We start from the raw sequence: 115343 nt of genomic DNA on the forward strand, positions 1-115343 counted from the left end.
TGCGGCATGAGACCTTACCCGCGCGGCTGTTTATGTCTTAACTACAACTTTTATCTAACTTAGGAGGAATTGTTATGTGTGGAGGAGCTAATCATACGCATCATCCGGAGTGGGAACGTAAGGCATTTGATCGGAGTCGTCCGATGCGAATTGGAATTGGTGGACCGGTAGGCTCAGGTAAAACAGCCCTGGTGGAGAAGCTGTCCAAGGCACTGCGTACACGTTATAGCCTTGCTGTCATCACGAATGACATTTATACCAAGGAAGATGCCGAAATCTTGTTGCGTCAGAATGCACTGGCACCAGAGCGCATTATCGGCGTAGAGACAGGCGGATGCCCGCACACCGCTATTCGTGAGGATGCCTCCATGAATTTCGAAGCGGTTGACGAGTTAATTGAACGTTTCCCGGATCTGCAACTGATCTTCATCGAGAGCGGTGGCGACAATCTCTCTGCTGCATTCAGTCCGGAACTGGCTGATGTGTTCATCTACATTATCGACGTTGCTCAAGGAGAAAAACTTCCTCGCAAAGGCGGTCCCGGCATCACACGTTCAGATCTGCTGTTAATCAACAAAACCGACCTCGCCCCTTACGTTGGTGCAAGCCTGGAAGTTATGAAAAATGATACCGAGCGGGTACGCGAAGGCCGCCCTTATGTCATGTCTAATCTAATGAGCGGTGAAGGTGTATCCGAGATTGTCCACTGGCTTGAACATCAATATATGGATGACGATGCTTCCGCTGCACATCTGCATTCACACAGCCATGAACATGGCACTCACTCGCATTAATTTATCTTCTGTCCCCACGGGAACAGAGATAAATAGGAATGAAAGTGCAGGTGCGCCCGTCACACGCCGCAGCGAGCTTCGGGCCACCTTTGCCTTCCAAGGCGACCGGACTGTCATGACTGATCGTTATTACAGCGCACCGCTCCGGTTTAGCCGATCCTTTCGACCTCCCGGAGGCGGAACCGAATTATGTGTGTACACGTCAGACGTCTCTCCCGGAGTCCTTAACGGGGATCATTATCATTCCGAGTGGGAATTAGGTGAAGGCACCCATGTCATGCTGAGCAGCACATCTGCTACCAGACTTCATCCTACACCTTCCATTCCCTCATCCGTTAATCATCACTTTCGGTTGGGAAAAGGGGCCACGCTGGAATACTTTCCTGAATGCGTCATTCCCTTCAAAGGAAGTTCTTCTTCGCTCGCTGTAACCTTTGAGCTGGAAGAAAGGGCAATCTTGGCCTATGCAGATATCTGGTCTGCCGGACGGATTCATCGGGGAGAAGCTTTCCAATTCGAGCGTTACCGTAGCTTGACGGAGATATGGCAAGGTGAACAACTGGCTGTCTGGGATCGATTCGGACTCGAACCGGATACCGATGATCCCAAACACTCCGCGTCTCTCCTTCACTATACCCATACCGCTGCGTTGTGGATGATCGCACCGGGGCTTGGTACTGCGGAGTTGGAACAAGTCAGATCCACTCTGCCACCAGATGGACGAATGCTCGCAGGCGCAAGTTTGCTGGCATCAGGTGGAATCGGTGTTCGACTCCTTGGCATGGCAGCCTGGGAACTTCAGGAGCAGTGTCTTCAGATCTGGAACACACTCCGCCCACATCTGCTGGGCAAAGAAACTCTTGTCTTTCGTAAATAAGGGCATGAAGCATGCATGGTTAACACCAAAAAACCTCTGAACTGTCTCCGAGTGTGTTCGGATTAGTCCAGAGGTTTTTGTACATTAAGTCTATGGATGCTGCTCATATCACTTACGCTTCGTTTTCCTCAGAATCGTTCTCTGATTTGTTCTCAGGTTTGTAGCGATAGTCGCCTGCATCCTTACTTTCTTTCGATTTGCGGTAACGGGTGAACTCAATATATTCGCTGATAAAAGACTGTTCCACAGTCGATAATTCACTTTCTTGGCAATTCAATTGCCGCAAAACGTCAAAAAAATAATCCTCCCGTTTTTCCCGAACCATCGCTTCCTTCGATGGACGTCCAATCATGAGCCAGTCGAGGCTCACATCAAAAAACGAAGCAATCTCAATTAATTTATTCGTACTCGGAATAGACTTGCCACGTTTCCAATCACCCAGATTGCCTGTGCTAATCTTCAGCTGTTGGCAGAAAGCCTTCTTGGTCATTCCTCGTTCGGCAATCAGGTGTTCAATTCGCTCATAGATCGACTGCATACAAGAACCGCCTTCCAACCGTAATAATCAACTCATCTGCTTGAATTATACCACATTATTCCTGAATGCTCAGCCTTTATATGCCTGGAACAGGATGAGGTATATCGTATAACACAAAGATAGACTCCCATGAATGATCATAGAAGTCTATCTTATGTTGTTGCTGTGATGCGGTCGAGAGGACTCGAACCTCCACGGGTATACACCCACTACCCCCTCAAGATAGCGTGTCTGCCATTCCACCACGACCGCATATTCAATTGTAAAAATGGTGAGCCATGAAGGGCTCGAACCTTCGACACCCTGATTAAAAGTCAGGTGCTCTACCAACTGAGCTAATGGCTCTTGCTGTAAACTTCACCGGATGTGCCACGCTTCATTCTTGTCTATAAGAGCAATGACTTTGAGGATTACTCATCGAAAATTAGATCTCATGAGGTGGTGAAGATATGACCCGTAGGGGATTCGAACCCCTGTTACCTCCGTGAAAGGGAGGTGTCTTAACCCCTTGACCAACGGGCCCTAATAACAAGTTGTCTTTCTTGGCGACAAGAATGAGTATACCACAGGACAATTTGAACTTGCAATACTTTTTTTAAAATTTATTTTTCAAGCCTTTTTGCCCATTGCATACTGTTCTTCAGAGCCCCGTTATTAGCCATCTCCCCATTCATGCCAGTGTCATCTCCGTGCAGGAACAATGTAAATCATCCATTAAAACACTTATAAAAACTTACGTTCACTTATAACATTGCAAATCACATTAAAAATACTTATAATTAAAGTATCAGTATAAGTACGGTCATCCATACACTCGGAGGTGACATGTTTGTTTCAAGAAGAACGAATGCAGCTCATTGTTGAACATCTACGCAAACACAATCGCATCTCAGCCGATGATATTGTCGCCTTGTTTGATGTATCACGGGATACTGCACGCAGGGATCTGATTAAGCTTGAGGAACAGGATGCCATTATCCGAACCCGTGGCGGCGCGATTCTCCCCCCTCCTCCGCAAGAATTCAGATCCTACAAAGACCGTTTACTCGATGTATCTGAGGAAAAGAGGGCTATCGGCAAACTCGCTGCGGCCATTGTAAGGGAAGGCGAGATCATTATTCTGGACTCTTCCACGACTGTGCAGGCCTGTGCCGAGAACTTAAACGGCAAATCCTGTACCGTCATTACTAATTCGATTCATTCCGCTGATCTTCTCTCCAATCACACTGCTGTCCAGATTCGTTTGCTCGGAGGCAAAGTAGATAAGGAACAACGTTATGTCTACGGTACCTCTGTTATCGAGACCCTCTCCCACTATTATGTAGATAAAGCCTTTATCGGAATTGGCGGTATCACCATGGATGGCTTCAGTGCTTCCGAAGAGGAAGGGAAAATTAAACACCAAATGATGAAAGCTGCCAAGAAAGTTGTTGTTCTTGCAGATCAATCCAAGTTTGATAGACGTTATGGTTATCGTTTTGCCGACTGGTCATTGGTGGATGTATTGATTACGGATCAATGGCCAACCAAAGAATGGCTTGTTTTTCTAGCCGAACAACAGGTTGAGATTCTCATTCCTGAACCAACAGATGATAAGGAGTTGTAAATATATGAAATTATTTGCCACAGATTTAGATGGAACTTTGTTGAACATAGATAGCCAGATTAGCCCGGAGAATGCCGCAGCCATCCAAAAGGCCCAGCAATCCGGTATGAAAGTTACCATTGCAACAGGACGTGTTTATTCCGATGTTGTGACCATCAGCCGCGAAGGCGGAATCCAAACCCCGATTATCGGCTCCAATGGAGCGACAATTCATGATGCAGACGGTGAACGTTTATTCCATCTTCCGCTCGAGCGTGACACAGCAGCTTCCGTCATGCAGTGGCTGGAAGATCATGATGTCTATTATGAGGCTTCAACGCAACAAGGCATCTATGCCCCGCGTAGCAGTCATGAGACCTTGCTCGCCGAGATGGAACGTGTTCTTGGTTCAAACCCTGGTGAGGACATTGCACGCATGATTCGCTCCATCAAGAAACACTATGACAAAAAAGACTACCACCGCGTAAACAGCCATCTCGAAATTCCGGCAGAAGCCTACATCTATAATATTATGGCCTTCTCCATGAATCCGGACAAAGTAAAGACAGGACGAGAATACTTCGCTTCCCGATCCGATGTCGCCATGGTTGTATCCTTTGAGCATAACTTCGAAATGCAGCACCCGGACGTATCCAAAGGTAATGCCCTCACCAAACTGGCGGCTCACCTGAACATCTCCATGGAGGATACAGTAGCGATCGGCGATAACTTCAACGATGTCTCCATGTTAAAAATGGCAGGACTCGGCATCGCCATGGGTAATGGCGAACCCGAAATCCAGGCATTAGCCAAAGCCATAACGCTGACCAATGTGGAGCACGGTGTTGCCCATGCCATCGAGTGCCTGCTTGAAGGTAAACCAGTGTCCCGTCCGGAAACGATTGTCGGAGAGGGTCAGTAATTGAACCCATACTGAATTAAGTACTGAACCTGCATGATCACCTGTTGATCCATGCAGGCTCTCTTCATTTCAACTCCGCAGATCGAACGTGAGGCACATCCTGTAATAAAATAATTAGTTGCTCTCCCCGGTATGAACCGGGCAGTTGCAATGTGAACTCAAGCACAGTCTCTTCCACGGAGTCTTTGCTTGTTTGCTGTTCAGTCTTAAATCCGATGACTGAGATCTTCTCCTGTCCCAGCAGTGCCAAAACAGTCTTCAGGGCCTCTCCCTCATTTTGCAGATGGATGGTTAAAGTCTCTGTTCGGGCAGATACCAGCCAGCGTGTGGGTCTATGTAGTAACATCTGTGCCACGACAATAAGCAGTGTCACGCCCGCACCCGTCCAGTACAGACCTGAACCCACAGCAAGTCCCATGCCTGCCGTAGCCCATATGCCAGCCGCTGTGGTCAATCCCCTGACCGTGTGCCGCTGTGTGAAGATCATCCCTGCTCCAATGAACCCCACACCACTAACGACTTGTGCAGCGATCCTTGAAGGGTCCAGGGACAGATTGTCCCAGCCAGACTGATCCTGGAATCCGTATTTCGATACAATCATCATCAGGGCAGCACCAACGGCGACCACAAAATGAGTACGGATTCCCGCTTCTTTCATTCGATTCTTGCGCTCATATCCGATTAGCACACCACATATTCCAGCTATGAGTACACGCATCAAATATTCCACTTCCATGCACATCACCTCTCTCATTATGTATATGCTTACATGAGTCTATCTTTACTATTACCCAATCTTTCCCTGACTAATAAAAAGCCTCAACTCAGGTCAATTCTCTGCCCGGAAATTTTCCCCTTGTCTCTTGCCCAATCCGAAATAATGTCTGAAATTATATATCAGCGGATGCCATTCCTCTGGATTAATTTTGTTCGGTCCAGATATTAGTCTTGTGTGCGCGTGCACCTTCAACGCTTTCACTTCAACAATCGCCATGAACGGTGTGTGTTCAGGAATACGTATGTGTTGTACAGCCGCTTCAATCTGGAGCGGACATTCAACTATTTTATCTGGTGCCACCTGAACCGAGCATTCAGATGTTAGTCCAGCTACAGTGAATTTATCAGGACAATATTCATAGCCCATCTTCCTTTTCTCCTCAGGAACCGGTGTGACTCCCGTATAACGACCCAATGCCTCAACCTGTTTCCACATGGTCGCATCCGGCAGATTAATTACACACTCCGGGTGTCGACTCAGATTTTCATAGGCTTTGCCCTGTGTACCTAGACCGAGGACCAGACAATCCCCCAGTGCCCAAGACGAGGATAATGGTGACAGGTTGGTTGATCCATCCTCATTTAATGTGCTTAGCAGCACTACAGGCGTACCATAATATAAAATACTGGGATTAATCGTCTCATGTTGAATCACTGCTGGACTCGCGGACAACTGCTCTGCAGCAAAGTCCTGTTTCGTTATCTTTTTCATCCTGTACCTCTCCTGTTCCCATTCCAATGCTTTATAAGCTCAATCTGACCCATATGGGACGATACAACTCGATTGTAATACATTAATAGTTCAGGTATGATCGAAGTATGAATGTATATCCGAATATTACTGTTATTGCGTCGTTAATCGCTGATCCAAGCCGCGCTATTTTTCTGTCATCCTTACTGGATGGCCGTGCGTTGCCCGCAGGAGAGCTTGCTCATATGGCAAGTGTCACTCCCCAGACGGCAAGCAGCCATCTAGCTAAACTCGTAGAGGGAGGATTACTCGAAGTTGAACAACAAGGACGCCATCGATACTACCGTCTTGCAAACAAAGAAATTGCTAATCTGATTGAAAGCATGGCCAGTATTGCCCCGCCTGTACAGATCCGCTCTCTCAAACAATCCGATCAGCTTCAACAACTGAGTCATGCACGGACCTGTTATGGTCATCTGGCCGGGAAATTGGGAATCTCGCTCTGTGAAGCCTTAGTACAGAAGGGGTATCTTTCAGACCCCGAAGAGGCACACAGCAAGGATTATCAAGTTACAGAGGAAGGAATACAGTGGTTCACCACGTTTGGTATTGAACTTCAGATGAAGCCGGGATCACGCCGTGCCATAGCTCGCAAATGTCTGGATTGGAGCGAACGCCGTCATCATCTCTCAGGTATGCTTGGGGAACAACTCAGACATCAGTTAGCGGAATTGGACTGGATTCGTCAAAAAACAGGAAGTCGCTCTGTCGAAGTAACGGAAGCAGGCAAGAAAGGTTTATACGAGGTGTTGAGCATTTCACTTTAAGCAGAAGCGTATACCAGGGATAATCAAAGATCAGTAAACGCAAAAAAAACCCCTTCACACTGACCGTTAACCGGTCTAATGTGAAGAGGATTTTTTGTGCAATCAGAACGAAGATAGAGGGGTACTCTCACTTCGTTCGAGACTGCGAAGTATTGCTAACGAAGCTTATGCTCCGACGAACCTTTAGGGTTCTCATCCCTTTGCAGAGAAGTTTAATTCAGAACGGAGAGAGAGGGATTCGAACCCTCGCACCGCTTACGCAGTCTAACCCCTTAGCAGAGGGTCCCCTTATAGCCACTTGGGTATCTCTCCAAGAAATGGCTCCCCGAACAGGGCTCGAACCTGTGACAACTCGATTAACAGTCGAGTGCTCTACCAACTGAGCTATCAGGGAAAATTAACTTGAATAAGATTAATCTATCATGATTAATAATCCAAGTCAACAGACCTGTCAATATTTCCTAATTGTATTGCTTTCTTCCTCTCAGAAGGAAGAGGTCATCGCCAGTTGGGTAGTATTTTGGATCATGTCCCTGTCTGCTCGTGGAAGGCAAACACTTACTTTGAATACGTCTCCGTCCACTTGTATTCCCATAGAACCTTCATGCAATTCAACAATGCTTCTGGCGATGGACAAGCCTAGACCTGAACCCTCCGTTGAACGGGAACGGTCCCCACGCTTAAAACGTTCAAAAATCTCATCCGATGAGAACTCCATCTCGTATGCGGATACATTTTTGATCGTAAATTCCAATTGATTTCCTTGTTCGATCAGTTCAATATAGACTCTGGATTGGGGCAGACCATATTTCAAAACGTTTCCCAACATATTCTCCATAACACGCCACATCCGACTGCCGTCCACCATTGCGTATACAGGCTCAGTCTCCTCTCGAATTCTTATCTGTAACTCTGCCTGCTCGAACGAATCACTATATTCTGCTACAGCCTGTCGAAGTAACTCCCCCATGTCTATCTGTTTTAAATGAAGTTCCACATCTCCGCTCGCCATTTTCGCTGCTTCAAATAAGTCCTCCACCAACAAACACAGACGCTGCGTTTTCCGCTCCAGAACTTGAATGTATCCAGCCTTCTCCTCCTCTGTGCACTCATCGCGCTTAAGCAGATCGATATAACTAACCAAAGAGGTTACAGGTGTTTTCAGATCATGAGAAACGTTAGCGATCAACTCGGATTTCATACGCTGGCTCGTAACCTGTTCTTTCATTGCATTCTGGAGCCCTTGTCTCATTCCGCTCATCTGTGTCGCCAATGGTTGCATTATGCCTGTTACATGCTCTGGGAACTGCACATTGAACCGGCCTTCTCCCATTTCCTTAGCCGCTTGCGTAAGTTGCTGCGCCACATGAATCAGTTGAAACATACTATATACCAAGAAAACACTAATCAGAACTGTCAAAAACACAAATGGAGTGACCATTGAAGACTTAATGGACGCGAGAGATATAACCGCTAATTGCATAAGACATTGCACCATACATAATAAGATTAAACGCTGAATTCTTTTTTTGTCAGTCAGCTCGCCTTGCTCCAAAATCTTTTTCACCAAACTGTACCATTTCCATACCCATATCTCGTTTCGTATTGGCCTATGGCTGGACATATTCCCGATATACCGGACAGCCCCCCTTACATGCACACCAACAAACCACACTCCGAGACCAGCGATGAACATGCCTATAAAATAAACAAAAATATCATTTATCCATCGACGAGTGAAAAAGTAAGGAGTTATCCCATAATCTGAAGTCACCCCGTTTAGTGCTTTTAACAGTAGAAAGGACCCTATACATAAGGTAATAAAATGTGCATCCAAAGAAAGTTTTTCACTCCACCAGATTGTCACCTTCCGATATTTGCTATTCTCAGGCAAAGGAATACGATTTGCAGTCACAAGTAACGCCGTACCAATGACTAAGAGCAGGATCAAAGGTATAACACCAGATACATTCCAATCTTTATAAATAAATCGCATCTCATACCTCAATGAAGCAAGCTTCATAAACACCAGTGTAAAACAAATCATCGCTGCTATCCGAACTCCGTAAGCCAGCATATTATTCTTCCAGTTTGTAACCAATACCCCACACCACCTTTATATATTTGGGTTCTCTGGGATTAAATTCAATCTTCTCACGGATTCTGCGGATGTGAACAGCGACTGTATTTTCCGGTTGAAAGGCAGGCTCTTTCCATACACGTTCATAGATTTCATCAATAGCAAAGATCCGGCCCTTATTCTCCATAAAGAGCCTAAGTATGTGAAATTCGGTTGGCGTCAGCCTAACATCTTCTCCTTCCAAGGTCATTGTTTTCTTCTGTTTGTTATATACCAGGCCACGAACCTGAATCTCCTGTTCTGCATCTTCGGAACTTTGATGTATCTGCGCACCCAGGCCGGTGAAGCGTCGTAACTGGGACTTTACCCTTGCCATAAGTTCCAATGGGTTGAATGGCTTGGCTATGTAATCATCCGCACCGATGTTCAAACCTACGATTTTATCATAATCCTCTGTTCTGGCAGACAACATTATAATTGGCACATTACAGGTTTCACGAATTTTCAGTGTCGTCTGCAGTCCATCCAATTCAGGCATCATAATATCCATAATAATGAGCTGAACAGAATGAGCCTGGAGCTTTTGCAATGCCTCTTCCCCATTCGACGCCTTGTAGACCCCGATTCCTTCACTACGCAAAAAAATTTCGATCGCATTGCTGATATCGGGATCATCATCAACAACCAATACACTGTGGGCCTTCAAAGGGTCACTCCTCCTTTTCATTTAAACTGGATTATGTGGACTGATGAACAGTTTACATCAGATAAATGACAGGAAATCCAACAAAAGATTTACAAATTTCTTAAGATCCATCCGCTCTATACTCCAAAACAAAATTACTTTATGTCGTGAAGGCTCAGCTTTCCCGCGCAACGACCACAGCGATAACGCTTCGGATCTATTTTCCGCTTGCGCAAATATTCCGTACCACAGCTCTTGCACACCAGCTTATAACGATAGGGTAGTGGCTTTCTGCCTTTGCCGTCAGGCAGGGATTGGCAGAACCGTGAGCCTCCCACCTTATGCAATAAAGCTTTGAATTCCGGATCACGATGCTGATAGCCGCGCCCACGAATATGCAAATGATAGTGGCACAGCTCATGCTTGATGATTTTCTCAACCTCATCTCGCCCATAGGCTTCGAGTTGATGCGGATTGATCTCAATCCGGTGACTTTTGAGCATATAACGCCCACCCGTCGTGGTCAGTCGACTGTTAAACAACGCTTCATGGGTGAACGGCACTCCGAAATGATCCAGTGATACCTGTTCAATCCATTGTTGCAATTCCTCATTTTCCATCAGTATCCTCTCCTTGCACCCCCTCGGAGCATTTGTTTTTCCGGCATAATACTTGAATTTTAACCGTTTCGTAGGCTACACTGTCAAGTAGAATGTATGAGGGGAGATTATTACTCGTTATGCCTACAATGCGCTATGTCATCCTGCAGCAGGAACAACAATTGCAGTTCGTGGAAATGCCGGCAGATTACGCCTATCAACTCAGTGCGCTCAACCTGCGCCTACACAAGGAAATTGATAAACTCACTGCAGCAGATGTCCCTGTCCTGCCTTGGGCGATCGCCGAATGTGACAGCCTCGATCTCCTAAACGAAAATCTTACTATCATCGGCGGCCTTGATTATATCAATGCGCTTGAAGAATCTTTTGCAGTACTACGTGAAAGCCATTATCCCTTGATTTCTCTGCTTACCGAAATCCGGGCTCTTCAGGCCCAATTGGAACAATGGTATGAAGAAGAGATGGAAGCTCTCTAATTCACCGCAGGTATAATTTTATAATGATGAGAACAAAAAGCACATTTCCCTGAATTGGGATTTGTGCTTTTTTTTGAGTGAACAAGATTGATTTGCCGGAGGCCTCCACTTATCCCGCACAGTCCAGGCTATTGCCACATATGCTAACGTACAGATGAATTATGCAAGAGGAGGAGATACCCTTGCCTCAATGGCTTTGCAATCAACTGATGCGTGCATTTCACAAAAAGGATAGCCGGCAAATCAAGTTGCTGAACGAATGCTGGTTCTTTTATCGTAACAAACCAGCAAATGGCACACCACGCAGCGCGGAGAACGAACTTTAAGAGGTAGTTCATAAAAGTCTGCTTTGGATTACGAAAGATGGCCTTTTGAACACTCACTTTAAGAAAATGCACATATTGCCCACCGTACTTACTAGAGGAATTAGAACGGATAACGGGACTATTACTGTCGACAACAAACAGCCTTCCTTGTTAGGGAAGGCTGTTCTCCAATCCTACTATTTAAGAAGACTGTTGCGCAGAAGCAGGCTTCTTCATCGTAAGGCCGACACGGCCTTTTTTGGTATCCACATTCATAACCCAGACCGTTACATTATCACCTACAGATACAACATCCATCGGGTGTTTAACATATCCGTTGCTGAGCTGTGAGATATGGACAAGCCCATCACTCTTGATCCCAATATCAACAAAGGCACCAAAATCAATAACGTTCCGAACCGTACCTTGCAGCTCCATGCCTTCCACCAGATCCTCAATTTTCAATACATCTGTACGGAAGATTGGCAACGGCATTTCTTCACGCGGGTCACGCCCCGGACGCTGCAAGCTGTCCAGAATGTCACGCAATGTAGGCACACCTACGTCCAGTTTCACAGCCAATTGTTCTGGCTGTTGCTCTGACAGTAATACCGACAGTTCCTTGCTGCCCAGCTTGTCCAGTGCAACCTGAAGCTCCTTGAACAGCTGATCCACTACCTTGTAAGACTCAGGGTGAATAGGTGTGCGGTCCAGCGGGTTCTCTCCCTCACCAATACGCATAAATCCTACGCACTGCTCATAGGTTTTGGCACCCAGACGTGGCACCTTCTGAAGCTGACGGCGGTTCGTAAACCGGCCATTTTCTTCGCGGTACTTCACGATGTTTTTGGCAATCGTAGCGTTAACTCCGGCAACATATGACAGCAATGAAGGTGATGCCGTATTCACATCCACACCCACATGGTTAACTGCGGATTCCACGACAGCCTTCAGGCTTTCTTCGAGAATCTTCTGGGAGACGTCATGCTGATATTGACCCACGCCAATGGCTTTTGGATCAATCTTAACCAACTCCGCCAGCGGGTCTTGTACACGACGTGCAATGGAAGCTGCACTGCGCTCCGCAACATCCAGATCCGGGAACTCTTCCTGGGCCAGTTTGGATGCAGAATATACACTCGCGCCTGCTTCGTTAACAATCAGATACACAAGACTTTCATCACCGTTCTCCTGAATGATCTCGGCAACAAACTGCTCCGTTTCACGTGATCCGGTACCATTACCAATGACGATCAGTCCGATATCATATTGCTTGATCATCCGGTGGAATACTTCCGCAGCTTCACGTTTCTTGTTGTGTGGTGGCGTCGGATAGGTTACAGCCACTTCAAGCAACTTGCCTGTATCGTCCACTACAGCCAACTTACAACCTGTACGATAGGCGGGATCGACCCCCAACACACGTTTGCCATGAATCGGCGGTTGAAGTAACAGGTTACGCAGATTGGCTGAGAATACCGATATGGCCTGATTTTCACCTTTTTCCGTGAGTTCTCCACGAACTTCACGTTCGATGGAAGGCGCAATCAGCCGCTTATAGGCATCTTCAATCACATCACGCAGGATATCCTGCACGGCAGAAGCACCACGAATGATCTGTCCTTCCATGTGGCGATGGGCCGGTTCTGCCTGTACGTCCAGGCCGACTTTCAGAATACTCTCACGTTCACCGCGATTAATCGCGAGAATACGGTGTGGAGGCATCTTTTTGGCTAATTCGCGGTAATCATAATAATTCTCGTACACGGACTCCTCTTGAGCATCCTTCGCTTCCGAAGTCAGCATCCCGTGATCCAAGGTGTACCGACGAATCCAGGCACGAATGGCAGCATCGTCTGCGATGTTCTCTGCGAGAATATCTTTGGCTCCCTGAAGCGCCGACTCCGCATCTTCTACACCCAGTTCAGCATTGATGTATTTCGCAGCTTCCTGGAGTGCATCTCCTTGTTTCGGTTGACCCCAGATCCATACCGCAAGGGGCTCAAGACCTTTTTCCTTGGCCACACTGGCACGCGTTTTCCGCTTCTGACGGTAAGGTCGATACAAGTCTTCCACTTCCTGCAGCTTCACAGCTTGCGTAATGGATTGCTTCAGTTCTCCGGTCAGTTTGCCCTGTTCCTCTATAATACGGATGACTTCCAATTTGCGATCCTCAAGATTGCGCAGATAAACAATGCGTTCTTCAATCGATCGCAGCTGGTTCTCATCCAGCTCTCCAGTCATTTCTTTACGGTAGCGGGCGATAAATGGAATCGTATTGCCTTCGTCCAGAAGCTCCGACGTTGTGCGGACCTGCTTCAAGGACAGTGACAGTTCCTTGGCTACCTGTTTGATGATTCGTTCATGGCGTTCTGCCTTTATTGTTTCTTCATTGGGTTCCAGAACCGTTTCCTGTTCAGACAAAATAAATCCCTCTTTCCTTCCTGAATCGTTCGTTACAATCATTTCAGGGCAGCTTTGCTGCTGTAATTACAGTATAGTTGAACCATTTGTTTCTTCCACTCTACCCTATATTATCACAGAATCACGTCCAGATTTCCATCAATCCGCAAGCATACAAGTTCTGACAGAATCATGTTATCCTCCAGCCTTCCCCATTACGGCAAAAAAAGACCGAAAAACGTCATCACGACGCTCCCCGATCCTTCCTTTTTTTAAAGCTTTAAATAAAATAGCAATCTAATAAGTGAAACTGCTCATTTACACAATAACGGAGAGGACAGAAAAAACCTGAAAAAGCGAAGCTACAAGCTTTCTGCAGAAAGCTACTTCGAAAGCATACACTCACCTAAAAGCTTTCTGAAAGAAAGCTACATCGGAAGCATACGCTATCTCCGGATTTTCCCTTTGAGAAAAGGGAATCAAAAAATTCGGGGATAACAGCGATTGGAAGGTTGTTCTGTCATCGTAGTATCCGTGTAAATAAAATGCAGTTCACTTATCTAGACGCGCTCGAACCGGAACATCTCGCTCAGATAGTCTCCTGATGTGCTGCCTACCGAAATACCGCCATACATCAAGGCATCGCCGGTAAAGGTCTCCGATCCGCCTTTCAGACGATAATCCGCATTAGGATCTAATCCTTTCAGCTTCAAGCGTTGAAGTGGCGCATTAGGCTCAGAGAGCACGCGGAAGTAGAATACAACTGCTTCGCTTCCGTCTGGTGCAATAAACATCCACGCTGTCTCATTGCCTTCAAATGGACTGAGCAAACGGCGGAATGTTCCGTATTGAACCGTTCCACGAATCTCTTTGTACAGCTCAACCTGGGCTTTCACGATGTCGTTCTCTTCCTCCGTGAATTTCGTCAGGTCCAGCTCGTACCCGAAGTTGCCCGACATCGCAACATGTCCCCGAATCTCAAGCGAAGTGATCCGGTTGACCTGATGATTCGGTACCGCTGAGATATGCGACCCCATCGAACTTACCGGGTATACAAGACTCGTACCGTATTGAATCCGCAGACGAGATATCGCATCCGTGTTATCACTTGTCCACGTCTGTGGCATGTAATACAGCATACCTGGATCGAAGCGGCCACCACCACCTGAACAGCTCTCGAACAGAATGTTCGGGAACGCCGAAGTGATTCGTTCCATCACGTCATACAACCCCAGCATGTAACGATGCGCTGTCTCACGCTGTCTATCTGCCGGAAGCAATGCAGAACCCACTTCCGTCATATTGCGGTTCATGTCCCATTTCACATAAGTGATTGGTGCAGAACCAAGTACGTCTGTTAACATGCGTACAATCTCATCACGTACATCCTGACGAGAGAAGTCGAGTACCAGTTGTTGACGCCCTTCTGTCCGGCGACGATCAGGCACATGCAGACACCAGTCCGGATGCGCACGATACAGCTCACTGTCTGGCGAGATCATCTCAGGCTCAAACCACAATCCAAACTGCATATCCAGACCTGTTACGCGGTTAGCCAGATCATCCAGTCCCTGTGGCAATTTGTTCTTATCTACAATCCAGTCGCCCAGCGAGGAGTTGTCACTGTCCCGGTGTCCAAACCAGCCATCATCCAAGACAAACAGCTCAATACCCAGCTTTTGTCCAGCACGAGCGATCTGTTCAATCTTATCTGCATTGAATCCAAAGTAGGTTGCTTCCCAATTATTGACCAGAACCGGACGTTCCGCATTACGGAACTTACCACGCGCAAGACGCTCCCGATACAATTCGTGGTAGGACTGAGACATACCATCCAGACCTGCATCCGAATATACCATAACCGTCTCAGGTGTCTGGAACGCTTCCTGTGGATCCAGCTTCCAGCTGAACTCGAACGGGTTGATCCCGAGCGATACACGGGTGGTGTGGAACTGATCCACTTCAGCCTGTGCGGTGAAGCTGCCACTATAGACGAGACTGAATCCGTAAACTTCACCTTGGTCTTCATCCGTGCCTGGTGTCATCAGCGCAATAAATGGATTCTGCTGGTGACTGCTTGAACCGCGACGGCTCTCAATCCCTTGCAGGCCTGACGCAAGCGGTCTGCGAACGATATCACGTTCCCGTGTCCATGCACCTGACAATTGCAACAATTCATAATCCGCGTGCGGGAAATCAACAGATGAACTGAGCGCACGCGCCACATTCACTGAGGTAGCGCTCTCATTAACGATACGCATGGAGCGTGTAATTGCATTAAATGCCGTAAAGGCTGTATAGGAAAGCTCGATCTTGATGCCTGCAACGCGGTCTTCCAACTCAATAACCAGCGTCTCTGCTTCTTCATCGGATTCAACATACGTTGCTGGCAAACCAGTAAGCGCTGTCTTTCCTTTGACCAATCGATGGCCTGTATACGTAAACTCCGAAACCGTCGAGCCATTCTCAAGTTCCAGTTGGATAGCCGGATTACGGAAATCACTTGTGCCATACACGGGTAGTTCCACTGCCAATGTATCAAATGAGATCGTACGATCCTCTGGCACCGGGTTAGGACTAAAGGACGCTCGTTCTGTACGAACATGCAGCCAGCTCAGATCGGTGTCGCGTAATTTTTTGCCATAGTACAAATGCACCAAATATCCTGAAGGCAGTACCTGAAATACGTAACTGGCCTCACGGGTCTGTAAATGAAATTGAAGTTTCTCTTGATTGATGTAAATGCTCATATGTCTCCTCCACCTCTATATATAGGTCTATCGGGTAAACGGTTTCTCAGGTTTCATTATAGCGAAAAGATCGCCAATGTTCTACGCTTTCATCAAGCTTTAATCAAAAGAGCGCATAACAGCCCGAAGGATGTCATACGCTCTTTTGGTTACAGTCTGAATTCAGTGTGTTCCCTTACAGGAACATCCATTGCCAACGGACGGCAGGCAGCGTACAAGACGCTGGTTGCTGCCTTAAAAATCGATTAAACCAAGGCTGATCTGTAAGGCTTCATTGACCAATTTCATGGTCTCCTCGTCCAGATGGGTAATCTTGTCAGTCAGCCTCTGTTTATCAATCGTCCGTATTTGTTCGAGCAAAATAACCGAGTCCCGGTCAAAGCCGTGTGCCGCCGCATCGATTTCAACATGCGTTGGCAGCTTTGCCTTCTGGATTTGGGCGGTGATAGCCGCCACAATACAAGTTGGACTGAACCGGTTGCCGATATCATTCTGGATCACCAGAACCGGCCTGACTCCACCTTGCTCGGAACCGACAACGGGAGAAAGATCCGCAAAAAAAACGTCACCACGTTTTACGATCAATGTCTACACCCCGCTAACTAAGCGGTCCAGAGTGCTGTCCGCATCTTCCTCCGCATGAAAGGCTTCGGATGCCATGGTCAGATTAATTTTTGCCATCTCCATGTACCCTCGCTGCATCGTTTCACGGATGTAACGTTTCTTACGCTCCGTTAAATACAGCTTCATAGCCTGCCTAATCAATTCGCTGCGGTTGGAATTCTCCAGCGCTACGATGCCATCCACTTCCTGCAAAAGATAATCAGGTAAACTGATCATGATCCGCTTGGTGTTCTGCAAGTTGGCCACCTTTCTTCCACCCCCACAAACCTTTCGCCATTGTGAACCAGTATTACGTTTTTCCAGAACTTTTATACAAAGGAATATATATGCCCCGAGTATATCAAGTATGCTGTACTCCATTATAAACACGGGGAACAATATTCGTACAGACCAAACATCTCAATTCAGGAATTAAATCCTTACCGTCATACATAATTCGAGATGCTCCGACAGTTTTCCTTCTGTTCTGAAAAAAAGTTTATTGGGAATGACGTCCAGTTTACCTGTCAGGATGTCAAAAGTGGATTGATTCTGGCGACTACTGCTCCCCCGCGGGTATATACCCGTGGAATGCGGTGCGCCATCATGCAGATCACTTCATAAGCAATCGTACCGAGCTGGGATGCCACCTCGTCTGCGGTTATTACGCCACCAGACTGATGACCGATGAGGACAACCTCTTCGCCGACTTGAATTTCTTCCGCCTCTTCCGCGAAAGATTGTAACGACACCATACACTGATCCATGCAGATTGTACCGACGACAGGGACGCGGCGGCCGCGTACAAGCACTTGAGCTTTACCTGTCAGCATTCTGGAGAATCCGTCTGCATATCCGATCGGTAGGGTCGCTATTCGTTCATACCCTTGCGTAAAATAACGGGTTCCGTAACTGATCCCCCAATGGGGTGGCAGTGTTTTAACCAGAACCGCTTTTGTCTTCAGCGTCAATACCGGGGACAGCTTCACCACCTGATGATTCACCTCAGCCGAAGGATACAGTCCGTATAGGCTTATTCCCACACGTACCATGTCATAGGACAATTCCGGTGTATCAATGGCAGCGGCGCTGTTCGCCGTATGTATAATCGGGATGGAACATCCCTGATCCCTGAGCGCATGAACTACGCTTTGGAACCGTCTATACTGCTCCAGTGTATAGGTTTTGTCTTCTTCATCTGCTCTGGCAAAATGGGTAAACATGCCTTCCAGCATCACCTGATTGAGCGAAGCTACTTCCTGAATGAAAGCCAATGCCTCATCGCCAGGCAACAGACCTAATCGACCCATGCCGCTGTCGATTTTAATATGAACCTTCAGTTGGTTAGCGAATGTGCTCGCATCCAGATGTCGGATGGCGTCGAGCACTTCCCTGCTGAACAGTGTGACGGTCACATCATGTTGCCATGCAACAGCGATTCCTTCAGGCGGCGTATAACCCAATACCAGGATTGGAATCGTAATCCCATGTTGTCGCAGTTCCAGAGCTTCGTCAAGAAAAGCCACACTTAAGTAATCCACACCCACTCGTTCCAGTTCTCTGGCCGTCTCCACCGCTCCGTGTCCATAGGCATTGGCCTTCACACAGGCGAGGAATTTCATGCCCTGAGGCAATGCCTCGCGGAAAGCTTCTACGTTAGTACACAAATGATCCAAATTGATGTCCGCTTGGGTCGGCCGATATTGTCCTTGCACGTTAAGTCACCTTCTCTAATCATCTTAATCCGGCTCACGTCAGACTCCATCGTAATGCTCCAGCATGTGACTGTCAAATGAACCGAAGTTTCGCATTCAAAAACAGATGTAAGGTGCGCCGTTTGAAGAACAAATGCGAACACAGAAGAAGACCGATAAGCGAGATTAGCAGGGCAAAATTCCACTTTCCACCCAAGCAAAATCTGCTTATATCGATTATTTACCCGGTTCCCTCTGCGTAGAAGCGCATTTTGCATTATTGGGTGTATCGAGTAAGAAAAACGGCGCCAGATGAATACTGTCTTACATCAAAGCAAAGCACCGGAGAACGGGTCTCCGATGCTTCTTAGCATTCCTTATGTTTATGCTACTATTCGTTCATTTGTTCAAAAATCATTTGCCTGACTCTTCTTGCATCGATGTTGCAATGCGTACCATTTCGTTATCAGGCAGGTCGGCACTGGTGATCCGATATTCTATGCCATCTGTCGTCCATGTCAGTGTCTGCAGTGCATCTCCGCTGACCATCCCTAGTGTGAATCCCAGATCCAGTACACGGGATGGGGCAAGCGACACAGCACGATCCTGTGGTCTGGCTTCGAATATCGTGTAATTGTATGTTCCTTCATAACGAAGCATGACGGAATAGTCTCCTGCTTCCTCCAAAATCTGATCATCCTTAAGCTGCACACCTTCTGGCGCATAGGTCGGCTGAATTACGCCGAAGCTGTCTGCACCTTCCGGTTCTGCGAGTGTTGGCTCTTCGCCCTCCTGACCTGTTGCAGCACCTTCTGTACCTTGCTGCTCTGTATCCCCACCTACACCTGTCTGTCCATCAGTGACAGCTCCGTCAGGTTCCGGCGCAGTCTGAGGATTGGCAGGTTCTTTACCGCTCTCATTACCGGTTTGCTCCGCAGGAGTCACACCGGAATCCGTTCCTGTTTGGCCGCCTTCTTTTGTAGCAGCAGTCATGTTACGTTGCATGTCAAAGGCATCTTTCTCAAATTCAGTCCCGAATTTGAAGGAATCAAATTTCACATCGACCACAACATTGGCATTGGAGTCGGATACCTCCACCTGTTTAGGTGCATAATCACTTTTGTTCAGCCAGATTTTCTGTCTGACAAGTGCATGTGTATTATAATTGGCAGCTACATCAAATACATAGCTCTCCTTCTCGTCCGCAAACTGGCGGGTTGTATCCCCCGTAATGCTCCGAATCAATGTTTCATAGAGATATACCTGTCCCTGATTATCTGGCCAATTGCTCTGGAAACGGAAGCTTTTGTTCTGGCTCGGCGTCAAAACAAACACACCTTCATCGTTACGCAGTACAATCTGTGTTACATCCTTTTTGGCATTCGTTAACGCAATACGATAATAGGAAGGCTTCTGATGCCATACCTCGACCTTGTACTGCTGCGGCGTATCTCCGGTATGCAGCGTCATCACGCCTGCCCCCTGGTAACTTTCCATCTCTCCTACGACTTCGTTCAGATCTTTGACCACAGCTGCCGCATCCTTCTTCCCGCAGGCGGCAAGTAAGGCCGATAAGACCAATACCATGGCAAGCATCCATGATATTCGGCGCATGACATCATCCCCTTTAGCACATGTTTTCACTTCAGGATTGTGCTTGCAGCAGAACCCCTACTTGATTAGTACATGTTATGAGGGACTTGTTCGATATATGCGGACTAGTTTGACAAGCAATCGGTGAAGTCCGTTAATACGGCATTGCTACGCTTGCATAGTCCTACCACAACGGAATATACACTGGGTAACTCGCATCCTCTTCCTCGGCACCAGGGCTTCTCTTCACCCACAATCTGCGCAGATCAGGCAGACCATACCCCGCAAGACGATAATCTCGCAACGAATCATGATGGGCGTGTTCTTCCTTGAAGCTGTATGTGGGCAGAAGCAACGCCTCCTGAATCAGTCGATCTTCTAGCCGAATCAATCTATTCAAACGCTCCGCGGATTCCTTAATCATGACAACGCGTCCACATTCCTCCGAATGTTACTTCGGAAGGCAGAGGAACAGAATCAACATCTGCCGTGTGCAGATGCATCTTGATTTCACTTTTCAGGCAACTTTTCGGACAACAAAATAATCATCCTAGGGAGCCCAGCAGGCTCTCTTTTTCATGTCCATGATCAACGTTTATAAGTAAATGATCTTTAACATTTTGTATATTATAGTTTACATTTAGTCAAATATCATGTACATTAGGTTCATGGAGGTGAGCAAGTGGAAGAATTACACAATCACGTTCGGGAGTTACGAGCCAGAGACCGGCTATCCCAAGCGGAACTCGCCAAACTCATTGGTGCATCCCGTCAAACCATTGCCCTGATTGAGCGTGGGGATTACTCTCCGTCGGTCGTTCTGGCACTAAAAATAGCACATGTATTTCGTGAACCTGTCGAAAAAATCTTTGAACTGAAAGGTGGAGATTAAAATGAAAAATTCATCATCCTCGTCCATTAAAAAGCGTTTGCGTCTTCCCTTGTATGCAGCCGGTGGCGCTGTAGTTGGTTTTCTCGGAGCTAGCGGAGTCAGTAAACTCCCTTCTGACTTGAACTGGACGCTGTCCGTGTATTATGACTATGATCTTTTATTCGCAATCCTGGCGGCTCTTGTGGTAGTTACGACGGTATGGAACATCTTCAGTCTCTCCCGCACGCCATCTGTCCCTCCCATGGAAGATGAAGCTTATGGAGACTCCGATTCACTCATCTCTCCCGCAGAGCGCTCCCTCGGAAAAGCGATGATACTCAGCGGATTCAGCGTTATTCTTACGTTTACCTGGGCAGCACTTGCTTTGTCATTGTATGCATCCAACCGAACCATGCCGAATTCTCCAGAACTGTTTAACCTCTTGAATCTCGTTGCTTCGTGCATCTCTATTATCATCGTTGTGGTCGTACAAACTCTGACTGTGAAGCGATACAACCGTTATTTCCCTGATCGTGCGCTGGATTTGAACTCGCGCAATATGAAAAAAAATCACTTCGAGAAACTAGATGAAGGTGAGAAATGGATCGTGTATCGCGCAGCCTATCGTTCTTTTCAGATGATGAATGTACTTCTTGGTGTCGGAATGGTCTCTATGGTTCTATATTCGATGCTCTTTACCTTTGCTCCATTCCCGATTGTAGTGCTCTCTGTGATCTGGATTGCCAACATTGGAATCTATTATCGTGAAACCTATCGTGCGAGTAATCAGTAATACATGGGTAGGTAACTATTTTGTAAATATTTTCATAAAGGAGTGTTTGCATGCATTTATCCAAACGAAAGACCCGTTTCAGGTTCACCTCCCTAACAGGAGCTTTTATGGCTGCCGTTCTGTCTCTCAGTCTGTGGGTACCCGCAGTTCAGGCGGAGACCGCGACTCCAGTAGCTGCTGAACAAGGAAAGACGAAAGCGCTGACAACTGAATCGGCTACAGCTTTTCTGGATTCATTCTTCAATTCACCTGAGGCAAAACCCCATTATGTGGGAGCCTCCGTTGTTGTTGTGAAGGATGGCAAAGTTCTGGCGGAAAAAGGCTATGGCTTCTCCGATGTGGAGAGTGAAACAGCGATCGATCCGAAAAATACGGCCTTCCGTGTAGCCTCTGTCTCCAAAACGTTCACGTCAGCTGCTGTAATGCAGCTGGTAGAGCAAGGCAAGGTTGATCTGCAAGCTGACTTTCAGACCTATGTGAAAGGGCTCGAATTTGATAATCCTTTTGACAAACCTGTAACTGTGGAGAACCTGCTCACACACACGACCGGATTCGAGATCCGTGATCCGCAGCAGGAAGACATCCATACTGATTTCGACAAGTACATAGCGATGGAGGATTACGCACAGCAACATATGCCTCCTGTCGTTCGAGAGCCTGGTAGCGCCTACATGTATGATAATTTCTCGTTTTTGCTGCTTGGCATGATTGTCGAGAATGTAAGCGGTGAACCCTTTGAATCCTACATGCAACAACATATCTTCAAACCGCTAGGAATGGATAACAGCAGTTTCATGCTGGACAAAAAGTTCCAAAAGCAGCTGGCTACAGGCTATGATGCGGCACACAATCCGCTTGATCTGTACACCATCTCTCCAACACCAATGCCTCAAGGTGGCATGTTGTCTACCGCTGAGGACATCGGGAAGTTCATGATTGCGTTCCTGAATGATGGCGTGAAAGACAACAAGCGGATTTTCAAGGAATCCACGGTGAAAAGCATGAAACAGTACCGTTCTTCCATTCATCCACTGTTACCAAACACCACATATGGATTCGAAGCTGCATTTCAGCTTCCCGGAGCAGGAAGTAGCCCAAGTATTATTACAAAAGGAGGCGACCTGACCGGATTCAGCTCTTATCTCTTCCTTATTCCCGAGCAAAATACAGGCGTTTTCCTGACGTATAATCAAAATGGAGCACTTCGTAATCTGTTCTACCCTGCATTCATTCAGAACTTCTTCCCGCAGTATGCAGAGCCTGTACAGTTCAAGGAATACACACCGCAATCCGCAGCTGAGCTACAACGTTTCACCGGATTGTACGCGGATCTGCGAATTAGCACGATCGTCAGTTCCTTGAAAAATGCTGGTACAGAGCCTGGACAACTGAGCATTTCGGACGTTTTTCTGGGTCAACGCAACCTGATTCAAGTGGAAGATAATCTCTTCAAAGATGAATTGACTGGTCAATTCACAGCATTCAAGAAAAATGCTGATGGAACCATCTATATGAAAGAACCTTACCTCAACCCTATGGGTTATGAGAAAAAAGGACAAAAGCCTATGGGCTTCCGGGATGTTCGTGAGAACAGTCCTTATGCTGAAGCAATCTATGCCATACAATCTCTTGGATATTATGAGAATGATGCTAACAAGTCTTTCCAACCGAAATCAGCTGTGACACGAGCTGAATTTATTGAGAACACGCTTAAACTGAGTGGATTGAAGCCTAGCAAAACAACGCCTCCTGCAGGCACCGACTGGGCAGACCATGCAGCAGCCGGATATATTCAACTTGGATATGAAATGGGTATGATCACTGGCAAGGATGAACAGCAGTTTAAGCCGGATCAAGTAATTATCCGACAGGAAGCCATGGTCATGATGTGGAGAATTCTGCAACTGCAATATCCTAGTGAACTGTTCACGGATGTCAAACTTGCGGGACACACGGACCCATGGGCTGTACCAGCCGTTCAGATGATGGCGAAGCTTGGTATCCATGGACCTGAGGTAAAAGTGCTGGAAGATGGATCCATTGATTTACTTTCCCGCAAACCTCTGATTCGTCAGGAAGAGGCTGCGATTATGTATGCGTTGCTTACCCAACCAACAGATCAAATCGTCGCTGAATTGATGGCTGCTAGGCAGCCGCAAGCAGAACCTGCTGAAGAAGCCGAAGCTGCAGAGGAGACATCTGAAACTGCACCGGTTCCAGTACCAGCGCCGGTCCCTTCTGCGACTTCAGCACAATAAAAATAAAACATCTTCATACCGTTTAGATTTATCATGCTTATGAGGCAAGAAAAAACAGGCTTGTTCAGAAGGGTACGATCCTTCTTGAACAAGCCTGTTTCGTTACTTTTCATAACTTATTATAGCGATCTGTTACTGAGTGATATCCGTCTCTATTCGATCAACGAAGATACATGGTGGTTCCCGTTGCGCTGATCAAACTTGGCTGAAGCGGTCTGAGCATGCTCCGCAAAGTAATCGGCCAGCTTGAGCAGGTCGCCTGGATCACCTTCATACGGGAAGGACGCCGGCAGACGCAATCGGTATTCTGGAGATTCTTCCGCCCAGCGGCGAAGCAACGATGCTGCTCTGGCGTAAAACAACATTTTGGCGTAAGGATCTTCATGATCCGCAGCAAACACCAGTGTTTCCTCCAGCACATCAATGCCTTTTGCCGGATTTGTACGTGTGAGATAATCCATCTGCTCCGCAAAACTCTGCACAAAATCGTTCTGTCCTTTAATCAGGCGATATCCCTTGGTCTGATGTTTATCTGCTTCCGCAGTCCGTCCCAACCGATATAGCGGCATCAAAATTTCAGACAAAGTCAGATGCGGAATCTCTGCACAGCTCATACGCCCTTTCAGGATAGGCTGTGCCGCCTCCAACACCTTCTCATCGTCTCCTTTTAACAAGAAATATCGCATAATCTCATCCTGCTCACAGGCTTCGCAGTCACTCATAAAGTCACGATCCATCGTTCTGAATCGATCATAACTGCGTCCCGCTTCCTCCAGCTCCCCAAAATCCATAAAGATCCGGAACCGATAATACCAGTAGGAGCGTTCGCTGTAACCGTAGGACTTGAAACGCCGTCCGAAATCCTCCAACAGCTCCAGGATCTTCTCGCGTGATATTTCCGGGAAGTCGGGCATCTTGCCCAATATCCATTTGTACGACCACATTAACGTTTCTTCATCATATTCTTCGGGTTGTTGATCGAACTTGCCCAGCTGCCAGGAAAAAGCAATCAGCGCTTTCATCGGATAACCGCAGAATGTTGCTGTCTCCACAATCTCCGATCTTGCTTCGTATGCCTCTTCCTCCATGCCGTTCACATCGGCAACTCTTGCCGCTTCCTCCAGCATACCAAGCTTCGCCGGACCATTGGGCAAACCATAGGCCTCGTCCATCAGTTCTTCAAAATCCATCTCTGTCTTCATCAGGCATCCCCTTACGATCTGTATTTGCACGCAAACCCCAATCAATAAAACGAACAATGCCCTGATTTAACACTTCAAGCTCCTGCTTGCTCATGGCATAATGCCCCATCATCAGTGCATTGACGTATAACATCTCGATGGCAATCGGTGTCATCTGATCATCCGGTGATGTCAGTACCCGCTGAATGATCGGATTACTCACGTTCAAATACAAGGTTGAGTACCCTGCTGAACTCATGCTAGAAGACAATGAACCCAGAACAGACGAGAACAATTCCGTGCTCTCCTCGCTTGCTTTTTCAAGCGCACGAAGTGTTGAGGATTCCTGAGACAGCGTGAACAACACCGGCAGATCCGATGGCTTAAAACCTTTCACCTCAGCCCGACAACGGAAGCGCTGTAAGGCAGAATCGGCCAGTCGCAATGCATCATAATACTGATTACGCTCAGCGGGTGGCACATCGGTAAAACTCATCGAGACCTGATCCGGCTGTAGCCGCTCCGTCTGTACATTATGCACAGCCATCGGCAATGTCGCCATCAACTCACCGTCATAGATATAACCACCATTAATCACCAGCATCGATTGTGCGGATGCCACATGATGAATCTGACGGTACTCATCAACAGAGGAAGTGAAGTACAACGTCTCTCCTTCATCTATTAGCTCACCAAGTTCACGGTGACCCCTCGTACTCTCAAAAGGCAGCCAGCGATGAATCATCGCGTAGAATGCTTGATCCTGCACAGCCAGTGCCTTCATGGATAAGGCATGCAAGCGAATCAGCTTCTGTAGCCGTTCCGTCTGGCTCTCAGCCATGTCGGCCAGTCCCTTGCGAAGTGCGTCTCCAAGTTCGGAGCGAACTTCCTCCAGCTTTTCATTTTCATAAAAATGTTCCCGTGATGCCGTCGGTTGAAGCTCATCTGTCCAGATCAGACATTTCACAAAGAACGCCCACTCTGGCAAAATGTTCTCAGCCTTCTCCGAAATCAGCATTCGCTTCAAGTAAACCCGGTGAGAACGCTTGGCATTCAGATTAACCGCGTGTGGCAGTACAAAAGCAATACCCCCGGTACGGCCTGAAGCCGTTGTCAACGGAATGAAGTCCTGGAACTGCTCGCCAAGCAGACGTTCACCAAAAGCCAATACCTCCGCTCTGCGTGAACGTGCGAGTGCAGGGTCCATCAGCCAGATCGGTGTCTCGCTATTCACCACATGTTGCGCGCCGTCATGATACAACGTGACCGGATACGGCAATAACGCTCCATAATAGAACAGAGCTTCTTTCACATAATCCGGTTCAAAGTAGTGCGCCGCGTCCGGTGTGCAACGCAGATATACTTTGGTCCCCGGGGACAGCTGTGTGTCCAACTGTCGAATCGTATAGGTGCCATCCGGCTTGCCCCGCCACTCCATCGAAGGGCCGCCCTTCGCGGATTGCGTCAGCATGACAATTTCGTGACTCACCATGAAACAGGATAACAACCCGATCCCGAAACGCCCGATAAACGAAGTCTCTCCTTCCAGCAGCGCTTGCTGCCCCCTCTTCGAAGATTGTCCAATCATCGCCAGGAACTCATGGATGTCAGCTTCAGTCAAGCCGATGCCGTTGTCCTCCACCATCATGGTCAATTGTTCACCTGTTCCCGTCAGTTCAACACGCACTTCACCCTGATACCCTGGCTCCGCCTCCGTTCGTGCGGTAATCGCATCCGTCGCATTCTGCATCAGTTCACGCAAGAACACCTTAGGACTGCTATATAGATGATTGGATAAAATCTGGATCATCCCGCTCAGGTTCACTTGAAAACGATATTCATTGGATGCTGTCATGACTCACTCACCTTCCTCTACGTCCAAACACAATATGTACCCATACGATGTATTCATATGGATGTGTTAGACGAATTCATTATGTAATCGTTAGAAACAGACGTTTTCCGTGACAGGCACGCCAAAACATCACGTCAAGCCGGCCCTGGATAACCAAGACCGGCGTTATATGAATATTAAAGGCATTCATGAGACGTAAGGCCTTATCTTCCATTACCACGTTATGAATAGCAATGAAACGGATGTTCTACCCTAAAATAAGGATACATGTTACAAGCCATAGTGAAAACAAACCTGAGACCCGATTTCAGACAGACTTCAGGGTAAATGTGCATCCTACATTCGGGACTATTGAAGGAGGCATAGATCTTTTTTGTCGTCCATTTGAACGATATCAGCCTACCACACGTATAATCTCCAAACTCAGATCGGACGGTGAATATACATGATCGAAGTACGCAACATATCCAAGCAATTCAAGGTGCATCAAGCACTGCATGATGTCAGTTTCACAGTTAAACAAGGCAGTGTCACCGGGTTGATTGGGCCCAACGGTTCGGGCAAAACCACACTGATCCGTATCATGAATGGGGTCTTAGGTGCTTCCGGTGGACAGGTAACCATTAACGGATTGGACGCCGCTCGTGAGGCGGAGAAAGTACTGGCCATGTGTGGCACCCTTACCGAGCAAAGTGGATTATATGAAAATATGAGCGGGCGTGACAATCTGACTTTCTTCGCAGATGTTTTTGGCCTGAAGCATGCCAAGAAACGAATCGACAAGCTTGTAACTCTGTTCGAGTTGCAGGATTATCAACATCGAAAAGTCGGCACCTATAGCACAGGCATGAAGAAACGCTTGGGCCTTGCACGAGTACTCTTGCACCGTCCTTCCATCCTGTTTCTGGATGAGCCCACCAATGGCCTGGATCCGGATGGAATTCAGATGGTGCTGCGCATTATCCGTCAGTTAAATAAGGAAGAAAAGATGACAATCCTGGTCTCATCCCACGTGCTGTCCCAGCTGTCAGCCGTCTGTGATCATTATATTTTCATGGAAAAGGGGCGCATCGTTGAGGAAGGCACGGAACAGGAGATTGTTAGCCGGTACCTGTCCACTCCGAAGCTCGAAGTAGAAGCCGACATGCCCGAAGGATGGCACACGGCAACCGACTTTACGCCTGAAATAATCTCCGCACATCAAGCAGTATTTCAGCTTACATCGCGTGAAGATATTTCATTACTGCTAAGGCAATTAACGGAGCATGGTCAAGTCTATCAGGCCCGCATCACGGGCAGTGATCTGGAAAGTATCTATTTTGCCATAAGGGAGGCACACCACCATGAATAACCGCCAAGCCATACGTGCACTGGTACGTAAAGATATCCGGTCCGTCACAGCCAGCATTCAGCTCTGGTTGCCCATGTTGATCGTTCCACTGATTATTGGAATCATTATGCCCTCTGCACTCCTGTGGGCGGCTTCCAGAATGGAACTTCGTTCTCTGGGCAACATCAGCTTTCTACTCGAATCATTGGATGCGTTAACCCATAGTGGACAGATTCCTCAGCTTGCTTCCATGCCTACAGATAATCATCGTATTGTCTATTACTTGGCCATGTATATGTTCGCTCCCTTGTTTCTCATCATTCCTGTGATGGCCTCCAGTATTCTGACGGCCAATAGTTTCGCTGGTGAGAAGGAACGCAAGACGCTGGAAGGATTGTTGTTCACACCGATCAGTATGAACACTCTTTTTAAAGGCAAAGTGCTAGCTGCCCTGATCCCTTCCATTCTATTATCCTGGGTTACTTTCCTGATCTATGGAATCATTGCCAATATTCTGATGTACCCCATGTTTGGAACGTTGATGTTTCCCAATCTGAACTGGATCATACTTGTCGTGTGGGTTGTTCCCGCTTGCAGTCTTATGGTCATTTTATTGAACGTCCTGATCTCGGCCAAGGTCCGTGGGTTCCAGGAAGCCTATCAGCTCGGCGGATTAATTGTCCTTCCCCTCATCGCCTTAGTCGCTGGTCAAGCCAGTGGCATGCTGCTCATTGGTCCTTGGATGTTACTCATGATTGGAGCAGTGCTCCTGCTCATAAGTGTGGTTCTTCTTCGTCTGGTCACGGCGTGGAATAGTCGTCAGCAACTGGCGGAAAGTCAGATCTGAATGATGTGGAATGTAACGAGGAAAGTCAACAGATCACACTGTCGCTCCGCTATACAGATTGAGAAATAAATATACGCGGGTTATGATGTGGAGATATATGCTATGGCATGATTCTAGAGAGGAATGGAACAACGGTATGGAATCCAAACTACTTCAAAAATTAAAATATGCTTCACAATTAACGGCACAGGAGAAGCATATTGTGAAATATATCCTGAGCAACCCCGAAGTTGTATTTGATTCTACAGCCCATGAACTGGCTCAGCAGACCTATACAAGCTCATCTACCATTGTTCGCCTATGCAAAAAGCTGGGTACCAAGGGGTACCCAGACTTTCAGCTCAAGCTTGCTCTTGAATACCAACAGATACCTTCCGCGTTGCAGACGCAGGATCATGCAATTGCAGAACAAGGCAACGTGCTGGCTGCCATCGACTCTGTTCCTTACCTGTACCAGCAGGCGCTGGATGATACGCGCCGGATGTTAAATGCTCCTGTTTTGCTACGAATCGCTAGCTGGGTCAAAGAGTCCGTACGCATTGATGTCTATGGCAGTGATATGAATTATTATCTGGCTCAACAGGCTTGTGCCAAGTGGAATGAACTCGGCATATCTGCGATTGCTCACAATAGTCCGAACATGCATTATTTGAACACGATGAATCCCAATAGCCTGACGCTGTCTTTTGTTATCTCACACACAGGTGAGAACCAATCCATGATTGAAGCCGCCAAAGTGCTTAGCAACAAACAGATGAAAGTCATCGCGGTCACGGGCAACAACCATTCAACCCTGTCCAGACATTGTGATGAAACGCTGCTGGCTTATGGATACAATGAACAGTTAAGACTGTCCAAAATGTCTTCAATGGTCTCGGTACTTTATATTTTCGACATGTTGTACATGAGCAGCATTAGCGATACGTATTAACGATTAACGCTGATCCGCTGCAAATACAATCCCGGCATCCTTGCGTGCACTCATGAGTACATTCATCACAGACTGGCTGTGTTCGAGTAGTTCGTAACACCGTTTGTGATCCCCATTTGCATGGATGTCCCTGAACGCTTCCCACTCATAGTACAGCCAATTGGATTTGGTCTGGGCATTATACTCCTCAGCAGGCTCATTCCCGATCTGAAGCTTGATCTCCCGGCAACCGTTTGCTCCTCCCACAACCTGAAGATAACCTTTCTCGCCCTGAATGAGCACAAAGTTCATGCTGTTTGTGTCTTTGGCACCTACACATTCCGCAATAAACTCCGGATATTGGAGAACCACAACACCTGACGTATCAATACCGTTTGCATGCTGGTTCGCGGTATACGATACGGTATTCGGACTGCCAAACAGATTCATGACCAGATGCAGATTATAAATATTGATATCCATCAGCGCTCCACCAGAGAATTGTGGATTAAATACATTTGGTGTTTGCCCTGCAAGCAGATCATTGTATTTGCGCGAGTATTGACTGTAGTTACACTGGATGAGTTTGATCGGACCAAGCTTTGGTAGTTGTTCCTGTATGACTTTAATATTGGGCAGATGAATGTTGGAGATGGCTTCAAACAACAACAGATTCTTTTCTTTTGCAAGTGCAATCAGCGTTTCTGCTTCCTGAAGCGTGGACGTGAACGGTTTTTCGCAGACGACATGTTTGCCATGTTGAAGTGCCTGATAGGCCTGTTCATAGTGCATGCTGTTTGGTGAAGCAATATATACGAGATCTACATTTGTATCTGAAAATAGGGATTCCAGGTCCGTACAGATGGTACCGACCCCATACTTACCCGCAAGCTCCTGTGCTGTCTCTCTCTTCCGGGAGTACATCGCTGTACACGTAATATCTTCCAGTTCATTGATCGCAGATAAAATGGCATCCACAATGGACCCTGTACCAATCGTTGCTATATTCATCATATCGTTTCGCTCCTGTCGTTGGTTGTTTGTCAGTTGGCTCTCTTCGCTGCTTCGATTCCGTCATGTAAAATATCCAATACATATAAAACCTCTTCATCCTTGACCGGTTTATCACCGTTATGTCGAATGGCTTGAAGCAGTTGATCATATAAAATGCCATAGTCCGTCGCTTCCGAAGGAACTTTCTCCGTATGTGATGTTCCCTCATCGTCCACATAACTAATCGTACCCCAGTTATCCTCCGGTTCAGCTTCAATGGATACCCTCGTTCGCCCATCTCCATTTTTCTTTTGATGCCCACTGCTATATTTAACAAAGCTCCCTCGATCCCCGTGTACAATGAATTTTGGATGTTCGATCTTTACAAGCAGACTGCACTTAATCGTAGCCTTCATTCGTCCATATCGAAAATCAATATCGATGTAATCATCGGATTCACCCGGCGCGATCAAACTCCGAACATCATAATTAATTCGGTCAGCTACGCCATAGATGGAGATTAACTGATCGATGGTATGCACGGCCAAGCCATGCAACAATCCAAATCCACTTCTCGCGTACTGTGGGTGAAAATAATCGTGGGACTGGATTTCAACAATATTCCCCAGTTTGCCGCTCTCAATCACTTTTTTCAATGTCAGAAAGTCACCATCAAATCTGCGATTTTGATTCGCCATAGCGATGAGATTTTTACGATTGGCTAGTTCAAAAATATCTTTGGCTGCCGCAGAAGTGGAGGCAAAAGGTTTCTCCACCAGCACATGTTTTCCGTGTTCCAAGGCCAGCTTGGCGTACTCAACATGGCTATCCACATGGGTGGCAACAACAATTAATTCAATCTCATCATCCTGCAATATGTCTTCGACATTGGTCGAAAAAGTAATCTCGGGATAAAGTAATTCACGCTCTGTATCGCCAACCCGGTCTTCCTCGCGACGGTATATTGTCTTCACCTTGATATTTTCTTTCTTGTCCAGATAAGGCAAATGATAATTCACCACTGCATTCCCAAATCCGATGATCGCCATATTCAATACCATGATCGCTCACTCCTCTGCTCTGGTTGAGAGTTATGTTATCACGATCAAGTCAGGCGGAGAATGCTTTGGGACGGGATTGGCAGCATCATGCGCAATTCGATTTCAGGTTGGATTGTGTATGAAATTCAATTTCATTCTCTTCTTTTTTCATGTTTGAGATCTAACATATCTTCCATAGTTTACCGATATAACATAAGGAATTAACGACATACATATAGAAGAACGAAGGGGACGATGAACGAATGAAAACAGGGTATACATACTTACAACGCACCATCTGTACATTGCTGTTATTTACACTCATTGCAGCAGTGACATTGGGAGGTGGAACCGCAGCCCAGGCAGCTTCACTTAGCCAATCCACAGTGTATTATGAGTCCGACGGAGTTTTGTACAAAGTATCCGCGGATGGCAGCAATACAACAGAAGTATTAATTGATTTCCAAGGTGTAGATTTGCTCGCGGCAGGCTCTTATCTCTACTACACGCAGACTGCTTCTTCCACAACCTTGCTTCGGGTTCCAAATGACGGATCCAGCGATGCGGCAGAGACATTTGCTACAGATGTACTCAGCTATTATACGGATAACGGATTCATCTATTATCTGGACGCCACAGGTACCATTTATCGCGCGAATGGCAATAGTGACGCTTCAGCTGTCACCAAGATTGCTGACAAGGCTGATACCGACTTCCCATTCCTCCTGGTAACCAAAGGGCGTGCCTACTATAATGCGTTGGTTAATGGAAACACGTGGATCGTGTCCAAAACGTCCAACGGTTCTGGAGCTGTGCAGCGGATTGCCGCAGGCGCAGTGGAAGGTCGTTATTTTACGAATCAAGCCAAAAACGAACTGCAACTGATGGTAAATACAGACCCGTACGAGGAGTTTTACTCCACCAATGCTGTTGTCATGTATAAGGTGAATTACAACACTGGCAAAGCAACTGCGGTTAATCCCAAAGCCAAACTGGATGTGAATGCTGTATATTCCGGTGGTTGGGGAAACAATCTTTACGTGTATAACAAAGGAATCGTTCTCGACAGCAATAAGGATTACAATTATGCCAAAGGCAAAGCGTTTGCTTTAACAACTTCAGCTAAAACACTTCAGCTTCATAACAAAAGCGTTCGTGAAGTAAGTGCCTTAGGTACAGACAAGGTTGTCCTTATTGATGCAGACAAAAAAGCTTATGCCAAAACGGTCTCGGGCAACAAAGTGACCAAGTCTGCCAACCTGAACCTGACAAATGTAACGTATGTGGCGAATCAATTGACCAACGGCACACCTACGGCTGCTTACATCTCGGGCAACAACGGTCTATATTCGGTTAATACTGCTCTCAAGGTAACCAAACTTACCAGTGACGAATGGGATGCATTCCATATCAGAGATGATGTTGCGGGCCTGTTTTACATTAATGCCAAAGACCAATATCGCTTGTATCACGTGCAAACGGGTGGAACAGGAAAAAAAGTAATGAGTGACGTTTTCCTCGACAATATTCTATTGGTGACACCGTACTAACATATATTGTTGATTCAGGCGTATAGCCCATTCAACGGACTTCTCCATAACAAAAAGGATTACCTGGTAGCCATAACGGCTCTTGGTAGTCCTATTTTGGTTGCCGAAAACTATTTTTCAAAAACATCTTCCATATGAGAATGATAATTGTTATCATTAAGAAAATAAGACAAAAGGATGGTCCGTATGACTGAACAGTTTCCCTTCATTGCTGAAACCTCATCTCTACCGCTCCTCTCCTCCATGTGCCGTGTGCGTCGTGGGGAGAATTTCCGTGTGCAAGGCAAGACGGTGTCACGGCCCATGCTCTGTCTTATTTTGCAAGGAGACGGTGTTCTGGTCCTGAATGATACAGTCTATACGGCACAAGAGGGCAACTTGTTTGTCCTGAAGCCAGGAACAACCATTGAGGCCGCTGCACGCTCGAATGTGACCGAATGTATATTGCTAAGCATGGATACGGTTTGTTTGCAGCAAGTGCGCGGTGAATGGAAAATGACCTCATCACCCGCCTTCCCGCTGGATTGGCAGACAGGCAGGTTGCTGGTTCGTCATGAGCAGCAGGCTGTATCACGTATAGAACAACTGTATGAAACCTATCGCGGTCTGCAACCGGATCACTTTATTAGCATACATAGCCAGCTGCATGAGCTTCTGCAGTTTCTCTCGGAGAACCGGCTGGAAGCCAATCATGAGAAAGTGGACCCTGCCTTGGAGCGCAGTATTATGTATATGCGACGTTACATGAGTGAAGGAATCAGCATGGATCAGCTTGCCAAGATTGCTGGACTCACCCCCAGCTCTTATTCACGCAGTTTCAAGAAGGCCAAAGGCATGTCACCGACCGATTACCTGAATCGTTTACGTATAAACAAAGCCAAAAAACAGCTGACAGAGGAATCCTGTATCCTCAAAGACGTCGCGGTATCTGTCGGGTATGGCAATGAGTATTATTTTAGCCGCAAATTCAAACAAACCTTGGGGATTGCTCCCAGCATATATATGAAAAGAGATCAACTTCGCATAGCTACGGCATCTATTATGGGATTTCATGAGAACTTGGCCTCGCTTGGACTGCGTCCGGTAGCTGTGCTGGAAGGTGAAGGTGTGTTTGACCGAGAAACGGATGAATATGAACAAGAACGCCGATTAACCAGACAATTCGATCAACTTCGGCAGGCGAAGCCAGACTTGATCATTGGTGATTTTTACCATAAGCCCTATTACGATCGCCTGAAAAATATTGCACCCACCATCATCTTGGAGTCCACTGATGACTGGAAAGAGAACCATATTCGCATAGCCGAACTAGTCGGACGTGAGAAACAAGCGTTGCTTAATTTCAAAGAACTTGAGTTTCGCAAGCTTGAAGCAAGCCTGAACCTGCAACCCTATTTCGGACAAAAACGGTTGGCTCTGATGGAGGTTACGAATCAGTTCATTCGCTTACAAGGGACTGGCGAGCATCCATTAAATCACTTGTTGTATGCTGAATTGGGACTTCAGCCTGCTCAGCTTGTATCTCCCGAAAGTTCCAGAAATGAGTATGTTGCGGATAGTATCCCCGTGCTGGATACGGATTACCTGTTGATCCATCGTGCTTCGCTTCAGCCTGCCAGTGAAAAGGTATTCCGACGCATGAAACAAACGGCATCATGGAATCGATCCCCTGCTGTATTGTATGGTAACGTTCACGATATATCGAACTGGCAACGGTTATGCTGGACCCCGGGTGGCCGGTTGCAGATTCTGAACGAACTGGAACAGATTACTCAGCAGTCTGTAGTCTTTCCTCAGGCAGGTCTGATCGGACATTAGATGTGAACATAGGTCGATACGATGGGCAAGATTATCTTTTACATCGTGTTCCTTCATTAATAATTCAGTAAGATATCGCACAGGCCAAAGGGCCCTCTCCTATAACGGAAAGGGCCCTTTGCATGTAATTATGAATGTTCCTTGATCTCTTCCTTCGGAACAAGCTTGTATATCTCTTCATTTTCCATGGTATCAATCAACCGATCCAACCATTTGTAATATGCTTCCGCTTGCAAAACTTTGTGTTTGTCTTCCATCAGAATGTGGATAAGTTCAGCGTCTGCCTGCTCATCCAGACCTTCGACTAACCGATTCAGTTCTTCAATTGATTTGCGTAGAATCTGAAGGTTACTCTCCACGGCTTTTCTCCATTTAATCGCAAAATAATCCGTAAACGTCTGATGCCAGTCGTATTCCACTTCATATAGGTCTTTTCTGGAGCCCTTGCTCCACACTTTATTTACCATTTTCAAATCCAGCAGTGTTCGTACACCTGTACTCATACTCGTTTTGCTCATTTCCATTTCCCGTCCCATATCGTCAAGGGTCATTGGTTTGTCTGCAAAAAATAGCAATCCATATAAGTGTCCCGTAGACAGCGTAACCCCGTAAAGATCCATATTACGTCCAATGGCTTCAATGACGCGCTTACGAATCTTCAGCACGGTTGCCTGCTGTTCCTCTTGTAAATGGTCCAAGCCCATGCTTGCAACCTCCATTCTGAACATTCCACAGTCTTTGGCGAAATAATTGCAACACTTTAAAAGTCCTGCTTACATGGGAAAGCACTCGGCCGGACATCATATATGCCAGAGGGCTTTCATTCACCCAATGTATGAAAATGGGAACTTTACCAGGCTACAATTGCCTATGACTATCTTTTAACCAAAAAATTCAGCTTCAATTCAGCTCATTTTCTATTGTAGGAAAAGCGATATCAAATGTAAAGGAACCTTATTAGGCAGAATAAGGAGACTGATGGAGCATATGCGAGGAAAACTTTGTACAGTTTTTACTGTACAAACATTATGTACTGTTTATTCGGTTGATATACTGGTTAAGTATTGTTAGACTTAAAAACGTTACCCAGAAAGACGGGAAGCGAAGCAACAACTACCGGATTTCGTGGCTGGGCGCATAAGTGTATGGGCTTATGGATGCTGAAAGCCGTTCGAAGTGCACAACACATCAGAAGGGGTGAAAACATGACCATACTTGAAGTGAAAAACGTAAGTAAATTGTTTGGCCCCCAAACCGAGCAAGGTCTGCAATTACTGGAGCAAGGTTGGGGTAAAGAAAAGTTGGCCAAAGAAAAACAGATAACGGTTGGCGTCAACCGGGTCAACATGGACATTAAAGAAGGCGAGATTTTCGTTATTATGGGTCTGTCCGGGAGTGGTAAATCCACACTGGTTCGGATGTTCAATCGTCTGATTGAACCAACATCCGGAGAAATTCTGGTCCATGGTAAGGATCTACGCAAGATGAACAAAGAACAATTGCGCGAAGTGCGCCGGAAAACGATCAGCATGGTCTTCCAGAAGTTTGCGTTGTTCCCGCACCGTACCGTTCTTGATAATGTGGAGTATGGATTGGAAATACAAAAAGTAGATAAGGAAGTACGCCGGGAGAAAGCAAAAACCTCACTTGAGCTGGTTGGCCTGAAGGGCTGGGAAGACAAAATGCCGGATGAACTCAGTGGCGGGATGCAGCAACGTGTCGGCTTGGCGCGTGCACTTGCCAATGACCCGGAAGTATTGCTAATGGATGAAGCCTTCAGTGCACTTGATCCATTAATTCGTCGTGATATGCAAGATGAGTTGATCGAGCTTCAGGATAAAATGAAAAAGACGATTATTTTCATTACCCATGACTTGGACGAAGCGCTGCGCATCGGCGATCGTATTGCCCTCATGAAAGACGGCGCAGTTGTGCAGATCGGTACACCGGAAGAAATCATGATTCAACCGGCCAACTCATATGTGGCCCGCTTCGTCGAAGACGTGGATCTGTCCAAGGTCCTTACAGCATCTCACGTAATGCGTCGCCCTGAAACAATTACGCTTGATCGTGGTCCTCGTGTTGCCCTCGAATTAATGCGCGAACGTGGTATTTCCAACCTGTTTGTCATTGACCGTTCGATCAAACTGCTTGGTGTTATTACAGCTGAAGATGCAACCCGTGCCATGCGCGAAAACAAATTATTGAAAGATATTCTGATCACGGACGGGCCGACGGTGTCGCCTGAGACCCTGATTCATGAATTGTTCGAGATCGTAAGTTCTGCCCATGTGCCGCTCGCTGTTGTTGGTGAGAATGGCCGTCTGCAAGGTGTTATCGTCCGCGGTGCCCTGCTGGGTGCACTTAGCGGTGAAGTTGCAGTAAAGGAGGAACTTGTGAATGATTCCCAAAATACCACTCGCATCGTGGATTGAATCCATCGTTGACTGGATGAGCTCCTCGCTCTCCGGATTGTTTAATGTAATCTCTATTGTTATTCAGGCAGTAGTTGGATTCTTCTCCGGGCTGTTTATGCTGCCCCATCCACTCCTGTTCATTGCTATATTGGGTGTTCTTGCGTTCCTCGTAGGTCGACTCCCTCTGACACTATTCACGGTTATCGGGTTCTTGCTCGTCGATAACTTGGGATACTGGTCCCAATCGATGGACACACTTGGTCTGGTTATCACTTCAGGATTGGTTTCGATCCTGCTTGGTGTACCTGTCGGAATCTGGCTCGCATACAGTAAAACTGCGGCACGTATCATTACACCGCTGCTTGACTTCATGCAGACGATGCCTGCATTTGTCTACTTGCTGCCTGCGGTTACATTCTTTAGTCTAGGTGTCGTTCCAGGTGTTATCGCGTCCGTTATATTTGCGATCCCGCCAACGATTCGTCTGACTCACCTGGGTATCAGACAGGTATCTGGCGAATTGGTTGAAGCAGCTGATGCATTCGGCTCAACTTCCATGCAAAAGTTGTTCAAAGTACAACTTCCACTCGCTTTGCCTACCGTGATGTCCGGTATTAACCAGACCATCATGCTATCACTGTCCATGGTTGTTATTGCATCCATGATCGGTGCACAAGGTATTGGTGCGGAAGTCTATCGTGCTGTAACACAGCTTCAAATTGGTAAAGGTTTCGAAGCCGGTCTGGCCGTTGTTGTACTCGCGATTGTACTGGACCGTTTTACACAAAATGTATTTATGCCAGGTCGCAAAAAGACCTCACGCATTACAGCCAAGCAAAAAGCATGGATCACTGCTGCGGCAACATTCCTTGTGCTTGTAGCTGGTTTCTCACAATACTTCGTTGGTGGCACAACTTCGGCTGGTGGCAACAATTCAGCAGCCAATGCTGTAGGTCAAGAAGTGAACTATCAGATTATTGGTATCGATCCAGGGGCTGGTATTATGAAGTCTGCTGCAAAAGCGATCGAAGACTATAAATTAACTGACTGGACTCTGATTGAAGGCTCTGGTGCAGCCATGACTGCCACACTGGACAAAGCGATCAAAAATGAAGATCCAATCATTATTACAGGTTGGACTCCGCACTGGATGTTCAACAAATATGATCTAAAATATTTGGAAGATCCTGAGAAATCTTTCGGTGATGCTGAAGAAATTCATACCATCGCCCGTAAAGGTCTGAAAGAAGATCACCCTGTTGCGTTTGAATTCCTGTCCCGTTTCCAATGGACCTCGGATGAAATGGGTGAAATGATGACTGCTATCCAGGATGGCACATCCGCAGAAGAAGCAGCTAAAGCTTATGCTGAGAAACATGCCGATCAGATTGCTGAGTGGACCAAAGGTCTGACCCCAGTGAACGGTGATGCATTCAAACTAAGCTATGTGGCTTGGGATTCCGAAATCGCAAGTACAAACTTGCTGAAATATGTGATGGAAAACAAATTGGGTTATAAAGTTAAAGCTCTGCAAGTCGAAGCCGGACCAATGTGGACGGGTGTTGCCTCAGGCGACGTAGATGCCTCTCCAGCAGCTTGGCTACCATTGACACACGCAGACTACTGGGAACGTTACAAAGACCAGGTGGACGATCTGGGTGCCAATATGACAGGTGTACGTACAGGCCTCGTGGTTCCTAAGTACATGACTGAAGTAAATTCGATTGCAGATTTGGAGACAGGTGCCGCTTCTTCCACTCCATCGGCAAGTGCCAATGTGGGCGAAGAGGTTAATCACCAAATCGTTGGTATTGATCCGGGTGCCGGAATTATGAAATCCACAGCAAGTGCCATTGAGAAATACGGTTTGTCTGACTGGAAACTGCTTGAAGGTTCAGGAGCTGCAATGACAGCTACGCTGGATAAAGCTGTTAAGAATAAGGAACCGGTTATCGTTACTGGTTGGACACCGCATTGGATGTTCAACGCATACGACCTGAAATACCTGGAGGACCCGGAAGGGGTCTATGGTGAAGCTGAACAGATTCATACTATTGCCCGTAAAGGGTTAAAGGAAGACAAACCTGTCGCTTATGAATTCCTGGATCGCTTCTCGTGGACAGCTGAAGATATGGGTGAAATTATGGTAGCTATTCAAAATGGAGAAGATGCTCAACAAGCTGCTGCAGCTTATGCAGAGAAGCATAGTGACCAAGTAGCTGAGTGGACTAAAGATCTGACCCCGGTGAATGGTGAACCCATCAAACTAAGTTATGTGGCGTGGGACTCCGAAATTGCAAGTACCAACTTGCTGGAGTATGTTCTGAAGGAAAAACTCGGTTACAATGTGACTTCCCTTCAAGTTGAAATCGGTCCAATGTGGACCGGCATCGCCAACGGTGATGTAGATGCTACACCAGCCGCATGGTTACCACTTACTTCAGCAGATTATTATAACAAGTACAAGGATCAGATCGATGATCTGGGTCCGAATATGGACGGTGCCAAAACGGGCCTAGTTGTACCAGCCTATATGGACATCAACTCTATTGAAGATTTAAAAGATAATTAAACCAGATTGAGATGATTAAACCTGAATTTGGTAAAAAGACCACCGAAAATTTTCGGTGGTCTTTTTGAGTGTAACTGTTACTTGGGAATGGGAATGTCTTCAAATCTAATGAAAGCCTGAATGTACCTGAAGTGCCGTTAAAGTGGATTATCTCCCTTTTAATGAAAAGCTTCGCTCTGGATAGGATCAGGAGTCAGCTACTCACCCACGGTTGGAGCAGAGCAAGTACAAGCGCTAACGAATCGGAGACGTCTTATTCAAGGATATAAAGTGATTCCAGAAATCTAAAGAACCTGAGACACGTTATATCAGAATAAAACAGTCGTTTGCAGTGTTTTTGTTAGGGATTCCAGTAAATAACGTGTCTGATGTTCCTTACTTTGTAAAAAGAAGAGCTGAAGGCGAAATAAGGCATCCTGAGTTCCTTGGAAAATTTCTCCCTTTCCCCAGGGTATAAAGGCTTGGGCTTTAAGACATTTTAAAATGCTAATCTCCACACACCCTAACTAACCTCGAAAATCTCAAGCATAAAGCTAAACGTACTAATCGTTACCTTCTACATTAAAGGCTATGAAACTGAATTATGTACTCAGGCTGCAATTTTTTTCTTTTCATTTCTTTTCTTCTCTTCTCTTCTCTTTTCCTACACTTTACCAACCAGCAACAATAGTACACCAATGGCAATCATGACAACACCGAGAATACCATACACCACTCTTGCGCCCTGCCGTCCAATGGTCTTTACAAAAATCCCTGCTCTAAAACTCTTCATAAACCAGTCCCAATTGTTGATACCACCGAGCAAACTAAAAATTCCTGCCGCTATGGCAAATAGTGCGATTAAAACGGGTTGATCTTGCATTACGTCAACACTCCTTCAATATAATCCTGTCTACTATACCTTCACTTGGTGAAAATTAACAGGCATTAATTGGGCGTATCTCAAAACTCGCTGAAGTGCATCTTTCACCGCCTTTTCACCCCCTGCTGTGTCACTTTCCCTTGACGTGCCCCGGCACGCCTGCAGAAAACTTCCTTGCTTGAAACGAAAATTCGGCAAAATCTACTTCCTTCGGAGTTTTCAGACACGCCCTAGTAAAAAAACAGCTTGCAGATGGGAGTCTGCAAGCTGTTCTAAACCGTCTATATCATGCATTTTATTGCTTTTGCAACTCGCTTGCTGACAATAGCAGGGTCACCACTTCAGCACGTGTTGCTTCGGCGAGGGGGTTAAACATATTTTTTCCTGTTCCCTTCACCAGTCCTGCATCATATGCAGCAGCGATATATGGAGCAGCCCACGCCGGTACTTTATCTGCATCCGCGAAACTTAGTGCCGGATTGGATTGTACCGGAAGACCGAGTGCTCTGACGAGCATAACCGTCATCTCTACCCGCGATACTTTGCCCGATGAACGGAACGTATCATCCGTATACCCACTAATGATGCCTTGATCCACTGCCTGTGCAATAAAGGATTGCGCCCATGCAGGTATCCCAGCAGCATCTTTGAACGTCAATACCTTGTTGTTGGCTGGAAGTTCAAATGCTCTCCCTAACATAACAATGAATTCGGCGCGTGTGGCTGGTGCATTCGGACGGAAATTACCATCCTGATACCCATTCACAATTCCCCGGGAAATGGCCTGCTCAATGGCAGCAGCTGCCCAGTGATTTCCGATGTCCTTCAGGTCTACGACCGGAGTGGTTGGATTAGTACCTCCTCCATTACCAGGAACGGTTGGCGTAGTTGGGTTTGTAGGATTGGTTGGTGTAGTCGGTGTGGTTGGGGTTACAGGCGTAGTAGGTGTTGTAGAACTTCCACCACTGTTACCACTGCCCGGATTACTTCCATTATTGCCGCCACCATTACCAGGATTGCTTCCATTACCGTCCCCCGGAAGTGGCGCTCCCTTCAGATCCGTACTACGTCCTTCCGTCTTTTGATCAACTGTACCTACACGGTCCAGATGTTCATGGAAGATTTCATAATCGACCAGATTTAATTCGTAGAATCGATTATCATCTTTCGCCATTCTCATAGCACGATAGAAGTCTCCACCGTTAGCCATGAATGAATTGGTAGCGACGATATAATACCCATTCGGATCGATATCCGTGTACGTACCATCTGCATTCTTAATCTGAACTTTGACTACACGTTGACCCACTTGGGTTACGGTGTTGGTTATTGCATCAATTTTCTCGCCTGGTTTCGTGGAATCGTAGTAGAACCGCATGCCTGCCACTTGCGGGAAGCGCCCTTCTCCCGTTTCCACACCACTAACGCCATTTTCCAGCGCGGCTGTGATTTCTTTACCTGTCATTTTCAAAGCAGACAGATTATTACCGAATGGCATCACAGACAGGAGATTGCCCAGCGTAATATCCCCTGTCTGGAATGAAGCTCGAATGCCACCGCCGTTCTGGATCGCCACGTATCCTTTGACGTCATTTTCCTGCACAATGGATTTCACTTTCTCCAGCATACCGTCTGTCATCAGGTTTCCTAAATTGGTTTCCTGTTTCCGCACAGTGCCACGTTCTCCATCCAGGAAGACATTCGTTTTACCAATAACTTTTTTCTTGAATTGTTCCAGCTGAGGCGCATATTCTTTCAGCTTGTTTGCGGCTTCCACATCATCAGCATAGACGAATTGGCCGTTTGCATCTTTGGCATCCAGACTCAGCAATTTGCCGTTCCACTTTTTCAATACGCCTGCTTCATCAAACGTAACATCCAATTGACCAAGAGAAACATCATATTCCCCAGTCTGCACAACCAAAGTTGGGTCCGCATGGGTATTCACCAAAACTGGTGCGTTCAGAATGGTGTGTGAATGACCACCAACCACAATGTCGATTCCTTCTACGGCTTCAGCCAATTTGAGATCCTCTGAGTAGCCCAGGTGAGTCAAAGCAATGATTTTATTGATGCCTTCATTTTGCAGCATCTCTACAGTTGCCTGTGCACTTGCTTTGTAATCCACAAACTTCAAGTCATCCCCTGGTGAGGAAAGAGATACCGTGTCCGGTGTCGTCAGTCCGAAAATACCGACTCGCTCACCATTCACCTCCGTAATAATCGCCGGATAGATTTCGGCTTTCTCACCCGGATTCCCGATGTGATTGTTGTACAAACCACTTAAATTCGCATCTTTTGAATAATCAATATTGGCACTCACAAACGGGAACTCTGCTTTTTCAATAAATGCTTTCAGTACGCTTGGACCTTTATCAAACTCATGATTACCAAAGGTCATGGCATCATATCCGATCATGTTCATGAATTCCAGATCAGCCAGACCGTTAAACAGATTGAAGTACAATGTACCCGAGAATACGTCCCCTGCATCCAGCACCAGGGTATTATCATTGCGTGTTTCCTTAATTGCCGTTACTCGGCGCGGGATGTTATCCAGATGCGCATGCGTATCATTCGTGTGCAGTACGCGCAGGTTAAAGTCCCCCTCTTCCACTGGATCTCCAATACTTAATTGTGCGAGCAGTGGATCATGGTCGCTCACTCGTCCATCTGCTGTCTCAAAATCGGCATTTACATGTACCACTTCGATGGCTGCTGTCTCAGTCAGATTTTTACTCACCAGAATGTGATCCAGTGTCTGAGAGTTGCCGTCATAGATGTAGGAGTAACGCTGATTTTCTGGTAGTTGGTTTACCAGGTTGTCCAGTTCATTACCTTCAACAATGTTCAATGTATTTGAGAATTGGAAGTCATTGAAATCACCAAGAACAGCGACATTCACCTCAGGGTCTCTGTTCAGTAACTCTTTCACAAACCCATTCACCAACGCAGCTTGCTTCGCACGTTGAACTTCACTGCTTCGAGTGGCAGGCTGTATGTTTCCAAAAGGTTTCAGGTCTCCACCTTTGGAATTGAAGTGGTTGGCAATCACCACCACACGTTCACCATTGAATTCGAATTCAGCAGCAAGTGGTTTGCGGGAGCTGGCGAACGCCTCATCCCCTGGTGCAATACGACCCGGATTATTGGAAAGACTACCGTCAGCTTTGACTGCGATCGCTGTCGTAGCATTTCCTTTTCCGATACCAGTAGCCAACGATACACGGTTCGGTTGATACAGAAATCCTACACGAATATTGGCACCAGGTGCCCCGCCATCCTTGTTATTTTCCGGAGAAATCTCACTATATCGATATGTTGGTCCGTTGTTCGTTTTGATTGCATCAATTAGCGTCTGAAAGCTCTCATTGGCCGCTGTTGTGCCCGTGTCGGCATCGCCATCGTTATCCTGAACTTCCATGATGCCAATGATGTCTGGCGTGTTCAGATTATCCACGATGATTTTGCCGATTTTACTGGCTCGTGTGGCATCTTTTTTACTGAAGTTCTCCACATTAAACGTAGCAATGGTCAGTTTATCTGCCGCTTGTTCAATGGAAGTAGTCGCTTGTTTCGTTTCTCCCGGGATAACTGCTGGCAAATTCCCTTCAGGACTCACCTTAAAATTGCCGCTAGAGTATGTCATTACTCCGATTACATTCCCATCCAACTTATCGCCTGTTTTAACTGCTTTGGAAGGTTTCTTGCCGATAAATAGACGCTGCGGATTGAGATCACTCTCATTCATATCTTTCTTGTTATCGGTCAGAATAACACCACCATGAGGTGTGCGAAGTGGATTATTCTCACCATTATCCACAACAACGGCCAGACCCGGTTGACTGGAGTAAGGACCTATAATTTCAGGCTTTTCCAGTTCAACACGCATGCCTTCCAGGCTTTCATAGAAGTCTATAGCATCCGTCTCGGGATTAAATTCTGCAAAAGAGTCCGAGTCAATGACTATGGGAATGATACGTCCATTGACACCCAACTTCACAGGTGCAGGTAGATCGACCTTATCTATTACTTTTACAATGGTACTCGCCGTAATTTGCGTGGTGGTTAATTCGTTAACCGCCCCATATTCCGTAACTTTGCCAGATACCTTCACCTGGTTGCCAACGATAACTCCATGACTCGGTTTATATACCTGAATGGCTTCGGAGGTGCGTTCATCCGCATCGACTTTATCCGGAAGCTCTTGCATGTAAAAACTGCTTGTACTGACAGAGGTAACAATACCTTCAATATCCTTAACATCGTATCCGTTAAAAACAGAGGTATGTCCTGCCCCCTGAATATCATGGATACGCACGTTTTCTTTATCAGGAAGTATTTGATACGTAAAGGTGTAAACTGCACTTGATTGTCCATTAAAAATGGCAACAGCTTTGATTACAATGTCTTGATCAATCACTATTGGACTACTGTACACGGTGGAAGAAGAAGTAGGCTCTGTATTATCCGTTGTGTAATGTACAATTGCATCCTTGGCTGGAGAGGTTAATGTGACTTCATTGTTCCGGGGAATCCCGCCAGATGGAACACTTGCCATCACAGACAGGCTATTTTCTACAACATCTGCGGCTGTTCTAGGCAAAATCTCTAATCCGTAATTACTGTTGAATGTCAGAACACCCTGCACATATTCGTAGGTTTTGCCAACAGTTAACGCGGTAGGAGAGTTTTTGGCATAAATCGTCATCTCAGCACCATGACTATCCGTAGCGTAAAACGTCGAACTACTGCCCCGTGTTACCTGAATATCTCTTACTTCGACAAACATTCCCTCATACTTTTCGCCCGGACCTTTGTTACTTTGGTCTGCTGGTCTGACAAAGTCTGTGGACACCATATTTTTGGGTCCGGGGAGTGTTACATTTTGCTCAGTTACCTTCATGTATCCTTCGGTAAAACCTGACTTATCCTTCTCGATCTGGACGAGTCCGCTGTAGTGGGTAATTGGACCATACACTTCAATGCGATCCCCCACATCAACCTGATTCTTCGCTCGGACTACAATGCCAGCTTCTTCGTCTTGAATATAATAATTCGTGAATTCTCCGGAGAGCTCACTGTACGTTACGACACCTGAAACGGCTACATTTGTATTTGGTGCAAGGACTCTCGCATCAGCAATGGTTATGATTCCAGTCCCGTCTGCTTCCTGCGCTTCTGCATTATCCGTCTCAGCTGGTTCTTCACTTTCAGTTCCATCAAGAACACCATCTTCGTTGCTCGGCGACTCTGTCTCCTCTAGATCTGACGATTCTTCCGTTGAAACAGCATCCGGTATAGAGGTCTCCTGTTCACTTGTTTGCGGCTGTTCCGTTACTACACTTTCCTCATCAGCATATGCGGTGCTACTTAATCCACCTATTGGTGCCGCACCTGTAACGACAAGAACGAAAACCAGAAACCCTTGTGCCCAACGTTTCACTTGCTTGTTGTTCATTCGTCCTACCCCCATGTTTTCAACTTGGCAATCATTTGTTCAGCCAGCTTGTACATTAGTTCAAATATAAGATAACTGAATAACAGACTTGTGTAAACAATATTTCTTCGTTATGAAAGAAAATAGAACACTTATATCACATTTCTAAACTAATCTCTACAATAATGAATAAATAGTACTAACTTTTAACTAAAAACACGTTATTAAGCCTATTAAAGTTATATAAGTGTTAGATATACGAATATTTAACGTCAATTAAATTAACATTTATAATGAATATATATACGAATTCGACATTTAGTGACAGTCCTCATTTCTTTAAACCCACTAAAACCTGAGTCTTGAGACATGCATTTTCACATAATAAAACGATATGTACGGATCACTTTAGATCACCACATTAACTGAGTATAAAAGAGAACTATTAAGCGCAAAATCAGTATGAGTTAATAGAATGTTAATTATTACCTGATAATAAACAAAGACAATTAACCACAATAAAAAAAACCACAAGAACATCTCCAATTACTCTCAGAGACTTTCTTGTGGGATAATATAAAATATGAAAAATGATACTGATTTCACTTTTTCGAAATGTTACAGACGGTTTTCAATACACTTCTGTGTCGGGTGTCAAAGTAATATTACTTCCATAGGGTTCAATTAATCCTTGTTCCTCCAAGTACTGGTCAACGTATCGATCTGCATTCAGTGAAGTTGACCCGATCCAGTCTGAATATGTTTTTCCAAACATTTTATATAGTATGTCACTAGTATATTCATTACTTAATTCCCCAAAAACAGTATACAACTGTTTTACCGTATTTGTGTGTTTTTTCCCCTCTAAATCGGTCCATGTTACTTTTTTATTCAGATCTACCTTCCTAATATCCTTAGTATATATTTGTACAGTTGACCCATTGACTTTGAAGTACACACGGATGCTTTTTTCGTAAGGATGACCCTTGAGAATGCTCCACCCTTTCATATCTCCAGTAGCTGGCACAGCATAAAGTTTCCCTTTTGTTGGAGTTGTTCCTGTTACACTGTTTTGTTTTTGAGGTTGTTCAATATTAATAGTCATTTTACCTTTACCAATGGATATTTGCATCTGCTTAGCTTTAGAGTTATAAGTCAGTACTCCATCCAAAGCATCTGAGAGAACAGAAGCAGGAAACAAAGTTACGCCATTTTGAACAAGTAGTGGTGACTTGAGAGTTAGCGGCTCTCCATTTAACGTTGCTTTTGTTCCCGTTTTCGGAAGAGTTAGTTTGTTAGAACCAACTTTAATATCGAAGGCGTCCTGTTGAGCAATGTAACTAACACTCCCTCCCAGTGCCTTGAATACCTCTTTCATCGGAACAAGAGTCACACCATTTTTTATGTATCCTCCATCAATTGCTTCATCCAAGCTACCTGAAATAGTAACTGATCTTTCAACATTTTCGACTTTAACAGTAATTGTTGAAGAACCTACACCTGTTACCTTTACCATCCCAGTGCTCAGCACTTGAAGTATATGAGGTTCACTGATCGTATAATCTGTTTTTGTAAGACCTGTATTTCTTCTGTAGTATGGATCGTTATCACTATGTATTGAATTTTCGTCATCATATACAACAACTATATTAAGATTAATCTTACCACCGACCGAAACTGAAGTATTAGGGATGAGTTCAATATCTTTAACTTTAAGTTCCTCCGCATAAACACTTGAAACAAACAACAACATAAATGCCATCATTAGAACCGTTACTCTTTTCATTCACTTGTACTCCTTCTTATTTTTAATATTGTCCATTGTTTTTCATGAATCCATGTATTGGGATACCCCTTTCAGCTTCCTATTCTATTTTCGGATGCATTAACAAAAAATGTTAGTCTTTTTTTAGTAAAACAAAAAAATTGAATGCAGCTCAATCACTGCATTCAACCTGGATATAAATTAGATTATTTCTTCACCGTACTATTATATTGCGCAATCTTGTCTGTAATTTGTTTAGCTGCTGCATCCAATGCTTCCTGTGGTGTACCTTGTCCATTCAAGACCGTTTCAATCGCTCCTTCGACAAGTTGTCTGGCTTCCGGGAATACTCCCATTAATGCCCCGGATGTTGCTGTCGAATCCGCGGAAGCGTGCAATTGATCGACTGCTGTCTGGAATTGCGGGTACTTCGCCATATTATCCTTTAATACTTGCTCATTGTAGGCTGCTGTCGTAATAGGGAAGTATCCTGTCGCAACACTCCAGTTCGCTTGTACCTCTGGTGTAGCCAAGTACTTGATGAATTCCCACGCCGCTTGCTGTTGCGCTTCCGATTTGTTATTCATGATATACAAGCTCGCTCCACCCACTACAACGCCGCCTTCTTTGGCATCCGCTGGACGAGGCAGGAAGCCTGTTCCCAGTTCAAACTTGCCACCTGAACCTTCTACGATTTTGCGCAGGCCAGCCGTGGAATCAAGGGTCATACCGATTTGCTGAGCGGTAAATGCTGCTGTTGTATCGTCTGTGCTACGTCCCAGATTGGAGAGGGTTTTCTCGTCAATCATCTTTTTCCACCACGTTAATGTCTTCACTCCAGCTTCGGAGTTCAGCAGAGACTCTGTAGCTGCCTCAGTTCTTCCGTTTCCATTGTTTACATAATCTGCATTCTGGTTTGCAAAAAATTGCTCCATAAACCAGCCGTAGATCGCCATGGATGCACCTGGCTTACCGTCTTTTGCCAATGCTTTCGCCGCTTGCTCAAATTCTTCATACGTCTTCGGCGGGTTCTCCGGGTCCAGACCTGCTGCTTTGAACATATCCTTGTTGTAATACAGAATCGGGTTCGATGTGTTAAACGGCATCGCGTTCAATTTGCCATCGATGGTGTAGTATCGGATGATGTTTGGCTCCAGTTGGGACAGGTCGAACTGATCCTTGTCGATGAACTGTTGTACTGGTGTAATCATGCCCGAATCGATCATGAACTTGCTACCAATCTCGTAGACCTGGATAATGTCTGGACCGCTGTCTGAGCCCATGGATGCTTTGAGTTTGTTCAAACTTTCATCGTACTTCCCTTGATAGATGGGCTTCACCTGAATATCGGGATGGCTAGCGTTAAAATCAGAAGCGAGTTGATTAATGGCTTTCTCCCCAGCGCCAGACATGGAATGCCACCACGTCAATTGTGTTGTTTCGGCTGCAGCTGCTTCTGCTTGAGCTCCACTTGCCGGGCTGCTTGTTTCCACTTTTGTTCCGCAAGCGGAAATGACCAACATGAGTGCAGCCAGCATTAATGCAAATGTTCCTCTTTTTTTCAAACGAAATCGCTCTCCTTTTATATGGCTCGCTTCAACATAAGTGCTTTGGGTGCTGCAAGGTGGCCGTTCCGGATATGAATCGTTCTTTTGATCGCTGTTACCCCCGGATTTTTTTCATTCTCCCTTTCAAAGGGGAAAATCCGGGGATAAAGGCGAACGCTTCGCTTCTTCAGAATCGATTCTTCTCCTTCACTACTTTTGCAGCTCTTCAAGTGACTAATTGAAAATACGAGCCTCATTTTATTCGCTCCTGGTATCCAAACCTTAGACCTTGTACGAAGATACAAGGTTTAATTTAAAACCTTTAATCAAAACCTCTAAATTAAAATCTTTAGATCAAAACCTTCAGAGCTTACACTTCAATTAAATAGTATTAAAACTTACTCTCCTTACCCCTTCAGCGCGCCTGCGGCCATTCCGCGGACAAGCTGTTTCAACCCGAAAATCAATAACAGTAAGGATGGTAGAATAACCATGGCTGTTCCGGCAAATACCAGATTCCACGCTGTGGATTCCTGGAACTCCAGCATCGAGATTCCGATCTGCGCGGTTCTCATTTCTGGTGTGTTTGTCACCAGCAGCGGCCAGAGATACGAATTGTACATGCTTAAGAATGAATAGATTGCCAGTGTTCCAAGTGCCGGACGGGACAAAGGCAAGACGTGCGATATGAAATAGCGAATATGACCACAACCGTCGATCCTCGCCGCCTCGAACAATTCCTTGGGTAGCTGCATGAAGAACTGTCTTAGCAGGAATGTACCAAACGCCGTTGCCAGAAACGGCACCGTCAGCCCTTGATAACTATCCAGCCAGCCCCAGCTACGAACCGTGAGGTAGTTGGGGATCATCGTTACTTCCCATGGAATCATCATCGTTGCGACAAACATGCTGAAGATGACGTTTTTGCCTTTGAACTGCATTTTTGCAAAAGCATAGGCTGCCATACTCGCTGTAATCAATTGACCAAGCGTTGTCAGTCCTGCGACAAGAAAGGTATTGCTGATAAATCGGCCGATCGGAACAATATCGAACACTTCGCTAAAGTTGGACAGATCAATTGAATTTGGAATGATATGCGGCGGATAAGCGCTCGCATCTTCCGGCGTCATCACGGCCATGAAAAAGGTGTACATCACCGGATACAGCACAAGCGCTGCACAGATCGTCAGTAGTACATACAACAGCGTTTTGGTCCATGTCGCACTCATTGGTAATGCACTTTCCTTTCTACCCATTTGAACTGGATCAGGGTCAGCAGCATAATCACCACAAACAGGATCAGTGCCTGCGCACTACCTGTACCAAAGCGAAAATTAACGAAGGCTTCCTGATAGATGGAATAGACAAAAACATTTGTACTGTCCATCGGGCCACCCCGGGTTAGAATGTTGATCTGACCGAACGATTGAAAAGCACCAATGATTGATACGACCGTAACAAAAAATAACGTTGGTGACAGTAGCGGCATCGAGATTTTGCGAAACGTCAGCAAGGGTCCTGCGCCGTCAATCTTGGCGCTCTCATAGATCTCATCCGGGATGCCTGCCAAACCACTGGATAGGATAATGTAGTTGAATCCAAGGTTCATCCAGATTGTCATGATGGAAATTGAGATCAATGCCCAATCTGGGCTGGTAAGCCAGGGAATTGGATCAATGCCTACTTTGCCAAGCAGATAATTCAGCATGCCCAGTGTCGGATGGAACAGAAACTTCCAGATGACCGCTGACGAACCCACGGATAACACCACGGGCAGAGAGAATACAAACTGGAACACACGCATTCCCTTGAATCGGTTGTGGGTCAGTGCAGCCAGAATCAGAGCAGCCAGCATGCCCGTAGGCACTGTAAACAGGACAAATAGTAATGTCACTTTCATCCCTTGCATAAACAGTCCTGATTGGAACACCGCCTTGAAGTTATCCAGTCCTACATAAGCCGCAATCTGCCCCGTCGGATCTGTGGAATGCAGGCTGAGATACACGGACTTAAACATCGGGTAAAACAGAAACACTGCAAACAAAAGCAGCGATGGTGCCAGGAAACCATAGGCCAGCAGATTCTCCCGCATTCGCTGCACACGCAGCGAGGCTGTCCGGCGCTCACTCGCACCGGATACGCGCCGTTTGGCGGCGGGCAAGCTGATCCGGTTATCAAGCTCACTCATCGGATTTTCTTCCCCCTTGTTTCACGCATTCAGTGTGTGTGAAATGTTACACCAACTTCAGCACCACGTTATCTAGTGTAAGAGTCGAATGTCACAGCAAAATTCATTCTGAATCAACGTAACGTTAATCATGGACAAGGGACTTTACGCAAATGTGTATCTATTCGAAAGCGGTATCCAGACCGGATTTCAAAACAAAAAAACCGCAAGAACTCCCCTTTTTGGAGATATCCCTGCGGTTCGATGTGTAAATGGAATATGAACGTTTGCCTATTAATAAACGCGACTCATTTTACAATAATCTGTAAATCTTCCAAACAAGGTGAAGCGATTAACCGTTCGAGTTAACGATTAAGATGATAAGGTACCGTGGTGACAATCACGTCTTTGTAATTGATCAGATAGGCCCGGATCATGAAGCTGGTCTGGTTGTGCAGTACATTTTGCCACCAGTGCTTGGTGATGAATTGCGGAATTAGAATGGTGATATGATCGGTCTCAGCCGTTTTCCACTCTACTGTATCAATAAATTTCTTCAGCGGCCCCATAATGCTACGGTATCTCGATTTGATCACGACCAGACGAACACCTGGATTCCACTCTTCCCACTTCTGCTCCATCTTGCGTATCGCCTCATCATCGAAGCCAATGTACAGCGCGACCACGTGATCCGACATCGTCTGGGCGTAACTGATCGTATTCATGACGACCCGGGTAATGCCCGCAACAGGAATGACTATCGTATTGCCTTTTTTGGCTGGCTTATCAACCTGAATATCAATCCGCAGCTCATCGGCAATGTTGCAATAGTGACGGTGAATACGCATGAACACATAAACAACGAGTGGTAAAAAGATAAAGATGACCCATGTCTGTGTGAACTTGGTGAAAATAAAGATCAGGGTAATCGATAATGTAGTCAGCATACCGACGGTATTGACCAGCAATTTCATCTGCCAGCCAGACGGTTTGACTTTGATCCAGCGAATCATCATGCCAAGCTGTGACAGGGTAAATGGAATGAACACCCCTACCGCATAGAGCGGAATCAGGCTTTCCGTATTGCCTTTGAACCCGACCACCAGCAGCGCAGACATCACACTGAGGAAAATGATCCCGTTTGAGAAACCAAGGCGGTCTCCTCTGACCATAAATGCATGCGGCATGTATTTATCCTTTGCCATCATGAAGGATAACAGCGGAAAAGCCGAATAAGCTGTGTTCGCTGCGAGGAAAAGGATCAGTGCCGTTACACCTTGGATGATAAAATACATCGTGCCCCTGCCAAACGTCGCTTCAGCAATCTGGGAAATGACCGTTGCTTTGGGGTCAGGCTTCACCCCATAACCGAAAGCCAGTAAGGTGATGCCAATGAACATGGCTCCCAATATACAACCCATGAGCAGTAATGTACCCGCGGCATTTTTCTCGGCAGGCTGCTTGAAGTTCGGGATCGCGTTACTTACCGCTTCCACACCCGTCAAGGCCGAACATCCGGAGCTGAATGCTTTTAATAACAGAAACATACTCACATGGGATAGACTTGTTCCGAATTCAGGTGCAGCTGCTTCCATTCCCCCGGCAAGAAATTTGATTCCGCCCGAGATAATCAGAACCGCAATCGAAAAGATAAACAGATAGATGGGGATCGCCAGCACAGACGCTGACTCCGTCACTCCCCGCAAATTCATAATCGTTAGAAATACAATCATAATCAGAGCAATTACAACACTGTAGTCATGAAGCATAGGAAAAGCCGACGTAATCGCATCCGTCCCTGCGGACGAACTTACCGCAACGGTCAAAATATAATCGACCAGCAGAGATCCTCCGGCAATCAGACTGGATGTTGTACCTAGATTATCCTTTGCTACGATATAAGCGCCGCCCCCTGTTGGATAAGCAAATATCGTCTGGCGATATGAAAAAATTAAAATGACGAGTAATCCCAGCACGGCGATGGAAATCGGAACGGAGTACCACAGGGCGGCGAATCCGGCCGCAACGAGCACCAGCAAAATCTGTTCCGTACCATAGGCAACGGAGGATAGGGCATCCGAGGACAGGATGGCGAGCGCCTTCCATTTCCCCAATTTTTCTCCATCCAGTTCAGCCGATTTCATGGGCTTGCCTATTAAGATTCTCTTCATTTTGCCAAGCATGATCATAACTTCCTTCCATCTCTCATCTGTGAAGCATTGTTATTATGCAAAATCGCAGAGCCGTTGACAATACGTCATTTCACCCGAATTTCGCCAGCGCGTGATAATGCATCCTACGATTCAATAATCGATAACAAAGCCATTCTTGTTTAGTATTTTGAACTATTTTGAACCAAAACGACGTTTGTTAGCCGAAAAACAGAAAATGGCCTTTGGTTCAGTGAACCAAAGACCACCTCCTGTATATAACGAATCAATATTCTCAATCAGAATCACTACGCGTCAGATCAAGCTTTCAATTGTTGTTAACCTCGGATTAATTCGTTACACCTTCACGTCCAGAATGCCTGGACGAGGAGTAACACCAAACGCTTGTGCCAGTGTGGTCAGCTGTTCGTCCGTAATTCTCTGCCGGATCTCGTGACCAGCAACCAGCATATACACTTGGGCTGCCTTCTCGATGGTCTCAATGAGACCAAAAGCTTCGTCAATCGTTGTGCCTGTTCCAAAGATACCATGTTGCGGCCAGATGACCGCGTGGTATTCTTTCATTTTCTCAGCCGTTTCGCGGCCAATCTCGTTCGATCCAGGAATCATCCATGGAATAATACCAATCCCATCCGGGAATACAACCACACACTCCGTGCACATCTGCCAGAGGGTCTTCGTAAATTTTGCCTCATCCAATTCGTGGATAAACGTCATGGCCAATACATGAGTGGCATGGTTGTGCATGACAACCCGGTGGTTCGGGTCCAGCTTCAAACGTTCAATATGGCTCATGAAATGTGTAGGCAACTCACTTGTTGGGTTTGCCCCCGACTTCAATCCCCAGAGCACTTCCAGCTCCTGACCATCTTGCGATATACGTAGCAACCCCAGGTTGCTCTCGGGATCAGCGAGTACATTTTTAAAATATTTGCCCGATGCCGTCACGATAAAATACTTGCCTGCCAGCTCCTGCACCGAAAATGCCGGTTTGATCTTGCGAATCACATGATGGATATCGATATATTGGACAACTTCCTCTTCCTCCAGCAGATAGCTGACATTACCACCATTGCGCTCATCCCAGCCATTTTTCCACATATGTTGTGTAATCTCAGCCATCTCACGGACAAATGGAATATGGAAACCTGCAACCTGTGTTGTGTCATTCGTAAGGGTCACGTTCATAATCAATCTCTCCTTATATTGAAAATCATATGGCTTGCCACGTACATAGTAAGTTCTTTATTTCACATTCATTATACCTTTGTTTATCTTTGATAGTCAATAAAAAACAAAGAAATATACTTTTATTTATTTTTGTTTAGTTTTGTTTATTTGAAAATAAAACAAAAAAAATACCCCACCGGCGTCCGGCGGGGTCAGTCACACATCTATTTAACACGAGAAGGGGTTTACAAGACTTATCTTACCTCTGCTACCTTAATAGAAGCTGAAAGCGAAATAAAAAAAGCATGAAAACATATATCCCCTCTGGACAGAAATTTGAGTGCCTTCTTTTCAGTCAGTACATCTATCTATCTGTCCAAACGCTTTCGTCAATTCTAACATATGCTATTCTAGCTTTTCTCAGGAAAAGACATTCATAAAAAAGGAGATGAACCTATGGCAGTCCTTTCTACAGGCCCGATCGAGAACAATCTCTCCGGTGGCAGCAGGCCTACACAACAAGTCACCATCAAAATGGTCAACACCGATTCCATCAATACGTCCAATGTACTCATTCAAGGTTATTTCCTGAATGGAACGAGGACCTTATATGTGCTTCAATCCGTTAATCTGACCCCCGGGCAAGTCTTCTCTCAAACCTACTTTGCCAATCTGGATGGATACGAATATGTATTCACAACGGGTGGAGGCGCAGCTGCATCAACTGAAATTTCAGTGTGGGGAAAAGACAGTAACGGGCAAATCGTCACCGCACATCGCATTGTTTCGAATGAACTAGTTCTATAAAAGGGGGGAAACAAAGATGGCCACAATCTCATCCGGACCCATTGAGAACAATCTGGTATCCGGATCAAGACTCACCCAATCGGTTACTGTCAAAATAGATAACGAAGATCCAATCAACGCCTCAAATGTTCTTATCGAAGGATATGCGCTGAACGGAACGCGGACCTTGTATGTACTGGAATCTATCTCGCTTGCGCCCAATGAAGTCTTCACCAAGAGTTATTTTGCAAACTTGGATGGCTTCGAATTTATTTTCACTACCAGTGGCTTGGCGGAGAGCTTAACCGACGTTTCCATGTGGGGCAAAAATGCCACAGGACAATTGGTCGCTGCACATCGACTGGTGACTTCTGAGTTGCTGGGTGCTGAAGGTGGCACTCCCGACTTCGAGTGGGGACAGACAATTTACTGGGCGGATTCCAGTGCTCCTGGACCGGGTACCGGATCACCCTTTGATCCATTTAATTCTCTGCAGGCTGCTATCGACGCAGCCACGAACAGCCCTCTTGCGGTTACTTTTGGCATGAGAGCCCGGTTGATTATTCTAATTGCCGGCAATTCATCCTTCAATGAAGACATTGTTATTCCTCCCGCAAGACATGTGCAAATTTTGGGACTTGGCCCCTGGCAACTCGGAAATTCGGATCTAGCCAACTTCGCTTCTTCCATTCCCCGCAATGTCACGATCCAGACAAGCCAGGCTGCAGAAGATGTCTATCTGGTTCAAGGACCTGCATTTGATGCTCGTCCTGTTACGGTTATAGGAACGTTTAATGACGGCACGTCCGTCAGTACACACACCAACTACACGGACGGTGCCATTATAAGTGGTAACGTTACTTTTCAGAATGTAGCTGTTGGTGACCCGTTTACAACCATTGAATTCCAATTGCTTAATGCCAGAGTTGTTGGAAATATCGTACAATCCGGTCATATGGGTAATCTGAATACGTACCTGTATCACAGTCGCATCAACACCATGGTTCATAACGGTTTGAATATTCAACGGATGGTAGATAGCACTTCAGACAGCACCATTAATGTAAGAGGATACTCCCACATTACCAATTCCACGATTAATGGCAATGTGACCGTTACACTCGCCTTAAGTGACGTCCCTCCAACAGGCATATTCAGTAGTCAGTTTGCTACGATCACCTGGACAGGACCTTTAACGCTGGATGCCGCCTCCAACTATTATTTTGTTAACAGCGGATCTATACTTGTGGGAACCAAAACCGTATTATTCAGTATCGCCTAACATGTAATCCCTGTCCTTCACTGGTCGGGGGTTTCTTATTTTCGCAGCACATACGATGGATGCATCTTGCCTGTTGGTTCATAACGTTCATCACCTGTATACTCAAATCCCAGCTTGATCAAGATGTGACGTGACACTTCATTATCCGGATGATGCCCGGCAAACAGTGCCTTCACATTCATTGTGTCAAAGGCATAACCAATTACCGCCCGCGCCGCTTCCTGTGCATACCCTTTCCCCCAGTGATCCCGGGTTAGATGAAATCCTAATTCATAGATCTCCTCTTCAGGAGAATACGGACGCAGGCCACAACAGCCCACAAACACCTCGGACTCTTTCTCAAAAAGAGGCCAATATTGCACACCCGCTTCCTTCTGCCTTTGAATCTCCTGTGTTAATCTCGCTTCTACTTCATCCTCGCTCAGAAATCCCTTGCTGCTAATCCATTTGGCAACCTCATGATCGCCCCACAATGCAAACGCCAGCGCACGATCTCCTTCGTTCCAAGTCGCACATTCCAACCGTTCTGTTTCAAATAAGATTGTTCTATTCATCATCCACTAACCTCCTGTATGCCAACACCAATCTGCGTGCCGCCTATACCTTAAATTAATCGAATGACCGTCAGGATAAACAACATTTATAATCTGTATACGTTCATACCTTCTAATTACACTTATAATTGCTTAGCCAATTTCTCAAATTGATTGATGTGAGGCTTGATCTCTTTCTCTACACTTTTTATGAAGGAACTAAATTGCTTAGGATTATACTCATCTCCAACACCAACACTTTTATATACTTTTCCCTTTTGGTATGTAAACAAGAAAAAATAGTTATTCTTTAATCCATTCAAAATATTTCCGATATCTCCCCAAATTTCGAGTCTCAATTTCGAATCTTTGTAAAGAAACGAATATGGCGGATCATATTCTCCATTTCGTACATCATAGCCTGCAATCCACTGATCTTTTGCAAATGTCCCTGTTTGGATTCGCGATTCCAGCATATCTCCAGTCAATGCTATTTCGTTAACCTGAAGTTTACCTTTACCATCCTTTTTATCATTCCTCCAGTTCCCATCATACTTGGACTCTGTAATACTGTCCTCTCCGCGTGTTATAACTTTATATACGCCGTGTCCCGAACGTTTCCCCTGTGCCCAGCTTCCTTTGTAGGTTTTGGTTTTCCCCCAGGTCATGGTTCCATTCCCGTGAGGTTTTCCATTTTTGGTCTCTCCATAATATGTAGCCCCATTGCCATACTCCAGAGTAGCCAACTCACTCGCAGCCTGAGCAACATGTGGTAACAGAATTACAGACAATCCTAAGCTTACCCCCATAATATAGATGAACATCTTTCTAAACATCAAATCTCCCTTTCTCTCGTTGTATAAGAAATTCATTCTTATAACAACCTATTAATCAAATAATAAGACTCTAGTATAATATCACTTTCAATCCAGAAGGTTCCACATAAAAAAGAAAAACCCCTGCCGACAAGATGTCCGACAGAGGCCATTCCATTCCAGTCCACATCAATTACAAATCTGCTGTGGCAAATTGAATTGTTCCGGAAGCTGCACCGCCAAGGTTAGCTAACAAAGCAAACACCAGAACTCCACCTGCAGAAATGGTAAGGCTGCTGTTTACAGGAACAACGTAAGTGACTACTGGTGCATTAACACGTGTAATCACGAGAGATACCGGAAAAGGTCCAGCGTTGTTCACTGTAGCACTGGCATTGGTGCCTCCAGCCAAGTTTTCGTAGTAGGATTTGCCTACTCCGGCAGGAAGATTGTAAAACTGTTGCGGTAAAAGGATGGCCATTGAAATCACCTCCTTTTGCTGTGATACGGTATTCTATGCTTGAAATCTATTAAAGCAACGGTGAATTACCAGCGTCATAATGTCCAATTTTGATAGACTCCATAGATTGATAGACGAATGTACGCAAAAAAGCCCCACCGGACCATCCGGTGGAACCAACTTAGCTTACTTTAATATTACAGATTTAATTACGCATACAGCATGAAAAAGTTCAGTTCATGGCCCTGCTGTTTGAGATAGTTATACAGCTGCGAACGGTGATGGAATACATGCGTTACCGTTTCAATCTGCCATTGAACCTGCAAGTGACCATGTTCCATATAAAAAGCTTTTGTTGAACGATTCAAAAAGTCGTCTTCGCTCAATCCTTTGATATAAGCTTTGTAGGATTCGAAATTGCTCCATAATGTTGCTTCAAGCTTCTCGATATCTTCAATCCCCGACAGGCTATTCTCCACCAGTCCAACTTCAGCTTCACCTTTTTCCTGCATAATGGCAAGATCGGATGCGGTAATCTGGATAAAGTGATGCACAAGCTCCACCAATGAACGCATATTCTCCTGTGGACGATAAGACCAATCCTCCGAACGGATCAAGCGAATTAACGAAGCCCCCGTCCGTACGCCTGTTTCCAACTCATTCAACAAATGATCCCGAATCTGCAATGTTCCATTCATATATGATGTCTCCCTTATCTTTTATTCTCACGACTTCAGTATAACCGAAGGTGCTACAGATCTATTGTACAAATCGGACAACATTCTGCCATGCTCCCTGGCTGCCGTCAACGGAGTCTCTCCATAAAACTTCCGAAATTGCCGAATCAGATGGGCTTGGTCAAAGAAACCATGATTCTGGGCAAGCATTGCCCAATCTGTCGTGTTCCCCTGATGAATATCACTCAGCACACGATGAAAACGAACCACCTCACTGAATCGCTTGGGGCTGATTCCTACCCATTCCGAGAACTTGCGATGCAACTGCCGTTCACTGATCACTTCACGCATCGCCAGCTCTTGGACACTCATACGTCCCCCATCTATAAAGATGCGGTGCAGCACGTTTTTCATCAAATTGTTCTCAGATGTGCTTGCCTGCACGGGCAACGGACTCAAGTACGCATTCATAACCTCCACTCGCTCCGCAAAACTATTCGTTTCGGCCATCCGTCCCTGAAGCTCGTTCAGCTTCTCCGGCCAACATTCCTGAAGTGCAATTCGCTTATCCGTAAACCACTCCAGAGGCATGCCATGGAAGACATGCGCTCCACCCGGGAAGAACCGGACACCAAAGGTATAATCTCCAGCAGGGGAACCATCATCGGATGGCTCAGGTACAGCGAACGGCTGTGTATAATTGCCACAGTAAGCATAGGAGTGCTCTGAACAGACCGGGTCGTATGTAATCAGCATGTCCGTGCAACCATCCGGTAATACCCGGGCAGGTACCGTCGTCGTCATCGATCGCTCTGGACATTCTCTCTTAGCAACATCCGCATGTGTGTTCGGAAGAGATCCTGATTCCCAATAACAGGCCACATAAGCCACCAGGCCGGCAGCAGGTATTTTCTCAACATAATAACTGTCAGGGTACGTTCCATTTATCTGAATAGGCTTAAACAACGGGTGCAAGCTGTGATCCACAATTCCATCCTCCGGTCACTAGAGTTGGTTACACATTATGTATTTATCTATCATACCATCAACCGAAGAAATGAAGAAAAAAAGTGCCCTACCGGAGGACAATCCGATAGGGCCAGTCACACATCTATTTAACACGAGAAGGGGTTTACAAGACTTATCTTACCTTCCCAACCTTAATGGAAACTGAAATTGGGATGAAAAGAACATCAATTTTTCTTATAGTGCATGTCCGACAAGACCGTTTTTGAACAACCTCTTAAAGTGTCTTGATCAGTATGGATGCAATTAACACGGATGCTGTTGTGACCGTTGTGAATCCACCTACCAGCATCGGCGTTAAAATCTCATCAAGGATGGCTTTGCGTTCATTTTCATCACGTCCAACTGAACGGCTTACTTCCTCACAGATAATGTAGTCCCCCGGAAAACCGAATAGTGCAGTCAGTGCCACAGGCAGACCTTTGAGCGGGTCCCATTTGAACAGCTTAGAGCCAACAAATCCACCGATCAGCACCCCAATTACACCGATTGCGATAATGAACAACACTGGAATAATGGAACTAACCACCGCATCGAAAGTGATCGACTCCATACTTGTCATAACGACTACGATCAGACCTATCATGGCAATTCCCGATGTACTTGCTTTATCCAGAATACGAGATGGGAACAGTCCGATCAGATGTCCGAGAACCCCAAGCAACAGAGCCCAGATACTGTAGCTAAGTCCGGTTATATTGCCTAGATAAATGGATAGACTGCCCATAATGAACAAGAGCAACAGCAGGATAGGTGCGGTTTGGAATCGCTGTGGAAGGAATGTTTTGGCATTCGCTTCTTTAATGTTCACATGGCTTTCCCCAGCAACCTTGTTCTCAAAAGCGCCCTGCTTCTGCAGTTTCAGCGCATATCTGCGCAACATATTGGTTGCAATCGGCATCCCCACGAGGGAATGAATACCCAGAATAACAGCCGGAATTGTAATCAGATGACCCAGATTCATCTCCTGCAACTTCGTTGTTGTGATCAGATAAGAGATAATGCCACCAACAACCGGACTTGATCCGGCAACAGCCGTAGGATAACCATAGAATGGTGATACGATTAACAGGATAAGACCTGTCGCCGTGAGTGATGCGAACAATGAGATCAGTATAGCTTTATATTGGGAACGTATTAATTTCAGCGGTATTAATGTCCCCATGTGTACAATCAACGGAGCCACCATGAGAGCCCCGAACGCCGTCAGAGCAGAGCTGGATACCACTCCTTTAGGAAATAACCCCGCCCAGTTCAGCAGCAAATATCCGATCAGAATAACAAGCAAGGAAGGAATTCGCGCTTTGGACCAGATCGAAACCAGTTCCCCTATAGCTAAAATAACTAGTAATACTGTGGCGATATATATCGGTTGACTAAACATGGTGACTTCTCCCCATTCTCTATGTTGTCAGTGCAGTTCAGTTCACGTAGAACCATCTTTCTTATTTCAAGCGTTCACCTGATAAATAGACCTGTTCGATATTCTCTGTGTTTTCGAGCAGCCCAATATCCGTCAACGGATTCACATTCAGTACCAGCAGATCAGCAGCTTTGCCAGGCTCAATCGTACCGATCTCCGCTTCCATCTGCATCGCTCTCGCCGCATCTCTTGTTGCGGCTACGATCGCTTCCATCGGCGTAAATCCAACATCTTCAACAAGCAATCGAAGTTCGAGTGCATTCCCGCCATGCTCAACAGGTGCACACGTGCAGAAGTCTGTCCCTACTGCAATGGTTACGCCTGCCTTACGCGCGATAATCATGTTCTCAATATGCTCCTGATATACACTTTTGGCTTTGCGGATGCCAAATTCGGGAACACCGTATTTATGCCCTTCTTTGATGATCCGATGTACAATGGCCAGCGTTGGAACCAGAACCGCCTTTTGATCCAGCATCATGCCAATGCCTTCTTCATCAATGTAGATCCCGTGTTCAATGGTGCGTACGCCCGCTTCCAACGCATTTTTGATCCCCTGTGCACCTTGCGCATGTGCAGCCACATAAGACTGTACCGCTTCCGCTTCATACACGATCGCCTTCAGCTCATCCATGCGGAATTGCGACCAGCGAGGGTCATCTTTCTCCGAAAGTACCCCGCCTGTGGAACACACTTTAATGAAATCCGCCCCTTCACGGAACTGCGTGCGTGTTGCCTTAATGACTTCCGGAACACCGTCACACACGGTGAAGATATTCAGTTCCGTTGGAATCATATGGATATCTGCATGTCCACCCGTCTGAGAGAGCATATGACGGGAAGTTTTAATCCGCGGCCCCTTCACCACACCTTCCTTGATCAGATCACGAATGTATACAGCAACATGGCTACCGACATCCCTGACGGTTGTAAATCCTGCGTTGATCAGCTTCGGCAGATCCTGAAGTGCTCTCCCCATCTGGAGTTCATTGGCTTCCAGCGCCACCGCAGCCATATTTAGATTTTTGGCCCCGTGTACATGGACATGGGCATCGATTAATCCTGGCATCACCGTTTTGCCTGATACATCAACAAGCTCGGCATGTTCCGGAATTGGAACGGTTGCTTTCGCACCCGCAGCTATGAATTTCCCGTTCTCAACCAGGACCACACTATCGGAAACAGGCTCTCCACCTTGTCCATCAATCAACAATGCACCTACAAAAGCAGTAATTTGACTCATCTGTACTCCACCTCATTTTCAGACTTGGTTGCAAGTTCAACTATTTACAGCTCTACTGTTGTACTACGATGAAATTGTATCGTGTTAAAGTTAATGACATTATATAAGTTGCAAATGTATAATGTCATTGTTGATAACAACAGCATTTTGATATTAATTATGGTGATATACACAATATAAAATATAAATCACACAGCATAGTGAAGATCATGTTATATATGTAAGCATTTTGCCATGTGAACACAAAAGGAGTACGTTTGCTATGATTCATGAAGCGGTTCGCTCATTTATGGTTCAAGTCTTTGGGTCTGTTCCGTACGGAATCTGGATCAAGGATGAATATGATTTCCAGTGGAATAACTGGCTGCGTGAAGGAGAGTTACCTGAATATATAGATCAAGAACAGATTGAGTCATCCTGGAAGATTCTCAGGTATACGTTTGTTTTTTTGTCTAACATCAACATTCGTGTGGTTATCGATACCCAGAAGCAACTTACCCTGCTACAGAGTGAACGTCTGGAGTCTTTGATTCGGGAAGGACTGCTGAAGCAGCAGATTGAGAAGGAACGTGCACACAATGATCGATGGTTGACCGGACTGCGGGAGCTGACCTGTTCCCTAGAGCTGAACGATTTGTTACTCAAAATCATGGAGAATGCGCTCCATGTCATCCCCTCCCTTTCCTACGGACTGTTCATGATGGTTGATCCGGACTCTGGCAAGATGATTCCTAGAGCCAAAGTCGGTTTTCAGGATAGTGTGTATCAATATCAGGGCGAGCTGGATGAGGGCATTACGGGAAAAGTATACGAGGAAGGCATTGGCCGAATGTATAGCACACCGGATGATGCCTTTAAAGATATGGGCAATGTTAGTCAGGAGAATGCAGATATCATTGTAAGTTCACTGCCTGACGGTATTATGGCAAAAGGACTTATCGCCGTTCCCGTGACAATGAATACTCACAAAATCGGTGTAATGCTGGTATACCAATTTGAACAAAACAGACGATTTGCCCCACATGATCTGAATGTGATGCAGGGATTTGCGGATCAGGCAGCCATTGCCATCTCCAACGCCACCATGTATTCAGAACTGCTGGAGACGAACCGATATCTCGTTAGCCGCAATGAAATTCATAATCAATTCACGGCACTTTCCATTGAACATGTGAGCCTCGGACATATCATTGAGACGGTTGGGTCGATGCTGAAACTTCCCACCTATTATGTGGACATGGCGAGAAATGACTGGTACCCGCTCATCCCGGAAAGTGTCTTGCTAAGTGAGCTCGATATCTATACCGCTCTGGACAGTCAGTTTAACCCCATCACCTTATCCGGTGGAACGGATCATAGCGATTATTACCTCTATCCCATTGTGAACGGATCTCTGGTGCTTGGCTGTTTTGCCATCCAATTAGATCATCCGTTAGGTCAGTTGGATCATGTGATTTTGGAACAAGGCGGAGCTATTGTGATGCTGGAGATGGTGAATACCTACTCACTCACCGAAATGTCCTATCGGAAAAACCATGATTTCTTCAGCGATCTCGTACAATATAGAGAACCACAGCAGTTGGAGGCACGACTTTCCAGCTTTCAGTTGCCAGCCCATCAGTCCTTGTTCGTCGCTCAATTGCAGCTCTACGGGGAACATCCCGATATGAAAACAACTGAAAATTGGGTGCGCAAGTTGATTGGATTTATCGAAAAGGAGCTGGGTACCCGCGAACATCTATTGTTCAGTGCACATCACAAAATTACGATTCTGGCTGCTGCATCCGAGCCCAAGGTCAGACACTGGATCATCAGCAGGCTGGAAACGGCTGTGGAGAAATGGACCACCTCCAAGACTCCTGCCCTATCCATCGGTATCGGTGGACTTTATCAAGGGCTTGAGTATGTGTCCAAAAGCAATGACGAGGCTACACGCTCATTGTCCTTATTGCTGAAACAAAACAAAGCGGGCCTGATGCTCTACGAAGAAATCGGGATCAATCGCCTGTTTCTTAATCAGGAAGCTTCCGATATCGAGAACTACATTCACGAAATTCTGTCCCCTCTTCAACAGCAAAAATCAGGAGAGCTTGAACTCACACTCAAAACCTACATTGCCGCGAATCGATCTGTGCAAGCCACAGCCGAACGTCTGCATATTCATACCAATACGTTGTATCTGCGCCTGCGCAAAATAGAGGAGATTCTAGGTGTTGATCTGAACGATTCCGAGGGTTGGATGAAGGTGTATCTGGCATGTCATTTAAGCGAAGTATACTCTGTTGCTCCTACCGCGAGTGGAGCACTAAAATTGTAACTCCATCAATTCAGTCCGTGCAGTTTGCGAAAACGCTCCGGACTCATGCCTGTATGCCTTTTGAACATCGCACAGAAATAACTGGCGTTCTCGTAACCCACCCGATCAGCCACTTCATATATTCGAAGCTCTCTCTCACTGAACATGAGCTGTTTGCTTCGATTGATCCGTTCCTGGTTCACGTAAAATACAGGTCTGGTATGGAGTGCCCTCTGAAACAGCCTGCACAAATATTGGGGAGATACCACAGCCACATCGGCCAGTTCCTTCAGCGAAAGCGAACGATCCAGATGCTCTGCGATATAACGCAGCACAGGCTTCAAGCGCTCCAGTTCATCATTATAATTGGCGGATGCGATGAGCAGTGGCTTCAGATCCAACAGCAGGGCATATAATTGTTTGGAACACTCCACATCGTAATCTGCGTAATCCGTATCACCGTCATTCTCTCCTCTAACCAGAAGTTGCTCCAGCCCATGCAGCAGTGTGGCTGTCCTGAGTCTGCATACGCGTGAACCGGTTATCCCCGCATAAGATAATAACTGGCTGGCTTCTCTCCCCTGAAACGAGACCCAAGCCAGCTCCCAGCGGTCACTGATGGGCATATATCGATGCGGAACATCGGGATACAGGAAGAAAACGTCACCCGGTCCGACGATATACTCGTCTTCTTGTATAATCAATCTCCCCTGACCATGAATAATCTGGTGGATCTGATAATCCGGGAACCCCTCTGGACGCTCGGTTTCATATTGGTGTTCCCAGTAACCAACCGTGGTCATATAGATCGGCAGGCGAGCAGCTTCTTCTGTTTTACCAAAAAAAATCCGGGTATCCATCCAGTACACCACTTTCTTCATCGTTAGTTTCATATTGTGATATATATGGGCAATATTCTTTATTCTCTAAGTCATCATTCAATTCTATAATGACAATATTATAACATTTCAGAAGGAGTTGCTGTTATGCGAAAGAAACTGGTACACACCCCTCCGGCAAATGGATACCCGGAATGGAACAATAATCCGGAGACTTTTCAAATAAACCGTCTACCCGCACATGCTTCTATGGTAGCGTTTCCATCTATAGCAGAAGCATTGTCCAATGATTCCAGCGCATCGCCATGGTACGAATCACTGAATGGTCAATGGAAGTTTGCCTTTGCGGAGACACCGGAGCAACGGATTTCATCCTTTTATGAGAACAACTATGATGCCAGTGACTGGGACGAGATCGCCGTTCCTTCCAACTGGCAGCTGCAAGGTTACGATTATCCCCACTATACAAATATGACGTATCCGTGGGTCGAGCGTGAGCCTGAATTGAAGCCACCATTTGCACCAACAACTTATAATCCGGTGGGTTCGTACATCCGCACGTTTACTGTTCCTGCTGACTGGAAAGACCGTCCTGTCCTGCTGCACTTCGAGGGTGTTGAATCTGCCTTTTATGTATGGGTCAACGGGGAACTCGTCGGTTATAGCGAAGACACGTTCACACCCGCAGAATTCGATATCACTTCGTATCTAACGGAAGGTGAGAACAAGCTCGCTGTGGAGGTATATCGCTGGTGTGATGCGAGCTGGCTGGAGAATCAGGATTTCTGGCGGTTAAGCGGCATCTTCCGTGGTGTATACCTGCATTCACCTTCACCGGTTCAGATCGCCGATTTCTTTGTTCGTACTGAACTGGATGACGCGTATCAGGATGCGGAGCTACTGCTGGATTTGAAATTATTTAATCATAATGCCGCGCAGACCCCTGCCGGATTGTCCGTTCAGGCGCAGCTCTATGATGCACAACAGCAGACTGTACTGAAGCAACCACTTACTGCGGCCGTTACTTTCCAGGGCGAGGATGAACTTTCATTCCAGTTTTCAGCAGAGGTTATGAAGCCGCTACTATGGAGCGCTGAGTCCCCTAACCTGTATACACTTGTGCTGTCCATTCAGGACGAATCAGGCGAAACACTGGAAGCGGTCCGCAGCCGGATCGGATTCCGCAAGTTTGAACTGAAGGACGGCCTGATGCAAATCAATGGCAAACGCATTGTGTTCAAAGGCGTGAATCGTCATGAATTTTCCCCGGATAAGGGTCGAGCCATTGGGCGGGAAGACATGATCCGTGACATCGAGTTGATGAAGTCCTATAACGTTAACGCCGTGCGTACATCCCATTATCCGAATCAGTCACTCTGGTACGAACTGTGTGATGAATATGGCCTCTATGTCATTGACGAAACGAATCTGGAAACTCACGGTACCTGGGAATATGGGCAAAAGGAAATGAACGAAAACAATATTCCTGCGAGCAAGCCGGAATGGCGTAATAACGTAATAGATCGCTGTAACTCGATGTTCCAGCGGGACAAAAACCATGCGTCCGTTATTATCTGGTCTCTGGGTAATGAATCCTTCGGCGGCGATAACTTCATCGCCATGTACGATTATCTGAAACAAGTCGATCCAACTCGTCTCGTTCATTATGAAGGGACTTTCCATTATCGCCCTTCTGATTCGGCAAGTGATATTGAATCGACAATGTATATCAGCCCACAAGATGTGGAGCAATACGCGCGCATGAAGGGTCCGAAGAAACCTTATATTATCTGCGAATACAGCCATGCCATGGGTAACTCTTGTGGAGGTCTGCATCTGTATTGGGATTTGTTCGATAAATATGATGTGTTGCAGGGTGCATTCATCTGGGACTGGGTTGATCAGTCCATTCGTACCACTACGGCAGACGGTGTAGAATATTTTGCTTATGGCGGCGATTTCGGTGAATCTCCTCATGATGGCAATTTCTGCGGGAACGGACTGATTCTGGCGGATAAGACAGTTACACCGAAGCTGGAAGAAGTGAAGAAATGTTATCAGAACGTTCGTATGGAAACCGTTGATATCAAAGACGGCCTGCTTCGTATCAAAAACCAGTTCCTGTTCACGGATCTGAGCGAATATTCGCTCGTATGGACAGTAACACACGATGGTGTATCCGTAGAGAACGGCACGTTGGATATCGCAGTACCTCCTGGCGAATCGGTTGAAGTCCGTATCCCGTACACGCCATCATCCGATTTGTTCAAGGAAGCGGTGCTGACTGTATCTCTGGTCACCAAAGTGGCAACCAAATGGGCTGGAATAGGTCATGAGATTGCCTGGGATCAATTCGTGGTATCTCCGCGATTGCGGCCAATCCAAGCGGTACACCAAGAGCAAGGCAATGCGCCGCAGGTACAGGATCTGGAAGATGAATTGAAAGTGACTACAGGCCAAGTCACGTTGAGCTTCAATCCAGCTACTGGCGCATTAACATCCTATCAAATCAACAATCAGGAGCAATTGCTCGCACCTGTCCGGCCGAATTTTTGGAGAGCCATGACAGACAATGATATGGGGAACCGCCTGAATGAGCGTTCTGCCTTCTGGAGAGATGCTCACGCTACCAGCAGATTAATTCGCTTCGAGCACCATGTAGACGAGCAAGTCATTCTCGTAACGACCGATTATACGTGGGATCAACATCCGGGATGTACGCTGTCCATCACATACCGAATTGATGCGGATGGTGTATTGGAAATCAGTCAAACCCTTATTCCAGGCGTAGACTTACCTGATCTACCGGAATTTGGTATGCTGCTGCAACTGAATAACCGCTTGGATACAATCTCTTGGTACGGCAGAGGCCCGCATGACAATTATGCTGACCGTCTAACCAGTGCACGTCTCGGTTATTACACAGGTGCGGTTCGAGATCAATTTGTTCCATATCTGAAACCACAAGAGTGTGGTAACAAAACGGATGTACGCTTTGCTGGAATTACATCAGCGGATGGTCAGCTCGGCCTTCATGTTGAAGCAACCATACCATTTGAAATCAATGCGTTGCCGTGGACACCGGAGGAACTGGAAGCAAACGACCATGTGTACAAATTACCTCAGAGCACACAGACTATCACCCGCATCAATTACAAACAAATGGGTGTTGGCGGAGATGACAGCTGGGGCGCACGTACCCATCCTGAATACACTTTGCCAGCCAACCGCGCGTATCACTTCACCTTTACGGTAAGACCTGTATAACATCAAGCAAGCACTGCTGGCAGCATGCCGGCAGTGCTTTTTTTTTGTTGGGGCAGTGAATAGTGGGAGTTTGAACTTTGTCATGGGAACATTATAATGAATGAGATGCAAGAAAAGATCTTTACCAGCTATTACTCTATTACGAGGTGAGACTTTGCAATATCTGTTTACCGCTCTCTTCATTTTTGGCTTGATCGCTTTCTTGGGATTTGTTGTTCTGATGATCTTATCTATTCGGAAAGGTGATAGGTTGCCGATCAGATATATTTTTCTTACGACGGCCTGTTTTGCAATTGCTTCAATAGGTTTGTATGGGATGCTGAATTTATCTTTGAACTCTACTCAGTCTGAAATTGATCAGGCGTTGGAACACGAATCAAGTGACGCTACAACAGAAAAAAATCCGGCAACTTCACCCCAGATTAAACTTTCTGGCCTCCACATGACTACCGATGAATTTAAAAACAAGTTTAATGGCGCCGTGGGCAAATACCGGCTGAATGGTTTGAGTATTACCCGTTTGAATATGAAAGAGTCTTCTGAGCAGGGCACTGGCACTTTCGAGTATGTATTCAATGACGAGTTGCGTTTGGTTGGTGCAGTGAATGCAGATGAGAGCATACAGGAAGTCAGGTTGTACGGAACTGGTGATACGCGTAAACCAACAGGTGGAATTTTTATGACTGCTATCGCCACACTCATTCTCACAACCAATAGTGAGTACACGTATAACGATGCACAAGATGTCATCCAGGATATCGGTCTATTGGATCGTGATGTGAATCAGTCTGATTTTGATGGAGCGACGGTTCGAAATGGATTTGAATATCGCTTCAGCGTACAGGATCATGAGCACTCGACTTTTGAGATAACTGTTGCGAAATAAGATGCGATTGTGCAAAAAGGCCGTTCCATGAAGGAACGGCCTGACGTGGGATATGTACTTTTTTTGGATAATTCAGTAGTCACAGTCTCTGATCTAACATTTTCCTATTTTATGGATTAGTAAGCCAAAAAATTAAAGTGATCACTATACAAAAAAGCGATACAGGGTACAGTATCCATTTACTGATCTTATCTTTGTAAGTGACAATCCAACAAACAATGCATATCCAGGCGATTAATAGTTGCCATAAGTCCAATGATGAACACCTCCCGCATGCGAGAGTTACTCAAAAGTTACAATCTCGCTCTGATTGTTCCAACTCATTTTAAAGGTAATTGGATCTTTCGTATTCTCCGCCTCAGTAACCGTTCCCGACATACTGAACGGTACCCCTTGTTCTTCAAGCGCTTTCCCCTGTTGGTCTATATTATTGCCGGTAAGGTCAAACACAAAATCTTTTATACGCTTTTCATCACCTATATAAGTAATACTATAGATCCCTGTTGACCTCTGAAGAGACACATCCCAGTTATCGCTTTTTCCGTGTAGCCTATCATCAGCACCACAAGCTGAGACAATAGATAAAAGTACTATAACACAAAGAATAATTGGCAGTTTGAATAATTTCATCAAATCCCTCCTTTTAGGAATATACCCAAAAATGTGAGTTATGATATTTTCTACTCATCCCGAGCATCTGCCTAATATAATGCGTCTTACCTTTGTATCACATGATTAACGATTTTCTGAGCATCGTATTTAACCCATCCCAAAAGTGCTGAACCCCGTGATGTTTGCCAAGGTAGCCCTACAAAGTACAGTCCAGCAACCGGTGATACGCCTCTCTCGTGTATAATTACACCTTGGGCATCCAAAGCAGTATTGATATCGATCCAACCATCATTTCGCTTAAACCCAGTCGCCCAAATAATATTGTCTACTGTTGTCTCACTACCATCCTCATATAGGATGCGATCATCTATTGCATTAATAGCACGTGGGCGCATGTTAACTTTTCCCTGGGTCATCAACTCTTTTAACTCATAGCCATATACGTACTCAGGCTGATTTCGCAACCATTTTCCAACCATACGATCTGCACTTGCACGTAATATTCCGAGCTTTTCAAAATACCAGAATATACTTCGTTTCATGATATGCAAAGGCCTAAAGGTTATATTTCGAGCTATGGATATGTATACGGTTTGTTGTTCATCTGATGTTAACTCTACAGCGATTTGGGCACCTGAATTCCCTCCGCCTACAACTACTGTTGTTCCAGGGATCAATTGAGAGATATTTTTATATTCTGATGAGTGAAGCTGAATCACATTCTCGGATAATGATTTCGCAAAATGAGGAACATTCTTGTTCTGGAAAGGTCCCGTCGCAACGATAATATTGCGCGCTTCAATCATTCCATCATTGGTTTCAGCATAGTACACCTCATCTTGCTTCGAGAGACGGGAGATTTCACAGTTTAACTTTATTGGAAGCTCCATTTGTTTAGCATAGTTTTCAAAATAATCTGCAATTTCATCTTTGCTTGGCAGGCTATTTTTATTACCACTAAGAGGCATTCCGGGTAATCCATCATACATGCGCGGGGTGAAAAGACGCAAGGAATCGTACCGTTTACGCCAAGATTGCCCAACAGTTGAGGCAACGTCAACAATTAAAAAGGTTAACCCCGAACTCTGAAGATAGTAACCTGCTGCCAAACCTGCTTGCCCAGCTCCGATAACCAATACATCGTACATATGTATCATCCCCAATATCGTTTTATGTATTAATATATGAGTACTTATTCATATGTTAATTTTACTTAACAACTGTCTGTTTAGCAATAGAAGAAAACATCCCTACTTTTTTAAAAAAAACAACATTAAAAAGACTCCCTGACGGGAGCCTTTACTCATTTCAGCGTAGGTTGCATGTAACGTAACTATGATCCTAAGTATGCTATGTTCTTTTGTTCGTTAGTTAGTTATTACCTGGTGTATCGATCAATGTCATCGATCGCAGACTGGTGCTCTCTTCTATGGTAATCTTCATGCTGACGAACGTCGTTCTTTAATTTCGCTAAGAACCCCCACCCCATAAAGGCAAGTAACAGCACCGTAATCAGCGCATAAGCGAAGCTATATAGATTCATAAAAAAGTTGATAAATATTGCAGCGAGCATCAAGCCCAGTATCCACAATGTCCACTTTGTACCCTTTCTCAAATCATTTCCTCCTCAAGTCGTTGCTGATAAGCTCTCTATGTATCACAGTACATACGAAACCATAGGAACGAGGCTTCAATCTCATGGCTTCAAATCTACATTTAGAGCGAATTCCCAAATCATTTATAAGCATCAGTTCCCAAAGAAACATCTAATGCGCCAGACATCCCTTGCGCAGAAGAGGTACTCACATAATACGAGCCCGTCGACAATGCTTTGTCACTATAATATGTATGCTCTTTTCCATCTGCCGGAACACTGCCAGACGTTATCCGGGTTCCACTAGTAGATCCTTCATTGATCGTGAACGTGAAGTGTTTCGAACCCGTGTTTTTAAAACTCACTTTCACATAACTAAATCCTGCTGGAATATCAAACCGATGCGTATTTGTAGTACCTGCGAAATCCTCATTATTGATTACTGTTAATGGAGTTGATGGAGTACTTCTAGGTTCATTTGCTACTCTCCCTTCAGAAGTGGAAGTGAAATTATAAATTAAGATGATAACAGCAGCAGACACCAAACCTGCCACTATCATTTTTCTAATAAGTTTAATGATATATGACCTCCATATCTCTTGATACTAACTTTGATTATAAAATACTCAATAACACAAAAACCACTCCTTAATAATTACTAAGAAGTGGTTTTTGTATTATTTATAATTTGTATCAGTGACTGCTTCACAAATTCTTGTCACATCGTAACGAGAATTCACTATGCCAGGCACATGATGCTTTAAAGGTTTTTACACCTTTATTACATCATGCCGCCCATTCCACCCATACCGCCCATGTCAGGCATTCCGCCACCAGCACCTGCTGGTTCTGGTTTGTCAGCGATAACCGCTTCAGTAGTCAGGAACATTGCTGCTACGGAAGCCGCGTTTTGCAATGCATAACGAGTTACTTTCGCAGGGTCAACGATACCCGCTTCGATCATGTTAACCCACTCGCCAGTTGCAGCGTTGAAGCCGATGCCTGTTTGTTCTTTTTTCAGACGTTCCACGATTACGGAACCTTCTTCGCCAGCGTTAGCTGCGATTGTGCGGATTGGTGCTTCCAGAGCACGCAGGACGATGTTTACGCCTGTTTGCTCGTCACCGGACAGAGCTACAGCCGCAACCGCGCTATATACGTTCATGAGCGCTGTACCACCACCGGATACGATACCTTCTTCAACCGCTGCGCGAGTTGCGTTCAGGGCATCTTCGATGCGAAGTTTGCGTTCTTTCAATTCTGTTTCAGTAGCCGCACCAACTTTGATTACTGCTACACCGCCGGACAATTTAGCCAGACGCTCTTGCAGTTTCTCTTTGTCGAACTCGGAAGTTGTTTCTTCCAATTGTGTACGGATTTGGCTAACACGTGCATCGATATCGGATTTGTTACCAGCACCGTCAACGATGATTGTGTTTTCTTTTGTTACGCGGATTTGACGAGCTGTACCCAGTTGTTCCACAACAGCGGATTTCAGGTCCAGACCCAGTTCTTCCGTGATCAATTGGCCACCAGTGAGGGCAGCGATGTCTTGCAGCATTGCTTTACGACGGTCACCGAATCCTGGAGCTTTAACAGCTACAGCATTGAATGTACCACGCAATTTGTTCACAACCAGCATAGCCAGTGCTTCGCCTTCAATATCTTCAGCGATCAATACCAGCGGTTTGCCTTGTTGAACGATTTTCTCAAGCAATGGCAAGATATCTTGCGTGCTGGAGATTTTTTTGTCTGTGATCAGGATGTACGGATTGTCCAAAACAGCTTCCATTTTGTCCGTATCAGTGATCATGTAAGGAGAGATGTATCCACGGTCAAATTGCATACCTTCAACCACTTCAAGCTCTGTAGCGAATCCTTTGGATTCTTCTACTGTGATTACGCCATCTTTACCTACTTTTTCCATAGCTTCAGCGATCAATTCGCCTACTTCTTCGTCAGCTGCAGAGATTGCTGCAACTTGTGCGATGGATTGTTTGGAATCGATTGGTTTGGAGATGGATTGCAATTCAGCAACCGCAGCTTTAACCGCTTTGTCGATCCCTTTACGGATACCGATTGGGCTAGCGCCTGCAGTTACGTTTTTCAGACCTTCTGTGATCAGCGCTTGCGCCAATACAGTTGCTGTTGTAGTACCGTCACCGGCAACATCGTTGGTTTTCGTTGCTACTTCTTTAACCAGTTGTGCACCCATGTTCTCGAATGCATCTTCCAGTTCGATTTCTTTAGCAATGGTTACACCATCGTTAGTGATGAGTGGGCTTCCGAATTTTTTCTCCAGAACCACGTTGCGGCCTTTAGGACCGAGTGTTACTTTTACTGCATTAGCCAATGCGTCCACACCACGAAGCATGGAGCGACGAGCGTCTTCACTGAATTTAATGTCTTTAGCCATGTTAAGAAAACCTCCCTAGTTTTTGTTGGAAAATGGTCGTGCTATATGGTTCGGTTATCCGATTAAATTTGAATTAGTCGAGAATCGCGTGAATATCGCTCTCTTTCATAATCAAATATTCTTTACCTTCGAATTTGATTTCTGTACCGGCATATTTGGAGAAAATAACGCGGTCTCCTTCTTTCACTTCCAGAGCTACACGTACGCCGTCTTTCAATACTCCAGCACCAACTGCAATGATTCTACCCTCTTGCGGTTTTTCTTTGGCGGAGTCCGGGAGTACGATCCCGAAAGAAGTTGTTTGCTCTTGCTCCAGTGGTTCTACCAATACGCGTTCACCTAAAGGTCTGATCATGAAAAATAGCCTCCTTTTGAAATTATATAACGTTACATTGTAGGTTGTAGCCATATGTATTAGCACTCGACAGTGTTCAGTGCTAACAACCAACTTTATGATACTCAACTTGAAGCATGATTTCAAGTCCTTTTGACGAATTCCTGCGAGAATTTACATTGAATTTACACGAACATAACCAAATTACACCCGCTGCGCCTGGTTCTATGTTGCAATTCACTAATCTTATTCTACGAAATTGTTTAGCCCTTCTGCAACGTTAGCGGACAGTCCCTTTCCCATTGTATCCATTGTTGAACTTAATATGCCTGCTTGTCCTGTCGTGTTGGTCGGCAGTCTACAGAAATAGCCCGGATAAGAACATACCGTCTTTTCCGGGCACTTTACAGCTTATCCTCATTCAGCCCACATGTTTCTTATCCTCGGCACGAACGTAGCGGGATTCGATCTCTTCATCGGCTGCAAGCTGCTTGCGATATACGATTGCGGATAATAACACACTGATCTCATATAACAGGAGCAAAGGAATCATCACCAGCAGATCAGATATAAAGTCTGGAGGTGTAATAACCACTGCAATGAAGATCAGAACAAAATAAGCAACTCTGCGCATCTTGCGAAGACGAATTGGATTCAGAATCCGCAGTCCTGTCAGAAACATAATAAGTAAAGGAAGTTCAAATAACAGAGACACAGGCAGCACAATGCCAAACAGGAAGCTGAAATACTGCTTCATCCCGTAGGTCTCCACAAGTCCCATCTTCTCCGTTATCGCTGTTGTGAAGGCGAGTGCCATCGGAAAAATAACATAATACGAGAAAGCCATACCTGTCAGAAATAAAAGAAACACATAGGGCACATACTTCAGCGTTGCTTTTCGTTCGCGCGGCTTTAGCCCTGGACTAACAAACTTCCAGATCTGATACACCGTAAACGGCAGTGTAATAATAAGTGAGAACAACCCTGCAATCTTCATATAGATGCCAATCCCGTCCCAGAACGAGAAGGCATGTAATACAAAACCTTTTGCCGACTCTGCCTTGGTCAGATATTGGTATACCGGGTCCGCCACAAAAAATCCTGCAATCAGTCCCAGCACAAATATACTTAATACGTAGATCAGCCGCTTCCGCAGCTCACTCAGATGTTCCGTAATCGACATTTCTTCCATTTGCTGCGTCATGCCTGCCCCCCATTATTGCCAGCTTAAAATACAAAACCCTTCCGGCAGGAAGGGATTTCTCTTTCATTGCCGTCAAGATTATTCCGGCAGGCGTTTATCAGCAGGCTTGTCTGCAGGTGTGCTCTCAGCAGCCAGCGGTTTCGCCTTCTCCTGCTCTTTGCGATTGGACGAGTCATCCTCAGAGATAATCTCGCGAGCGCCCTCTTTGAATTCACGGAAGGTACGCCCAACTGCACGTCCCAGTTCCGGAAGTTTGTTGGGTCCAAACAACAACAATGCAATCACGGCCAGCAAAATAAAACCCGTAGGTCCAATGGAACTTAACATTGATATTCCTCCTCGTCTCAAGCTTCGAAGATGCGCATACTCGGCCAGATGTTCATAGATGTCTCTGCTGCGTTCTTAATTTAAGCCCATCATACCATAGATGTAACCACTTACATAACCCGCAAAATTCACAAATAAGAGATGTCACTAGAACAATCTAACAACGGTCATGGCTAATCGGATATCTTGCCCCAGAGTCCATGCTCGATTATTGCTTGAACTGACCCGTAACCATCAGCAGCGCTTCCGGAAGCTGATCCATAATGGCCGCCAGATGTTCGTGCACACCCTTTGGTGTACCTGGCAGATTAACAATCAGCGTGCGTCCACGAATGCCACATACCCCACGGAACAGCATTGCAGAACGGTTTTTGCTCATTACACTGTACCGCATGGCCTCTGCCATCCCGGGAACTTCCCGCTCAATTACGCGCCGGGTCGCTTCCGGAGTAATATCACGAATGGCCAGCTCCGTGCCACCGGTAGTCAGCACCAGATCGGCGTGAAAATAATCCGTCATCTCAATCAAAGCCGCAATAATCTCATCGGGTTCATCCGGAACGATACGGTACTCCACGATTTGACCACCCAGCTCTTCTTCCACCAGCTCCCGAATGACTTGTGCACTCGTATCCTCACGTTCCCCGCGGGCTCCTTTGTCACTGGCTGTCAGGATTGCTGTTCTCCACACCATAAAGATCACCCTTCTCCTCTATGAAAATAAATATTGCCTATCGGCTGTAATCACCGTTTTTGCCACCACTCTTGGAATTCAGCATGGTTGGACCGATAATCATATCTTTTTGCATGGCCTTGCACATGTCATAGACCGTCAGTGCTGCAGCTGAGGCAGCCGTGAGTGCCTCCATCTCAACACCCGTTTTGCCTTCCGTTTTGACAGTGACTTCGATGTGTAATTCATCCACTCCGTTATCATGAAAACGAATATCCACACCCGTCAGTGCCAGCGGATGGCACATCGGAATCCAGTCCGACGTTTTCTTTGCGCCTTGAATCCCGGCAATCTGAGCCACAGCCAGAACATCACCTTTACCGATTCGGCCCTCCCGAATCGCTTCCAGTGTATCTGGATTCATCGTCACTTTGGTTACGGCCACAGCCGTACGTACGGTAATTTCCTTACCCGAAATATCAACCATCCGGGCCCGCCCCTGTTCATTAAAATGGGTCAGTTTGCCAAAGGAAGCCTGGCCGTTATTCACTTCTGAACTCAATCACATCACAACCCTTTATTCGATATGTAATATACCTTCGGTTGTTATCAACAGATCAATCCGCAGATCGAGCAGGTCCATTGGGATCTCCTCTTGTAGCTGGCCCGGCAATACCATCGCAGCCATCAACGGTTTCTTGCCCGTCATCACACATGTTGCTGCAAGCGTCTCGGCAAAACGATCATAATAACCGCCACCATAACCAATACGCCCGCCATGGAGATCATAACCAAGCCCCGGTACCAATACGAGATCGATATCCGGCCAATCATCAGGCGTCAGGACTTCACAGGAATCCTTAGGTTCGGGTATCCCCCATATGCCTGGCTCCAGATCTTGTTCTCCGGTCACTCGCCGTAGCTCCATTCGGGGTGGATTCGCCAATACTTTTGGTGCAAACATCACATCTCCATGTTTCCAGCCCTCTTGAAACAGAAAAGCTGTGGATGCTTCGCTTCCATAGGACAAATAACTGAATATAACGAGTGGTCTGTTCACGACCTTACTCTTGGCCTGTCTAAGGCGCTCCAGCTCCCGCTTCACTCCAGCGTTAATCTTAGTCATTGCCTGCTGACGCATGCTTGCATCCATCAGATCACGGCTCTGTCTCAGTCTGGATCGAAGCTGACTTTTCAGTTCCGCATGATCCTGCATATCCTTGAATAACCTCCTGTTGATAGGGAAGGTAGAAAAAAGCTCTCATTAAAAATGATTTATATGTTATGACCAGTTGTCATCTTGTTGAAATGGTTAAAATGATTCATTTTCTGCAAAATCCTCATGTAATAACATGCCTTCTTTCAGTTTATCATTGATTGATCAAAAAGACTACATGCCCCATGCGTTCCCAATCGGTGCAATTGCTCTGTATTTCATGTAAACTGGGATATAGTTGTCATATCAAGAACTGGACCTATGGAGGAACTTAATTTTATGCTGCTGCAAGTATCCGGAATTATCAAACGTTTTGGTGTCGATCCAATCCTGGACGGCGTGAACTTACAAATATTAGAACGCGAGCGCATTGGCCTCGTTGGTGTAAACGGTGCAGGGAAATCCACTTTGCTCAAAATTGTAGCCGGTGAAATGTCCTATGACGGAGGACAGATTTTCAAGTCCAAAGAAACAACGCTCGGTTACCTCGCTCAAAACAGCGGGCTGCAATCCGACCGTAACATCTGGGAAGAAATGATGAACGTCTTCGCTCACCTGACACAGGCTGAAGCAGATTTGCGTCAGATGGAACGTGATATTGCCGACCCTGCCCAGATGGAAGACGAGAAAAAGTATGCGGACCTGCTGGAACGTTATGCGAAACGCTCCGATTGGTTCAAGGACCATGGCGGTTATGAAATGGAAACCCGCATTCGCAGTGTATTGCACGGGATGGGATTCGGCGAATTTTCGCCAGACACCCCCATTGCTACTCTGAGCGGCGGGCAGAAGACACGCCTTGCGCTTGCTCGTATTTTGCTTCAGGCACCCGATCTGCTCATGCTGGACGAGCCTACCAACTATCTCGATATTGCCACTCTCACATGGCTTGAAGATTATCTAAGAGGGTATTCAGGCGCACTGCTCGTGGTATCCCATGACCGGTACTTCCTTGATCGACTCGTAACAACCATCGTTGAGATCGAACGTCACCGCTCCAAAAAATATACGGGCAATTACAGCCGTTATATGGAGCTCAAAGCTGCCGAGTATGAAACTCAGATGAAGCAATATGAGAAACAGCAAGGCGAAATCTCCAAGATGGAAGATTTTGTTCAGAAAAATATTGTACGCGCTTCGACAACCAAACGGGCGCAGAGCCGGCGCAAAGCCCTCGACAAAATGGAGCGGCTTGATAAACCGATGGGAGATTTGAAAAAAGCCCATTTTTCCTTCGAAACCGCCGTTATGTCCGGCAAGGAAGTGCTTCGAGTGGATCAGCTGTCTGTCGCTTATGACGAGGCTTCTCCTTTGTTCCGCAACGTATCCTTCGATCTGCGGCGTGGGGAAACGGTTGCTCTGATTGGTCCAAACGGTATTGGTAAATCCACCATGCTGAAGTGTCTTACGGGAAGTTTACGTCCGGTAACCGGGGAGATCCAATGGGGAACAAAAGTGCAGATTGGCTATTATGATCAGGAACAGACTGGGCTCAATCCGTCCAACACGGTTCTGGAAGAACTGTGGAGTGCCTATCCCGGGATGGAAGAAGCACGCATCCGGACCGTACTGGGGAACTTTTTGTTCAGCGGTGACGATGTGCTCAAGAAGATCTCCTCCCTCAGCGGCGGTGAGAAAGCACGTGTGTCTCTCTCCAAGCTGATGCTGAAGGAAGCCAATATGCTCATTCTGGATGAGCCTACGAACCATCTCGACCTATTTGCCAAAGAAGTGCTGGAAGCGGCATTAATGGATTATGAAGGCACCCTGCTGTTCATCTCCCATGACCGGTATTTTCTCAATAAAATGGCTGAACGCATTGTTGAACTTCATCCAGGCGGCACAGAACAATATCTCGGTAATTACGATGATTATGTGGAGAAAAAACAGGAGCTTGAGGACATCGCACGTGAAGTTGCTGAGGCACGTCAGGCTTCGTCCAAGAACTCGTCCAAATCCGATCTGAACACAGCCACAACCGAAAAATCCGGAGCGGCTTCATTCGAAGCGGAAAAACAGGCGAAGCGTGAAGAGCGTAACCGTCAACGCAAGCAGGAAGCTTTGGAACAACAGATTGCAGAGTTGGAATCGAAGATTACCGAACTTGAGGCACAGATGGCTCTGCCTGAAATCTATCAGGATTATATGAAGCTGCAAGAACTCCAGCAACAATCGGAGGAACACAAAGCAGAACTCACCAAGGCATACGAGGACTGGGAAGAACTAGCTATGGAATAGTACGAATAGTACAGACTCAGACCATGGCTTGATCGCGTCCATACAAGAATAGTTGTACCACCGGCTGATTCCTTATTGGGATCAGCTTTTTGTTTATTACGGATGAGTATTGAAGGTATGCATCCTATCTTCTTTATGTTCCTTGAGATTGAACTCTAACATACGGAGGTTAGGGGGGCTGTTTTGACTTTTGTCAAATTTACTCGAATGAAGAGAAATATTTTTAGCCCCCTGTCCCTCTCACTTATCCACAATAAAGCAAGATAGCAAGCACATTAATAAGCTTAATTATACAGCGGTAGAATAGCCTTTTACACACAAAAACCATATTTATCCACCAAGTTATCCACTTTATCCACAACTTTGTGGATAGTAAGGAGTCATTCTATCCCCTAAACCCTTTTCGTTTCGAAAACTATACTGGTTTGGCTTTGCGGTAGTTACCCACAAATTATACTGGATATGTGGATAACTATAGTCACACCTTGACAAATGCATCCTTCCACTCCTCAATGTTCCTCCATAATAAGACAAAAGCAGACCTTTGTCGTTCAAGGCCTGCCCGTCATTTATTTACTATATGCCATGTTTATTTACATCGAATTGCAATTGCTACTATTGCCGCTGTAGATGCGATCTGGCAAAAGTATGTTTTACGCATGTGCTTCTTGTTCATGATGTTCAGAAGACTCGGCCTTCAGCCCAGCAGCATTACAAGCCGCTACATAAGCCAAACCGGCAGCCATGACGATATCATTATGTGTTGCTGTTCCCCGGAACTCACGTCCTGCACGCTCCACGGTAACTACAGCTTCTGCACTTGCACCCTCTCCACCACTCAAGGCATGCATCTCCATATCTACAAATGCAATATCATCGGAAATGCTCTGACCAATCGCACGGATGGTTGCATCCACGGGTCCACCGCCAACAGCGGAGTAAGATTGTTCTCCAGCGCTTGTGCGAATGCGAACGGCGGCCATTCGATCCGTCATGCTGCCGGCCGTCACCTGCAATTCAACCAGTTCATAATCCTGTGCAGGAATATTCATGGTCTGGCTAACCATCTGTAATAACTGATCGTCACTGACCACTTTTTGCTGGTCTGCGGTTTCTTTGAACACCTCATACAATTGCTCCATCTGTTGCTCATCCGGCTCAAAACCGTATTTGCGAACCCGATCCTTCAGGGCGTGACGACCGGAGTGTTTTCCCAAAATAATCATGCTGCGCGGAATACCCAGCGCTTCCGGGTCCATAATTTCATAGGTGCTCCGATTCTTCAGCAGACCATCCTGATGGATGCCAGATTCATGCTGGAATGCATTACGTCCCACCACTGGTTTGTTGTACGCAATCGGGAAGTGCATCGCACGGCTAATCTGACGTGAAGTCTCATACAGCTGATTCAGCTTAATGTTCGTCGTTGCACCAATTGCGTCTCCCCGAGTCTCCAGCGCCATAATCAGCTCTTCCAGTGCACAGTTCCCCGTCCGTTCTCCGATACCATTGATGGTTACTTCAATCTGGGTAGCTCCATTGGCAATCGCAGCCAAGCTATTGGCTACGGCCAGGCCCAGATCATTATGACAGTGAGCACTATAGCGAACTTGATCGCCGCCTCTTGCACCCTCACGCACCCGGCGGAACATCTCGCCATACTCATGTGGCAGGGCATAACCAACCGTATCCGGCAGATTAATAATGCTCGCTCCAGCTTCAATGGCGACTTCAACCATTTCAATCAAATCGTCCATCTTGGTACGGGCAGCGTCCATCGCTGTGAACTCTACGATGTCCGTGAACTGGCGTGCATAAGATACCATCTCACGAGCGGTAGCCACCACTTCACTGCGTGGACGGCGCAGTTGATGCTCAATATGAATATCGGAAGAAGAGATAAACAGGTGAATTCGGCGCCGTGCTGCATCCGCTGTTGCTTGAACAGCTGCATCGATATCACCTTTGACCGCACGCGCGAATCCACAGATCTCCACGTTCTGCAACTGTCTCGAAATCGCCTGAACCGCCGCGAACTCACCTGGACTGGAGATCGGGAATCCAGGCTCAATGACGTCGATACCCAGAGAAGCCAGTTGGTGTGCCAGTTCAATCTTTTGCTCGGGTTGCAGACTTGCCCCTGGTGCCTGTTCTCCATCACGCAGCGTTGTATCAAAAATCTCAATCATGCGTTTGTTATTAGTTGTTGTCATATCCATCAACCTCCATCAAATTTTATAATCCTTTTTGTTACGATCCACGAGGATAGAACATCAGTTGTTCTCCATCACTGTTGTTATATATTTTGTTTGTAACGCGTATGTCCTTTGTTGCTTAGTTCTTGGTCTTGGTCTCCATAATGCCTGCTGGATATCTAATGGCTATACCTGATGTACGATGTCCATTAGTCGTTGCTGATCCTGCTTGCTTGTGACAGAGTGTACGTCGACTTACACCCTGACCTTCTGACTCTTTCAATCTCCATATGGTTCTTCCCATGCCCACCCTGCTGCCGGCAGCAAACACAAATAACCCGCCATCTCATATAAGAGACGGCGGGTTATTATCCCCTCCGCGGTACCACTCTCGCTTGATGGGCCAGGCTTGCGCCGGACTCCATCCACCTCGTCGTCTCCGAGATCCAATGGGATTGTGCATGTACACACGACACCACTGGAATTCGGAGAAACACCCTATAACGGGGGTTAACCGTTGCCGTGTAACACATGTTTTTGTCCATTAGGACAACTGGGCGATTGATATCATCCCCACGCTTCCACAGCTCCGTTCCCGGGCGAGATTCGAATGATTCCAGCCACTGCGTCGCACCACCCCGCAGCTCTCTGAGCGCTTTATCGTTCTACTGCTCCCGTTCATCACATTTATAATATGACCTAACTTCATTCATTCTTATTTTGAAAATCAAAAAAGCCTGCCACCTCATGCAATAATGCAAGAGACGACAGGCTGTTCACCTTCGCGGTACCACTCTTGTTGACTTCTTTCCTGTTCATTCAAGACAACCCCTGAATGCTTTCGCATATCCGGATCACTTGAAGCAGCCTGAAAGCCCCCTCAGTTATCGTCAGTTGATCCTTGTAATAACGGTCTTACCGACAACGGCCCATTCACGGAGGCAACCCGTAACCATGTACTTTGGGCCATGATCGGCCTTCGGATTCTCCCAGGGAGTCACCGTGTTCCATCGTTCCGCTTCCAGGTGAGTTTCAGGTTTCCTTCGACTGCGTTGCACCATACCGCAGCTCTCTAAGACCGGGAATGACCTTACTATTCCTGTTCATCGCGTTTATCAGTTCAGGAATCTGAATTCCTGTTTAAATTTGTAACTAAATATACATTCTTTACATCCCTGCTGTCAACTCTTAATCTCAAACTCCCTGTTTATATAAACTATAAGTACGTGTTCAAAAAGATCGGTTTTCAGTACCGAGAAGATGGGATGAAGCTAGAAATGGAGTAGCGGAGCGTAGTCAAAACTACGTGAGCAACGGACATTTCGGCTGAATCCCATATTCGATGCTGATGATGCCGCTAGGCATCATTCGTAATCAAAAGCGGGCTTTTTGAACAACCTCTATAAGGACTGAACGGACCATTCCTCCAGAGAAAGTCCCGGATCTGCCTTCGCATCAAATTCAGCAATTTCTCCCCGCTGCCATTTCAGATACGCAGCCGCTCCAATCATGGCCGCATTATCTGTACAATACTCCATTGGTGGGATTAACAGTTCAAGCCCTTCCTTCGTGCATCGCTCCTGTAATGCCGAGCGTAACCCCCGGTTAGCTGCAACACCACCGCATAATAACAGTTGACGTGAACCATATTCACGAACTGCTCTAACGGCTTTCTCCACCAACACTTCAACAACAGCTTCCTGGAAACCACGTGCAACCGCAGACGGCTCCAAGGTTTCTCCGCGCATTTTGGCTTGGTTGAGCACATTCAGTACAGCAGACTTCAGACCACTGAGACTGAAATCGTATGAACCTGCTTCCAGCCATACCCGTGGTAATGGCACTACATCCTCCGCTTCAGACGCCATCCGGTCCACATGCGGGCCTCCCGGATAAGGACAACCCAGTGCACGTGCTACTTTGTCATACGCTTCGCCTACGGCATCATCACGTGTACGACCAATCAGTTTGAACTTGCCCTCGGATTCCATATGCACGAGTTCTGTATGTCCACCGGATACGACCAGTGCCATCGCTGGATATTGCAGTTCATGAGTAAGTCGGTTGGCATAGATATGCCCCGCAATATGATGTGTACCAATGAGCGGTTTGCCCAGTGCCATCGCCAGCGTTTTGGCCGCAACGATCCCTACCAGCAATGCCCCAACGAGTCCCGGGCCTTGCGTCACGGCGATTGCACTTAAATCACGTGGACGAATGCCGGACTGCTCGATCGCCTGTTCCAGCATCAACGTTATGACTTCAACGTGTTTGCGTGAAGCCACTTCAGGTACCACTCCACCAAATGCCTTATGGGTCTCAATCTGACTTGAGATCAGATTGGACAGCACTTCCCGTCCATCTTTGACTACTGCTACTGATGTTTCATCACAGCTTGTCTCCACCGCCAAAATGTAGGATGGTGCAGAATTTATTTTTTCATTGAGTTCGTTCATGAATCCAGTACGCTTCCTTCCTCTTCGCCGCTCCGGCCTGCAGACGGCAAGTTCGCCCACATAATCATCGCATCTTCCCCATTATCGGAGTAATACCCTTTACGAAGACCCGCCGATTCAAACCCTTTTTTCTGATACAAACGCTGGGCAATACTGTTCGAGACTCTGACCTCCAGCGTCATTCGTTCCATCCCGAGATAAGCCGCTGTGCTCATTAATTCATCCAGTAACTTTTCACCAAGCTTGCGTCCACGGTACGCACCTCTGACTGCAATATTAGTAATATGGGCTTCATCCATGATCGTCCACATACCTGCATAGCCAATGGCCTTGCCTTCCAATTCCATCACCATATATTTAGCAAAATGATTGTGTGTCAATTCATTTTGAAATGCTTCTTCCGTCCAGGGCAGGGTAAAGGCCTCATGTTCAATCTCCATCACATCGGGAATATCCGCGAGTGTCATGAACCTGAACTGAAGCGTTGCTTCCTGCTTATTATTCGCCACGTTGTCCATCTGCTTTCCCCCCTTTAGTGCGTGTTCAAAAAGACCGGTTTTCAGTACCGAGAAGATGGGATGAAGCTAGAAATGGAGTAGCGGAGCGTAGGGAAAACTACGTGAGCAACGGACATTTCGGCTGAATTCCATATTCGATGCTGATGATGCCACCAGGCATCCTTCGTAATCAAAAGCGGACTTTTTGAACAACCTCTTTTAGCCTTTGCGCAGCAGATTGGCTTCCGCTTCAGAAAGCTGGGTGTAGTTCGGCACCAGCGAATGCACGTCATCACGCTGACCTGCAAGCAGCGCGGCGGCGCCAAGGCGCCCAACCCAGCGGCCTTCCAGCTCATAAGGTACGAGCTGGAGCGCCGTTCCTGCGGGGCAGCGAAGCTCCGCCGCTGCCGCAGCATGAGGGCCCGTCTCGCCGACGATCCAGACGGCTGCGGGCCGCTCTTCCGGCGCCGCCTCCGCCATACGGGCGGCGAGGGCTTCCAGCCATCCGTCCATCTTGCGGATGGCATCAGGCGCCAGACGCCGGGGCGCATCGCTCCCGGCGGAGGCAAATAGCGCGGTGCACGCTTGACCGCGCCGTGCATCCACAAGCGGAACGATCCAGTGGACAGGGGCAGCACCTGTGCTGCCCTGGTCCGCGGATGGCGTTCCGCAAGCCCCTGCTGCGGCATCCTCTGCCGCAGCTTCCGCCTTGGCGGCAAGGCCGCTGTGCCAGCCGCCCCAGGCGATGGCCTGAAGGCTGGACACCCCGGCTACGGGGATGTCCCACGCCCAGGCCAGTGTCTTCGCCGCGGTCACCGCAATGCGGATGCCCGTGTACGAGCCTGGGCCAACGCCAACGGCAATGCCGTCCAGTTGCCCAGGCTGTGTGTTGCTGGCGGCCAGCAGCTGCTCCATCACCGGTACGACGTGTACCGAATGGTTACGCTCAGCCCGTTCATTGCGTTCTTCCAGAAGCGCATGATCTTCCATCATCGCAGCTGCCATCACTGCGGTGGATGTATCCAACGCCAAAAACCGCTGACGCGGCTCTTTTTGTAAATCTTCCATCATCATTTGACCCCATTCTGTCTGAACTGTCGGCACATGGCTGCATAAGTCTCGCCGTACCCATCCAGTGTAATCGTTCGATCCTCCAGGCCCGTTGTTTCAATCTGCACATGCAAATGCTCTTGCGGCAGCAATTCGGGAATGATACTCGACCACTCCACCAGACTGACTCCGGCTCCATAGAAATATTCATCAAGTCCAAGCTCATCCGCTTCTTCCAGCGATATGCGATATACATCCATGTGATATAAAGGCAGACGCCCTTCGTACTCCTTGATTAGCGTGAATGTGGGACTGCTTACCACATCACGTACACCCAAATGCCAGGCAAATTTCTGTGAAAATGCCGTTTTTCCCGCGCCCAGATCACCATCCAAAGCAATCACCATGCCGGTGTTTGCCTGTCTGGCGAGTGCGGAAGCAAGTGCTTCTGTATCTGCAATGCCATGGGATTGATACACCCACTGCTCGTGCGTCTGATTCAATATTCGCCCCACCTTTGGCGGTCTAGCCGCCTGAGTTCACTTTGAACCTTATTATATCGGTCCCTTTCTTCCCCCGCAACATCCAAGGAGGCAAGCGGAAATATAACATGCATTATTAGGCGTGTCTCAAAACTTGCTTCCTTCGCAGTTTCAGATTCCTATTAGGAAAAACCAAAAAACCGGCACCTCTCGGTACCGGCCGTGTTATGCATATATTTCAGCTGCTTTTATTCATTCTCAAATTCCTCAATAACAATATGCTCTTGTATCTACTCCTCCAAACGATCCACACGAACCGTCTGGGTATTTCCCGGTCTGCTGCCCACCTGAACGGTTGCCATACCATTGGCTTCATCCACATTCTCGATCCAGACTGGATCTCCCTCCAGCGTAACGGCAATGGTATCCTTCGAATCATAGATCGCTTTGGCGCGCTTTGCATCCATCATCTTATTCATACTCCCCTTCCGGATCATCATGTGACTCTCGAACCATGCTATCTGTTGTACTTTCACCAATATACCCGTTATCTTCCGTAACCTGTCCCCCGCCTAACCCTTCATTCACCATCCGGTCAATGTCGAGCATGAACGACTCCCGATCAAGGGGCAAGTCCTCAGAAGTGACCGCTTCCCAGTTTACGGCTGTAGCGGGTGTATAAAATTCTTCAGCACTTTCGGCTTTGGCAAGAGGATACGGAGAAAATGTATGCTTGTGTGCTTCTTCCTCATCACGTCTGTTCTTCAATATTGCACCTCCCGGCATATGTGCTGCGAGAATAACTACCTATCCCATGCTCGTCATCCTGGCGGAATCCCAAGCATGTTTCTGTTATCATCCCCGAGTCTCGCCGAACCATACGAATTCGTTCGTCTACAAGACGATTATCCCTCGCGCCAGATGCCCATACTATTAAATATAAATCCGTGTTCAAAAAGACCGGTTTTCAGTACAGAGAAGATGGAATTTTTGAACAACCTCTAAAAGGTACCTCAATGAAAGGAGCCGATCTATGCATACCGTCTGGAAAGGTGCAATCAGTTTTGGCCTTGTGCATGTCCCTGTCAAAATGTTCTCGGCTACCGAAGACAAAGACATCTCGATGCGCTATATCCATAAAGTCTGCGGCAGCCCGCTCGCTTATGTTCGTCAATGTCCCTCCTGTGAAGTGGACGTGAAGTGGGAAGAGATTACCAAGGGCTATGAATATGAAAAAGGAAAGTTTGTACTTTTCGAGAAAGATGAATTAGAAGCGTTAAATGATTCCACCGGCAAAACCATTACCATACTGGATTTTGTCGACTTGACTGAGATTGATCCGATCTATTTCCAGAAAACATATTACCTATCGCCCGATCAGGCTGGGGGAAATGCCTACCAGCTGTTGATGAACGCGATGCGGGATACCGGCAAAATTGGCATCGCCAAAATCTCTATTCGCTCGAAGAGCAGTCTGGCTGCCATACGCGTGCTGGAAGATTGCCTCTCCATGGAGACGATTTTTTATCCGGACGAGATTCGTCCTGTCTCCCAGGTGCCCAACTTGCCGGAAGTGCAGAACGTGAATGAAAAGGAACTCACGATGGCAAAGTTACTGATTGATCAATTGTCCACACCTTTTGAACCCGGTAAATACACCGATGACTATCGCAGCAAACTGCTGGATCTAATCCAGCACAAAGTGGCAGGCGAAGAAATCAAGATTGCTCCAGCCAAACCTGAAGCTAATGTGATGGATTTGATGGCTGCCTTGCAGGCAAGTATCGAGGCCGTGAAGCCCATTCCGGCTGACCCTGGGACAACAACGGCAAAGCCTAAGAAACGTGCACCGCGAAAAACGTCTGCTCAAGCGGTTGCTGGAGGAGAATCCGATACACCTGCTGCACCAGCCAAAAGAAAAAAGGCGACACCCAAACCAAAAGTTTGATTGTCGCCTAGGAAAGAACGATTATATGCGTATTTAATGCGTTCAACTCAAGTCCGGCTTTACAGTCGGATTTTTTTGTTTTACAGAACTATTGAAGCAGTTCTTGTCAATAAAACTACAGTTATAATTGCAAAATACGATTGACGAAAGCTGATTTATATTTTATATTAACTTATGAAAAGTAACTTATTTATGAATATACAGTCACGCTGTAATTCTGCTTCAACAATATGCAATTTAATAATCCGTTTTCAACGCATATACACAATCAAACGAGAACCCATATTATCTATTATCAGGAGGAAACCATTATGAATACTACGTATCAAATCCCTGCCACAACCCATCTGGGTGAAGTGAGTCTCCGAATTATGAACCTAGACCGTTCAATTAAGTTCTATACCGATGTGGTTGGATTAAAATTACTGGAGCGTAGTGGCAAAGTGGCCACGTTGACAGCCGACGGAAAACAGTCCCTGCTGCGATTGGAAGAGCTCACGGATGGAATTACCCTGCCGGAACGCTCACACGCTGGCTTGTATCATTTCGCCATCCTGCTGCCTGACCGCAAGTCCCTGGGTCTTGCTCTTCGTAATCTGGCTGCATCCGGTATCGATATCGGCCAAGGCGATCACTTGGTCAGCGAAGCCTTCTATATCTCCGATCCCGATCAGAACGGAATTGAGATCTATGCCGACCGTGCACGTGATACCTGGAAACGGGATAGTGACAATAACTACGTGATGGCAAGTGATCCTGTTGATGTGGAAAGCCTGTTTGCCATCTCGGAGAATGAACCTTGGCAGGGTCTGCCTGCTGGCACCGTTATTGGTCACGTACATTTCCATGTCCGCAGCCTGGAAGAAGCCCGCAACTTCTACACCGGCATACTCGGTTTTGATATCGTGGGTAACTTCGCCAACATGTCAGCACTATTTGTATCCGCAGGCGGCTATCATCATCATCTGGGACTGAATATCTGGGCGGGAGTGAACGCACCTGTCAATCCAGATAACGCTACAGGAATTGACTACTTCACCATTGTGTACGCCACAAAGGAACAATTGGATCAGGCACTTGAACAATTGCGTCAATCCGGTGCAGTCGTTACACAAGTGGAAGGTACCTGGTTTACGGTAGACCCACAAAATATTCGTATACGTCTGACAACTACGAACTGATTTTGTTTAGGCGTTACCATATGTTTGCTTAACCTCATTTTATTAAGCCCGGGTAACTGATTTCTCTACATTACAGAGAGATCAGTTACCGGGCTTTTTGAGTTGGCTTTTATAAAACTGGCACAATTGGTGCATTCTAACCAATACATAGACAAGATATGTTAAGGAGATACCTCATGATCGAAAAGGGACGTTTGACTGTTAGACAGCTCGCTTCACTCATGTTCCTGTGCACAATTGGGGAGCAGATTCTGGTCTTCCCTTCCATGATCACATCCTACGCTCATCAGGATGCCTGGTTATCAGCCTTATTGGGAGTCGCAGGGGGCTTGGGAATACTCTTCATTATGCTAGTTGCCTACAAACTGCATCCCCGGTTGAATCTGATTCAAAATGCTCTTCGAACACTGGGACCCTGGATCGGAACCTTGTTTGGCTCTTTTTATCTCTTTTATTTCCTGATCAGTACCTCAACGTTCATTAGGGAGATTGGCGATTTTATGTCTACTCAGATCTTGCCGGAATCTCCATTACTGATTCTGCATTTGGTATTTATGTGTGCGCTTGTCTGGGGGCTTCTGTCGGGTCTGGAGAGCATTGGTAAAACTGCTGAGGTCTTTCTTCCTCTGATCGTGTTGTTTCTGCTTATTCTGACGGTGTGTCTAATCCCCCATGTACGTTTGGCCAACATCCAACCTGTACTGGTACAAGGACTTCTCGATCCATTCAAAGGTTTTGTTGCAGTACTCACATATCCCTACTGTGAGCTATGCATCTTCATGATGCTTTTTCCCTACACTAAAAATGAGCCCCATCTGGAGAAGGACATCCTGTTAGCAGGGATGATTGGCGGATTGTTACTCACACTGACGCTAAGTATGTGTCTGCTCGTCATGGGACCATGGATGACCCAGCATCACTGGTTCGCTTCATTCAACCTTTCACAGAAGATCAATATCGGAAACTTTATGCAACGCATCGAAGCCTTCATAGCATCGGTCTGGATTATCGCTGTTTTCTTCAAAGCCGCTCTGTTCTTCTACGGTTTTGTCCTGGGCGTCGCTCACCTGTTCCGCTTGTCCAGTCACCGTTCTCTGATCCTGCCGGGTGCCATGCTTATTCTCGCCATGTCTATTCTAATCTCTCCGAACGAGAACTTTTATCTCAAGGTCGTTATTCCCTATTGGATTGATTGGGATCTGACCTGCGGCATAGCACTTCCGTTACTGCTCATTTTGGTGCATCATATGAAATCCCGCTTTCAAAAAATATAACTAAATTCCGAATTAACCTGCGCTAATTGGTTGATACGAGAGAGGAGTTCCCCATGTTCAAACCGTTGATTCCGTTCGAGCCTATCTCCAGAGATACTTTGCCCACAGGGCCGCAATGGATTGCCCAGATCAAGTGGGATGGAGTCCGCATGCTTGCCTATGAGGACGGGCAGGAGCTGCGCCTGGTGAATCGCAGATTACATGATCGAACCGCACAGTATCCCGAGTTGGTAACACCACGCAATCTATGTTCAGGCTCCTCCTATATCTTGGATGGAGAAGTTATTGCGCTGGACCCGGATACCGGAAAACCTTCGTTTTATCACGTTCTGCGGCGGGATCGGATGAGCAGACCCGAAGGTATCGCCCAAGCCATACATCAGATTCCGGTCACCTATATGGTATTTGATATTCTGTTTTATGAGGGGAAATGGGTAACGGATCAGCCTTTGGCAGATCGACAGCGCCTGTTGCACGAGGTCCTTAACACCGCTCCCCATGTTCAGGAGGTCACCAATACGCTTGATGCCGCTTCCCTGCTTACGGTCATGAGACAACATCAGATGGAAGGCATCGTCTGCAAGGATCTCACCAGCAGTTATGGCATACAGGGCAAGGACCAGCGCTGGCAGAAGGTCAAAATCATGCATGATGTATATGCCATGATCGGGGGAGTCACGTACCGGAGCGGTATTGTGAATGCCGTCGCGATCGGTGTATATGATGGGCCAAACTTTGTCTATATTGGTCATGTCGGGACTGGCAAGCTGAACTCCAATACGTGGCGGGAACTCACACATCAAGTCGAGCCTCTGATCAGGCAGGTCAGACCATTCCATAATGTACCCGAGCGCAGTGCAGAGACCACCTGGGTGGAACCGCGAATAGGAGTCAAAGTGCAATATATGGAGCTGACTCATCATCACACTCTACGCCATCCCAGTATTCAGACCTTCGCGGATGTAACCCGTGAGGATTGTCTGGCGAACCAGCTTCTTCAATGAGGAGGAGATCACACCACTCTTGTTTCAGCCTAGTGACTCAAAGACTCATTACACAATAGGAGGTGTTCTGTATGGCCCCTAAGATCCAAGGAACCATCATAATAGAAGGCACTGAGCTGACGGTCACCAACCCGGACAAGCTCTTATGGCCGGAAGCAGGTGTTACCAAAGCCATCTATCTGCAAAAGCTGGCCGCTCTGGCTCCTTATCTGCTCACGTATACGAGCAATCGACTTCTCACGACGATAAGATATCCCCACGGCGCCGGAGGAACTTTTTTCTATCAAAAGAATGCCCCTGAGCCTGTACCAGATTATGTACGCACTGAAGTTCACGACGGCATCCGCTATGTGATCATGAATGGACTTCCCGAATTGTTATGGCTTGGTAATCTGGCTGCACTTGAATTTCATCCTTCTCTGCATACTGTGGGAAGCCATCTGCCCAGTGAATGGATGATTGATCTGGACCCCTCTCAGGAACATGAACCCCGGATCATGCAAGCTGCACTCATCGTTGGCGAAACCCTGACTTCCCTTGGTCTGAGGTCCATTCCCAAAACTTCGGGCGCAACAGGAGTTCAGATCATCGTTCCCATTGTACAAGGGGTAACCTTTGATGAATTGAGAGAGGTTGGTTATTTTGTAGGCAAATATGTCACTCAAAAGCACCCGGATCTGTTCACACTGGAACGACTCAAAAAGGACCGTGGAGACCGTATTTATTTTGACTATCTCCAGCATTATGGAGGCAAGACCCTTGCTGCTCCCTATACACCACGTGCCAAATCCGGCGCCACTGTCTCCACACCCCTTACCTGGGATGAGGTTAGAAGCAACGTCTCCATCCAGGATTACCATCTGATGAACATTATTGAACGCTTGAACAAAACCGGCGATTTAATCGCAGCTGTTGAACCCCAACCCGTTGAACACATTCTCAAACATTTGAAGAAAAAATAGCCGACTCCCTCATCACAAGGGTGTCGGCTATTATCATTCATGTGTATATCAATCGCTAATGGATACCTTTTTTCTTGAAACGTCCGCCCTTAACGTCATGAATGTTACCGATAGCCACAAAGGCTTGCGGGTCCCAATCTTCAACGATGGTCTTCAGCTTCGCTTCTTCCAAACGGGTGATCACGACAAAAATGATCTTTTTCTCGTCCCCGCTGAATCCGCCCTCTCCATCCAGGAAAGTTACACCACGACCAAGACGGTCTGTCAGGGCTGAACCGATATCACGATATTTCTCACTAATGATCCATACCGATTTGGACTGGTCAAGTCCTTCATTCACAATATCAATCATCTTCATCGCAATATAATATGCAATCATGGAATACAGGGCATTCGGCCAGCCGAATACAAATCCTGCACCTGCGAAAATAAACACGTTAATGAACAATACGATCTGTCCTACAGACAAAGGTGACTTCTCACTAAGCAAGATGGCCACAATCTCCGTACCATCCAGTGAACCGCCAGACCGAATGACAAGTCCAACTCCCACACCCAGGATCAATCCGCCAAATACAGCTCCGAGCAAAGGCTCCCCTGGTGTTAATGCAGGAACGTGGTGTAATAATGATGTCCCGATGGACATGACCACGATCCCCAGCAGCGTGGATAACGCAAATGTTTTACCAATCTGCTTGTAACCCAGAATCAGGAAAGGCAAGTTAAGCAAGGTCAGGAATACTCCGAGTGGCAGATTTGTAAGTTCTGACACCATAATTGAAATCCCCGTAATCCCACCATCAATAACACCATTCGGTACGAGAAACACTTCAAGCGATACAGCCATTAGTGCAGCACCGATCAGAATCATCACAATACGTTGCAGCAGCTTTAATGTAAACACCGAGCTTTTGACCCCGCGGTCAGCTTGCTTGGCTGTTAGTTCTTTCACCGTTACATTGGACATGGTATCCCCCCCGTTAAATCAGTGTGTGAATCCATTTTATAAATCATTTAAATACTCAGGGTGAATCTACATATGGAGAACAGCAAACTGCGTTCTATATGTACCCTGGCTATACAGCGCAAGCATCTAAAGGCGATATAAAATGGATTCAAAATGTTATTCATCCCGGTTTGCACTTTCAAAAGAGAGCAAAAGGGAGCCTGTTTTCCCGCAGACTCCCCTCCTTCGCCAAGACATGATTTATATATCTATTATATCATAAAAGATCAAATTTGCGCAAAATACTTAGCAAAAAGAAGATAAATTCACAAAAAGTGAACTTATCTTCAGAAATCTGCCCTAAATCGGCTAAAGAAGCGGAGAAAGCATCCGAGAAAGCATTTCTGCGCCTTTTTGCCGTCGTGAACGCTTCTGAAACACCTCCCCATCGATCTGACTGCATTCCCCGAGATCACGTTCAAAGTCAGTGATCAAACGACGAATCGGAGAGGACTCGAACAGGACAGCCGTTAACTCAAAATTGCAAAAAAAACTGCGCATATCCATATTGGCCGTGCCTACCGTTGCAAGCAACTCATCCACAATCATCACTTTGGCATGTACAAAACCTTTGCGATATTGGAAGAACTCAACACCTGCTCGCAGAAGTTCCTCTACATATGAAAGGGATGCCAAATGAACAAGCTTTGAATCGGATTGATATGGAATGATAATTTTCACATCAACGCCACTGACAGCAGCTGTTTTGAGTGCCTCATACAGGGCAGGATCAGGAATAAAATAAGGTGTGGTAATGTAAATCCGGTCACAGGCTACCGAAATGGCCCCAAAACACATTTCCTGTATGGCATCCCAGTCCTGATCCGGCCCACTGGCCAGAATCTGAATTCGTTCTTCCCCGCTACAGATATGAGGTGGAAACAATTCCGCAAGCTGGGGTTCGGTAATTCGCTCACCGGAAGCCAATTTCCAGTCGTTCAGGAACGTACTTTGCAGGAAGTACACGGCATCTCCCTCGATCTGCACATGTGTATCCCGCCAGAAACCCACCTCTGGATATTGTCCAAGGTAATCATCGCCTACATTAATGCCACCCACGAAGCCAACCTGTCCATCCACAACGACTATTTTACGGTGATTCCGGTAGTTGACTCTTCGGTCAATCGTGGCAATCAGTGGCGGTAGAAAATAATGAAACTCCACACCTGCATCCTGCAGTTTGCGGATAAAACTCCAGCTCATCTTGTGACTGCCGAGACCGTCACATATAAACCGAACCTTCACGCCCTCCTGTGCCTTGCGAATCATGACATCCTGAAACTTCGTACTGATCACATCATCACGGAAAATGTAAAATTCCACATGCAGATGGTGCTTTGCTTTTTCCATTTCCCTCAGCATTGCCGCAAATGCCTCTTCACCATTTGTAAGCACCGTACTGTGGTTACAACCTGTAATCGGGCTCTCCGACAGATGGGATAACAGGTTAAACAATCGATGCTGGTGGCTGAAACGATCGCCAGGCATCTGTTCGACATCTCCAATGATGTGGGCTTGTTCCCAGATCGTTTCCTTCATTTCACGGAAGATGCGCGATCCACCCTTGCGGAGTTTTTTTCGTTTGTTATAGTCCTGCGCCACGAAATAGTACACTACAAAACCGATCAAAGGCACGCAGAACAAAATAAACAGCCAAGCCACAGCTTTAGCCGGATTACGAAATTCCAGCAAAAGAATTGTGGCTGCCTGGAAAATAAATACGAGTAATATAATGACCAGCCAGAACATTTGGCTTCCTCCTCAAGTGGCAAGCTTCATGACCTTGCCTTTCTCTCACCTACACATCTTTGACGATTATGTATACAGCTAATCATAGATACCCAATGTACCCCCTATTCGTAACGTTTGCTTAGATAAAACTTTACATAAGCAGACGGAATACTTGATTCTGGAAATTCAAATTTCTACTTCGTTCATTGTATATTCTGACTGTGTTACCTTCTACATATCAGTTTAATGATGGAACAGATTCGCATTGTGACGCCAATCTGCTCATTCCACCTTCCAGACTCTTCCTCATTTCTTTGTCTGGAGGTGGTCTTCTTACGTAAAATTAGATATAATAATCGTTAAAAACTTATTACCTAAAGGAGAAGAGCAGTGAATGGAAAGTGAGAGGTATGCGTTAAATTTAGTAATGGTTGCTTTTTTGATAGGACTTTCGGCGTTTTTTGTCGCAGTGGAATTCGCTCTGGTACGGGTTCGTCCGAGCCGGATCGATCAAATGATTGCAGAAGGAAACAAGCGTGCGCTGGCTGTTAAACAAGCCGTTGCCAATCTGGACGGATATTTGTCTGCCTGCCAGCTTGGAATCACGATCACATCTCTGGGACTGGGCTGGCTGGGTGAACCAACGGTAGAGAAGATTCTCCACCCTGTGTTTGAAAGCTTGCAAATTCCTGAGGCGGTTTCTTCATTCTTATCATTTGTTATCGCGTTTGCTTCCATCACGTATCTGCATGTTGTGGTTGGTGAACTCGCTCCAAAAACGATTGCAATCCGGAAAGCCGAGACTGTTGCACTGCTGACGTCTACACCTATCATCTGGTTTAACCGAATTATGTATCCTTTTATCTGGCTGTTAAACGGCTCAGCGAACCAACTGGTGAAACTGTTCGGAATCAAACCTGCTTCTGAACATGAAGATGCACACTCCGAAGAAGAGTTGCAGATCATCATTAATGAAAGCTTTGAAAGTGGTAAAATCAACCAAGCCGAATTCGGTTATGTAAGCCGGATCTTTGCTTTTGATGAGATGTTAGCCAAAGAAATCATGGTACCCCGGACCGATATGGTCTGCCTTTATGTGAATAGAACAAACGAGGAAAACCTGGAGATCATTCGTGAAGAACAATATACACGTTTTCCAGTAGTGAATGAGAGTAAAGACGATATCATCGGTATCATTAATACGAAACAATTCTTCCTGGAACTTTACGGAAACGATGAACCTGTCGATCTATCCTCCCTGATTCAGCCTGTATCGGCTGTTCACGAAACAACTCCTGTGAAGGACTTGCTCAAGAAAATGCAGAAGGATGGCGTACATATCGCCGTACTTGTCGACGAATATGGAGGAACTTCCGGAATTGTAACCATCGAGGATGTGCTTGAGCAGATTGTTGGTGAGATTCGCGACGAGTTCGACGCAGACGAAGTGGAAGATATTCAAGTCATCAATGAGAACTATGTCATTATGGATGGCAAGGTTTCCTTATCTAAGGTGAACGACATGTTTATGTCCAGCCTGGATGCAGATGAGTGGGATACCATTGGCGGATGGCTCTACAGCCATCGTCCCGAGATGAACGAACAGGAAGAATATGAGTTCGAGAATCTAATCTTTGTTCTGCTGGAAAAAGACAAGAATCGGTTCTACAAAGTGGCCGTTGTTCCCAAGGAACCACTGACCATGTCTGATTATACCGATGAAGACGAGAAAGAGTCCAATTGGTCTAAATAAAGAAAATTTATAAATAAGAAGAGGAGCACTTGCCTATAATGGTAAGTGCTCCTTTTCTTATATCTCGCCCCATGTGTCACTTCCCCATGTTATCACTCAACCAAGATTGGAACTCCCGTTTTAGTTTGATTTTAATACCCACTTCGCAATATCATCGATAATGGCTTTGGAGACATTAGATGGCTCAGCGTACTCTTGACCGATTGAAAGTCCATCATAGCTGGATAACAGATGATTTACCTTTGGATAGCTATTGTACGTTACATTGGAATGACCTTGAAGAGACGATTTCCAGGTTTGGAATTGATTCATAGACACTTGCACATCGTTTTCGCCTTGTATAACAAGCATAGGTGTATTTTGTGTTTTAGCCAGTTCCGCAGGTACATAATCTCTCTGCTCAAACCACCAATAAGCAGGTTGAAGTGGAAAAGCCTCAGGAAGATGATCTACAGAATATTTTGGATCTTTAACCATCGCAGCCACATTTTTATAAAAATCAGCTTGCCCTTGAATGACATCCGTGTCTAAACCAAGCTGCTTCATCCGCTCTACCAATTCGTCCTGCTGCTCGGTAAGCACATCCACAAAGCTACTACTCGGTGCAGCAAGCAGAATACTTCCTGCAATATCATGTTGTTTATCCTCAGCAATAATTAACGGCATTGCAAACCCGCCTTGACTATGTCCAGCTACAAAAATCGCTGTAGAATCAATATGTGCATTCTTTTTAAGTAATTCCACTGCATCGTTTACCTGATCTACGCTCTCTTGTTTTAATGTGAATTTAGGCTGTGAAGCCACCTTATAGGTATGCTCATACGTGACCTTATCGTATCTTAATACAGCAACTCCTTGTGAAGCCAAACCTACCGCAAGATCGCGAAACGGCTTTGCTCCACCAATGGCAGCATCTTGATTGCTAGGCCCGGATCCGTGTACCAGAATGACAACCGGGAAAGGTCCCTCTCCCTTGGGCAAAGTTAATGTCCCTGGCAAAGCTAAATCACCCTGACCAACCGTAATGTCTTGTTCTGTATAGGCAGATGGGTCGTCGTAACTTGGTTTTTGATACACATCTGGAGTAGCGGCGGCAATATGCAAATCATCCACAAGTCCGTTATGATTCATTCTGACCGTAATATTTAAACGAGTCAGCTCTGTTTTGAACGTATAGGTGACATTGCGATGCACTGTGTTATTTTCTACGTGTTTAGCTATGGCTTCACTTGTAATTTTGCCATTTTGTCCTTCTAAAGCTCCCCACAGCTGACTCAACAACGTGGGTGACAACACTCCACTCACAGAGGTATGAACATACTTGGCAGCCTCCTTGCCATCGCCCTCACTAATAAGGGAAATGAATATGTCCTCAGGTGCTGCCTTCAGCGTCTCGGAAAGAAATGTCCCATCCATATAGGTAACTCCTTTCGTTAACTGAACAGGATTGTCTAAGGATATGGCTTGCCCATTCACCATCGCCTGTTTCTCTCCTACCTTAACTACAATCGTAAGCTCACTTTTTCGTATTGTGATTTCTCCTGTCTTTTGTTGCCAAGATACCTCTGCCCCATTCTTTTCTGCAATCTCACGAATAGGAACAAGATTTTCACTACCAGCGGATTTTTCAGCAGCTTCTGAGATGGATGTTACCGGAAGGATGAGACCTACGAAAGTAAGAGAAAGTAATAGCTTTTTCCAATTGTTCATTGTAATAACTCCTCCTAATAATTAATTTCATCTATTATATGCATAGCATTATGAGCCTTTATTGGCTTAGGACTATGCTTATAACAACAATAGCAATGATGAATAACAGCAGGACCCAAGATAGTGGACGAGCGAAGTTAATCGTCCAGCCTATTCCATAACGCTTTTCTATGGTTAAAGAAGGATCATTGGCATTGAAGTAAATAAAACCAAACTTCCAATGATCATCGTCATTCACAGGCTGTTCTTTGGATCGTTCGCGATCTTCCTGATGATTCCGAATTTTCCCACCGCCTTGTCTGCCTGTGAGAGACAGCCATACAACACCTAACACGATCACCACAGGAGTGATGAAGCTAATAGCTGTTAACAAGACCAGATTAGGGACGAACATATTGATCTGAATGAAGGCAAATAAAATGGTAAGAAGTAAGCCTGTTACAAGCGTAAACAGGGACCATTTACGGCGGAATTGAATATTTTCAGCAGCAAATTGGCCCGGATTAGACGTAGTAAGCTGTTGTTTGCTTGATTTAATACTCCAGTTAACCAACATCATAAGTGCAATGATTCCTAGCTGTACAAGATTAATAGCCAGTACCGAGAGATAGGTTTTGGGCACACTGGAAGTGACATGGCCCTGAAAATCATATTTTATTGGAATGACGTTAGGGAGTGCCTTATAATTCAGGATCGAAATGATCGCAACGGCTGCAATAATAGCAATGTGAATGAGAAACCAATAGTTGGAATAGGTGAGTTTATTTTGGCGGAAGGTGGTATCGATTTTAACTCTTTGAGGTGCTTCTACAGTTGTAAGTGATCCTTTTATCTTTTTCATCTTGAAATGAAATAATATGTGTAGTGCTGCCCAGTACACAATAAATATCATTGTGCTAACACCGGTAATCATTGCGGTAGCATCTTCATTAGCAGATCGGAGAAAATACAGACAGACAAGCATAATCATCCCGTTTCCGATCAGACTTACTGTAGCAAACGTACTTCTTAGCTTACGTAAGATGGGTGTGTAGTAATTATATTGACTTACCGTAACCCCAAAGCTAATGGTTTCCCTTGTCAGATATGGTGTAAAGGATAGAAGTAAGGCTAATGGAGCAAAGATTAAAATGATAGGTAATATACTAAATAGCTGCATACATAACACACTCCCTTGATTCGTTATTCTCTGTTGTGACCCATCTTCACATCGTCATACATTTGGTCTAACACCGCAGATAGTTCCTCTTTGGTCATTCCACGACAGATCGCTTCGGCAATAATCGGTCTTAATTCTCTTTGCTGCTTTTTCAAAAAATCATCCGTTAAACCAGGCATTCCATCAGGGTTCACTACAACTCCCTTTTGTCTATGAACCAGAATGTATCCATCTTGCTTGAGTAGTGTATATGCCTTGTTGACGGTGTGAAGGTTAACACCGATATCTGCGGCCAAATTCCGAACCGAAGGTAACGCCTCACCTAGCTGTAACTCACCACTAGCAATACCTTCAATAATTTGATAAACAAGTTGCGAATAGATGGGAAGTTCGGATTGCATATCCAGTTGAATAATCAAGAGTTCACCTTCTTTTTGTTATCTGTTATATATCAAGTATAACAGGTATAACATGAGTGAGCAATATGTATGAAAAAAAGCCGCATATTAATGGCGAGGGCAAACTTACCTGACCCTTCACCATTGATATGCGGCTTATCCTGTTGAGCTTATCGATGTGATTCAAGAACAAACATTAGTAGTTACACATGACAGCGTTGTATTTCAAATTCCATTTAAGTTTCAGTCTTATCTTCGACAATCCGATAATGGATTTTGCGAACTATAATTTTCAGTATCATATATAGCGGAATCACGATGATCATACCCAAGATATTTCCCAGGTCAGCACCCACGAGCAAAAGGATAACAGTAGTCAGTGGGTGAATATCGAGCTGTTTGCCATAGACATAAGGTGAGATTAGGTTATCCTGAATTTGCTGTGCGATTACAATGATGACCAGTGACCAGATCGCCATCGAAGGTGATTCGATAAACGCGACAATGACAACCGGGATAGCTGCCAGCAAAGCACCCACATAAGGGATGAAGTTCAGAATAATCGATACAACAGTCAGCAGCAAAGCGTAAGGTAAACCTAAGATGAGAAAACCGATGTACATCAGAATCCCCAAGGCTACATTAACAATAACCCGGCCAACAATATAGTTGCTTAGCGCTTCATCGATCTCATGGACGGTTTCTTCCCCATCCTTCCGATAATGCCTTGGCAACAATAAGGTTAGATTCGTTCCAAACTTGCTGCCTTCCTTAAGCATGTAATACAACATGATCGGGAACGTTGCCAGAATAATAACCAGATTGGATACCACGGAGAATAACCCGGAGACATAATTGGTTACCTGAGTGATCCCTTGGCTCAGAACATCGGATAATCGTGAGAATAGATTGGAATCATCAGGCAGGTATCTGGATACAACATTGCTCTTTTCAAGTGCATTCAACTGATCGCTGAGTGAAGTAACCAACGCTGGAGCATTCTCCACGAAATTCATCAATTGTTCACGCAGGGAAGGCCATACAAGCACACTAAAACCTGCAAGTATTAATGCAATTACGACATAAATAATTAGAACTGACAATGCACGTTTGATCTTATGCCTTTCCATATAATCGACAAGCGGGCGCAGCAGATAATAGAAGAAACCAGCAATCAGCAGCGGAATGATGATGATGTGAATCAGTGAGGTCAGGGGGCTGAAAATAAAGTTCACTTTTTCCCCCAGATACACGATGAGCAGCAGCAGAATAATCGCTGTGCATATGCGGTAGAACTTGTTATTTATCAAGAAACGTGATCCCTCCATGCGCTGCGTTGCCAAAGTGACTGCGGCGTTCATATGTATATCTAGTCATTTACTTATGATACTAAGTACCCTTAAATGACAGTCATGCCACAGGCGATGCTGAATATACACTTATTTTCTTTCCAAAACAAACATTGGAGCAAAAAAAAGAAGCAGGCGTTAGCCTGCCACATCTCTTTTGCTGAATACAACCCAGGAAATCACCATGAAAATAACGTAATACACCGCCAGAACTGCAATGGAGAAACCCAGTGTCATTCCCGCACTTGGACCACCCATTAGCGCAAAATCCGCCCCGGAGGTCATGTATTTGCTAAGATCCATGTTGTTGAACAGAACATACTTGGCCCACTCATAACGGACCGGATTGAATATGAGTGAGAAGATACTCTGTGAGAACATAATGAACAGGGATAATCCAATCGCAAGTGCACCTGAACGAAATACGGAGGACACCATAAAGGCAATCGCAAGCGTAATGAACAGATCAACGTACAAATATCCCCATAACGTCAGAGCATTCGTAGCCGGACTACTGCTTCCTCCCGGAGCATCATGCGAGAAAAGGATATAAGACGTTAGCATGGCCATCGCGATGATCAGCAATGTACTGACAATACTGAAGCCAATGACGGTCAGATATTTGGAAGCGAGAACTTTGCTTCGTGACCATGGACGGATCAGCAATAGCTTAATGGTTCCCCACGTAAATTCGCCCGCAACCGATTCCGCTGCAATCACGACACAGAAGATCGTGTTCAGGAAAAATGTAATCTGGATGGTCGTTACAGCCGCTTCCCAGTACAACACTTCATTGGACCCCATGCCTTCTCGCAGTAACACTGGCATTAATAGCGAGATCAGCGCCAGAATCGATAACATGATCCAGGTACGGGGACGACGGAAAATTTTCATATTCTCATTTAATATCAGATTACCAAAACTACCCAATGCCTCCACCCCCAGTGACTTGCAAGAATTGTTCTTCCAGGGTGTGAGTCACGTTACGAATACCGTATACCTGAAACCCTTCGCTAACCAGCTTGGCATTGATATCCGGAATCTGCTCACGAGACACCCGCATCACCAGGACATTGCCCTGTACGATAGCACCCTGAATCAGATCCGCAGCGCGGTCAGCATCATTCAGCTCAAAGGCAACTTCGATTAATGCATCCGAACCGGCTTCAGCCCGAAGGTTTCTTACATCAATCAACTTGCCATTCTGGATGATGGCTACCGTATCACACATCAGCTCCATCTCTGACAGCAGATGACTGGATACAAAGACCGTAATGCCTTCCTCTTGGGTGAGCTGACGCAAATAATCTCTCAGTTCCCGTATACCCTGTGGGTCCAGACCATTGGTCGGCTCATCCAGTACAAGCAGCTTCGGTTTATGTAATATCGCTTGCGCGACCCCCAGACGCTGGCGCATGCCCAGTGAATAGGTTTTGACCTTATCGTGAATACGAGCTGTGAGCCCCACACGCTCAATTGTTTCCGCAATACGTTCCTTCGTAACTCCCGGCGACATGCGGGCAAAGTGAACGAGATTCTGGTACCCGGTCAGAAACTTGTACATTTCCGGATTTTCCACGATAGCTCCTACCTGGGCTACCGCCTTCTCAAATTCATTCTTCACACTGTGTCCCGAGATGAAAATGTCACCTTTACTGATGGACATCAGTCCAACCATCATCCGAATCGTTGTTGTTTTCCCCGCGCCATTAGGTCCTAAAAAACCAAAAACCTGCCCCGGAGAAATATCCAGAGTCAGGTCGCTGACCAATGATCGGGAGGATATGATCTTGCTGACGCCCTGAATCCGGACGACCGGCTCCTGCTGCATTCAATCCCCTCCTTCATGGACGAGCACATCATTCATGCCCGTTTCTCATATGAACATAGTGTATCATAATCTTTAGTATATTGTCCCGCAAACTGGGATTTCCCCTGACGTTTCGCTTCAACTACACACGCTTCACAGCATCCAAGCGGCATTTCACTCCGGTAGAATCCGGTGCGAAATACGTGATTGCCTCCATTGCCCTCTTCCTTCATTTCGACAGAGCTTCTAGTGACCGACACAATCATCCCACAACTGACACAGTAAAAGCGGCCCGTTTCGATCAATGATATTCCTTCCCCTCACAAGGAGCTTAGAAGTCCTTGTTATTTGTCGTTAGACGCTGAAAATTGATACATTTTGTATCTATCTCGTAATTTACTTGACACCGGGACTAATGTCAAGGCTTTACAGCCATAAAAACAAGCAAAACACAAAAAAAGCTCCATAAATGCGACAAAAGTCTCGCATTTATGGAGCCCCATGTTAGGTAAATGATACAATTCGGTTCAATGTATGGGTTAATATTATTCCTTGATCAGTCACTATTATCGACCTGCGAGGTATCCTCATTTTTCTGATTTGGATAATACCAGAGTAAGGTCCACTCATCGCCATCCTCTACCAGATAACAGGTCTGCACAATATCGAATTGACCAAAGGTACCTGAGTACTTCTGGGTGACCCGGATTCTGTAGGCTTCAGAAAATGCCTTAACGCCATCGATCACGTTTACATCGAACTCGCGCTCCGGCTTCTCCATCTCTAGCTCAAACGTTTCCACGCCAAAATGCTGCATAAATATATGTGCTCTGTTCTGTACGTAAGCACTCTTGGGAAACCGCTCTTTCATCAGGGGATGAAAGAGTTCCCACGAACTGCCGAAGTCACCTGTCTGCTCATATTTGTAAAACTCTTCGGCAACAGCAGCAGCTTCATCCGATGTATCTGCCTGAAACAAATACGGAATGGTTCTGGCAATCAACCATAGCAATAATACAATGATCGCGATGAAGCCGATCTTTTTGAGCAAAGCATTCCGGTTCCTTCTTCGCAGCATGTCCAGTCCTCCTTGTCCTACTCCATACTTATGATGGATGGCAGACAAGTAGAAGTTGAACGATACATCTAATTTCCTGGGAAATCACTCGCTGTGAATGGAAGTACGTTTTCCTTTTCTGATCCTTCGGATCATGGACTGAAGTCCTGCATATATGGCAATCCCACAGCAGCCGCCGAGCAAGTCTACTCCAACATCACGTATCGAGCTTGTCCGGTCCGGGCTGAACTGCTGAATATACTCATCAATGGAGGCTATAACAAACACCACAGCCAGAGCAGAAACGATACTGGTCACAAGGGATGTTCTTCTGTACCGCAGCCCGCCGTACACAAGCACGGCGAGCACAGCGTATACAAATAAGTGCGCACTCTTGCGAAAGATGAACTCTGCAAAATCATACGGCCGCTGCTTCAGCGAATACTCATACTCCCCGTAAGTGAATTGTACATCAGGAAGCGTAAAACCGATGTGCAATTTTTGAGACCATTTATGAAGCCAAGGCTGAATGTCTTGCTGTTGAGAGGATTGCGCGGACATGGACCAGATGACCAGAATCCAGATCACAATTAACAGCAGAGCAATGAGAAATCCGTACGTTCTTCGTACATGCTTTTGTCTCGTGCGCCCGGAGCCCTCCTCCATCATTTTGATCTTCACCACTTTCATATCTCTCTCGTTATTCTATTGATCCAACATACATGCCTCTGCCATTTGTACCTACATATACCTGACCATAGATTTGACGGTCTGCCGCCATAATTTGCGGTTCATTGCCCAGCCCGATTCCATTACCTAAAGGACCTATATTGTTCCAGGTTACCCCCATATCATCGGAACGGAAGAATCCATTCACATTATTTACGGTGCCATATACATAAACGGCTGGGACAAATTTGCCTGGCTGAGCTTTACCAAAGGCAAATAATTTGGAATTCTGTACACCTTGGATCTTGGAAAATGTATTTCCCGAGTTCGTTGATGCATATAATCCATCGGTTCCCAGACTCACCCATACATTATTCGCCACGCCAGGTGCAGCCTCGACTTTAATGAAGCTTGTATTGATATCCGTATTAATAGGAAGGCGAACTGTATTCGCTTTGGACCAGTTGGCACCTGCATCCGTAGACCGATACAGATAACCAGCAGCATACATATAAAATTTATATCCATTGATGCGATCCGCAGCCAGTGGATGATTATAGGCAAAAACCATATTCCCCCCGATGGCCTGAAAAGGGGCACCATTCATATTTTGCCATGTTGCGCCACGATTCGTGCTTCTGACCGGATTACCGGTCTGGGGGTAATAAACAATTACATTTGGATTAATGGCTGAATAGGCCACCCGCCCCAGTGTAGAACCTGCCGGAACGTTTACTGGAGTTACGGTAACTCCGTTATTGGAAGAGACAAATAAACGTGTGGTCGTACCATACCAGTCACTGCTTCCCAGAAATATCATGTAATTCGGATTTGCCTCATGATAGTCAATACTCACAATTTCTCGCATACCTGCGAGCGGGATTTTATTAAGAGGAACATCGGTTACATTTTCATGTCTAAATCCGACCTGATCCGTTAAACCACTAAAGAATGAAACACCCTGTGGTGGTGTGGATGCCGTGAGTGCGACGACTTCTTCATGACCATCGGTAATGGCTTCCCAAGTACTCGCAGTACTGCCAGTCAATCCAGTGGTACCATTGATATTTTCCGTCTTGTACACGCCAAACCAGTCTGTAGCGTATACGGTGCCCGGATTATGTGGGTCAAACTTGATACTGGATGTCGCTGAGAAAAACATGTTGGGTGTCCACCAGGACGGTTTGGATACCAGCGTTTTGCTCACTGTTGTCCAACTCTGTCCGCCATTAACGGAACGATACAGTGGCAGATTATCTCCGCCTGTTCGAACGGCTGCCAAGATATGATTATCGTTTTGGGGATCAATCGTGATTCCATAATAAGATGAGTAACTGGAGCTGGGTGTTATATTCGTCCACTGCACACCATTGAACTTGTAGACGCCCTGATTATCCGTGGTCACATACAACGTCCCGTTCTTCGCCACAGTCATACGTGCAGGATATTCGGGACTTCTCCCGGTAAGTTGCCAAGTGGTCTGCCCATTGCTTCTTGGTGCTTTGCTGTACACACCAATGCCGCGAACCCCCGCATACACAACTTGACCTTGCTTCGTCACGGGATTCAATCCATAAGCTACACTCCGAATACCCTCACCGGACAGTCCGCTAGGTACATCCCATACCTTGCTCCATGTGGCTGCACCATCACTGGAAGTGTACAATCCATCATATCGTGTACCCACATGCAGGTAATTGGAGTTCGTGGGATTAACCGCGATGCTCTCCCCCATGGCTCGATGGATATTTCCATTTGATTCATTCCGAAGATTAAGTCCGGTTCGAATCCAGGTCTCTCCCCGATCCGTGGATTTCAGAATATCGCTCGGCCCCACGTTACCGTACTTCCCAGCAGCGATATACACGACATTGGGGTTTTGCTGATCCAGCGCAATTCCATCCACGCCGTACAGATTGCTGTCCTCATCTCCAAAATGATCCAGTAGTGGAACCCAATCTCCTGAAGTTACATCCAGTCGGTAAGCTCCTCCAACGTCAGTTCGAGCGTAAACCAGATCAGGCTCGGTCGGATGAATGACCACCCCCGTAACGTACCCACCACCACCAATAGGTATATTATTCCACTCATAGTTTTGAGCTGATTGAACATAATTTGTACTTGCCGGTATCATGAGCATATACATTAGTAGCACAATCAGGGACAATTTCATTAGCCTGGAGATACGCATCTGGTTCACCGCCCTATCCGATCATTTTGAATGTTCTTCAATCATTTGATGTATCCTGTCTCGTTCCGACTGTTCCACGATATAGTAATACACTCCGTCTATTTTCTTGCCCGTGCCTTTAATCTCAACGGATTCAATATGATCCAGTACCGAACGATAATTGGAGAACATCTGCTTCATCTCATCAAAGGTAACGTCGGTTCTGACGTGAGCACTGACTTCGTCCAGCAACGTCTCCAATTGCAACACGTTGGATACCTGGACCGTATTCTTCAGCACTTGTTTGATGATCTCCCGCTGACGGTCATTCCGCCCCAGATCTCCCTTCGGATCATCATAACGCATCCGCGAAAATCCCAAAGCAGCTTCACCATCCAGATGAATATTCCCTTGCTCGAACCGGTAACCCTCATAGTCAAATGCAAACGGGTTATTCACATTCACTCCACCCACCATGTCGATGACTTGTGCAAAGCCCTCCATATTCACTTTCATGTAGTAATGTATGGGAACGTCAAGCAATTGTTCCACCGTTTGCACAGACATGTTAACGCCCCCAAAAGCATAGGCATGGTTGATCTTATCCTCCGTGCCGTGACCAACAATATTCGTTCTGGTATCTCGGGGGATGTTAAACATAAGTGCGGATTGTTTCGCAGGATTAACACTTAATACAATCATGGTGTCGGAGCGCCCCCGATCATTGGAACGTTCATCCACACCCAGAATTAAAGCATTAAAAGGTTCTTCATTCTCCATGTCCACAGGGAAATCTCCCCCACCCCGCTGGTCCACAATAGATACCTGCTTGATGGGTTCCCGGGGTTCATACATTTGATCCGCCGCTGATTTAACATGCGAATACAGATACACAGAATATCCAATCATGACAACTGCAACAAGGGAGATGGCACCTAATGTTATTTTGATCCCGCGTCTCATGTTATGGCCTCCGTTAGATGACTGCCGTTTTTCTACCATCGATATTGGTTAGACCTGGACGACCAACGGAGTAGTATTGGAAGGACGTATCTTTAATCTGATCTTCTCCGTAGATGTTTCTTCCATCAATCAGGATGGGTTGATTCATATGCGCTGCCAAATCAGTCAGATTAACCTCCATGAACTCTTTCCATTCCGTCAGAACGCAGAGTGCATCAGCACCTTCCGCCGCTTTCATGGCACGCTCTTCCCACGTAATGGATGGGGAATCCACCTCTTTGCGGAAGTTCTCGGTAGCGATGGGGTCATATGCCCGAATCACCGCTCCCTGCTCAAGCAAACGTTGAATAATCTCAATCGCCGGAGCATCACGAACGTCATCGGTATCCGGTTTGAAAGCAAGCCCCCAGATGGCAATCTCCTTCCCTTCGAGTGAGCCTAGTGCATCTTCCAGTTTACGAATGACGTTGAAGCGTTGATCTTTGTTCACTTCCACCACGGACTTCAGCAGTTTGAAGTCATAATCCACATTACCTGCAATTTGAATCAGAGCTTGTGTATCCTTAGGGAAACAGGAACCTCCGTAACCAATGCCTGCCTTGAGGAAGGAGGCACCGATTCGTCTGTCATAGCCCATGCCTTCGGCAACGCGACTGACATCTGCTCCTACTTTTTCACAGATGTTAGAGATTTCGTTGATAAATGAGATCTTGGTTGCCAAGAAAGCGTTGGATGCATATTTAATCATTTCGGCCGAGCGAATATCCGTAACAATAATCTGATCGGTTAATGGCTGATGCAGCTCTTTCAACGTGGCGACTGCCCGTTCACTATGTGTCCCAATGACTATCCGGTCAGGATAGAGCGTATCCTGGACAGCGGTACCTTCTCGCAGGAACTCCGGTACCGATGCCATGTCGAATGGATGATTCGTCAGACTGCTGATCCATTCCTGAATACGATCGTTGGTTCCGACAGGAACAGTGCTTTTAGTCATTATTATTTTATAATTATCCATATAAGAACCTATTTCTCGCGCGACAAGCTCAATAAAGCTCAGATTTGCTTCGCCATTAGGCAGGGATGGCGTACCCACCGCGATAATGATGATATCCGAACGACTGATAGCATCCTGAATGTTGGTGGTGAATGACAGCCTTCCTGCTTTCATATTGGCATTCATGATATCCTTCAGACCCGGTTCATAGATCGGAACATGACCGTCCGTTAACATATTCACTTTTTCCACATTGTTGTCGACACAGATCACGTTATTTCCCAGTTCCGAAAAACATACGCCTGATACCAAACCCACATACCCTGTGCCAATCACCGTAATATTCATTCCATAATCTCCCCCATGTTCTAATGTGTTGGTTACGCGTGCTTCACATATGTCTGAACTATGTCCTGCCATTCGGTAGACACTCTAACGATATCTTCCTCAATCAGCTGGCTGCCGATCTGTACTTCAATGATCTCCAGTTCCGTAACAGCTCTGACGGAATGAAGCATACTCCGGTCAATGATCACCGTATCTCCTTGCCCGATCATTCGGCTCTTCCCATCCAGAATCAATTCCCCTGTTCCCGATACAACCGTCCATACCTCATTGCGAAGCAAATGGTATTGATAACTCAGGTTTTTCCCGGCACTGATGCAGATTCGTTTGGTGAGAACCTCGCCGCCAGCTTCGTTTCTTGTGTAATCCAGAACCCGGTAGCAACCCCACCTACGCTCCTCATACATAGGGCGTTGATCCTCGTTCTTCAAGATTTCCTTGATCCGTGGGCTGGCTTCTTTGTCACTGACCAGAATGCCATCCGGACTCACGGCGACCACCACATCTGACAATCCCAATATGGCAACCGGAATGTTCAATTCATTGACCAGGTGTGTATTCAAGGAATCTCCCGTAATCCACCCTTTTCCTACAACCGAGCTTCCCATCTCTTCCGTGAGTGTGTTCCACGTGCCTAGATCTTTCCAGAAGCCGTTATACGGAATAGCGATAATCTGATTTGCCTTCTCGACAACCTGGTAATCAAAACTGATCTTGTTCAATCTTCCGTATTGCTTCAGCATTTCGTCATACTGGATCGGCAGTTCCATCTCAATGAGCAGATTAATCAAATAACCAAGCTTAAAAGCAAAAACCCCGCAATTCCATAATGCGGCCTGCTCAATCATGAGGACCGCATCGGATTCGCAGGGTTTCTCCTGGAACTTCGCTACATTCACGTATTCATTGTTATTTTCACTTGAAGATAGGGACTGCGGAATGATGTATCCGTACTTCTCTGACGGGTACGTCGGCACAACTCCCATCAAGGCCAGATCAGCACCAGACTTATCAAGCATCTCCGGTAAGGTTGCCAGTACTTCGAAGAATTCTTTTTCAACAAAGGGATCTACAGGCAACACTGCAATTGTCTCATTCAGACTCACACTCTCTACGGAATACAGATAGGAGGCAGCGAGTGCAATCGCAGGAAACGTATCTCTGCGCTCAGGCTCCACAACCAGTCTCACATCGTCTCCCAGCTGAGAAGTCAGAATCTCCACCTGTGGCAAACTGGTCGCGATAAGCGCCTCTGATGCAAGTCCGGCATGATTCAGCTGTCTCCATACCCGCTGTACCATGGATTCCGGATTTCCCTCTGGCCCATGAAGAACTTTAAGAAATTGCTTGGATCTGGAATCGTTGGATAACGGCCAGAGACGCTTGCCAGAACCACCGGATAACAGAATACTTCTCATAGGGCTGCACCATCCGACAACACAACCGTACTTGCTCCCTTGCCGGTCTCGGTTGGCTTGTTATATGTGCTGGTCTGATTGGACTCCAGTCTGCCTGCCGGATTGTTCTTGGTCCAAGCTGCATAATAATTCGAGTTCTTGCCGTATGAATTATCCAGCAGGATGTTCGGTTGATCCAGGAGACAGGCCAGAATATGTCCATGCAGACGGGATGTCGTGATGGTTTGGTATTGATTGAATTCCTTAATGGCCGTATGTACCATCCGATCAGAGTATTTGTACCACAACCAGCGGGCAAAAGAGCTGCCTTTCCCTGACTTTAACCGGGATGTAATCATGCGAATGATCTTCCGGTCTACCCGGTTGTACAATGTCTCCCAGTCTTTAAACGTGGCCTTGGGTCCACTGACGGATTCGTAATGCACCTGATTCTGAGTTTTCTCAATGTCTTTACGGAAGAAATACAACATCTCTGCACTAGGCTTGCTCTTGGACTTAAGAGGCCACAACTGATGCGCCATATCCGGAGAAAGGTACACATTGGTTTGTTGAAATTCTTTACTGGCTATCTCATAAGATAAGGTGTCCCGGACAAAAAAGTGCACATCCTTATGACGATTGAATACTTGGGCTGTCTTTTTCAATTCAATATCACTCTTATAAAACATCGTCTGAGGCAAAATGACAATCCGGTGATTTGGATGCTGGGCAATCATTCGTTCTCTCAATTTCTGATGGGCAGGGTACAGATCACCAAAGTTACCTCCCCCGTGCAACACAATCGTGATACCTTCCGGTACCTTGAGAGACAATGGGCAATCCAGAATGCTGTATCTGGCACGTACATGAATATCATTGTCCCGGAAGAAAGCCTCAGTACCTTTCATAATCAACAAGTCGCCACCGTTGCTATGCACCGGGTAATCCAAATAATAGATTTCGGTACGCGGTGGAATGACCTTCAAAATTTGACGTAAATGTCCCTTCAACTCTTCCATTGGATGAATATTGTTAGTGCCCAGCATCTCCATCTCCTCCTTGGGTGACTCTTCTTCTTTTTTTGTTTAACCGTTCATAGAGAAACGGTATATCTTCCTTGTCATAGAACATGGCGGCAAACTTCACCTTAAATACAATCTTCATCGCAGCCACAGTAACCACCATTCGTACAATGGACCCGATCAATAAGGCAATCGCAATTCCGTTGAGCCCCCACAGCGGGGTGAATACAAAAAACAAAGCCACCGTAACCGAGAGTGCAATGAGCTGTCTGATCATCACAAGTCCAGGCCGACCAAGTGCATTAAATGCGGATGCCAGAATCCAGGAGCCACCACCAATAATGCATTCCACAGCCAAAATATAAAACGCGACACTCGCTTCCAAAAATTCGGAGCCAAACAGAAGACCCATCAGGTAGTTCCCCACAAACATGGTGGGTATTACTATGATCATCATGACCATGAGCGAGATGCGGAAGGCTCTGCCAACCGTTCGAATAATCTGCTCTTGGGGCAATCCGGTCACTTTTGGAAAAACAACATTGCTGATCGCCGTCTGAACGGCATTGTAGATTCGGGATAACGCAAATACGACGGAATACAGTCCAAAATCACGCGGGGTGAGCAACGCCAAAATAATGATTTTATCAAACTGGGTATACAGCGTTCCTAACAATTCAACACCATACACCTTGCTGCCATAACCAAAAAGCTTCTTGGCTGAACTCTGGTCCACCCGATCCTTGAACCATCTCAGTCTCAATTCATTACGGTTAGCATAGATAGCCCACGCCACCACGGAGAAGCTGGTTACAAAATAGATCGCGGCCGCGA

100 protein-coding genes, 5 tRNA genes and 1 other annotated feature (2 of these 106 running past the window's edge) are annotated in these 115343 nt (G+C 46.1%); of the genes, 30 read left to right on the forward strand and 75 right to left on the reverse strand.

Annotated features, from left to right (window positions below; genetic code table 11):
• The 3 genes in view from MKY44_RS29480 to MKY44_RS29490 are tightly spaced (at most 33 nt apart) and all read left to right on the forward strand, a layout consistent with a single transcriptional unit that may run on beyond the window.
• Positions 1–41, forward strand: the final stretch of a protein-coding gene (locus tag MKY44_RS29480) for an urease accessory protein UreF (protein ID WP_341010071.1). Its footprint begins 655 nt before the window's first position; 41 of the gene's 696 nt are visible here — the last part of the coding sequence; the start codon falls outside the window, past its left edge; its stop codon occupies positions 39–41.
• A gap of 33 nt (positions 42–74) precedes the next feature.
• Positions 75–794 (forward strand): urease accessory protein UreG, encoded by a 720-nt coding sequence (gene ureG / locus MKY44_RS29485; RefSeq protein ID WP_017690021.1) that lies wholly within the window; start codon positions 75–77, stop codon positions 792–794.
• Entirely contained in the window at positions 700–1671 is a 972-nt protein-coding gene (locus MKY44_RS29490; protein ID WP_341010073.1) for an urease accessory protein UreD, read from the forward strand. Before ureG ends, MKY44_RS29490 begins: the two co-directional genes overlap by 95 nt.
• Positions 1672–1783: 112 nt before the next feature.
• Here MKY44_RS29490 and MKY44_RS29495 read toward each other — a convergent pair whose 3' ends face one another.
• The 4 genes from MKY44_RS29495 to MKY44_RS29510 all read right to left on the reverse strand — a co-directional run bounded on the left by MKY44_RS29495 (position 1784) and on the right by MKY44_RS29510 (position 2731).
• A complete protein-coding gene (locus MKY44_RS29495) occupies positions 1784–2209 on the reverse strand; it encodes a helix-turn-helix domain-containing protein (protein ID WP_036610863.1) in 426 nt (141 codons plus the stop codon).
• A 169-nt stretch (positions 2210–2378) separates the two neighbouring features.
• A tRNA-Leu gene (locus tag MKY44_RS29500) sits at positions 2379–2461 on the reverse strand.
• A 17-nt stretch (positions 2462–2478) separates the two neighbouring features.
• Positions 2479–2554, reverse strand: a tRNA-Lys gene (locus tag MKY44_RS29505).
• Positions 2555–2659: 105 nt separating this feature from the next.
• Positions 2660–2731, reverse strand: a tRNA-Glu gene (locus MKY44_RS29510).
• A 307-nt stretch (positions 2732–3038) separates the two neighbouring features.
• On the opposite strand from MKY44_RS29510, the gene MKY44_RS29515 reads away from it, so the two are divergent.
• Together MKY44_RS29515 and MKY44_RS29520 are read left to right on the forward strand one after the other, a co-directional pair.
• Positions 3039–3815 (forward strand): DeoR/GlpR family DNA-binding transcription regulator, encoded by a 777-nt coding sequence (locus MKY44_RS29515; protein ID WP_047842021.1) that lies wholly within the window; start codon positions 3039–3041, stop codon positions 3813–3815.
• Positions 3816–3819: 4 nt separating this feature from the next.
• A complete protein-coding gene (locus MKY44_RS29520) occupies positions 3820–4716 on the forward strand; it encodes a Cof-type HAD-IIB family hydrolase (protein WP_341010074.1) in 897 nt (298 codons plus the stop codon).
• A 64-nt stretch (positions 4717–4780) separates the two neighbouring features.
• Here MKY44_RS29520 and MKY44_RS29525 read toward each other — a convergent pair whose 3' ends face one another.
• Positions 4781–5452, reverse strand: a complete 672-nt coding sequence (locus tag MKY44_RS29525; protein ID WP_341010075.1) for an MgtC/SapB family protein — start codon at positions 5450–5452, stop codon at positions 4781–4783.
• Positions 5453–5545: 93 nt separating this feature from the next.
• Complete coding sequence (locus MKY44_RS29530) at positions 5546–6205, reverse strand: flavin reductase family protein (RefSeq protein WP_341010076.1); 660 nt, start codon at positions 6203–6205, stop codon at positions 5546–5548.
• 107 nt (positions 6206–6312) lie between these two features.
• On the opposite strand from MKY44_RS29530, the gene MKY44_RS29535 reads away from it, so the two are divergent.
• Positions 6313–7011: an ArsR/SmtB family transcription factor gene (locus tag MKY44_RS29535; protein WP_341010077.1), complete on the forward strand. Its 699-nt coding sequence runs from the start codon at positions 6313–6315 to the stop codon at positions 7009–7011.
• A 223-nt stretch (positions 7012–7234) separates the two neighbouring features.
• On the opposite strand, the gene MKY44_RS29540 is transcribed toward MKY44_RS29535, so the two are convergent.
• The 5 genes from MKY44_RS29540 to MKY44_RS29560 form a co-directional block, all read right to left on the reverse strand.
• Positions 7235–7323 (reverse strand) — tRNA-Ser (locus MKY44_RS29540).
• Between the two features lie 6 nt (positions 7324–7329).
• Positions 7330–7405, reverse strand: a tRNA-Asn gene (locus MKY44_RS29545).
• Positions 7406–7495: 90 nt separating this feature from the next.
• Positions 7496–9112, reverse strand: a complete 1617-nt coding sequence (locus tag MKY44_RS29550) for a sensor histidine kinase (protein WP_341010078.1) — start codon at positions 9110–9112, stop codon at positions 7496–7498.
• Positions 9090–9797 carry a response regulator transcription factor gene (locus tag MKY44_RS29555; RefSeq protein ID WP_341010079.1) on the reverse strand — a complete coding sequence of 236 codons (708 nt, stop codon included), beginning with the start codon at positions 9795–9797 and terminating at the stop codon, positions 9090–9092. The genes MKY44_RS29550 and MKY44_RS29555 overlap by 23 nt, the downstream gene beginning before the upstream one ends.
• 134 nt (positions 9798–9931) lie before the next feature.
• Positions 9932–10396 (reverse strand): SprT family protein, encoded by a 465-nt coding sequence (locus tag MKY44_RS29560; protein WP_341010081.1) that lies wholly within the window; start codon positions 10394–10396, stop codon positions 9932–9934.
• 119 nt (positions 10397–10515) lie between these two features.
• On the opposite strand from MKY44_RS29560, the gene MKY44_RS29565 reads away from it, so the two are divergent.
• Positions 10516–10872 (forward strand): hypothetical protein, encoded by a 357-nt coding sequence (locus MKY44_RS29565; RefSeq protein ID WP_036669053.1) that lies wholly within the window; start codon positions 10516–10518, stop codon positions 10870–10872.
• Between the two features lie 182 nt (positions 10873–11054).
• The gene (gene cmpA / locus MKY44_RS29570; RefSeq protein ID WP_017690033.1) at positions 11055–11198 is read left to right on the forward strand and encodes a cortex morphogenetic protein CmpA; all 144 of its coding nucleotides are present in this window, start codon (positions 11055–11057) and stop codon (positions 11196–11198) included.
• Positions 11199–11378: 180 nt separating this feature from the next.
• Here cmpA and MKY44_RS29575 read toward each other — a convergent pair whose 3' ends face one another.
• The 7 genes from MKY44_RS29575 to MKY44_RS29605 form a co-directional block, all read right to left on the reverse strand.
• A complete protein-coding gene (locus MKY44_RS29575) occupies positions 11379–13601 on the reverse strand; it encodes a Tex family protein (RefSeq protein ID WP_260632584.1) in 2223 nt (740 codons plus the stop codon).
• Between the two features lie 539 nt (positions 13602–14140).
• Positions 14141–16330: an alpha-galactosidase gene (locus MKY44_RS29580; protein ID WP_341010082.1), complete on the reverse strand. Its 2190-nt coding sequence runs from the start codon at positions 16328–16330 to the stop codon at positions 14141–14143.
• A 234-nt stretch (positions 16331–16564) separates the two neighbouring features.
• Entirely contained in the window at positions 16565–16915 is a 351-nt protein-coding gene (locus tag MKY44_RS29585; protein WP_024630714.1) for a type II toxin-antitoxin system PemK/MazF family toxin, read from the reverse strand.
• Positions 16916–16918: 3 nt separating this feature from the next.
• Positions 16919–17200, reverse strand: a complete 282-nt coding sequence (locus MKY44_RS29590; RefSeq protein ID WP_017690037.1) for a CopG family ribbon-helix-helix protein — start codon at positions 17198–17200, stop codon at positions 16919–16921.
• A 260-nt stretch (positions 17201–17460) separates the two neighbouring features.
• Entirely contained in the window at positions 17461–18648 is a 1188-nt protein-coding gene (alr, locus tag MKY44_RS29595) for an alanine racemase (protein WP_341010083.1), read from the reverse strand.
• Between the two features lie 393 nt (positions 18649–19041).
• Positions 19042–20241 carry an outer membrane lipoprotein-sorting protein gene (locus MKY44_RS29600; RefSeq protein WP_341010084.1) on the reverse strand — a complete coding sequence of 400 codons (1200 nt, stop codon included), beginning with the start codon at positions 20239–20241 and terminating at the stop codon, positions 19042–19044.
• Between the two features lie 163 nt (positions 20242–20404).
• Complete coding sequence (locus MKY44_RS29605) at positions 20405–20644, reverse strand: hypothetical protein (RefSeq protein WP_341010085.1); 240 nt, start codon at positions 20642–20644, stop codon at positions 20405–20407.
• Positions 20645–20902: 258 nt separating this feature from the next.
• On the opposite strand from MKY44_RS29605, the gene MKY44_RS29610 reads away from it, so the two are divergent.
• Genes MKY44_RS29610 through MKY44_RS29620 form a run of 3 tightly spaced genes read left to right on the forward strand, consistent with a single transcriptional unit; the run spans position 20903 to position 24142 of the window.
• A complete protein-coding gene (locus MKY44_RS29610; RefSeq protein WP_017690042.1) occupies positions 20903–21112 on the forward strand; it encodes a helix-turn-helix transcriptional regulator in 210 nt (69 codons plus the stop codon).
• 1 nt (position 21113) lies between these two features.
• A complete protein-coding gene (locus tag MKY44_RS29615) occupies positions 21114–21884 on the forward strand; it encodes a DUF3169 family protein (protein WP_341010086.1) in 771 nt (256 codons plus the stop codon).
• A gap of 50 nt (positions 21885–21934) precedes the next feature.
• Positions 21935–24142 (forward strand): serine hydrolase, encoded by a 2208-nt coding sequence (locus MKY44_RS29620; RefSeq protein ID WP_341010087.1) that lies wholly within the window; start codon positions 21935–21937, stop codon positions 24140–24142.
• A 152-nt stretch (positions 24143–24294) separates the two neighbouring features.
• Here MKY44_RS29620 and MKY44_RS29625 read toward each other — a convergent pair whose 3' ends face one another.
• Positions 24295–25344: a hypothetical protein gene (locus MKY44_RS29625; protein WP_341010088.1), complete on the reverse strand. Its 1050-nt coding sequence runs from the start codon at positions 25342–25344 to the stop codon at positions 24295–24297.
• Positions 25322–27178 (reverse strand): HSP90 family protein, encoded by a 1857-nt coding sequence (locus MKY44_RS29630; protein WP_341010090.1) that lies wholly within the window; start codon positions 27176–27178, stop codon positions 25322–25324. The genes MKY44_RS29625 and MKY44_RS29630 overlap by 23 nt, the downstream gene beginning before the upstream one ends.
• 445 nt (positions 27179–27623) lie before the next feature.
• Between MKY44_RS29630 and MKY44_RS29635 the strand changes: the two genes are divergently transcribed.
• The 3 genes from MKY44_RS29635 (at position 27624) to MKY44_RS29645 (ending at position 30286) form a co-directional block, all read left to right on the forward strand.
• Entirely contained in the window at positions 27624–28529 is a 906-nt protein-coding gene (locus MKY44_RS29635) for an ABC transporter ATP-binding protein (RefSeq protein WP_341010091.1), read from the forward strand.
• Positions 28522–29355, forward strand: coding sequence for an ABC transporter permease (locus tag MKY44_RS29640; RefSeq protein WP_341010092.1), 834 nt, complete (start codon positions 28522–28524; stop codon positions 29353–29355). Before MKY44_RS29635 ends, MKY44_RS29640 begins: the two co-directional genes overlap by 8 nt.
• Before the next feature lie 136 nt (positions 29356–29491).
• Entirely contained in the window at positions 29492–30286 is a 795-nt protein-coding gene (locus tag MKY44_RS29645; protein ID WP_341010093.1) for a MurR/RpiR family transcriptional regulator, read from the forward strand.
• Between the two features lie 3 nt (positions 30287–30289).
• Here the strand turns inward: MKY44_RS29645 and MKY44_RS29650 are convergent, their stop codons facing one another.
• Positions 30290–31276 carry a Gfo/Idh/MocA family protein gene (locus MKY44_RS29650; RefSeq protein ID WP_341010311.1) on the reverse strand — a complete coding sequence of 329 codons (987 nt, stop codon included), beginning with the start codon at positions 31274–31276 and terminating at the stop codon, positions 30290–30292.
• Between the two features lie 32 nt (positions 31277–31308).
• Entirely contained in the window at positions 31309–32319 is a 1011-nt protein-coding gene (locus MKY44_RS29655; RefSeq protein ID WP_341010094.1) for a Gfo/Idh/MocA family oxidoreductase, read from the reverse strand.
• Positions 32320–32561: 242 nt separating this feature from the next.
• Here MKY44_RS29655 and MKY44_RS29660 point away from each other — a divergent pair, with 242 nt between their 5' ends.
• Positions 32562–33848, forward strand: coding sequence for a DUF5050 domain-containing protein (locus MKY44_RS29660; protein WP_341010096.1), 1287 nt, complete (start codon positions 32562–32564; stop codon positions 33846–33848).
• Positions 33849–34034: 186 nt separating this feature from the next.
• Positions 34035–35666, forward strand: a complete 1632-nt coding sequence (locus tag MKY44_RS29665; RefSeq protein WP_341010097.1) for a helix-turn-helix domain-containing protein — start codon at positions 34035–34037, stop codon at positions 35664–35666.
• Between the two features lie 128 nt (positions 35667–35794).
• On the opposite strand, the gene MKY44_RS29670 is transcribed toward MKY44_RS29665, so the two are convergent.
• On the reverse strand, positions 35795–36370 hold the full coding sequence (locus tag MKY44_RS29670; RefSeq protein WP_036611216.1) for a GbsR/MarR family transcriptional regulator: 576 nt from the start codon (positions 36368–36370) through the stop codon (positions 35795–35797).
• 501 nt (positions 36371–36871) lie between these two features.
• On the opposite strand from MKY44_RS29670, the gene MKY44_RS29675 reads away from it, so the two are divergent.
• Entirely contained in the window at positions 36872–38101 is a 1230-nt protein-coding gene (locus MKY44_RS29675) for a quaternary amine ABC transporter ATP-binding protein (protein WP_341010098.1), read from the forward strand.
• Positions 38067–40655 (forward strand): glycine betaine ABC transporter substrate-binding protein, encoded by a 2589-nt coding sequence (locus MKY44_RS29680; protein WP_341010100.1) that lies wholly within the window; start codon positions 38067–38069, stop codon positions 40653–40655. The genes MKY44_RS29675 and MKY44_RS29680 overlap by 35 nt, the downstream gene beginning before the upstream one ends.
• 643 nt (positions 40656–41298) lie before the next feature.
• On the opposite strand, the gene MKY44_RS29685 is transcribed toward MKY44_RS29680, so the two are convergent.
• From MKY44_RS29685 to rhaD, 8 genes are all read right to left on the reverse strand, one after another.
• Entirely contained in the window at positions 41299–41517 is a 219-nt protein-coding gene (locus tag MKY44_RS29685; protein WP_341010102.1) for an immunity 17 family protein, read from the reverse strand.
• Positions 41518–41812: 295 nt separating this feature from the next.
• Entirely contained in the window at positions 41813–46978 is a 5166-nt protein-coding gene (locus MKY44_RS29690; protein WP_341010103.1) for an S-layer homology domain-containing protein, read from the reverse strand.
• Between the two features lie 610 nt (positions 46979–47588).
• Positions 47589–48743, reverse strand: coding sequence for a copper amine oxidase N-terminal domain-containing protein (locus MKY44_RS29695; RefSeq protein ID WP_341010105.1), 1155 nt, complete (start codon positions 48741–48743; stop codon positions 47589–47591).
• A 185-nt stretch (positions 48744–48928) separates the two neighbouring features.
• Positions 48929–50260 (reverse strand): ABC transporter substrate-binding protein, encoded by a 1332-nt coding sequence (locus tag MKY44_RS29700; protein WP_445670704.1) that lies wholly within the window; start codon positions 50258–50260, stop codon positions 48929–48931.
• A 416-nt stretch (positions 50261–50676) separates the two neighbouring features.
• The gene (locus tag MKY44_RS29705; protein WP_341010108.1) at positions 50677–51498 is read right to left on the reverse strand and encodes a carbohydrate ABC transporter permease; all 822 of its coding nucleotides are present in this window, start codon (positions 51496–51498) and stop codon (positions 50677–50679) included.
• Positions 51495–52457, reverse strand: a complete 963-nt coding sequence (locus MKY44_RS29710; RefSeq protein WP_341010109.1) for a carbohydrate ABC transporter permease — start codon at positions 52455–52457, stop codon at positions 51495–51497. Before MKY44_RS29710 ends, MKY44_RS29705 begins: the two co-directional genes overlap by 4 nt.
• Positions 52458–52801: 344 nt before the next feature.
• Positions 52802–54619, reverse strand: coding sequence for an APC family permease (locus MKY44_RS29715; RefSeq protein WP_341010110.1), 1818 nt, complete (start codon positions 54617–54619; stop codon positions 52802–52804).
• A 324-nt stretch (positions 54620–54943) separates the two neighbouring features.
• The gene (gene rhaD / locus MKY44_RS29720) at positions 54944–55795 is read right to left on the reverse strand and encodes a rhamnulose-1-phosphate aldolase (protein ID WP_341010112.1); all 852 of its coding nucleotides are present in this window, start codon (positions 55793–55795) and stop codon (positions 54944–54946) included.
• A gap of 438 nt (positions 55796–56233) precedes the next feature.
• Between rhaD and MKY44_RS29725 the strand changes: the two genes are divergently transcribed.
• Together MKY44_RS29725 and MKY44_RS29730 are read left to right on the forward strand one after the other, a co-directional pair.
• Positions 56234–56584, forward strand: coding sequence for a hypothetical protein (locus tag MKY44_RS29725; RefSeq protein WP_341010113.1), 351 nt, complete (start codon positions 56234–56236; stop codon positions 56582–56584).
• Between the two features lie 16 nt (positions 56585–56600).
• Positions 56601–57845 carry a hypothetical protein gene (locus tag MKY44_RS29730; protein ID WP_341010114.1) on the forward strand — a complete coding sequence of 415 codons (1245 nt, stop codon included), beginning with the start codon at positions 56601–56603 and terminating at the stop codon, positions 57843–57845.
• 35 nt (positions 57846–57880) lie between these two features.
• On the opposite strand, the gene MKY44_RS29735 is transcribed toward MKY44_RS29730, so the two are convergent.
• The 7 genes from MKY44_RS29735 to MKY44_RS29765 form a co-directional block, all read right to left on the reverse strand.
• The gene (locus MKY44_RS29735) at positions 57881–58402 is read right to left on the reverse strand and encodes a GNAT family N-acetyltransferase (protein WP_101314121.1); all 522 of its coding nucleotides are present in this window, start codon (positions 58400–58402) and stop codon (positions 57881–57883) included.
• Positions 58403–58521: 119 nt separating this feature from the next.
• The gene (locus MKY44_RS29740) at positions 58522–59214 is read right to left on the reverse strand and encodes a hypothetical protein (RefSeq protein WP_341010115.1); all 693 of its coding nucleotides are present in this window, start codon (positions 59212–59214) and stop codon (positions 58522–58524) included.
• 172 nt (positions 59215–59386) lie between these two features.
• Positions 59387–59674 (reverse strand): hypothetical protein, encoded by a 288-nt coding sequence (locus MKY44_RS29745; protein ID WP_341010117.1) that lies wholly within the window; start codon positions 59672–59674, stop codon positions 59387–59389.
• Positions 59675–59862: 188 nt separating this feature from the next.
• Positions 59863–60351 carry a DinB family protein gene (locus tag MKY44_RS29750; RefSeq protein WP_036668991.1) on the reverse strand — a complete coding sequence of 163 codons (489 nt, stop codon included), beginning with the start codon at positions 60349–60351 and terminating at the stop codon, positions 59863–59865.
• A 27-nt stretch (positions 60352–60378) separates the two neighbouring features.
• Positions 60379–61317 (reverse strand): helix-turn-helix domain-containing protein, encoded by a 939-nt coding sequence (locus tag MKY44_RS29755; protein WP_341010118.1) that lies wholly within the window; start codon positions 61315–61317, stop codon positions 60379–60381.
• Between the two features lie 256 nt (positions 61318–61573).
• Positions 61574–62740: a hypothetical protein gene (locus MKY44_RS29760; protein ID WP_341010119.1), complete on the reverse strand. Its 1167-nt coding sequence runs from the start codon at positions 62738–62740 to the stop codon at positions 61574–61576.
• Positions 62741–62801: 61 nt separating this feature from the next.
• Positions 62802–64022 (reverse strand): metal-dependent hydrolase family protein, encoded by a 1221-nt coding sequence (locus MKY44_RS29765; RefSeq protein WP_341010121.1) that lies wholly within the window; start codon positions 64020–64022, stop codon positions 62802–62804.
• A gap of 262 nt (positions 64023–64284) precedes the next feature.
• Here MKY44_RS29765 and MKY44_RS29770 point away from each other — a divergent pair, with 262 nt between their 5' ends.
• On the forward strand, positions 64285–66339 hold the full coding sequence (locus MKY44_RS29770) for a helix-turn-helix domain-containing protein (RefSeq protein WP_341010122.1): 2055 nt from the start codon (positions 64285–64287) through the stop codon (positions 66337–66339).
• A gap of 5 nt (positions 66340–66344) precedes the next feature.
• Here MKY44_RS29770 and MKY44_RS29775 read toward each other — a convergent pair whose 3' ends face one another.
• Complete coding sequence (locus tag MKY44_RS29775; protein ID WP_341010123.1) at positions 66345–67199, reverse strand: helix-turn-helix transcriptional regulator; 855 nt, start codon at positions 67197–67199, stop codon at positions 66345–66347.
• A 105-nt stretch (positions 67200–67304) separates the two neighbouring features.
• Between MKY44_RS29775 and MKY44_RS29780 the strand changes: the two genes are divergently transcribed.
• Both MKY44_RS29780 and MKY44_RS29785 read left to right on the forward strand, forming a co-directional pair.
• Positions 67305–70424, forward strand: coding sequence for a glycoside hydrolase family 2 TIM barrel-domain containing protein (locus MKY44_RS29780; protein WP_341010124.1), 3120 nt, complete (start codon positions 67305–67307; stop codon positions 70422–70424).
• A 316-nt stretch (positions 70425–70740) separates the two neighbouring features.
• Complete coding sequence (locus MKY44_RS29785; protein WP_341010125.1) at positions 70741–71310, forward strand: hypothetical protein; 570 nt, start codon at positions 70741–70743, stop codon at positions 71308–71310.
• A 282-nt stretch (positions 71311–71592) separates the two neighbouring features.
• On the opposite strand, the gene MKY44_RS29790 is transcribed toward MKY44_RS29785, so the two are convergent.
• From MKY44_RS29790 to MKY44_RS29840, 11 genes are all read right to left on the reverse strand, one after another.
• Positions 71593–71940, reverse strand: a complete 348-nt coding sequence (locus tag MKY44_RS29790; RefSeq protein ID WP_341010126.1) for a hypothetical protein — start codon at positions 71938–71940, stop codon at positions 71593–71595.
• An 86-nt stretch (positions 71941–72026) separates the two neighbouring features.
• On the reverse strand, positions 72027–73079 hold the full coding sequence (locus MKY44_RS29795; RefSeq protein WP_341010127.1) for a flavin-containing monooxygenase: 1053 nt from the start codon (positions 73077–73079) through the stop codon (positions 72027–72029).
• Positions 73080–73300: 221 nt separating this feature from the next.
• Positions 73301–73537 (reverse strand): hypothetical protein, encoded by a 237-nt coding sequence (locus tag MKY44_RS29800; RefSeq protein WP_341010128.1) that lies wholly within the window; start codon positions 73535–73537, stop codon positions 73301–73303.
• A gap of 119 nt (positions 73538–73656) precedes the next feature.
• Entirely contained in the window at positions 73657–74070 is a 414-nt protein-coding gene (locus MKY44_RS29805) for a hypothetical protein (protein WP_341010129.1), read from the reverse strand.
• 227 nt (positions 74071–74297) lie between these two features.
• The gene (groL, locus tag MKY44_RS29810; RefSeq protein ID WP_036611259.1) at positions 74298–75932 is read right to left on the reverse strand and encodes a chaperonin GroEL; all 1635 of its coding nucleotides are present in this window, start codon (positions 75930–75932) and stop codon (positions 74298–74300) included.
• A 73-nt stretch (positions 75933–76005) separates the two neighbouring features.
• Positions 76006–76287 (reverse strand): co-chaperone GroES, encoded by a 282-nt coding sequence (gene groES, locus MKY44_RS29815; protein WP_017690077.1) that lies wholly within the window; start codon positions 76285–76287, stop codon positions 76006–76008.
• Between the two features lie 400 nt (positions 76288–76687).
• Entirely contained in the window at positions 76688–77470 is a 783-nt protein-coding gene (gene tatC / locus MKY44_RS29820) for a twin-arginine translocase subunit TatC (protein WP_192133095.1), read from the reverse strand.
• Between the two features lie 78 nt (positions 77471–77548).
• Entirely contained in the window at positions 77549–77797 is a 249-nt protein-coding gene (tatA, locus tag MKY44_RS29825; RefSeq protein ID WP_036611264.1) for a twin-arginine translocase TatA/TatE family subunit, read from the reverse strand.
• Between the two features lie 208 nt (positions 77798–78005).
• On the reverse strand, positions 78006–78491 hold the full coding sequence (locus MKY44_RS29830; protein ID WP_017690080.1) for a MogA/MoaB family molybdenum cofactor biosynthesis protein: 486 nt from the start codon (positions 78489–78491) through the stop codon (positions 78006–78008).
• A 37-nt stretch (positions 78492–78528) separates the two neighbouring features.
• Positions 78529–79032, reverse strand: coding sequence for a cyclic pyranopterin monophosphate synthase MoaC (gene moaC, locus MKY44_RS29835; RefSeq protein ID WP_341010130.1), 504 nt, complete (start codon positions 79030–79032; stop codon positions 78529–78531).
• A 15-nt stretch (positions 79033–79047) separates the two neighbouring features.
• Positions 79048–79686, reverse strand: a complete 639-nt coding sequence (locus MKY44_RS29840; protein WP_341010132.1) for a 5-formyltetrahydrofolate cyclo-ligase — start codon at positions 79684–79686, stop codon at positions 79048–79050.
• A gap of 279 nt (positions 79687–79965) precedes the next feature.
• Here MKY44_RS29840 and MKY44_RS29845 point away from each other — a divergent pair, with 279 nt between their 5' ends.
• Entirely contained in the window at positions 79966–81924 is a 1959-nt protein-coding gene (locus tag MKY44_RS29845) for an ABC-F family ATP-binding cassette domain-containing protein (RefSeq protein WP_341010133.1), read from the forward strand.
• Positions 81925–82577: 653 nt separating this feature from the next.
• Here MKY44_RS29845 and MKY44_RS29850 read toward each other — a convergent pair.
• The 8 genes from MKY44_RS29850 to MKY44_RS29885 form a co-directional block, all read right to left on the reverse strand.
• Positions 82578–84137: a 2-isopropylmalate synthase gene (locus tag MKY44_RS29850; RefSeq protein WP_036668956.1), complete on the reverse strand. Its 1560-nt coding sequence runs from the start codon at positions 84135–84137 to the stop codon at positions 82578–82580.
• Positions 84138–84258: 121 nt separating this feature from the next.
• Positions 84259–84423, reverse strand: coding sequence for a hypothetical protein (locus tag MKY44_RS29855; protein ID WP_341010134.1), 165 nt, complete (start codon positions 84421–84423; stop codon positions 84259–84261).
• 46 nt (positions 84424–84469) lie between these two features.
• Positions 84470–84810, reverse strand: a binding site (T-box leader).
• Positions 84811–85519: 709 nt separating this feature from the next.
• Positions 85520–86575 (reverse strand): tRNA (adenosine(37)-N6)-threonylcarbamoyltransferase complex transferase subunit TsaD, encoded by a 1056-nt coding sequence (gene tsaD, locus MKY44_RS29860; protein WP_341010135.1) that lies wholly within the window; start codon positions 86573–86575, stop codon positions 85520–85522.
• Positions 86572–87093: a ribosomal protein S18-alanine N-acetyltransferase gene (rimI, locus tag MKY44_RS29865; protein WP_036668955.1), complete on the reverse strand. Its 522-nt coding sequence runs from the start codon at positions 87091–87093 to the stop codon at positions 86572–86574. Before rimI ends, tsaD begins: the two co-directional genes overlap by 4 nt.
• Before the next feature lie 198 nt (positions 87094–87291).
• Complete coding sequence (gene tsaB, locus MKY44_RS29870) at positions 87292–88140, reverse strand: tRNA (adenosine(37)-N6)-threonylcarbamoyltransferase complex dimerization subunit type 1 TsaB (protein ID WP_445670705.1); 849 nt, start codon at positions 88138–88140, stop codon at positions 87292–87294.
• Positions 88141–88142: 2 nt separating this feature from the next.
• Positions 88143–88625, reverse strand: coding sequence for a tRNA (adenosine(37)-N6)-threonylcarbamoyltransferase complex ATPase subunit type 1 TsaE (gene tsaE / locus MKY44_RS29875; RefSeq protein WP_036611276.1), 483 nt, complete (start codon positions 88623–88625; stop codon positions 88143–88145).
• 269 nt (positions 88626–88894) lie between these two features.
• Positions 88895–89071 carry an H-type small acid-soluble spore protein gene (locus tag MKY44_RS29880; protein WP_026081228.1) on the reverse strand — a complete coding sequence of 59 codons (177 nt, stop codon included), beginning with the start codon at positions 89069–89071 and terminating at the stop codon, positions 88895–88897.
• A 4-nt stretch (positions 89072–89075) separates the two neighbouring features.
• The gene (locus tag MKY44_RS29885; RefSeq protein WP_341010138.1) at positions 89076–89372 is read right to left on the reverse strand and encodes a hypothetical protein; all 297 of its coding nucleotides are present in this window, start codon (positions 89370–89372) and stop codon (positions 89076–89078) included.
• Positions 89373–89637: 265 nt separating this feature from the next.
• Between MKY44_RS29885 and ku the strand changes: the two genes are divergently transcribed.
• The 5 genes from ku (at position 89638) to ligD (ending at position 94973) form a co-directional block, all read left to right on the forward strand.
• Positions 89638–90552, forward strand: a complete 915-nt coding sequence (gene ku, locus MKY44_RS29890; RefSeq protein ID WP_036611281.1) for a non-homologous end joining protein Ku — start codon at positions 89638–89640, stop codon at positions 90550–90552.
• Between the two features lie 311 nt (positions 90553–90863).
• The gene (locus tag MKY44_RS29895) at positions 90864–91733 is read left to right on the forward strand and encodes a VOC family protein (RefSeq protein WP_341010139.1); all 870 of its coding nucleotides are present in this window, start codon (positions 90864–90866) and stop codon (positions 91731–91733) included.
• Positions 91734–91909: 176 nt separating this feature from the next.
• A complete protein-coding gene (locus MKY44_RS29900) occupies positions 91910–93007 on the forward strand; it encodes a GerAB/ArcD/ProY family transporter (protein ID WP_341010140.1) in 1098 nt (365 codons plus the stop codon).
• A 53-nt stretch (positions 93008–93060) separates the two neighbouring features.
• Positions 93061–94011, forward strand: coding sequence for an ATP-dependent DNA ligase (locus MKY44_RS29905; RefSeq protein ID WP_341010142.1), 951 nt, complete (start codon positions 93061–93063; stop codon positions 94009–94011).
• A gap of 71 nt (positions 94012–94082) precedes the next feature.
• Complete coding sequence (gene ligD, locus MKY44_RS29910; RefSeq protein WP_341010143.1) at positions 94083–94973, forward strand: non-homologous end-joining DNA ligase; 891 nt, start codon at positions 94083–94085, stop codon at positions 94971–94973.
• 55 nt (positions 94974–95028) lie between these two features.
• Here ligD and MKY44_RS29915 read toward each other — a convergent pair whose 3' ends face one another.
• The gene (locus MKY44_RS29915) at positions 95029–95940 is read right to left on the reverse strand and encodes a YitT family protein (RefSeq protein ID WP_036611290.1); all 912 of its coding nucleotides are present in this window, start codon (positions 95938–95940) and stop codon (positions 95029–95031) included.
• 348 nt (positions 95941–96288) lie between these two features.
• Positions 96289–97728, reverse strand: coding sequence for a cardiolipin synthase (gene cls, locus MKY44_RS29920; RefSeq protein WP_047841979.1), 1440 nt, complete (start codon positions 97726–97728; stop codon positions 96289–96291).
• A gap of 376 nt (positions 97729–98104) precedes the next feature.
• On the opposite strand from cls, the gene MKY44_RS29925 reads away from it, so the two are divergent.
• A complete protein-coding gene (locus tag MKY44_RS29925; RefSeq protein WP_076209623.1) occupies positions 98105–99463 on the forward strand; it encodes a hemolysin family protein in 1359 nt (452 codons plus the stop codon).
• A 120-nt stretch (positions 99464–99583) separates the two neighbouring features.
• Here MKY44_RS29925 and MKY44_RS29930 read toward each other — a convergent pair whose 3' ends face one another.
• The 15 genes from MKY44_RS29930 to MKY44_RS30000 all read right to left on the reverse strand — a co-directional run.
• On the reverse strand, positions 99584–101173 hold the full coding sequence (locus tag MKY44_RS29930) for an alpha/beta hydrolase family protein (protein WP_341010145.1): 1590 nt from the start codon (positions 101171–101173) through the stop codon (positions 99584–99586).
• A 58-nt stretch (positions 101174–101231) separates the two neighbouring features.
• On the reverse strand, positions 101232–102332 hold the full coding sequence (locus tag MKY44_RS29935) for a DUF1648 domain-containing protein (RefSeq protein WP_341010146.1): 1101 nt from the start codon (positions 102330–102332) through the stop codon (positions 101232–101234).
• Positions 102333–102355: 23 nt separating this feature from the next.
• Entirely contained in the window at positions 102356–102751 is a 396-nt protein-coding gene (locus tag MKY44_RS29940; RefSeq protein ID WP_074093926.1) for a GntR family transcriptional regulator, read from the reverse strand.
• Between the two features lie 215 nt (positions 102752–102966).
• The gene (locus MKY44_RS29945; protein WP_081745953.1) at positions 102967–104040 is read right to left on the reverse strand and encodes an AI-2E family transporter; all 1074 of its coding nucleotides are present in this window, start codon (positions 104038–104040) and stop codon (positions 102967–102969) included.
• 177 nt (positions 104041–104217) lie between these two features.
• Entirely contained in the window at positions 104218–105009 is a 792-nt protein-coding gene (locus tag MKY44_RS29950) for an ABC transporter permease (RefSeq protein ID WP_341010148.1), read from the reverse strand.
• Entirely contained in the window at positions 105002–105910 is a 909-nt protein-coding gene (locus tag MKY44_RS29955; protein WP_310338365.1) for an ABC transporter ATP-binding protein, read from the reverse strand. Before MKY44_RS29955 ends, MKY44_RS29950 begins: the two co-directional genes overlap by 8 nt.
• Before the next feature lie 32 nt (positions 105911–105942).
• Positions 105943–106194 (reverse strand): hypothetical protein, encoded by a 252-nt coding sequence (locus MKY44_RS29960; protein WP_143760279.1) that lies wholly within the window; start codon positions 106192–106194, stop codon positions 105943–105945.
• Positions 106195–106445: 251 nt separating this feature from the next.
• Positions 106446–106967, reverse strand: a complete 522-nt coding sequence (locus MKY44_RS29965; RefSeq protein WP_341010153.1) for a hypothetical protein — start codon at positions 106965–106967, stop codon at positions 106446–106448.
• A gap of 84 nt (positions 106968–107051) precedes the next feature.
• Positions 107052–107636, reverse strand: coding sequence for a VanZ family protein (locus MKY44_RS29970; RefSeq protein WP_341010155.1), 585 nt, complete (start codon positions 107634–107636; stop codon positions 107052–107054).
• 10 nt (positions 107637–107646) lie between these two features.
• Positions 107647–109806 carry a WD40/YVTN/BNR-like repeat-containing protein gene (locus MKY44_RS29975; protein ID WP_341010157.1) on the reverse strand — a complete coding sequence of 720 codons (2160 nt, stop codon included), beginning with the start codon at positions 109804–109806 and terminating at the stop codon, positions 107647–107649.
• Positions 109807–109827: 21 nt separating this feature from the next.
• Positions 109828–110748 (reverse strand): LCP family glycopolymer transferase, encoded by a 921-nt coding sequence (locus tag MKY44_RS29980; protein ID WP_341010159.1) that lies wholly within the window; start codon positions 110746–110748, stop codon positions 109828–109830.
• Between the two features lie 13 nt (positions 110749–110761).
• Entirely contained in the window at positions 110762–112093 is a 1332-nt protein-coding gene (locus MKY44_RS29985; RefSeq protein ID WP_091033824.1) for a UDP-glucose dehydrogenase family protein, read from the reverse strand.
• Positions 112094–112125: 32 nt separating this feature from the next.
• Complete coding sequence (locus tag MKY44_RS29990; protein WP_339785670.1) at positions 112126–113508, reverse strand: sugar phosphate nucleotidyltransferase; 1383 nt, start codon at positions 113506–113508, stop codon at positions 112126–112128.
• Positions 113505–114533 carry a polysaccharide pyruvyl transferase family protein gene (locus MKY44_RS29995; protein WP_341010161.1) on the reverse strand — a complete coding sequence of 343 codons (1029 nt, stop codon included), beginning with the start codon at positions 114531–114533 and terminating at the stop codon, positions 113505–113507. Before MKY44_RS29995 ends, MKY44_RS29990 begins: the two co-directional genes overlap by 4 nt.
• Positions 114520–115343, reverse strand: the 3' portion of a protein-coding gene (locus MKY44_RS30000) for a lipopolysaccharide biosynthesis protein (RefSeq protein ID WP_091033833.1). Its footprint extends 553 nt past the window's final position; the window shows 824 of its 1377 coding nt (coding positions 554–1377); the start codon falls outside the window, past its right edge; its stop codon occupies positions 114520–114522. Before MKY44_RS30000 ends, MKY44_RS29995 begins: the two co-directional genes overlap by 14 nt.

Origin of the sequence: Paenibacillus sp. FSL R7-0026 (genome assembly GCF_038004485.1) — a bacterium.
In the GTDB taxonomy this organism is placed as follows: domain Bacteria; phylum Bacillota; class Bacilli; order Paenibacillales; family Paenibacillaceae; genus Paenibacillus; species Paenibacillus xylanexedens_A.

Coding starts and splice junctions, on each gene's coding strand:
- ureG (WP_017690021.1), top strand. CDS start 75: ATGTGTGGAGGAGCTAATCATACGCATCATCCGGAGTGGGAACGTAAG.
- MKY44_RS29495 (WP_036610863.1), bottom strand. CDS start 2,209: ATGCAGTCGATCTATGAGCGAATTGAACACCTGATTGCCGAACGAGGA.
- MKY44_RS29520 (WP_341010074.1), top strand. CDS start 3,820: ATGAAATTATTTGCCACAGATTTAGATGGAACTTTGTTGAACATAGAT.
- MKY44_RS29525 (WP_341010075.1), bottom strand. CDS start 5,452: ATGGAAGTGGAATATTTGATGCGTGTACTCATAGCTGGAATATGTGGT.
- MKY44_RS29530 (WP_341010076.1), bottom strand. CDS start 6,205: ATGAAAAAGATAACGAAACAGGACTTTGCTGCAGAGCAGTTGTCCGCG.
- MKY44_RS29535 (WP_341010077.1), top strand. CDS start 6,313: ATGAATGTATATCCGAATATTACTGTTATTGCGTCGTTAATCGCTGAT.
- MKY44_RS29560 (WP_341010081.1), bottom strand. CDS start 10,396: ATGGAAAATGAGGAATTGCAACAATGGATTGAACAGGTATCACTGGAT.
- MKY44_RS29565 (WP_036669053.1), top strand. CDS start 10,516: ATGCCTACAATGCGCTATGTCATCCTGCAGCAGGAACAACAATTGCAG.
- MKY44_RS29580 (WP_341010082.1), bottom strand. CDS start 16,330: ATGAGCATTTACATCAATCAAGAGAAACTTCAATTTCATTTACAGACC.
- MKY44_RS29600 (WP_341010084.1), bottom strand. CDS start 20,241: ATGCGCCGAATATCATGGATGCTTGCCATGGTATTGGTCTTATCGGCC.
- MKY44_RS29605 (WP_341010085.1), bottom strand. CDS start 20,644: ATGATTAAGGAATCCGCGGAGCGTTTGAATAGATTGATTCGGCTAGAA.
- MKY44_RS29615 (WP_341010086.1), top strand. CDS start 21,114: ATGAAAAATTCATCATCCTCGTCCATTAAAAAGCGTTTGCGTCTTCCC.
- MKY44_RS29620 (WP_341010087.1), top strand. CDS start 21,935: ATGCATTTATCCAAACGAAAGACCCGTTTCAGGTTCACCTCCCTAACA.
- MKY44_RS29625 (WP_341010088.1), bottom strand. CDS start 25,344: ATGAAGACAGAGATGGATTTTGAAGAACTGATGGACGAGGCCTATGGT.
- MKY44_RS29630 (WP_341010090.1), bottom strand. CDS start 27,178: ATGACAGCATCCAATGAATATCGTTTTCAAGTGAACCTGAGCGGGATG.
- MKY44_RS29635 (WP_341010091.1), top strand. CDS start 27,624: ATGATCGAAGTACGCAACATATCCAAGCAATTCAAGGTGCATCAAGCA.
- MKY44_RS29640 (WP_341010092.1), top strand. CDS start 28,522: ATGAATAACCGCCAAGCCATACGTGCACTGGTACGTAAAGATATCCGG.
- MKY44_RS29645 (WP_341010093.1), top strand. CDS start 29,492: ATGGAATCCAAACTACTTCAAAAATTAAAATATGCTTCACAATTAACG.
- MKY44_RS29650 (WP_341010311.1), bottom strand. CDS start 31,276: ATGAATATAGCAACGATTGGTACAGGGTCCATTGTGGATGCCATTTTA.
- MKY44_RS29655 (WP_341010094.1), bottom strand. CDS start 32,319: ATGGTATTGAATATGGCGATCATCGGATTTGGGAATGCAGTGGTGAAT.
- MKY44_RS29660 (WP_341010096.1), top strand. CDS start 32,562: ATGAAAACAGGGTATACATACTTACAACGCACCATCTGTACATTGCTG.
- MKY44_RS29665 (WP_341010097.1), top strand. CDS start 34,035: ATGACTGAACAGTTTCCCTTCATTGCTGAAACCTCATCTCTACCGCTC.
- MKY44_RS29670 (WP_036611216.1), bottom strand. CDS start 36,370: ATGGGCTTGGACCATTTACAAGAGGAACAGCAGGCAACCGTGCTGAAG.
- MKY44_RS29675 (WP_341010098.1), top strand. CDS start 36,872: ATGACCATACTTGAAGTGAAAAACGTAAGTAAATTGTTTGGCCCCCAA.
- MKY44_RS29680 (WP_341010100.1), top strand. CDS start 38,067: ATGATTCCCAAAATACCACTCGCATCGTGGATTGAATCCATCGTTGAC.
- MKY44_RS29685 (WP_341010102.1), bottom strand. CDS start 41,517: ATGCAAGATCAACCCGTTTTAATCGCACTATTTGCCATAGCGGCAGGA.
- MKY44_RS29690 (WP_341010103.1), bottom strand. CDS start 46,978: ATGAACAACAAGCAAGTGAAACGTTGGGCACAAGGGTTTCTGGTTTTC.
- MKY44_RS29695 (WP_341010105.1), bottom strand. CDS start 48,743: ATGAAAAGAGTAACGGTTCTAATGATGGCATTTATGTTGTTGTTTGTT.
- MKY44_RS29700 (WP_445670704.1), bottom strand. CDS start 50,260: ATGCTGGCTGCACTCATGTTGGTCATTTCCGCTTGCGGAACAAAAGTG.
- MKY44_RS29705 (WP_341010108.1), bottom strand. CDS start 51,498: ATGAGTGCGACATGGACCAAAACGCTGTTGTATGTACTACTGACGATC.
- MKY44_RS29710 (WP_341010109.1), bottom strand. CDS start 52,457: ATGAGTGAGCTTGATAACCGGATCAGCTTGCCCGCCGCCAAACGGCGC.
- MKY44_RS29715 (WP_341010110.1), bottom strand. CDS start 54,619: ATGCTTGGCAAAATGAAGAGAATCTTAATAGGCAAGCCCATGAAATCG.
- rhaD (WP_341010112.1), bottom strand. CDS start 55,795: ATGAACGTGACCCTTACGAATGACACAACACAGGTTGCAGGTTTCCAT.
- MKY44_RS29725 (WP_341010113.1), top strand. CDS start 56,234: ATGGCAGTCCTTTCTACAGGCCCGATCGAGAACAATCTCTCCGGTGGC.
- MKY44_RS29730 (WP_341010114.1), top strand. CDS start 56,601: ATGGCCACAATCTCATCCGGACCCATTGAGAACAATCTGGTATCCGGA.
- MKY44_RS29735 (WP_101314121.1), bottom strand. CDS start 58,402: ATGATGAATAGAACAATCTTATTTGAAACAGAACGGTTGGAATGTGCG.
- MKY44_RS29740 (WP_341010115.1), bottom strand. CDS start 59,214: ATGTTTAGAAAGATGTTCATCTATATTATGGGGGTAAGCTTAGGATTG.
- MKY44_RS29745 (WP_341010117.1), bottom strand. CDS start 59,674: ATGGCCATCCTTTTACCGCAACAGTTTTACAATCTTCCTGCCGGAGTA.
- MKY44_RS29750 (WP_036668991.1), bottom strand. CDS start 60,351: ATGAATGGAACATTGCAGATTCGGGATCATTTGTTGAATGAGTTGGAA.
- MKY44_RS29760 (WP_341010119.1), bottom strand. CDS start 62,740: ATGTTTAGTCAACCGATATATATCGCCACAGTATTACTAGTTATTTTA.
- MKY44_RS29765 (WP_341010121.1), bottom strand. CDS start 64,022: ATGAGTCAAATTACTGCTTTTGTAGGTGCATTGTTGATTGATGGACAA.
- MKY44_RS29770 (WP_341010122.1), top strand. CDS start 64,285: ATGATTCATGAAGCGGTTCGCTCATTTATGGTTCAAGTCTTTGGGTCT.
- MKY44_RS29775 (WP_341010123.1), bottom strand. CDS start 67,199: ATGAAGAAAGTGGTGTACTGGATGGATACCCGGATTTTTTTTGGTAAA.
- MKY44_RS29780 (WP_341010124.1), top strand. CDS start 67,305: ATGCGAAAGAAACTGGTACACACCCCTCCGGCAAATGGATACCCGGAA.
- MKY44_RS29785 (WP_341010125.1), top strand. CDS start 70,741: ATGCTGAATTTATCTTTGAACTCTACTCAGTCTGAAATTGATCAGGCG.
- MKY44_RS29790 (WP_341010126.1), bottom strand. CDS start 71,940: ATGAAATTATTCAAACTGCCAATTATTCTTTGTGTTATAGTACTTTTA.
- MKY44_RS29795 (WP_341010127.1), bottom strand. CDS start 73,079: ATGATACATATGTACGATGTATTGGTTATCGGAGCTGGGCAAGCAGGT.
- groL (WP_036611259.1), bottom strand. CDS start 75,932: ATGGCTAAAGACATTAAATTCAGTGAAGACGCTCGTCGCTCCATGCTT.
- groES (WP_017690077.1), bottom strand. CDS start 76,287: ATGATCAGACCTTTAGGTGAACGCGTATTGGTAGAACCACTGGAGCAA.
- tatC (WP_192133095.1), bottom strand. CDS start 77,470: ATGACGCAGCAAATGGAAGAAATGTCGATTACGGAACATCTGAGTGAG.
- tatA (WP_036611264.1), bottom strand. CDS start 77,797: ATGTTAAGTTCCATTGGACCTACGGGTTTTATTTTGCTGGCCGTGATT.
- MKY44_RS29830 (WP_017690080.1), bottom strand. CDS start 78,491: ATGGTGTGGAGAACAGCAATCCTGACAGCCAGTGACAAAGGAGCCCGC.
- MKY44_RS29840 (WP_341010132.1), bottom strand. CDS start 79,686: ATGCAGGATCATGCGGAACTGAAAAGTCAGCTTCGATCCAGACTGAGA.
- MKY44_RS29845 (WP_341010133.1), top strand. CDS start 79,966: ATGCTGCTGCAAGTATCCGGAATTATCAAACGTTTTGGTGTCGATCCA.
- MKY44_RS29850 (WP_036668956.1), bottom strand. CDS start 84,137: ATGACAACAACTAATAACAAACGCATGATTGAGATTTTTGATACAACG.
- MKY44_RS29855 (WP_341010134.1), bottom strand. CDS start 84,423: ATGGGAAGAACCATATGGAGATTGAAAGAGTCAGAAGGTCAGGGTGTA.
- tsaD (WP_341010135.1), bottom strand. CDS start 86,575: ATGAACGAACTCAATGAAAAAATAAATTCTGCACCATCCTACATTTTG.
- rimI (WP_036668955.1), bottom strand. CDS start 87,093: ATGGACAACGTGGCGAATAATAAGCAGGAAGCAACGCTTCAGTTCAGG.
- tsaB (WP_445670705.1), bottom strand. CDS start 88,140: ATGGAAGATTTACAAAAAGAGCCGCGTCAGCGGTTTTTGGCGTTGGAT.
- MKY44_RS29880 (WP_026081228.1), bottom strand. CDS start 89,071: ATGGATGCAAAGCGCGCCAAAGCGATCTATGATTCGAAGGATACCATT.
- ku (WP_036611281.1), top strand. CDS start 89,638: ATGCATACCGTCTGGAAAGGTGCAATCAGTTTTGGCCTTGTGCATGTC.
- MKY44_RS29895 (WP_341010139.1), top strand. CDS start 90,864: ATGAATACTACGTATCAAATCCCTGCCACAACCCATCTGGGTGAAGTG.
- MKY44_RS29900 (WP_341010140.1), top strand. CDS start 91,910: ATGATCGAAAAGGGACGTTTGACTGTTAGACAGCTCGCTTCACTCATG.
- MKY44_RS29905 (WP_341010142.1), top strand. CDS start 93,061: ATGTTCAAACCGTTGATTCCGTTCGAGCCTATCTCCAGAGATACTTTG.
- ligD (WP_341010143.1), top strand. CDS start 94,083: ATGGCCCCTAAGATCCAAGGAACCATCATAATAGAAGGCACTGAGCTG.
- MKY44_RS29915 (WP_036611290.1), bottom strand. CDS start 95,940: ATGTCCAATGTAACGGTGAAAGAACTAACAGCCAAGCAAGCTGACCGC.
- cls (WP_047841979.1), bottom strand. CDS start 97,728: ATGTTCTGGCTGGTCATTATATTACTCGTATTTATTTTCCAGGCAGCC.
- MKY44_RS29925 (WP_076209623.1), top strand. CDS start 98,105: ATGGAAAGTGAGAGGTATGCGTTAAATTTAGTAATGGTTGCTTTTTTG.
- MKY44_RS29930 (WP_341010145.1), bottom strand. CDS start 101,173: ATGAACAATTGGAAAAAGCTATTACTTTCTCTTACTTTCGTAGGTCTC.
- MKY44_RS29935 (WP_341010146.1), bottom strand. CDS start 102,332: ATGCAGCTATTTAGTATATTACCTATCATTTTAATCTTTGCTCCATTA.
- MKY44_RS29955 (WP_310338365.1), bottom strand. CDS start 105,910: ATGCAGCAGGAGCCGGTCGTCCGGATTCAGGGCGTCAGCAAGATCATA.
- MKY44_RS29965 (WP_341010153.1), bottom strand. CDS start 106,967: ATGCTGCGAAGAAGGAACCGGAATGCTTTGCTCAAAAAGATCGGCTTC.
- MKY44_RS29970 (WP_341010155.1), bottom strand. CDS start 107,636: ATGAAAGTGGTGAAGATCAAAATGATGGAGGAGGGCTCCGGGCGCACG.
- MKY44_RS29975 (WP_341010157.1), bottom strand. CDS start 109,806: ATGCGTATCTCCAGGCTAATGAAATTGTCCCTGATTGTGCTACTAATG.
- MKY44_RS29980 (WP_341010159.1), bottom strand. CDS start 110,748: ATGAGACGCGGGATCAAAATAACATTAGGTGCCATCTCCCTTGTTGCA.
- MKY44_RS29985 (WP_091033824.1), bottom strand. CDS start 112,093: ATGAATATTACGGTGATTGGCACAGGGTATGTGGGTTTGGTATCAGGC.
- MKY44_RS29990 (WP_339785670.1), bottom strand. CDS start 113,508: ATGAGAAGTATTCTGTTATCCGGTGGTTCTGGCAAGCGTCTCTGGCCG.
- MKY44_RS29995 (WP_341010161.1), bottom strand. CDS start 114,533: ATGCTGGGCACTAACAATATTCATCCAATGGAAGAGTTGAAGGGACAT.